Annotated in this window: 108 protein-coding genes, 2 tRNA genes and 1 pseudogene (1 of these 111 cut by a window edge); 55 read left to right on the top strand and 56 right to left on the bottom strand. The window is 63.6% G+C overall.

Annotated features, from left to right (window positions below; translation table 11 throughout):
- The 3 genes from NKJ04_RS11305 to NKJ04_RS11295 all read right to left on the bottom strand — a co-directional run.
- Positions 1-44, bottom strand: partial view of a tripartite tricarboxylate transporter TctB family protein gene (locus NKJ04_RS11305; RefSeq protein WP_027037698.1) — the start only. The gene continues 430 nt to the left of window position 1, outside the view; 44 of the gene's 474 nt are visible here — the first part of the coding sequence; its start codon is at positions 42-44; the stop codon falls past the left edge of the window.
- Positions 45-119: 75 nt separating this feature from the next.
- Positions 120-1097 carry a tripartite tricarboxylate transporter substrate-binding protein gene (locus tag NKJ04_RS11300; RefSeq protein WP_352554950.1) on the bottom strand — a complete coding sequence of 326 codons (978 nt, stop codon included), beginning with the start codon at positions 1095-1097 and terminating at the stop codon, positions 120-122.
- A gap of 136 nt (positions 1098-1233) precedes the next feature.
- On the bottom strand, positions 1234-1689 hold the full coding sequence (locus NKJ04_RS11295; RefSeq protein WP_352554949.1) for a DUF2214 family protein: 456 nt from the start codon (positions 1687-1689) through the stop codon (positions 1234-1236).
- Between the two features lie 199 nt (positions 1690-1888).
- Between NKJ04_RS11295 and NKJ04_RS11290 the strand changes: the two genes are divergently transcribed.
- Positions 1889-2422, top strand: coding sequence for a GNAT family N-acetyltransferase (locus tag NKJ04_RS11290; protein ID WP_352440876.1), 534 nt, complete (start codon positions 1889-1891; stop codon positions 2420-2422).
- Positions 2423-2563: 141 nt separating this feature from the next.
- Here NKJ04_RS11290 and NKJ04_RS11285 read toward each other — a convergent pair whose 3' ends face one another.
- Complete coding sequence (locus NKJ04_RS11285; protein WP_352554948.1) at positions 2564-3334, bottom strand: IclR family transcriptional regulator; 771 nt, start codon at positions 3332-3334, stop codon at positions 2564-2566.
- 183 nt (positions 3335-3517) lie between these two features.
- Between NKJ04_RS11285 and NKJ04_RS11280 the strand changes: the two genes are divergently transcribed.
- From NKJ04_RS11280 to NKJ04_RS11260, 5 genes are all read left to right on the top strand, one after another.
- On the top strand, positions 3518-4492 hold the full coding sequence (locus NKJ04_RS11280; RefSeq protein WP_128303197.1) for a Bug family tripartite tricarboxylate transporter substrate binding protein: 975 nt from the start codon (positions 3518-3520) through the stop codon (positions 4490-4492).
- Positions 4493-4614: 122 nt separating this feature from the next.
- Entirely contained in the window at positions 4615-5151 is a 537-nt protein-coding gene (locus NKJ04_RS11275; protein WP_352674923.1) for a tripartite tricarboxylate transporter TctB family protein, read from the top strand.
- 4 nt (positions 5152-5155) lie between these two features.
- Positions 5156-6679 (top strand): tripartite tricarboxylate transporter permease, encoded by a 1524-nt coding sequence (locus tag NKJ04_RS11270; RefSeq protein WP_023812558.1) that lies wholly within the window; start codon positions 5156-5158, stop codon positions 6677-6679.
- A gap of 15 nt (positions 6680-6694) precedes the next feature.
- A complete protein-coding gene (locus tag NKJ04_RS11265; RefSeq protein ID WP_352554946.1) occupies positions 6695-7879 on the top strand; it encodes a CaiB/BaiF CoA transferase family protein in 1185 nt (394 codons plus the stop codon).
- Complete coding sequence (locus NKJ04_RS11260) at positions 7876-8727, top strand: citryl-CoA lyase (protein WP_352554945.1); 852 nt, start codon at positions 7876-7878, stop codon at positions 8725-8727. Before NKJ04_RS11265 ends, NKJ04_RS11260 begins: the two co-directional genes overlap by 4 nt.
- A gap of 4 nt (positions 8728-8731) precedes the next feature.
- On the opposite strand, the gene NKJ04_RS11255 is transcribed toward NKJ04_RS11260, so the two are convergent.
- The 3 genes from NKJ04_RS11255 to NKJ04_RS11245 form a co-directional block, all read right to left on the bottom strand.
- Complete coding sequence (locus NKJ04_RS11255; protein WP_352554944.1) at positions 8732-9208, bottom strand: NUDIX hydrolase; 477 nt, start codon at positions 9206-9208, stop codon at positions 8732-8734.
- A 148-nt stretch (positions 9209-9356) separates the two neighbouring features.
- Entirely contained in the window at positions 9357-9665 is a 309-nt protein-coding gene (locus NKJ04_RS11250; RefSeq protein ID WP_127270866.1) for a hypothetical protein, read from the bottom strand.
- 636 nt (positions 9666-10301) lie between these two features.
- Positions 10302-10697 carry a hypothetical protein gene (locus NKJ04_RS11245; RefSeq protein WP_352674919.1) on the bottom strand — a complete coding sequence of 132 codons (396 nt, stop codon included), beginning with the start codon at positions 10695-10697 and terminating at the stop codon, positions 10302-10304.
- Here NKJ04_RS11245 and NKJ04_RS11240 point away from each other — a divergent pair.
- Both NKJ04_RS11240 and NKJ04_RS11235 read left to right on the top strand, forming a co-directional pair.
- Positions 10677-18404 (top strand): autotransporter outer membrane beta-barrel domain-containing protein, encoded by a 7728-nt coding sequence (locus NKJ04_RS11240; RefSeq protein WP_352674918.1) that lies wholly within the window; start codon positions 10677-10679, stop codon positions 18402-18404. The two genes, NKJ04_RS11245 and NKJ04_RS11240, sit on opposite strands and share 21 nt — an antisense overlap.
- Positions 18405-18439: 35 nt before the next feature.
- Positions 18440-19018 (top strand): invasion associated locus B family protein, encoded by a 579-nt coding sequence (locus NKJ04_RS11235; RefSeq protein ID WP_023812564.1) that lies wholly within the window; start codon positions 18440-18442, stop codon positions 19016-19018.
- Positions 19019-19102: 84 nt separating this feature from the next.
- Here the strand turns inward: NKJ04_RS11235 and coaBC are convergent, their stop codons facing one another.
- From coaBC to ubiE, 6 genes are all read right to left on the bottom strand, one after another.
- On the bottom strand, positions 19103-20335 hold the full coding sequence (coaBC, locus tag NKJ04_RS11230) for a bifunctional phosphopantothenoylcysteine decarboxylase/phosphopantothenate--cysteine ligase CoaBC (RefSeq protein ID WP_352554979.1): 1233 nt from the start codon (positions 20333-20335) through the stop codon (positions 19103-19105).
- A 25-nt stretch (positions 20336-20360) separates the two neighbouring features.
- The gene (locus NKJ04_RS11225; RefSeq protein WP_127270488.1) at positions 20361-20762 is read right to left on the bottom strand and encodes a type II toxin-antitoxin system VapC family toxin; all 402 of its coding nucleotides are present in this window, start codon (positions 20760-20762) and stop codon (positions 20361-20363) included.
- A 2-nt stretch (positions 20763-20764) separates the two neighbouring features.
- Positions 20765-21019, bottom strand: coding sequence for a FitA-like ribbon-helix-helix domain-containing protein (locus NKJ04_RS11220; RefSeq protein WP_352674915.1), 255 nt, complete (start codon positions 21017-21019; stop codon positions 20765-20767).
- A 2-nt stretch (positions 21020-21021) separates the two neighbouring features.
- A complete protein-coding gene (locus NKJ04_RS33660; RefSeq protein WP_502897900.1) occupies positions 21022-21231 on the bottom strand; it encodes a FitA-like ribbon-helix-helix domain-containing protein in 210 nt (69 codons plus the stop codon).
- A gap of 74 nt (positions 21232-21305) precedes the next feature.
- The gene (gene ubiB / locus NKJ04_RS11215) at positions 21306-22880 is read right to left on the bottom strand and encodes a 2-polyprenylphenol 6-hydroxylase (RefSeq protein WP_023812568.1); all 1575 of its coding nucleotides are present in this window, start codon (positions 22878-22880) and stop codon (positions 21306-21308) included.
- A 70-nt stretch (positions 22881-22950) separates the two neighbouring features.
- On the bottom strand, positions 22951-23727 hold the full coding sequence (ubiE, locus tag NKJ04_RS11210; RefSeq protein ID WP_127328341.1) for a bifunctional demethylmenaquinone methyltransferase/2-methoxy-6-polyprenyl-1,4-benzoquinol methylase UbiE: 777 nt from the start codon (positions 23725-23727) through the stop codon (positions 22951-22953).
- Between the two features lie 134 nt (positions 23728-23861).
- Between ubiE and NKJ04_RS11205 the strand changes: the two genes are divergently transcribed.
- From NKJ04_RS11205 to NKJ04_RS11195, 3 genes are all read left to right on the top strand, one after another.
- A complete protein-coding gene (locus NKJ04_RS11205; protein WP_352674914.1) occupies positions 23862-24836 on the top strand; it encodes an adenosine deaminase in 975 nt (324 codons plus the stop codon).
- 146 nt (positions 24837-24982) lie between these two features.
- Positions 24983-25612, top strand: coding sequence for a uracil phosphoribosyltransferase (upp, locus tag NKJ04_RS11200; RefSeq protein WP_013529626.1), 630 nt, complete (start codon positions 24983-24985; stop codon positions 25610-25612).
- A gap of 95 nt (positions 25613-25707) precedes the next feature.
- Positions 25708-26271, top strand: coding sequence for a TIGR02281 family clan AA aspartic protease (locus tag NKJ04_RS11195; protein ID WP_352674912.1), 564 nt, complete (start codon positions 25708-25710; stop codon positions 26269-26271).
- An 83-nt stretch (positions 26272-26354) separates the two neighbouring features.
- Here NKJ04_RS11195 and deoA read toward each other — a convergent pair whose 3' ends face one another.
- From deoA to NKJ04_RS11165, 6 genes are read right to left on the bottom strand one after another with little or no spacing between them, the layout of a single operon-like run.
- Complete coding sequence (gene deoA / locus NKJ04_RS11190; RefSeq protein ID WP_352674910.1) at positions 26355-27674, bottom strand: thymidine phosphorylase; 1320 nt, start codon at positions 27672-27674, stop codon at positions 26355-26357.
- Complete coding sequence (locus tag NKJ04_RS11185; protein WP_352674909.1) at positions 27674-28483, bottom strand: purine-nucleoside phosphorylase; 810 nt, start codon at positions 28481-28483, stop codon at positions 27674-27676. Before NKJ04_RS11185 ends, deoA begins: the two co-directional genes overlap by 1 nt.
- Positions 28484-28513: 30 nt before the next feature.
- The gene (gene cdd, locus NKJ04_RS11180; RefSeq protein WP_023812575.1) at positions 28514-28906 is read right to left on the bottom strand and encodes a cytidine deaminase; all 393 of its coding nucleotides are present in this window, start codon (positions 28904-28906) and stop codon (positions 28514-28516) included.
- A 56-nt stretch (positions 28907-28962) separates the two neighbouring features.
- Entirely contained in the window at positions 28963-29934 is a 972-nt protein-coding gene (locus tag NKJ04_RS11175; protein WP_023812576.1) for an ABC transporter permease, read from the bottom strand.
- 1 nt (position 29935) lies between these two features.
- Positions 29936-31075: an ABC transporter permease gene (locus tag NKJ04_RS11170; protein WP_127266923.1), complete on the bottom strand. Its 1140-nt coding sequence runs from the start codon at positions 31073-31075 to the stop codon at positions 29936-29938.
- On the bottom strand, positions 31072-32604 hold the full coding sequence (locus NKJ04_RS11165) for an ABC transporter ATP-binding protein (protein ID WP_128303187.1): 1533 nt from the start codon (positions 32602-32604) through the stop codon (positions 31072-31074). The genes NKJ04_RS11170 and NKJ04_RS11165 overlap by 4 nt, the downstream gene beginning before the upstream one ends.
- A gap of 229 nt (positions 32605-32833) precedes the next feature.
- Here NKJ04_RS11165 and NKJ04_RS11160 point away from each other — a divergent pair, with 229 nt between their 5' ends.
- Positions 32834-33040 carry a SlyX family protein gene (locus NKJ04_RS11160; protein ID WP_206517192.1) on the top strand — a complete coding sequence of 69 codons (207 nt, stop codon included), beginning with the start codon at positions 32834-32836 and terminating at the stop codon, positions 33038-33040.
- Between the two features lie 22 nt (positions 33041-33062).
- Positions 33063-33470 (top strand): hypothetical protein, encoded by a 408-nt coding sequence (locus NKJ04_RS11155; RefSeq protein ID WP_352674907.1) that lies wholly within the window; start codon positions 33063-33065, stop codon positions 33468-33470.
- Here the strand turns inward: NKJ04_RS11155 and NKJ04_RS11150 are convergent.
- The 5 genes from NKJ04_RS11150 to NKJ04_RS11130 all read right to left on the bottom strand — a co-directional run bounded on the left by NKJ04_RS11150 (position 33465) and on the right by NKJ04_RS11130 (position 37344).
- Positions 33465-33926, bottom strand: a complete 462-nt coding sequence (locus NKJ04_RS11150; protein WP_128303186.1) for a GNAT family N-acetyltransferase — start codon at positions 33924-33926, stop codon at positions 33465-33467. The two genes, NKJ04_RS11155 and NKJ04_RS11150, sit on opposite strands and share 6 nt — an antisense overlap.
- A 116-nt stretch (positions 33927-34042) precedes the next feature.
- A complete protein-coding gene (locus NKJ04_RS11145; RefSeq protein ID WP_352674905.1) occupies positions 34043-35032 on the bottom strand; it encodes a BMP family lipoprotein in 990 nt (329 codons plus the stop codon).
- A 207-nt stretch (positions 35033-35239) separates the two neighbouring features.
- Positions 35240-35905, bottom strand: a complete 666-nt coding sequence (gene msrA, locus NKJ04_RS11140) for a peptide-methionine (S)-S-oxide reductase MsrA (RefSeq protein ID WP_352674903.1) — start codon at positions 35903-35905, stop codon at positions 35240-35242.
- A 101-nt stretch (positions 35906-36006) separates the two neighbouring features.
- The gene (locus tag NKJ04_RS11135; protein ID WP_127290698.1) at positions 36007-36330 is read right to left on the bottom strand and encodes a hypothetical protein; all 324 of its coding nucleotides are present in this window, start codon (positions 36328-36330) and stop codon (positions 36007-36009) included.
- Positions 36331-36639: 309 nt separating this feature from the next.
- Positions 36640-37344, bottom strand: a complete 705-nt coding sequence (locus NKJ04_RS11130; protein WP_023810165.1) for a hypothetical protein — start codon at positions 37342-37344, stop codon at positions 36640-36642.
- Positions 37345-37703: 359 nt separating this feature from the next.
- On the opposite strand from NKJ04_RS11130, the gene NKJ04_RS11125 reads away from it, so the two are divergent.
- The 5 genes from NKJ04_RS11125 to NKJ04_RS11105 all read left to right on the top strand — a co-directional run bounded on the left by NKJ04_RS11125 (position 37704) and on the right by NKJ04_RS11105 (position 39472).
- Positions 37704-37793 (top strand) — tRNA-Ser (locus NKJ04_RS11125).
- A 112-nt stretch (positions 37794-37905) separates the two neighbouring features.
- On the top strand, positions 37906-38190 hold the full coding sequence (locus NKJ04_RS11120; RefSeq protein WP_352554199.1) for an alcohol dehydrogenase catalytic domain-containing protein: 285 nt from the start codon (positions 37906-37908) through the stop codon (positions 38188-38190).
- A 21-nt stretch (positions 38191-38211) separates the two neighbouring features.
- A complete protein-coding gene (locus NKJ04_RS11115) occupies positions 38212-38445 on the top strand; it encodes a hypothetical protein (RefSeq protein WP_352674901.1) in 234 nt (77 codons plus the stop codon).
- A gap of 241 nt (positions 38446-38686) precedes the next feature.
- Positions 38687-38911, top strand: coding sequence for an alkylphosphonate utilization protein (locus NKJ04_RS11110; protein ID WP_023810143.1), 225 nt, complete (start codon positions 38687-38689; stop codon positions 38909-38911).
- Positions 38912-39169: 258 nt separating this feature from the next.
- Positions 39170-39472, top strand: a complete 303-nt coding sequence (locus NKJ04_RS11105) for a DUF982 domain-containing protein (RefSeq protein WP_023810142.1) — start codon at positions 39170-39172, stop codon at positions 39470-39472.
- Between the two features lie 175 nt (positions 39473-39647).
- Here the strand turns inward: NKJ04_RS11105 and NKJ04_RS33655 are convergent, their stop codons facing one another.
- On the bottom strand, positions 39648-40019 hold the full coding sequence (locus NKJ04_RS33655) for a hypothetical protein (RefSeq protein ID WP_502897899.1): 372 nt from the start codon (positions 40017-40019) through the stop codon (positions 39648-39650).
- Between the two features lie 15 nt (positions 40020-40034).
- Here NKJ04_RS33655 and kdpA point away from each other — a divergent pair, with 15 nt between their 5' ends.
- From kdpA to NKJ04_RS11070, 6 genes are all read left to right on the top strand, one after another.
- Entirely contained in the window at positions 40035-41738 is a 1704-nt protein-coding gene (kdpA, locus tag NKJ04_RS11095; RefSeq protein WP_352674898.1) for a potassium-transporting ATPase subunit KdpA, read from the top strand.
- Between the two features lie 7 nt (positions 41739-41745).
- On the top strand, positions 41746-41961 hold the full coding sequence (locus NKJ04_RS11090; RefSeq protein WP_127290650.1) for a hypothetical protein: 216 nt from the start codon (positions 41746-41748) through the stop codon (positions 41959-41961).
- On the top strand, positions 41958-44051 hold the full coding sequence (gene kdpB, locus NKJ04_RS11085) for a potassium-transporting ATPase subunit KdpB (RefSeq protein WP_352674896.1): 2094 nt from the start codon (positions 41958-41960) through the stop codon (positions 44049-44051). The genes NKJ04_RS11090 and kdpB overlap by 4 nt, the downstream gene beginning before the upstream one ends.
- A gap of 74 nt (positions 44052-44125) precedes the next feature.
- The gene (kdpC, locus tag NKJ04_RS11080; RefSeq protein ID WP_352674893.1) at positions 44126-44692 is read left to right on the top strand and encodes a potassium-transporting ATPase subunit KdpC; all 567 of its coding nucleotides are present in this window, start codon (positions 44126-44128) and stop codon (positions 44690-44692) included.
- Between the two features lie 54 nt (positions 44693-44746).
- Positions 44747-47482, top strand: a complete 2736-nt coding sequence (locus NKJ04_RS11075; protein WP_352674891.1) for a DUF4118 domain-containing protein — start codon at positions 44747-44749, stop codon at positions 47480-47482.
- Positions 47479-48171, top strand: coding sequence for a response regulator transcription factor (locus tag NKJ04_RS11070; RefSeq protein ID WP_023810134.1), 693 nt, complete (start codon positions 47479-47481; stop codon positions 48169-48171). The genes NKJ04_RS11075 and NKJ04_RS11070 overlap by 4 nt, the downstream gene beginning before the upstream one ends.
- Before the next feature lie 12 nt (positions 48172-48183).
- On the opposite strand, the gene NKJ04_RS11065 is transcribed toward NKJ04_RS11070, so the two are convergent.
- From NKJ04_RS11065 to NKJ04_RS11035, 7 genes are all read right to left on the bottom strand, one after another.
- A complete protein-coding gene (locus NKJ04_RS11065; RefSeq protein WP_352674888.1) occupies positions 48184-49620 on the bottom strand; it encodes an MFS transporter in 1437 nt (478 codons plus the stop codon).
- A gap of 210 nt (positions 49621-49830) precedes the next feature.
- Positions 49831-50310: a DUF992 domain-containing protein gene (locus NKJ04_RS11060; protein WP_023810132.1), complete on the bottom strand. Its 480-nt coding sequence runs from the start codon at positions 50308-50310 to the stop codon at positions 49831-49833.
- A gap of 92 nt (positions 50311-50402) precedes the next feature.
- Positions 50403-50879, bottom strand: coding sequence for a DUF992 domain-containing protein (locus NKJ04_RS11055; protein ID WP_023810131.1), 477 nt, complete (start codon positions 50877-50879; stop codon positions 50403-50405).
- A gap of 202 nt (positions 50880-51081) precedes the next feature.
- Positions 51082-51924 carry a tetratricopeptide repeat protein gene (locus tag NKJ04_RS11050; RefSeq protein WP_027037653.1) on the bottom strand — a complete coding sequence of 281 codons (843 nt, stop codon included), beginning with the start codon at positions 51922-51924 and terminating at the stop codon, positions 51082-51084.
- 137 nt (positions 51925-52061) lie between these two features.
- Complete coding sequence (gene rpsU, locus NKJ04_RS11045) at positions 52062-52340, bottom strand: 30S ribosomal protein S21 (protein WP_023810129.1); 279 nt, start codon at positions 52338-52340, stop codon at positions 52062-52064.
- Between the two features lie 177 nt (positions 52341-52517).
- Entirely contained in the window at positions 52518-52904 is a 387-nt protein-coding gene (locus tag NKJ04_RS11040) for an SET domain-containing protein (RefSeq protein WP_352440901.1), read from the bottom strand.
- Positions 52905-53012: 108 nt separating this feature from the next.
- Positions 53013-53771: an SDR family oxidoreductase gene (locus tag NKJ04_RS11035; RefSeq protein ID WP_352440902.1), complete on the bottom strand. Its 759-nt coding sequence runs from the start codon at positions 53769-53771 to the stop codon at positions 53013-53015.
- Positions 53772-54040: 269 nt separating this feature from the next.
- Between NKJ04_RS11035 and NKJ04_RS11030 the strand changes: the two genes are divergently transcribed.
- The 8 genes from NKJ04_RS11030 to NKJ04_RS10995 all read left to right on the top strand — a co-directional run bounded on the left by NKJ04_RS11030 (position 54041) and on the right by NKJ04_RS10995 (position 61894).
- On the top strand, positions 54041-55294 hold the full coding sequence (locus tag NKJ04_RS11030) for a sarcosine oxidase subunit beta (protein ID WP_352674886.1): 1254 nt from the start codon (positions 54041-54043) through the stop codon (positions 55292-55294).
- Positions 55294-55734 carry a hypothetical protein gene (locus NKJ04_RS11025; protein WP_352674883.1) on the top strand — a complete coding sequence of 147 codons (441 nt, stop codon included), beginning with the start codon at positions 55294-55296 and terminating at the stop codon, positions 55732-55734. Before NKJ04_RS11030 ends, NKJ04_RS11025 begins: the two co-directional genes overlap by 1 nt.
- A gap of 11 nt (positions 55735-55745) precedes the next feature.
- A complete protein-coding gene (locus tag NKJ04_RS11020) occupies positions 55746-56057 on the top strand; it encodes a sarcosine oxidase subunit delta (protein ID WP_352629514.1) in 312 nt (103 codons plus the stop codon).
- Positions 56054-59050, top strand: coding sequence for a sarcosine oxidase subunit alpha (locus tag NKJ04_RS11015; RefSeq protein ID WP_352674881.1), 2997 nt, complete (start codon positions 56054-56056; stop codon positions 59048-59050). Before NKJ04_RS11020 ends, NKJ04_RS11015 begins: the two co-directional genes overlap by 4 nt.
- Complete coding sequence (locus tag NKJ04_RS11010) at positions 59043-59627, top strand: sarcosine oxidase subunit gamma (RefSeq protein WP_352629510.1); 585 nt, start codon at positions 59043-59045, stop codon at positions 59625-59627. The genes NKJ04_RS11015 and NKJ04_RS11010 overlap by 8 nt, the downstream gene beginning before the upstream one ends.
- A gap of 60 nt (positions 59628-59687) precedes the next feature.
- Complete coding sequence (locus NKJ04_RS11005) at positions 59688-59918, top strand: hypothetical protein (RefSeq protein WP_023810121.1); 231 nt, start codon at positions 59688-59690, stop codon at positions 59916-59918.
- 76 nt (positions 59919-59994) lie between these two features.
- Positions 59995-60780: a ThuA domain-containing protein gene (locus NKJ04_RS11000; RefSeq protein WP_023810120.1), complete on the top strand. Its 786-nt coding sequence runs from the start codon at positions 59995-59997 to the stop codon at positions 60778-60780.
- A 64-nt stretch (positions 60781-60844) separates the two neighbouring features.
- A complete protein-coding gene (locus tag NKJ04_RS10995; protein ID WP_023810119.1) occupies positions 60845-61894 on the top strand; it encodes a Gfo/Idh/MocA family protein in 1050 nt (349 codons plus the stop codon).
- Positions 61895-61944: 50 nt separating this feature from the next.
- Here the strand turns inward: NKJ04_RS10995 and NKJ04_RS10990 are convergent, their stop codons facing one another.
- The 5 genes from NKJ04_RS10990 to NKJ04_RS10970 form a co-directional block, all read right to left on the bottom strand.
- Complete coding sequence (locus NKJ04_RS10990; RefSeq protein ID WP_352674879.1) at positions 61945-62193, bottom strand: DUF680 domain-containing protein; 249 nt, start codon at positions 62191-62193, stop codon at positions 61945-61947.
- Positions 62194-62363: 170 nt separating this feature from the next.
- Positions 62364-63002 (bottom strand): TetR/AcrR family transcriptional regulator, encoded by a 639-nt coding sequence (locus tag NKJ04_RS10985; protein ID WP_352674877.1) that lies wholly within the window; start codon positions 63000-63002, stop codon positions 62364-62366.
- 163 nt (positions 63003-63165) lie between these two features.
- Positions 63166-64197, bottom strand: a complete 1032-nt coding sequence (locus NKJ04_RS10980) for a phosphotransferase family protein (RefSeq protein WP_352674875.1) — start codon at positions 64195-64197, stop codon at positions 63166-63168.
- Positions 64194-64679, bottom strand: a complete 486-nt coding sequence (locus NKJ04_RS10975) for a MaoC family dehydratase (protein WP_281040474.1) — start codon at positions 64677-64679, stop codon at positions 64194-64196. The genes NKJ04_RS10980 and NKJ04_RS10975 overlap by 4 nt, the downstream gene beginning before the upstream one ends.
- Before the next feature lie 40 nt (positions 64680-64719).
- Positions 64720-65535: an SDR family oxidoreductase gene (locus NKJ04_RS10970; protein ID WP_128303158.1), complete on the bottom strand. Its 816-nt coding sequence runs from the start codon at positions 65533-65535 to the stop codon at positions 64720-64722.
- A 115-nt stretch (positions 65536-65650) separates the two neighbouring features.
- Between NKJ04_RS10970 and NKJ04_RS10965 the strand changes: the two genes are divergently transcribed.
- The 6 genes from NKJ04_RS10965 (at position 65651) to NKJ04_RS10940 (ending at position 71556) form a co-directional block, all read left to right on the top strand.
- Positions 65651-66892: an acyl-CoA dehydrogenase family protein gene (locus tag NKJ04_RS10965; protein WP_352674873.1), complete on the top strand. Its 1242-nt coding sequence runs from the start codon at positions 65651-65653 to the stop codon at positions 66890-66892.
- A 52-nt stretch (positions 66893-66944) separates the two neighbouring features.
- Positions 66945-67982, top strand: a complete 1038-nt coding sequence (locus NKJ04_RS10960) for a zinc-binding dehydrogenase (protein WP_352674870.1) — start codon at positions 66945-66947, stop codon at positions 67980-67982.
- Positions 67983-68197: 215 nt separating this feature from the next.
- Entirely contained in the window at positions 68198-69361 is a 1164-nt protein-coding gene (locus tag NKJ04_RS10955; RefSeq protein ID WP_023810111.1) for a glycosyltransferase 87 family protein, read from the top strand.
- Positions 69354-70343, top strand: a complete 990-nt coding sequence (locus NKJ04_RS10950) for a glycosyltransferase family 2 protein (RefSeq protein WP_352674867.1) — start codon at positions 69354-69356, stop codon at positions 70341-70343. The genes NKJ04_RS10955 and NKJ04_RS10950 overlap by 8 nt, the downstream gene beginning before the upstream one ends.
- Complete coding sequence (locus tag NKJ04_RS10945; RefSeq protein WP_352674865.1) at positions 70340-71149, top strand: ChbG/HpnK family deacetylase; 810 nt, start codon at positions 70340-70342, stop codon at positions 71147-71149. The genes NKJ04_RS10950 and NKJ04_RS10945 overlap by 4 nt, the downstream gene beginning before the upstream one ends.
- On the top strand, positions 71146-71556 hold the full coding sequence (locus tag NKJ04_RS10940) for a GtrA family protein (protein ID WP_352674862.1): 411 nt from the start codon (positions 71146-71148) through the stop codon (positions 71554-71556). Before NKJ04_RS10945 ends, NKJ04_RS10940 begins: the two co-directional genes overlap by 4 nt.
- Before the next feature lie 62 nt (positions 71557-71618).
- On the opposite strand, the pseudogene NKJ04_RS10935 reads toward NKJ04_RS10940, so the two are convergent.
- The 3 genes and pseudogenes from NKJ04_RS10935 to NKJ04_RS10925 form a co-directional block, all read right to left on the bottom strand.
- Positions 71619-74640, bottom strand: a pseudogene (locus NKJ04_RS10935) (efflux RND transporter permease subunit).
- On the bottom strand, positions 74637-75800 hold the full coding sequence (locus tag NKJ04_RS10930) for an efflux RND transporter periplasmic adaptor subunit (protein ID WP_352674861.1): 1164 nt from the start codon (positions 75798-75800) through the stop codon (positions 74637-74639). Before NKJ04_RS10930 ends, NKJ04_RS10935 begins: the two are co-directional and overlap by 4 nt.
- Positions 75801-75992: 192 nt before the next feature.
- Entirely contained in the window at positions 75993-76820 is an 828-nt protein-coding gene (locus tag NKJ04_RS10925; protein WP_352674858.1) for a MurR/RpiR family transcriptional regulator, read from the bottom strand.
- Positions 76821-76964: 144 nt separating this feature from the next.
- On the opposite strand from NKJ04_RS10925, the gene NKJ04_RS10920 reads away from it, so the two are divergent.
- The 12 genes from NKJ04_RS10920 (at position 76965) to NKJ04_RS10865 (ending at position 91546) form a co-directional block, all read left to right on the top strand.
- Entirely contained in the window at positions 76965-77783 is an 819-nt protein-coding gene (locus NKJ04_RS10920; protein WP_023810104.1) for an N-formylglutamate amidohydrolase, read from the top strand.
- Between the two features lie 18 nt (positions 77784-77801).
- Positions 77802-79364: an amino acid permease gene (locus NKJ04_RS10915; RefSeq protein ID WP_352674855.1), complete on the top strand. Its 1563-nt coding sequence runs from the start codon at positions 77802-77804 to the stop codon at positions 79362-79364.
- Between the two features lie 87 nt (positions 79365-79451).
- Complete coding sequence (locus NKJ04_RS10910) at positions 79452-80822, top strand: glutamine synthetase family protein (RefSeq protein ID WP_352674854.1); 1371 nt, start codon at positions 79452-79454, stop codon at positions 80820-80822.
- 191 nt (positions 80823-81013) lie between these two features.
- A complete protein-coding gene (locus tag NKJ04_RS10905) occupies positions 81014-82402 on the top strand; it encodes an aldehyde dehydrogenase family protein (RefSeq protein WP_352674851.1) in 1389 nt (462 codons plus the stop codon).
- Between the two features lie 17 nt (positions 82403-82419).
- Entirely contained in the window at positions 82420-83592 is a 1173-nt protein-coding gene (locus NKJ04_RS10900) for an iron-containing alcohol dehydrogenase (protein WP_023810100.1), read from the top strand.
- A 242-nt stretch (positions 83593-83834) separates the two neighbouring features.
- On the top strand, positions 83835-84941 hold the full coding sequence (locus tag NKJ04_RS10895; protein WP_127290572.1) for an ABC transporter substrate-binding protein: 1107 nt from the start codon (positions 83835-83837) through the stop codon (positions 84939-84941).
- A gap of 63 nt (positions 84942-85004) precedes the next feature.
- Positions 85005-85919, top strand: a complete 915-nt coding sequence (locus NKJ04_RS10890) for an ABC transporter permease (protein ID WP_352674848.1) — start codon at positions 85005-85007, stop codon at positions 85917-85919.
- The gene (locus NKJ04_RS10885) at positions 85916-86707 is read left to right on the top strand and encodes an ABC transporter permease (protein WP_023759707.1); all 792 of its coding nucleotides are present in this window, start codon (positions 85916-85918) and stop codon (positions 86705-86707) included. Before NKJ04_RS10890 ends, NKJ04_RS10885 begins: the two co-directional genes overlap by 4 nt.
- 30 nt (positions 86708-86737) lie before the next feature.
- Positions 86738-87802 (top strand): ABC transporter ATP-binding protein, encoded by a 1065-nt coding sequence (locus tag NKJ04_RS10880; RefSeq protein WP_023810097.1) that lies wholly within the window; start codon positions 86738-86740, stop codon positions 87800-87802.
- 282 nt (positions 87803-88084) lie between these two features.
- Positions 88085-89635, top strand: a complete 1551-nt coding sequence (locus NKJ04_RS10875; protein WP_352674845.1) for a cation:proton antiporter — start codon at positions 88085-88087, stop codon at positions 89633-89635.
- Positions 89636-89801: 166 nt separating this feature from the next.
- A complete protein-coding gene (locus NKJ04_RS10870) occupies positions 89802-90704 on the top strand; it encodes an endonuclease/exonuclease/phosphatase family protein (protein WP_352674842.1) in 903 nt (300 codons plus the stop codon).
- The gene (locus NKJ04_RS10865) at positions 90701-91546 is read left to right on the top strand and encodes an EamA family transporter (protein WP_352674839.1); all 846 of its coding nucleotides are present in this window, start codon (positions 90701-90703) and stop codon (positions 91544-91546) included. The genes NKJ04_RS10870 and NKJ04_RS10865 overlap by 4 nt, the downstream gene beginning before the upstream one ends.
- A gap of 8 nt (positions 91547-91554) precedes the next feature.
- Here the strand turns inward: NKJ04_RS10865 and NKJ04_RS10860 are convergent, their stop codons facing one another.
- From NKJ04_RS10860 to NKJ04_RS10800, 13 genes are all read right to left on the bottom strand, one after another.
- Positions 91555-92790, bottom strand: coding sequence for an MFS transporter (locus NKJ04_RS10860; protein ID WP_502897898.1), 1236 nt, complete (start codon positions 92788-92790; stop codon positions 91555-91557).
- 152 nt (positions 92791-92942) lie between these two features.
- Positions 92943-93251 (bottom strand): Dabb family protein, encoded by a 309-nt coding sequence (locus NKJ04_RS10855; RefSeq protein WP_352674836.1) that lies wholly within the window; start codon positions 93249-93251, stop codon positions 92943-92945.
- 17 nt (positions 93252-93268) lie between these two features.
- On the bottom strand, positions 93269-94897 hold the full coding sequence (locus NKJ04_RS10850; protein WP_352674834.1) for a GMC family oxidoreductase: 1629 nt from the start codon (positions 94895-94897) through the stop codon (positions 93269-93271).
- 12 nt (positions 94898-94909) lie between these two features.
- A complete protein-coding gene (locus NKJ04_RS10845; protein ID WP_352674832.1) occupies positions 94910-95671 on the bottom strand; it encodes a 3-ketoacyl-ACP reductase in 762 nt (253 codons plus the stop codon).
- Positions 95668-97185 (bottom strand): GMC oxidoreductase, encoded by a 1518-nt coding sequence (locus NKJ04_RS10840; protein WP_352674831.1) that lies wholly within the window; start codon positions 97183-97185, stop codon positions 95668-95670. The genes NKJ04_RS10845 and NKJ04_RS10840 overlap by 4 nt, the downstream gene beginning before the upstream one ends.
- 88 nt (positions 97186-97273) lie before the next feature.
- Positions 97274-98389 (bottom strand): ABC transporter ATP-binding protein, encoded by a 1116-nt coding sequence (locus tag NKJ04_RS10835; protein ID WP_023810089.1) that lies wholly within the window; start codon positions 98387-98389, stop codon positions 97274-97276.
- A gap of 4 nt (positions 98390-98393) precedes the next feature.
- Positions 98394-99338, bottom strand: coding sequence for a carbohydrate ABC transporter permease (locus tag NKJ04_RS10830; RefSeq protein ID WP_023810088.1), 945 nt, complete (start codon positions 99336-99338; stop codon positions 98394-98396).
- Positions 99335-100291, bottom strand: coding sequence for a carbohydrate ABC transporter permease (locus NKJ04_RS10825; protein ID WP_127290550.1), 957 nt, complete (start codon positions 100289-100291; stop codon positions 99335-99337). The genes NKJ04_RS10830 and NKJ04_RS10825 overlap by 4 nt, the downstream gene beginning before the upstream one ends.
- A 104-nt stretch (positions 100292-100395) precedes the next feature.
- Entirely contained in the window at positions 100396-101649 is a 1254-nt protein-coding gene (locus NKJ04_RS10820; RefSeq protein WP_352674830.1) for an ABC transporter substrate-binding protein, read from the bottom strand.
- A 57-nt stretch (positions 101650-101706) separates the two neighbouring features.
- Positions 101707-103218, bottom strand: coding sequence for an aldehyde dehydrogenase family protein (locus NKJ04_RS10815; RefSeq protein WP_352674828.1), 1512 nt, complete (start codon positions 103216-103218; stop codon positions 101707-101709).
- Between the two features lie 10 nt (positions 103219-103228).
- Positions 103229-104005 carry an enoyl-CoA hydratase/isomerase family protein gene (locus NKJ04_RS10810; protein WP_352674826.1) on the bottom strand — a complete coding sequence of 259 codons (777 nt, stop codon included), beginning with the start codon at positions 104003-104005 and terminating at the stop codon, positions 103229-103231.
- The gene (locus NKJ04_RS10805; protein WP_352674823.1) at positions 103998-105599 is read right to left on the bottom strand and encodes an acyl CoA:acetate/3-ketoacid CoA transferase; all 1602 of its coding nucleotides are present in this window, start codon (positions 105597-105599) and stop codon (positions 103998-104000) included. Before NKJ04_RS10805 ends, NKJ04_RS10810 begins: the two co-directional genes overlap by 8 nt.
- A complete protein-coding gene (locus NKJ04_RS10800) occupies positions 105596-106654 on the bottom strand; it encodes a LacI family DNA-binding transcriptional regulator (protein ID WP_027037607.1) in 1059 nt (352 codons plus the stop codon). Before NKJ04_RS10800 ends, NKJ04_RS10805 begins: the two co-directional genes overlap by 4 nt.
- 239 nt (positions 106655-106893) lie before the next feature.
- Here NKJ04_RS10800 and NKJ04_RS10795 point away from each other — a divergent pair, with 239 nt between their 5' ends.
- Together NKJ04_RS10795 and NKJ04_RS10790 are read left to right on the top strand one after the other, a co-directional pair.
- The gene (locus NKJ04_RS10795) at positions 106894-108048 is read left to right on the top strand and encodes a dihydrodipicolinate synthase family protein (RefSeq protein ID WP_352674821.1); all 1155 of its coding nucleotides are present in this window, start codon (positions 106894-106896) and stop codon (positions 108046-108048) included.
- Positions 108049-108233: 185 nt separating this feature from the next.
- Positions 108234-108440 (top strand): hypothetical protein, encoded by a 207-nt coding sequence (locus tag NKJ04_RS10790; protein ID WP_023810079.1) that lies wholly within the window; start codon positions 108234-108236, stop codon positions 108438-108440.
- Between the two features lie 154 nt (positions 108441-108594).
- On the opposite strand, the gene NKJ04_RS10785 is transcribed toward NKJ04_RS10790, so the two are convergent.
- Positions 108595-108669, bottom strand: a tRNA-Val gene (locus NKJ04_RS10785).
- Between the two features lie 116 nt (positions 108670-108785).
- Positions 108786-109148 (bottom strand): cell cycle two-component system response regulator CpdR, encoded by a 363-nt coding sequence (gene cpdR / locus NKJ04_RS10780; RefSeq protein ID WP_006199474.1) that lies wholly within the window; start codon positions 109146-109148, stop codon positions 108786-108788.
- A gap of 164 nt (positions 109149-109312) precedes the next feature.
- Between cpdR and NKJ04_RS10775 the strand changes: the two genes are divergently transcribed.
- A complete protein-coding gene (locus NKJ04_RS10775) occupies positions 109313-110254 on the top strand; it encodes an N-formylglutamate amidohydrolase (protein WP_352674819.1) in 942 nt (313 codons plus the stop codon).
- 327 nt (positions 110255-110581) lie between these two features.
- Complete coding sequence (gene hisN, locus NKJ04_RS10770) at positions 110582-111355, top strand: histidinol-phosphatase (RefSeq protein WP_023810077.1); 774 nt, start codon at positions 110582-110584, stop codon at positions 111353-111355.
- A gap of 97 nt (positions 111356-111452) precedes the next feature.
- Here the strand turns inward: hisN and NKJ04_RS10765 are convergent, their stop codons facing one another.
- The gene (locus tag NKJ04_RS10765) at positions 111453-112430 is read right to left on the bottom strand and encodes an alpha/beta fold hydrolase (RefSeq protein WP_128303128.1); all 978 of its coding nucleotides are present in this window, start codon (positions 112428-112430) and stop codon (positions 111453-111455) included.
- A gap of 480 nt (positions 112431-112910) precedes the next feature.
- On the opposite strand from NKJ04_RS10765, the gene NKJ04_RS10760 reads away from it, so the two are divergent.
- Positions 112911-113378, top strand: coding sequence for an Hsp20 family protein (locus tag NKJ04_RS10760; RefSeq protein WP_013529716.1), 468 nt, complete (start codon positions 112911-112913; stop codon positions 113376-113378).
- Positions 113379-113530 lie beyond the last annotated feature (152 nt).

Raw genomic sequence — 113530 nt, 5'->3', positions numbered from 1 at the left:
GCGGCGCACAGGCCGTTGGCCCTGTCGATCGCGAAAGGTTTCATGATGGTTCTCCCAAGCCCGCAGTGGGTAGCGGATGCCAAGCGAATAGGGGCGCTGGTGGCGCCCCTATTCAAACCTCAGTCGGCGTACTGGCCGGCGGCTTCGATGATCGGCTTCCAGCGCGCGATCTCGCTTTCCAGCTTGGCCTTCAGTGCGGCCGGCGTCGCATCGGCCTCGGGCGACGGCTTGGTGCCGAGTTCGGCGAAGCGGGCGACGACGTTCTGGTCCTTCAGCGCGACCTGCAGCGATTTCGACAGGCGTTCGGTGATCCCGGCCGGCGTGCCCTTGGGTGCATAGAGACCGTGCCAGATGCCGACCTGCACTTCGGGAAGGCCGCCTTCCACCGTCGTGGGCACGTCTTTCAGCACATCGAGGCGCTCCGGCGAGGTGACGGCATAGGCCTTGATGGTGCCGCCCTGAATCTGCTTGGTGGTGTTGGTCGTCTGGTCGCACATGATGTCGACCTGGCCGCCGAGGAGATCGGTCATGGCCGGGCCGGTGCCCTTGTAGGGTACGGTGACCAGCGGCGTCTTGATGGCGCTCATGAACAGCATGCCGCATAGATGCGAGGCCGCACCGATGCCTGCATTGGCGACGGTTATGGAATCCTTGTTGGCCTTGGCGTACTCCACCAACCCCTTGAGGTCGGTCGGCTCCAGGTCCTTGCGGCCGACGATGGTCATCGGCACCTCGGTGACGAGGCCGACATATTCGAAGGCGTTCAGCGTGTCGTAGGCGAGCTTTCTGTACAGTGTCGCACTTGTCGCCATGCCGATATGATGGAGCAGCAGCGTATAGCCGTCAGGCTCGGCGTTGGCGACGCGGCCGGCACCCAGCGTGCCGCCGGCACCGCCGACATTTTCGACGATGACCTGCTGGCCGAGATCCTTCGACATCGCTTCGGCGACGAGGCGCGTGACCGTGTCGGTCGGGCCGCCGGCCGCAAACGGCACCACAACGGTGATGGTGCGTTCGGGATAGGTCTGCGCGCCGGCAGTGAACCCATAAAGCGTGACGGCCGCGGCAGCAGCCAAAGCGGCGACAAATCTTCTCATCGTGATCTCCTCCCAGTGTATCAATCTCCAACCGCTGCGGGGTCCCTCTCAGCACCGCCTGCGGATGAAGCAACAACTAGCGCAAGCTAGCAGATTGCAACCGGAGGCAAACGGCAAACTGCTGATCGGCCCTATCCTAGTAGCCGTAGCCGCGCGCCATCGCCGCCGCGAAGACCGGGATGAGCAGGAAGATGAAAGCTTCGGCTCGGATGTAGGTCTTCACGGATGCAAGCTCGGTCGCCGGCACCTGGAACGAGGCATTGCCGCTCGCCTGCCTGTTCCAGGATATGAAGCGGACGGTCGGGATGATCGACAGCAGGCCGGCCACGATGAACGCCGCTATCTTGGCCCAGAACACCCAGTTATAGACGTAGAATTCCCAGCCCTTGAGGCCATAGAAGACGCGGCCGATGCCGACGACGATGATCAGCGTGGCAATGATGCCGTAATGGCGGTCGATGCCGGCGAGCCTCTTGAGCGTCGCAGCACCCAGATCGCTGCGGATCAGGACGAATTCGGCGCCGATAATCCCCGCCAGCGAAAACACCAGCAGATGATGGAAGATCGCAAGCACAAGATCGGTGGTGTCCATGCTCTTTCCCCGGGTTTGACGGCGCCAATGCGCGCCTGAAAAAGGTCGCGCTGGCAGGTGTTGAATCAGCCTGCCGTGAAAAATAACACCGTCTCACAAAATTCCCATAGCGGCGCCTGGATGATGGGCCGTGTTGCCCTGGCCCCTTGCGCCGCACCGCCGATTTGCTAAGCGCTGGCGATCGTGCGAGGCAGATCCCATGAACAATCCACAAGCGACCAGCGCCCCTGTCATCGAAACGAAGCGCACCATCCTGCGGGCACACCGGCTGGACGATTTCGACGCCTATGCCGCGATGTGGACCGATCCAGTGGTCACCCGTTTCATCGGGGGCAAGCCGCGCACGCGCGAAGAGAGCTGGATGCGCTTCCTGCGTCACGCCGGCCTGTGGTCGCTGCTCGGCTATGGCTTCTGGGCGATCGAGGAGAAGGCGACCGGGCGCTTCATCGGCGAGGCCGGGTTTCACGATCTGAAGCGCGACATGGAACCATCGATCGAAGGCATTCCCGAGGCCGGGTGGGCGCTGGTTCCGGCCGTGCACGGGGCGGGCTTCGCCACCGAGGTGGTTGCCCGCGTCCTGGCGTGGGGCGAAGTGATTTTCGGGCGCGAGAAGACCGTCTGCATCATCGATCCGGAAAACGGCGCTTCGCTGAGGGTGGCTGCCAAGTGCGGTTACCGGGAAGTGGTGAAGACCACCTATCATGACACTCCGACCATCCTGCTGGCGCGGTGACCTGAGCGGCGAGGCTGCCCGCTGCCGGCGCCGGCATGATGGCGCCTGTCGCCAGCAATGATGACGAGGCGGGCCCCGCCAAGAACCGCCGTGTGGTTCTGGTCAAATTGACCTGAGCGAGCCTTCCAACCGGGACGCATTCTACGGCATGGCGTCCGCTGCCAGGCTTGCCCGCTCCAGCATGGAGGCGTCCTCGCCGAAGGCGCGGGTGGCGCGGGCCGCCGCCTCGAGCAGCGGACGCTTCATGCGCTGCAGAAATGCCGCGTCGACGCGCGTGCTGGGCCCAGCCAGGGTCAAGGCGCCGAGCAGGACGCCTCCCGGGCCGAACACCGGCGCCGACACGCCCCCCGTATCGGGATCGCGGTCGCCGACGGCGAGACAGTTGCAGGTCTTGCGGATGGTCTCGTAGGGGTCGCCCTGCTGGCCCGAAAACGCTGCGAGCACGCGGCCGCCCGAGCCGAGCAGCAAAGGCAATACGTCGCCTTCGCGTATCGTGTAGCGGATCGGGTGCTTGGATTCGACGCGGTAGAGACAGGTGCGGACATCGCCCGAGCGAACATAGAAGGCAACGCTCTCCCAGCTTCGCTCGGAAAGATCGCGCATGATCGGCAGCAGGATATCGACCGCCACGACCGAACGCTGGTAGAGCGCACCGAGCCGAAAGGTCGCGGGTCCGACGCGGTAGCGCCCATTGTCGAGGCGCTCGAGCAATCGTCCGCGCAAAAGGGAATTCGCAAGCCGCAGGATGGTGCTCTTGTAGAGGCCGGTGCGCGCCGCGATTTCGGCCAGGCTGAGCGACCGGTCATCCGTGGTGAAGGCATCGAGGATGGCAATGGCCCGATCAAGCGCGGCAACACCGTCCGCCGAGGTGCGATCTATTTCCCCATTTGCCGATTTGCTTGGCGAGTCCATGGCGGTTCCAGTTTGAAGAAAGCCGAGCACGCGACTCTGTCGCGCCGCCAAATCGTTCTGTCCAGTAGAATATCGTTTCCGTTGACAGAACTCCGTAACATCTGCTTGAAATCGATGACGGGTCTGGATGCAGGCGCGTTTTGGCGGGCACCGGAGGAGGTGTCGTGATTTGGAGGAATCCCCATGCTGAACAGACGCAGATTTTTGATGAGCACCGCAGCCGTGGGTGCCGGGCTGATGACGTCGCATCTTTCTCCCGCTTTCGCCGAAGGCGCGCCCCAGATACAGCTCTTCGTGCCTGCCGCACCCGGTGGTGGCTGGGACCAGACGGCGCGCACGATCGACCAGGTGCTGCGCAGTGAAAAGCTCATCTCGGGTTCGCAGATCACCAATGTCGGCGGCGCCGGCGGCACTGTCGGGCTGCCGCAATTCATCAGCCAGTGGAACGGCAAAGGCAATTCCCTGATGGTTGCCGGCATGGTCATGGTTGGCGCCATCATTGCCAACAAGGCCGCGAACAATCTGACGCAAGTCACCCCGATCGCCCGCCTCACCGGCGAGTTCGAGGCCTTGGTCGTGCCGGCGGAATCGCCGTTCAAGACGGCCGCTGATTTCGTCGCCGCGCTCAAGGCCGATCCGACAAAAGTTCCCGTCGCCGGCGGCTCCGCCGGCGGTTCGGATCACATCCTGTTCGGCTTGATTGCCAAGACGGTCGGCGTGCCGGCTACAAACCTGTCCTACGTGCCGTTCGCCGGCGGCGGTGAGGCATTGTCGGCGCTGCTCGGCAACCAGGTCGCGGCCGGCATCTCCGGCTTTGGCGAGTTCTCCGAGCAGGTCAAGGCGGGCGCGCTGCGGCTGCTCGCCATCTCGGCAGACAAGCGCCAGGACGGCATCGATGCGCCGACGCTGAAGGAGGCCGGCATCGATGTCGAGCTGTTCAACTGGCGCGGCGTCTTCGCACCGCCGGGCATTTCCGACGCCGACAAGGCGGCGATGGTCACAATGATCGAGACCATGGCCAAGAGCGATGCATGGGCAACCGAGTGCAAAAACCGCAACTGGACGCCCATCCTTTTGACTGGCGACGACTACGCAAAATTCCTCACCGAGGACACGGCCCGCATCACCGCGATCCTCAAGGATCTCGGCCTCGCCTGATGTCTTCAGGGGGCGGTTAGAGTGCCGCCCCCTTCCCATCTCGCCTGCCGCATGGACATATGATGCGGCGAAACTGCGGATGCGGTCGGCTGGAGGATGCCGGCCACCTTGGGAGGACACCGATGAGCACCAGCGACCCTCAGGCGGCGCCCCCGCGCCTTGCCATGCCCGAATTGTTGATCGGCGTCGGGCTTCTCGCCTGCGCCGGGGCCGTAGCCTGGCAGACCTTGGCGATCCCGGTGTCGCCGCTCTATTCCAAGGTCGGGCCGACCGTCTTTCCCTATATCACCATGACCGGCATGATCGCGCTTTCGCTGCTGCTCATCCTCGCAGCGCTGCGCGGCGGCTGGCAGCCGGAGGAAGAAAAGGAAACGCCGACCGACTGGAAGGCGATGGGCATCGTCGTTATCGGGCTGGTGGCAAACCTGGTGCTGATCCAGCCGCTCGGCTTTACCGCCGCCTCGGTCATTATGTTCGTTCTGGTCTGCTACGGCTTCGGCAGCAAGCGCACACTGCGTGACGCAGTGCTCGGCCTGATCCTGGCGCTGGCCGCCTATTTCGGCTTCGCCAGGGCGCTTGGCGTCAACATCGGTGCCGGTTTCATCGAGAACCAGCTGAACACGGTCATCGATGCGTTCATCACCGTGTTGAGGGGCTGACGCCATGGAAACGCTCGGACATCTCGCACATGGCTTCTCGGTCGCCTTCACCCCGGTCAACCTTCTGTGGTGCCTGCTTGGCACCACACTCGGCACCGCCATCGGCGTGCTGCCCGGTCTTGGGCCGGCGCTGACCATCGCGCTGCTTTTGCCGATCACCTATCAGGTGGCGCCGGAGGCATCCTTCATCCTGTTCGCCGGCATCTACTACGGCGCCATGTATGGCGGTTCGACGACGTCGATCCTGCTCAACACGCCCGGCGAAAGCGCCACCATCGTCACTGCGTTGGAAGGCAACAGGATGGCGCGTTCCGGCCGTGGCGGTGCAGCACTCGCCACGTCGGCGATCGGCTCGTTCGTCGCCGGCACGATCGGCACTATGGGCGTTGCCTTCCTGGCGCCGGTGGTGGTCAAATTCGCGCTGGCCTTCGGTCCGGCCGAATATTTCTCGCTGATGGTGCTGGCCTTCATCACCGTTTCGGCGGTGCTCGGCTCGTCGTCGGTGCGCGGCCTGACCAGCCTGTTCGCCGGCTTCGTCATCGGCATGATCGGCGTCGACCTGCAGACCGGCCAGCCGCGCTTCACCTTCGGCACGAACGAACTGCTCGATGGCGTCGATGTCATCATCGCCGCCGTTGGCCTATTTGCCGTCGGCGAGACACTCTACATGGCCTCGCGCCGCTATGCCGGCAAGGACGAGATCGTGCCGCTGAAGGGCTCGCTCTACATGACGGCAGCCGAATGGGGGCGTTCGTGGAAACCCTGGCTGCGCGGCGCTGCGATCGGCTTCCCGATCGGCGCCATGCCGGCCGGCGGCGCCGAGATCCCGACATTCCTGTCCTACGCTATCGAAAAGAAGCTGTCGAAGCACAAGGAGGAGTTCGGCACGGTCGGCGCCATCGAAGGCGTTGCCGGCCCCGAGGCCGCCAACAATGCCTCGGCAGCCGGCGTGCTGGTGCCGATGCTGACGCTCGGCTTGCCAACGTCGGCGACGGCGGCGATCATGCTGTCGGCCTTCCAGAGCTACGGCATCAATCCCGGACCGCTGCTTCTCACGACCCAGGGCGATCTCGTCTGGGGGCTGATCGCCAGCCTGTTCATCGCCAACGTCATCCTGGTCATCCTCAACCTGCCGCTGATCGGCCTGTGGGTGCGGTTGCTGAAAATCCCGGCGCCGCAGCTTTATGCCGGCATCCTGGTGTTCGCGACGGTCGGCACCTATGGTATTTCGCAGTCGCCCATCGACCTCGTCATCCTCTATCTGCTGGGAGCGGCCGGTTTCCTGATGCGACGGTTCGATTTCCCGACCGCGCCTGTCATTATCGGTATGATCCTTGGGCCGCTCGCCGAAACCCAGTTCCGCCGGGCGATGACCATCTCGAATGGCGACTGGTCGGTGTTCTACACCCACAAGCTGTCGCTGACGCTGCTGACGCTCGCCTTCATCGGCCTCGCCGGCCCGCATATTTGGGCCTTCATCGAGCATCGGCGTCGGCGCGGACCGGAGCATGTGCCCGGCGATGCCTGATCGATCCATGATGCCATGACAGAACTGCTTTCCGGTATCCGCGTCCTCGACCTGACCAATGTGCTGGCCGGTCCCTACTGCGCCTATCAGCTGGCGCTGCTCGGCGCCGACGTGATCAAGGTCGAGGCGCCGCAAGGCGGCGACCTGGCCCGCCAGCTCGGCGGCTCGCCAAAGCTGAACAGCGCCGGCATGGGCGCATCGTTCCTGGCGCAGAACGCCGGCAAACGGTCGGTGGTGCTCGACCTCAAGAAGCAAGCCGATCGCGAGCGCTTTTTCGATCTGGTGGCCAGCGCCGACGCCCTGGTGGAGAATTTCCGCCCGGGCGTGATGGATCGGCTCGGCCTTGGCTACGGGGCGCTGAAGGCGGTCCGTCCCGGCCTCGTCTATTGCGCGATATCGGGTTTCGGCCAGACCGGGCCGATGCGCGACAATCCCGCCTATGACCAGATCATCCAGGGCCTGTCGGGGATCATGAGCATCACCGGCACACCGGAGACGGCGCCGCTGCGGGTCGGCTATCCCGTGGCCGACACGCTTGGCGGGCTGGTCGGCGCGTTCGCCATTACCTCGGCGCTGGTGCGGCAGAAGACGAGCGGCGAGGGTGCCTTTCTCGACGTCTCGATGCTCGAATGCACACTTTCCGCGCTTGGCTGGCCGGTTTCCAACTATCTGACCGCAGGCATCGACCCCAAGCCGATGGGCAATGAGAACATGACGGCGGCACCCTCCGGTGCGTTTCGCACCGGCGACGGGCTCATCAATATCGCCGCCAACAAGCAGGAACAGTTCGTGACGCTGTGCCGGCTGATCGGCCGGCCGGAACTGGCCTTGGATGCCCGCTTTGCCGAGCGCGAGACGCGCAAGCGCAACCGTGCGGCGCTTAAAGTCGAGATCGAGCACGCCCTGGCGGGCGCGCCGGCTGCGGCCTGGGAAGAGATGCTCAATCGCGCCGGCGTGCCTGCCGGCAGGGTGCTGACGATCCCGCAAGTGCTGGCCGAGCCGCAAGTCCTCGAACGCCAGGTGACCGCGAATTTCGACGATGTGGCTGGTATGGACAGGCCGCTGACCGTTCTGCGCGGCGGCTTCATGGTCGATGGCGAGGCGCCCTTGCCGACAAAGCCGCCGCCGGCGCTCGGCGAACATATGGGCGAGGTGTTCGCCGACCTGCCACCGCGCGCCAAGACAAAGGCAAGCGCATGAGCGGCACGGAGAAGAAGACAGGCCGTGAGCGCGGCGAGGAATGGTGGCAGACCGACATCATCGAGATGCGGCCTGGTGTCATCCGGCTGCGCGGCTACGAGATCCAGGATCTGATCGGCCGCGTCAGCTTCCCGGCTGTCATCTGGCTGATGCTGCGCGGCGAACTGCCCAGCGAGGATCAGGCCGCGCTGCTCGGCATTGCGCTCGGTGCCGCCGTCGACCACGGACCGCAGGCGCCATCGATCGCCATCGCGCGCATGGCTGCAACCTGCGGCGTCGGTATCAACAGCGCCATGGCCTCGGCCATCAACGTTCTCGGCGACGTGCATGGAGGCGCCGGCGAGCAGGCGCTTTCCTTCTATGGTGACATTGCCGTGGCGATCGATGCCGGGATGACGCTGAATGAGGCGGTCTCGGCGCGGCTCGACCGGTTCTTCGCCGAGGAGAAGGGCTATGTGCCGGGGCTCGGACATCGCTTCCATCCCGTCGACCCGCGCGCGCCGCGCTTGCTGGAACTGATCCGCGAATTCGCCGCACGCGGTGCCGTCAATGGACGTTTCGCCGACATCGCCGCTGCGATCGAGGCTGACGTCGAACGCCGCAAGGGGAAAAAAATACCGCTCAACATCGATGGCGCCACCGCCGTCATCTATGGCGAACTCGGTTTTCCGCCGCCGCTGACGCGAGGGCTTTTCGTGCTGTCGCGCTCGGTCGGCATCCTGGCGCATGCTTGGGAGCAGTCGCAGCAGGCCGAGCGAAACAAGGGGCCGCTGCCGCGCGAGTGGCTGTGGGCCTATACCGGCACGCCGGTGCGGCCGTTTCCCGAAAGCGATGACCCCGGCGAGTGAGGCTTTACGCCTTGTCCACCTGCATAGGCTGGGGAAGCTTCAGCGTCTTCACCAACGTTGAAAGATCCGGCTCGTCGATGAGCATGGCCGCATCGGCTGGTGCCAGCCAGGCCCGCTGGCGTCGTTTGGCTTCCTGCCAATCGGCCAGTTCCTCCGTTACCTCGAGCAGATAGACGATGACGTCGACGCGGACAAAGCGATTGGCCAGCCGCTTCCAGTAGGAATAGGTGCCTGCCGGCTCCTTCAGCGTCTTGCCGAGTACGCCGGCTTCCTCCTGCGCCTCGATGGTGGCCGCCTTGCGCCCGCTCTTGCCCTTCATCGGCCAGCCCTTGGGTACGATGAAGCGCCTGGTGGTGCGCGACGTAACCAGCATGACCTCGATGTCGCCGCGCGCGATCAGCCGAAAGGGAATAGCCGCCACCTGGCGGATTCTTTCGCCCTTTTTTGCCTTGCGTACGGCTTTCTTCTTGGTGGCTGCCATTCGTCAATCCAGTCGATGCAATGCCGCATAGCGCGACAAGGCGTCGTTGCAAAACCAAAACTTTCGCATGTGCCGCCAAAACTTTCGCATATGCCGAAAGACACTCGAAATACCTAAGTCGGCTAAATAAATGAAAAAGGCCTTGTTGTCAGCGGCAATTGCTCACGGCGGTGGTGCCGATTATCTGGGTCTGGCAGCTTGGCTTGAGCTGCTGCACGACCGGGGGCGGTTGCTGAACGATCTGGCGGTCCTGGGCGCGGTACTGCTGCTGTTGCTGCTGATATTGCTGCCGCTGTATCCTGTTTTGCAGGATTTGCAGGTCGTTCTGCCGGATCAGCGCATTGTTGCCGGTAGCGGAATTGAGCGCTTGTGCGGAAGCCGGCAGGCAAACGCCCGCCAGCACTGCCGTGGCCAGCATTGCCACTGTGAAGATCGTTGATGGCCGAAGTGCCGACATTCGCTCATTCCCGCGCAAAAAACTCTGCCCACTGATATAGGACGTTTGCGCGGCGATGCCATGGCCAGCGGGTCGAGCATCACGAAATCGGGCAGTCCAATCGCTTTGTTCTGCGATTCCAGCCGCGAACCGCAGATAGTCGTCATATGACGACTATGAAACGCCAGCGGCTTTAGTCAGTGTTCCCACGTAAATTTTCGGTTTCATCCGGCATAAGTTAATGTATTCTAATTGAGTCAGAGCTCCGCAAGTGGGAATGCGGATGCTCTGTTTTAATGCATTGAACCTTATTGCACAGTGCCGGCATCCTTATTGCAATTGCATGAGCAGAGCATAGCGGCGGCGTCGGACTCAACCAGGCATTGAGGCGCGCCCCGTTAAACGGGGGGTAGGTGCATGGCTTTGTTTCCAAAGCGTGGTGGCTTTGCCATCAAACACGCATTCGCGGTTTCGGGTTCCGATATCGACGCTGCCGATACCTACTTGGCAGAGGTATCCCAGCAAGCAGCGCTTGGCCAAGCGCTGCTTGACATCATCTCGCCTTGTGCGCTCCGTGCGGCGCAAACGTGGACTTTGTTCAAACTGGGGCCGGCGCCACGAGTGCCAGAAGCGTCGGGCTCGGCTCACCGTCACCGGTCAGTGATTGCCGGACGGTTGATAGTCCTCCTCGGCGCCACCGCGGTGGTGGGTTTTCCGCCGATACCGGCGGCGCATGCTCAGTTCGTCATAGACAAGAACGGCCCGGATGCTCCGGATAGGGGACCTGGTGGTTTTGACGCAGATGGCGATAATGGCGATCCCGGCGGATCGATTACAAATGCGACCCCTGGAGCCGTAAACAACGCTCCGCAGATAAACGTCAACGCATCTGGATTCGTCGGTACGGCGAATGGCGGCGATGGCGGTGATGGCGGCGAGGGCCTGGCTGGAACGCCCTTCGAAACCAATGGCGGTGAGGGCGGCAATGGCGCTGTTGGCGGATCCGTCGATATTCTCAACAACGCTACGATTTTGACCACAGGCACTGGCCATCACGGCTTCGTTGCTTCGGCGGTCGGCGGGGATGGCGGCAGCGGCGGCGGCGCGCTTCCCGCGATCGTGAACCTCGGCGGTGACGCCGGAAGCGGCAACACCGGCGGCAGCGCCAACGCCGTTGCGTCTGGCACCAGCGACATCACGACGACGGGCGACTTCTCCTACGGCATCTTTTCCAACGCCAGCGGCGGCAATGGCGGTCAGGGCGGGGACAACATCGTCAGTCTTGGCGTCGATGCCGGTGATGGTGGCGATGGCGCCTCGGGGGGCACCGCATCGGCAAGCAACGCCGGCAAGGTGGAAACATCGGGATTCGCCTCCTACGGCATGCTGGTACGATCGGCAGGCGGTGTGGGTGGCAATGGCGCTGATGGCGTCGGCGTGGTCAGCGGCGGCGGCAATGGCGGCGGCGCAACTTTGGGCGGAAATGCTACGGGCAGCAACTCGGGCAGCATCATCACGCATGGCGATTTCGCCAGCGGCATGGCCGTGCAATCGGTCGGCGGCGGCGGTGGCGGCGGCGGCGACGCCTTCGGCCTGTTCGGCGGCGGTGGCACCGGCGGCGCGGGCAATGATGGCGCCAATGCAACCGGTAGCAACACCGGGACCATCACCACCAACGGTCTCGGCGCTATTGGCATGCTGGTCGAATCGGTCGGCGGCGGCGGCGGTGATGGCGGCGGGGCAGCCGGCATCGTGTCGATCGGCGGCTCGGCCGGCGGCGGCGGCAAAGGCAGTACCGTCACCGCCAATGTCGGCGGGATGATAACAACCGGCGCTGACGGCAGCGGCGATGGCGCGCATGGCGTTCTGGCTCAGTCGGTCGGTGGTGGTGGCGGCAATGGCGGCTTTGCCCTGTCGGTCGCCCCGGCAGTCGCTGTCGCGATCGGCGGCGGCGGCGGAACCGGCGGCAATGCCGGAGCCGTCAACGTCAACCAGGCCGCGACCGGTCCGACGGTCGACACCAACGGTCGTTCGGCCATTGGCATCCTCGCACAGTCTGTGGGAGGCGGCGGCGGCAATGGCGGGGGCGCCTTTGCGCTTGGCGGCATCGTGTCCGTTTCGGTCGGCGGCAGCGGCAGCGCGGCCGGCAACGGAGACGAGGTCACCTACAACATCGCAAACGCCAAGGTCACGACGCGCGGCACCGATTCCATCGGCATCCTCGCCCAGTCGGTGGGCGGCGGCGGCGGCAATGGCGGCTTCGCTCTCGGTGGCGCGGGTCTCGTGGCTGTCGGCGTCGGCGGTTCGGCTGGCTCAGGCGGATTCGCCAGGAAAGTCGACGTCACCACCGGCGGCTCGGTCGAAACCCTGCAGGACCGGTCGGGAGGCATCGTCGTCCAATCGCTTGGCGGCGGCGGCGGCAATGGCGGCTTTGTCGTGGAAGGCGCCCTCTTCGGAGCAAGCGTTGGAATCGGCGGTAAGGGCAGCGGCGGCGGCGATGGCGGCGACGTGTTCTTCCGCACCGCCAATGGCGGACAGCAATCGATCACTACGCACGGCACCGACTCGATCGGCCTGGTGGTGCAATCCCTCGGCGGCGGTGGCGGCAATGGCGGCTTCGTCGGCACGTTTGGCGCGATCGCCAATCTGGGCATCGGTGGTGGCGGCGGCGCGGCAGGCGCGGGCAAGGCAGTCGATGCGACCTATAATGGTTCGGTCGAAACCGTCAAGGAAAGGTCGGCCGGTATCATCGTGCAATCGATCGGCGGCGGCGGCGGCAATGGCGGCGGCGTCATCGGTGTCGGCCTTGGCCTGACCGTCGGCATCGGCGGCAGTGGCGCCGGCGGCGGCGCCGCGGGCAAGGTCGCCTACAACTCCACCACCACGAATATCACAACCCACGGCGCCGACTCCGCTGGCCTGATCGTTCAATCGATCGGCGGCGGCGGCGGCAATGGCGGCTTTTCGTTCAATGGCGCTATCGCTGCGACCATCGGCATCGGCGGCAAAGGCGGAGCGGCCGGCGAGGCCGAGACGGTCAGGGCCACAATTGGCGGCGGCTTGATCCATACGATCGGCGATCGCTCGACGGGCATTGTCGCACAATCCATCGGCGGTGGCGGCGGCACGGGCGGCGGTTCTGCAGGGCTGAACCTGGGCCTCGGCATCGGGATCGGTGGCAAGGGCGCCGGCGGTGGCGGCGGCAAGACCGTCGATGTCATCAACGGCGCCATCGTGCAGACCGAAGGCGTCCAGTCGCACGGAATCATGGCGCAGTCGGTCGGCGGCGGCGGTGGCTCCGGTGGCTTTGCGGTGACGGTTGGCGGGCCTTCCTTCTCGATTGGCGGCAACGGCAGTTCCGGCGGCGGCAGCCAGAAAGTCTATGTCGAAAATACGGGCAGGATCACCACTGACAGGGACCTTTCGATCGGCATCTTCGCGCAGTCGGTCGGTGGTTCAGGTGGTGATGGAGGCCTGGCGGGCGCCGGTGGCGCCTTTGCCGCTGTCGCTGTCGGTGGCCAGGGCGGCGCTGGCGGGGCGGGTGGCCAGGTCGAGGTCAAGAACACCGCAAACATAATCACCAAGGGCGCGCTCGCGCACGGCGTCCTGGCGCAATCGGTCGGCGGCGGCGGCGGCAATGGCGGCAGCGCCGGCGCGGTCGCGGTCGGTGTCTTCGGTGCGGCTGGCGTCGCGATCGGCGGCGGCGGCGGCGACGCGAACCTGAGCGATCAGGTCACCGTCACGCACAAGGGTGACATCCATGTCGCAGGCGCGGGCGCCAAAGCCATCCTGGCGCAATCGGTCGGCGGCAGCGGCGGCAATGGCGGCAATGCCTATTCCGGAGCCTTCAGCGCGGGTTTCTACGCATCGGCAGCGGTCGGCGTTTCGGTTGGAGGCGAGGGCGGCGATGGCGGCCCTGGCGGCAAGGTTACGGTCAGGGCGGATGGCAACATCATCGCCGACACCGACGCGGTCGGTTCGGGCGGCATCGTGGCACAGTCGATTGGCGGCGGCGGCGGCAATGGCGGCCGTGCGGCCACGATGGCCGGCTCGGTCAGCAACGGCGTCAATGTCAGCCTCGGCGTTACTGTCGGCGGCTGGGGCGGCGACGGTGGCCGCAGCGACCTGGTGATCGTCGATACCGGCCTCAGCGGCGGCGGCAGCATCGTCACCAAGGGTTACCAAGCTGGCGGCATTCTTGCCCAGTCGGTTGCCGGCAGCGGCGGCAATGGCGGCGATTCCTGGGCTGCGGCTGGCGGCTATGGCGTCAATGTCAGCGTCAACGCCACGGTGAGCATCGGCGGCGGCGGCGGCGACGGCAATGTCAGCGACGATGTGCTCGTCCACAATGCCATGGCGGTGCAGACGGATGGCGACATGAGCGCGGCGATCCTTGCGCAGTCGATCGGCGGCGGCGGCGGCAATGGCGGCTCGACCAACGGTGCGACCGCCGATCTGGGCGGCGGCCAAGGCGTCAACGTTGCGGCCAATGTGACCGTCGGAGGCGGGGGCGGCACCGGCAATATCTCCGGCGCGGTCGACGTGATCAACACCGGTAATTTGACGACCAAGGGCGATTTCTCCTCGGGCATCGTCGCGCAATCGCTGGGCGGCGGCGGCGGCATGGGCGGATCGAGCAACGCCAAGGCGTTCCATCTTGGTGGCACCAGCGAGACGAGTGTCACCGTCAATGTCGGCATTGGCGGTTCGGGCGGCTCCGGCAACGATGCGGCGTTGTTCCGCCTGGATGACGGCAACAACGTCATCGGCGCAGGTGTGCATGTCGACAATTCCGGAGTAATCTGGACGCAGGGCTTCAACTCCATCGGTATCCTGGCGATGTCGGTCGGCGGCGGCGGTGGCGGCGGCGGCGCGGCTTCGACCGACGAGGAGATCGTTGGCGGAGGCAGCGAAGGCGAGACGTCCGTCGGGATCGGCGCGGCGATCGGCCTCGCCGCGGGTGGCGCCGGCAATGGCGGCACGGTCTCTGTAACCAACCGGAGCCTGATCGTGACCGATGGCGCCGATTCGTATGGTATCAGCGCCAACTCGATCGGCGGCGGTGGTGGTGTCGGCGGCTCGGCGACATCGGGCGTATTGGGTAAATATGCGATCGGTGGCGCGCTTGGCGGGGCAGGCGGCGGCGGTGGCAGCGCTTTCCAGGTCGACGTCTTCAATCTCGCCACGGCCGGCATCTGGACCCAGCAGGAGCGTTCCATCGGCATCTTCGCACAGTCGGTGGGCGGAGGCGGTGGCGCCGGTGGCGCCGGCGAAAGCACCGGTCATACCGATGAATCGGAAGTCAGTGTCAACCTGTCACTGGGCGGGTCCGGCAACGTTGGCGGTAATGGCGGCAAGGTCAATGTCGAAAACAGCGGCTGGATCCAGACCGAAAAGGCCTATTCGCACGGCATACTGGCGCAGTCGATCGGCGGCAGCGGCGGCGTCGGCGGCGCTTCGGGCACCTCGGCCAAGGACTCCAATGTGGCCATAACCTTGAGCCTCGGCGGCGCCGGCGGCACCGGCGGCAAGAGCGGCGAAACCGTTCATGTAACCAATTTCGGGTCGGGCGAGATCCTGACCAAGGGCGACAATTCGCACGGCATCTTCGCGCAATCGGTGGGCGGTGGCGGTGGCGCGGCCGGCGCCGGCTCGACCGAGACAGGCAGCGCGGAAACGTCGGTGACGCTGGCGATTGGCGGGCTGGGCGGTGGGGGCAGCAGCGGTGGCGACGTAATCGTCGACAATCATGGCAAGATCACCACGCTCGGCTATCTTTCGCACGGCATTTTCGCGCAATCGGTAGGCGGTGGCGGCGGTGCTTCGGGTGCCGCGGCCAACGCTTCGGAGGCCGACATGACGATCGGCGGCGCGATTTCTCTGCCGAGCGGCGACGGCTCCAATGGCGGCCATGTCACGGTCAACAATGACGGCATCATCGAAACCTGGAAGGATGGGGCGCTCGGCATCTTCGCCCAGTCCGTCGGCGGCGGCGGCGGTTATGGCGGCGTGGTATCGGCCGACACGGCGGGAGATGATTCGGTCGCGCTGCAGCTTGGCGGCTTTGGCGGCAATGGCGGCAATGGTGGCAAGGTCGATGTCACGGTTTCCGGCACCATCATCACCCATGGCGAGCGCGCGCACGGCGTGGTCGCGCAATCGGTCGGCGGCGGTGGCGGCTATGGCGGCGACGCCAAGGGCAAGAGCTCGAATGCGTTGGCCATTGGCGGTCTCGGCGGCAATGGCGGCGATGGCGGGGATGTTACCGTCATCCGCACCGGCACGATCACGACGACGGGCAAGGATTCCATCGCTATCATCGCGCAGTCGGTCGGTGGCGGCGGCGGCATCGGTGGTGCCGGTTTCGGCCGCTTTGGCGCTGACGACGACGGCGGCGGGCCAAACGCCATCGGCTTCAACACGCCTGGCGGCACCAAGGGCACCGGCGGCAAGGTGACCATCATCCAGTCCGGCGCCATTGAGACCGATGGCGACCGTGGCCACGGCATCGTTGCCCAGGCGGTGGGCGGTGGCGGTGGCGCCGGCGGCATGGATTCGCTGGCCATGGGCCAGTCGGCGGCCGGCTCGCAAGGCGGTATCGGCGACGCCGCGGCGTCGGCCGCAAGCACGGACAGCCAAGTCTGGGTCAAGGGCGCAAGTTCGTATGCGATGTTCGGCCAGAGCGCCACTGGCGCCGGCAATGCCCATGCGGTCGATTTGACGGCAGGCGACAGCCTCTTCGCGCAAGGTGCCGATTCAGTGGCTGTCTATGGCGAGAGCACGGCCAAGGGCGCCAAGGGCAACATCACCATCAACCTGAATGGCCAGTACACGATTGGCGGTGCCGGAACCGGCGTGGCGGCGATGCTTGTCGGCGGTGCCGACAACAATCTGATCAATCACAGCCTGCTCTATGCGATGGGCGCAACGCCGAGCTTCACCATCCAGGCATCGCAATTCCAGGCATTTCAGGCCTTCCTGTTGGCTCCCGGTCCCGTCGTGCCGACGAATGCGATCCTGGAATCGCTTCTGGACGATTTCAGTCCACTGGCTATCACCGGCACATCGGGCGATGACCATGTGGAGAATTCGAAGATTGCCGACACGCTCGGACGGGTGATCGGCAACATGGATCTCGGCGGCGGCACGAACAGCTTCCACAATATCGCCGACGCCTCGATGGTCGGCCTCAAGACCATCGATCTCGGCGGCGGCAAGTTCACCAATGACGGGCTGTTTACGAACCAGGGCATCGGCGTCGTGGCCAAAGTGGATGTCACCGGCGGCTTCACCCAGATATTCTCCGGCGACTTCGTCACCGACGTCGATCTCAACAACCAGATCACGGATGCCCTTGCACTAACGGTGGCTGGTGACTTCGATGGCGAGGCGCCGTTGAACTTCCTGTCGATCGACAAATTGTTCGCCGAGTATGTGCTGGCCACCGGATCGGCGATGACCGATTCCGGCATCACGCCGACGACGCTGCATCCGGCGGTCGGCTTCAATTTCCTGACCAAGGTGGTCGGCGGAACGGATCTGGTTCTCTATGCCGACAATCCGACTTTCCTGGAGTTGGCACAGGATCCTAACTCCGGCACGACCGATCCCGGCGTCTTCCAGATGGCGCAGTATCTCGACGATGTCGAGGCTTCATCGAGCCCAGACAATCCGATGGCGCTGTTGATCAACATGCTGCGCTTCCTGCCCGATGAAATGGAGCTCGGCGCGGCCATGACGCGGCTGACGCCGCACTATGCCGTGCACACATTCGAGATGATCAACCGCTCCACGGACATCATGCTGGAGGCGGCGCGCGAATGCACCGGCGTTCCCGCCTACAAGGATCCCGACGGACGCTGTGTCTGGGCGTCGATCAGTCCGCAAGCCGAGTACAGCCGCGACGCGGGGGCCGGAACCACAAGCCGCGACGACGTGTTGAAGACGATGTCGCTTGGCGGCCTTGGCGAGGTCAGTCAGCACTGGTCGCTTGGCGCAACCATAGGCCGGACCGAATTCGACTCGAAGATCGATTTCAACGGCGAGCTTCTGTCGGCGACGACAGGCGAATCCTGGCAGGCGTACGCGCTGGCGAAATATGCCGACAAGAACTATTTCATCGACTTTGCACTCGGCGGCGGCACCGGCTCCTTCAAGGGCGAGCGCGATACGCATCTCGATCAGGTGGCCTTCATTCCGGGCGAAACGCTGATCGGCGATTATCTGCCGGAGGCATTGCTGCCTGGCATCGGCAACAGTGTCACCTACACACAGAAAACCGCCCAGTTCGGCGGTTCGGCGCGGCTCGGCATAACGCAGGAGATGGGTGCTTTCTACCTGCAGCCGACCCTGCAGTTCGACGCGCGCTGGCTGCGTGTTTCCGGCAAGGAAGCGGGCTCGGTTGCCGCCTTCAACTTCGACGGCAGCGCCAACATGTATTATTCGGCGACGCCGGCTTTCGAGATCGGTACCGACCTTGCACTCAGCGACATTGCCAGCCTTCGCGTCTATGGCAAGGCTGGCGTGGAGTTTTCCGACAAGGAGTGGGAAATCGAAGGTCGCTTCGCGGCGGCGGAGAATCTGCCTGGCAGCCCCGCATTGCACTTGACGGAGGCCGTCGATTCGCCGCTCTATCGGGTCGGCGCCGGCCTTGAGCTGAATGGCGTCAATGGCGTCGGCATGTCCGTCAGATATAATGGCGCCTTCGGCGAAACGGTTAAACAGAACGCGATCAGCGCGTCTCTCAAGGTCAGTTTCTAGCTGGCCCGAGGCGGAGCCGGGCGGGAGGGATCTTGATGAGGAAGTACGCGCATTTCGTGGCGATGCTGGGTGTTGCCTGCACCGTCGGCGTGGCGGCCGTGGCGGCACAAACCAAGAGCGACAAGGCGGTCGCGGCACCCGCTGCCGCGGATGCGCCGCAGTTGCCCGGCGGCGCGTCGGCACTGTCTGAAACCCACGGCGACTGGACGGTCAATTGCCAGATATCGGGCACGGCCAAGACCTGCAGCCTGTCGCATCAGCAATTCAACAAGCAAAGCAATCAGCGGCTGCTGGCGATCGAGCTGTCGAGCAAGACCGGCGAGGATGCCACGGGCACGCTTGCGTTGCCGTTCGGCCTGGCGCTGGCCAAGGGGGTCAGCCTGACCATCGACGATCAGAAGCTGGACGGCAGCCTGGCGTTCAACACCTGCCAGGTCGTCGGCTGTCTGGTGCCGGTGGTGTTCGATGCGACTGTCACGCCACTGCTGAAATCAGGCACCACACTGAAGATCGACGCTTTCGCGGCAGACACCGGACAAGCGGTGAGCTTCTCCATTCCGCTCAACGGCTTCGCCGGCGCGCTTGCCCGGACCGCCGAGCTTTTGACCAATTGATGTAGGCCGCAGGACTTAAAGCGCGCCGCCTGAATGCCATCTCGCGGCAGGGCGGTGCGTCACTGCAGCAGAACGTCTTTCAGCTCAAACGACGATCGTTTTAAGCCTTTCGGCGATCAGGGCGGCGAGCCGCGCCGCCACATCATCCTTGCTCATCTCCGGCCATTCCTCGACGCCAGCCTTTGACACGATCCGCACCCGGTTGCGATCGCCGCCCATCACGCCCGAAGAACCGACGCCGCTTCCCTGCGACACGTCGTTGGCGACGATGAGATCGGCGCCTTTTTTCTTGAGTTTGGCCTCGGCGTTGCGCAGGAGATCCTGCGTCTCGGCGGCGAAGCCGATAACCAGGCCGGGTCGCTGGCTGTGATGGCCGACGCCGGCGAGAATGTCGGGATTCTCGACCATGCGCAGCACCGGCGGCCCTTCGCCGGCGACCTTCTTGATCTTCTCACCGGCTGAATTCTCGGTTCGCCAGTCGGCCACGGCGGCGACGAACACCGCCGCGTCTGCGGGCAGGAGCTGTTCCACCGCGTCCCGCATCTCTTGCGCACGTTCGACATGGATGGTCTTCACGCCAGCCGGATCGGCAATGCCGACAGGGCCGGAGACGAGGTGCACATCGGCGCCGAGCCTGGCCAGCGCTGCCGCTATGGCATGGCCCTGCTTGCCGGACGAACGGTTGGCGATGTAGCGCACCGGGTCGATCGGCTCATGCGTCGGGCCGGAGGTGACGATGATCTTGCGCCCCGACAGCGACTTCGGGCCGACGTCGAGCAGTGCCTCGATCGCGGCGACGATCTCCAGCGGCTCGGCCATGCGGCCTTCGCCGGCTTCATTGCTTTCGGCCATCTCGCCCCTGGCCGGACCGACGAAGGTGACGCGGTCCTTCTGCAGCGTCGCGCGGTTGCGGCGGGTGGCCGGATGCGCCCACATTCTGGGGTTCATGGCCGGCGCCATCAACACCGGCTTGTCCGTGGCGATGAGCACGGTAGAGGCCAGATCGTTGGCGTGGCCGTTTGCGAGCTTGGCCATCAGGTCGGCGGTGGCGGGCGCCACCACCAGCAGATCGGCCTCGCGCGACAGCCTGATGTGGCCGACATCGTGCTCGTCATTGCGGTCGAACAACTCGGTAAAGACATGGTCGGCGGAGAGCGCGCCGGCCGACAGCGTGGTGATGAATTCCTGCGCGGCCGATGTCATGACCACCCGAACGCCGGCTCCGCGCTCGCGCAGCCGGCGGATCAAATCCAGCGCCTTGTAGGCAGCTATGCCACCGCCGATGATGAGCAGAATGCGCTTGCCGGAGAGGCTCATGCCGGAGACCAGTTCCTGTCCAATGTCATGCCGGCTTCAGCGCCGGTTCGATATCGGTATGGATGAAATCATTGCCCTTGAAAAGCAGCGGCAGGTTTCGCGTCCTGGCGAGGGCGTAGGAAAAACAGTCGCCCATGTTGAGTTTGGCGGGATGGCCAGTGCCGCGGCCATAGAGGGCATAGGCTTCAATGCCGGCCTGTGCATGTTCGGCAGTGAGAGCGACGATCGTGACTTTCAGTCTTTCTAGAAGGCCTCTCAACTCAGCTGTGCCTGCCGCCCCATAACGTCCGACGACGACCGTGCCACATTCCATCAGGGTCGCGGCGCTCATAAACATCAGCTGATTTCCGGCGAGGCGCTGGGCTATCACCGGTGCATCAGGCTCCTGTTTGAGGATGGCCAAAATCGCGGAGGTGTCGATCACCACAGTCAGCCCTCCTCGATGAAGGACCAGAGCTCATCCGTTAGTCTTTTCTGGTCGAAGTCCACTTTTCGCAATCGTCGACCGAATTCGAGGATTTCCTCTGCCGTGACGACATCGTCGTCGTGCTTGTTGACTGCCGCTACATCCTTCAACAACAGGGTTCTTGCCTCCTGCTCCATTGACACGCCATGTCTGGCGGCCTGCTCGCGCAGCCTTTGCTTCAAATCCTCGTCGAGATTGCGGATCGTCAGGGTGCCCATGGCTATTCCTGCATTCCTGCGATTGATTGATCCTTGGGTCTTTCCCCAGATGCCAAACCGGTTCGGTCGAAACCTTTTGTGGTCGGCAGCCCAACGGATGCGGCGAGCACGTCCCGCGCTTCCTGCTCCATGGAAACGCCCCGCGCGGCGCCGCGCTCGCGTAGCCGCCGCATGACATGGTCTTCCAGATTGCGGACGGTAATCCTCGCCATATGCACACTCCTACGGAGAATATAGCGATCTCGATTTCCGACTGCAATGACAGCATTGCTGTCATTGCCTGCACTCAGATGAGCTTCCAGGCGATGTAGACCAGCGTCAGCGCAATTACCCAGAGTGCCCAGCGGCCGGAGCGGCTGTAGCGCGCCTCGGCCTTGCCGATGGCGTCGGCGGTGGTCTCGTCGAAGCGCAGGCCGTGCTCGGCCATCAGGTCGATCTCGCGCGACAGCCGGTCGGTGCGCGCCGCAAGCTCGGGAATCTGGCGGGCCAGCGTGAGCAGCGCCCTGGCGCCGTCACGCGCATCGATCATCATGCCACGCGGCCCAAGATTGCCTGATATCCAGTCGCCGACCACCGGCTCGGCCGTCTTCCACATGTTGAAGGCCGGGTCGAGCGTGCGCGCCACGCCCTCGACCACCACCATGGTCTTCTGCAACAGGATCAATTCGGGCCGCGTCGCCATGTCGAAGAGTTCGGTGACCTCGAACAGCAGCGTCAGAAGCTTGGCCATCGAGATGGTCTCGGCCGGCTGGCCATGGATCGGCTCGCCGATCGCCCGGATCGCCTGCGCGAAGGCTGCGACATTGTGCTGGCGCGGCACATAGCCGGCCTCGAAATGGACCTCGGCGACACGCAGATAGTCGCGCGTGATGAAGCCGTAGAGAATTTCGGCGAGGAAGCGGCGCTCCTTCTTGCCGAGCCTGCCGGCAATGCCGAGATCGACGGCAACGATGGTGCCGTTTGCCTCGACGAACAAATTGCCCGGATGCATGTCGGCATGGAAGAAGCCGTCGCGCAGGGTGTGGCGCAGGAACGACTGGATGAGGTTGGCTGCGATCGCCTTCAAATCGTGGCCGGCGGCTTCCAGGCCGGCAATGTCGTTCATCTTGACGCCGTCGACCCACTCCATGGTCAAGACGTCGCGGCCGGTGCGCTCCCAGTCGACGGACGGCACGCGAAAGCCGGGGTCGTCCCTGGTGCTTTCGCCGAGCTCCGAGAGAGCCGCCGCCTCGAGGCGAAGATCCATCTCGATCTTGGTGGTCTGTGCCAGCGTCTGGGTGACCTCGACCGGCCGCAGCCGGCGTGACGAGGGGATGTATTTCTCCTGCAGGCGAGCGGCGAGGAAATAGCTTTCGAGATCCTGGAAGAAACGGCGGCGCACGCCGGGCCGGATCACCTTGACCGCCACCTTGGTGGCAATGCCGTCATGGAGAGCGTCGGCGGCATGGACCTGGGCGATGGAGGCGGCGGCGACCGGGTCGCCGAATTGCGTATAGAGGGCGCCGATCTTGCGCCCGAGCGAAGCCTCGACCGCCGCGATGGCCTCGGCCCGGGGGAAGGTGTGCATCTTGTCCTGCAACGTGGCGAGATCGAGCGCCATGTCGTTGCCGACGACGTCGGGCCGCGTCGCCAGGAACTGGCCGAGCTTTACATAAGATGGACCGAGCCGGACGACCGCCTTGGCCAGCCGGTCGCTGCGCTCATAGGCCAGCGCGCGGCGGCGGGTGAGCAGCCGCGCCATCCGCCATCCGAACTTCGGCAGGCCGGACAGTTCCTCACCCGGCAGAGCGGCGACGACACCCTCGCGGACCAGCACCCAGCCGGCCCTTACGAGCCGGAATCCTGCACTGACATTGCTCATGGCAGCGCCGATCCTGCCGGCTCTTTGAACCGGCATAGCACGCGTCGGTTGTGAGAAATGCGGCCCGGCCTCAAAGCTTCCAGCCCGAATGAAGTGCTGCAATACCGCCGGAATAGTTGCGGAAGGAAACGCGGTCGAAGCCGGCGCGGGAAATCATCGTCGCGAAATTCTGCTGATTGGGAAACCTGGCGATCGATTCGACCAGATAGGAATAGGGTTCGCCGTCGCCAGTGACCATCTTGCCGATCTTTGGAATGGCGTTGAACGACCAGGCTTCGTAGGCCTTGTCGAGAAGCGGCATCTCGACCTCGGAAAACTCCAGGCACAGGAAGCGCCCGCCGGGCTTCAGCACGCGAAACGCTTCGCCCAAGGCCACCTCGATGCGCGGTACGTTGCGGATACCGAAAGCGATGGTGTAGGCATCGAATGTGGCATCAGGGAAGGGCAGTTCCTCGGCGTTGGCCTCGACGAAATCGGTGTTGCCGGACAGGCCCTTCTTTTCGGCCCGGTCGCGGCCGACAGCCAGCATCGAGCCATTGATGTCGAGCACGGTGGCATGGGCATTGCCGTGGCTGGCATCGACGATGCGGAAGGCGATGTCGCCGGTGCCGCCGGCAACGTCCAGCACGCGCCAACCGATCCTTTTGGGAGGATTGAGCCAGGTGACCATGGCGTCCTTCCACAGCCGGTGCAGGCCGGCCGACATCAGATCGTTCATCAGGTCGTAGCGGTTGGCGACCTTGTGGAAAACATCGTTGACCAGGGACTGCTTGTCGCCAGCCCCTACACGCTTGAAACCATAGGAAGTTTCCATGCCGCCCGCGGCCGTGGTTCTCTCAACTGACATTTTTTTGATCCGTCATAAAACCGGCGGGACCATAGCCGATCGATGGTGCGGGCGCTATTGTTTAAGGCGCGGTGTTCAGCCGCGCTTCCAGGTGGCGGGTTTTCGAGACCTGGACGGACCGACGGGATGATTGAATGCCTTTGAAAGCGGAACTGCACTGCCACATCGAAGGGGCAGCGGCGCCCGAACTCGTCGTCCGCCAGGCGCAGAAATACGGCAAGGACACCTCGCCCTATATCCAGAACGGTTCCTTCGTCTGGCACGATTTCACCTCCTTCCTGGCGGCTTATGATTTTTCCGCCGATCTGTTCCGGACCGAGGAGGATTATGCGCGGCTGGCCGACCACTATCTGACCAGTCTCGCTCGCGATGGCGCCATCTATTCCGAGGTGTTCACCTCGCCGGACCACGCGAAAAAGGCCGGCCTGTCGCCCAAGGCCTATACCGATGCCCTCGGCGAAGGCATGGCCCGCGCCAAGGCCAAGACCGGCATCGAGGGCCGCATGATCGTTACCGGCGTGCGCCATGTCGGCGTCGAGTCGATCGAGCAGGCGGCGCGCTTCGCGGCGCGCTGCGGGCATCCGCTGGTCACCGGTTTCGGCGTTGCCGGCGATGAGCGCATCGGCGATATGGAGGACTATGTCAGGGCTTTCGAGATCGCCCGCGAAGCCGGGCTCGGCATCACCATCCATGCCGGCGAACTGACGGGCTGGGAGACCGTCCAGGCGGCGCTCGATCATATCCGTCCGTCCCGCATCGGTCATGGCGTGCGCGCCATCGAGAACCTGGACCTGGTCCGGCGCATCGCCGACGAGGGCGTCGTGCTGGAATGCTGCCCCGGTTCCAACATCGCGCTCAAGGTGTTCGACAGTTTCGCCGATCATCCGTTTCCGGCCCTGCAGGCGGCAGGCTGCAAGGTGACGCTCAATTCCGACGATCCGCCCTATTTCTGGACCTCGCTGAAGCGCGAATACGACATTGCCGCCGAGCATTTCTCGATGAACGAAAAGGCGCTGGCCGCCGTCACCCGCACCGCCATCGAAGCCGCTTTCGTCGATAGAAAGACGAAGACCGCGCTTCTTGCCCGGTTGAACGGCGCGGCGCGCTGATTTCCGCCGACAAAGCTGTGGTCGGTGCGGGCCAAGCGGTTCCTTGGCCGGCGCATTGCCGCTAGGGTTCGCCCAGGCAGCTTGAAGCGCGGCGCGTCCGAAAGGGCCATGCGCGCATTTTCGGGCGCAGGCATCAGGAGAACACCATGCAGGGCGTCACCGTCGTCGACCACCCGCTTGTCCAGCACAAGCTGACCATCATGCGCAAGAAGGAAACCTCGACGGCTGGCTTCCGCCGGCTGCTGCGCGAAATCTCGCTGCTGCTCGGCTACGAGGTCACCCGCAACCTCGAACTGACGACGACGACCATCGAAACGCCGATGGAAACCATGGAAGCGCCGACGCTGGAGGGCAAGAAACTGGTCTTCGCCTCGGTGCTGCGCGCCGGCAACGGCTTGCTGGAAGGCCTGCTCGACCTGGTACCGGCGGCGCGCGTCGCCCATGTCGGTCTCTACCGCGATCACGAAACGCTGGAAGCGGTCGAATATTTCTTCAAGGCGCCGAGCGATCTCGCCGACCGGCTGGTGATCGTCGTCGATCCGATGCTGGCCACCGCCAATTCGGCGATCGCGGCGATCGACAAGCTGAAAGAGCGTGGCGCCACCAACATCCGTTTCCTTTGCCTGCTGGCGGCGCCTGAAGGCATCGAGCGCTTCATCAAGGCGCATCCGGACGTTCCCGTCTTCACCGCTTCGATCGACCGCCAGCTCAACGAGAAGGGCTACATCATGCCGGGCCTCGGCGACGCTGGCGACCGCATGTACGGGACCAAGTAATTTACCAATTGTTTACGCAAAGGCGGGTTTCTGGCGCCCGTTAAACCGGCAAACATCATCAAGGCATAAGGATCGGCTGTCACAAAGGCCGATCCATGCTGCGCAAACTTCTGATCCTCGCCGTTTTCGCCGGTACATCGGCCTCGATACCGATTGTGTATCAGTCGAATCCGCAACTCGTCGAAAACCTGCTGAGGTCGGCGGTGCCGGGCAAACAAGCGGTCGAAGCCCAACCAGACGTCAATCTGGCATCGATGCCCAACAAGCCCGCGGCACCGCTGCCGATGGGCCGCAAGGTGGTCGTCGCGGCTGACGAGCGCGGACATTTCTCATCGGCTTTCAAGTTCAACGGACGTCAGATCGACGGCATGATCGACACAGGTGCGACATTGGTCGCCATCAACATTTCGACGGCGCGCAGAATCGGCCTGTCGTTGAACGCTTCCGACTTCAACCGCGAGGTCAACACCGCCAACGGCACCATCAAGGCGGCCGTGGCCATGATCGACCGCCTGCAGATCGGCAACATCACGGTCAATGACGTCCAGACCATCGTGCTCGACGACAGGGCGCTGCGCACCAATCTGATCGGCATGAGCTTCCTCAACCGGCTCGACAAATACCAGGTCGAGAACGGCACGCTGCTGCTCGTCCAGTAAGGCCGTTCGTTCTCCGTAATTTCCAAGGGAAAGCGTTATGCGCTTTTCCCGGGAAGCCGTTTCACACTTTTCCTGGAATTGCTTTAGCCGCGCGGCAGAATCCGCCGGATGACCGACTTGTCGGCGGGCGGCTTGGAGGCACCGACCGTATAGGCCGAAAGCACGGTTGCGGCAGCGCTCTCGGCATCGGCCGATGAGCGGGCATGGACCAGCGCCAGCGGCTCGCCGGCCCCAACCTCCGCACCGACCGGCAACAGCCTGGTGATGCCGACCGCGGGGTCGATCTTGTCGTCCGGCCGCGTGCGTCCACCTCCCAGGCCGACCACGGCGAGCCCGATATCGCGGGTGGCGATGCCGGTGACGAAGCCGTTTGCGGTTGCCTTGACGGCCAATTCGATCGCCGCCGCCGGCAGATACTTTTCCGGTTTCTCGATGAAATCGGCGGGGCCGCCAAGCGCGGCCACCATGCGTGCGAAAGTGGCGGCGGCGCGGCCGCTGGCGAGCGTTTCGGTGGCGCGCCGCATGCCATCCTGGTTGGACGACACCAGCCCGGCCGACTGCAGCATTTCGGCAGCCAGCGCCAGCGTCACATCCTCGAGCCTCCGGTCGCGAAACCGACCGGTGAGGAAATCAACGGCGTTGCGCACCTCGACGGCGTTGCCGGCGACCGACGCCAGCGGCTCGTTCATGCCGGTGATCAACGCCGAAGCCTTCAGTCCGGCGCCGTTGGCGATCTCAACCAGGCTGTTGGCGAGTGCGGTGGCGTCGCGCGATTTTTCCATGAAGGCGCCGTTGCCGACCTTGACGTCGAGCACCAGCGATTGCAGCCCGGCCGCCAGCTTCTTCGACAGGATCGAAGCGGTGATCAGCGGCACCGATTCGACCGTGCCGGAGACGTCGCGGATCGCATAGAGCCGTCGATCGGCGGGCGCGAGGTCGGCGGTCTGGCCGATGATGGCACAGCCTGTTTCGAGCACCGCCTTGCGAAACAGCGCGACGTCGGGCTGGCTGATGTAGCCGGGGATGGCATCCATCTTGTCCAGCGTGCCGCCGGTGTGGCCAAGGCCACGGCCCGAGATCATCGGCACATAGGCGCCGCAGGCGGCGACGATCGGCGCCAGCATCAGCGAGACATTGTCGCCAACGCCGCCGGTCGAATGCTTGTCGGTGACCGGGCCGGGCAGGTCCGACCAGTCGAGCACGTCGCCGGAATCGCGCATCGCCAGCGTGAGCGCCACGGCCTCGTCGCGGCTCATGCCGTTGAAGAACACCGCCATGGCGAAGGCGCCAGCCTGGCCATCGGTAACGGCGCCTGACGTCACGCCCTCGACGAAGCCGGCGATCTCCTCTTCCGACAGCCTGAGGCCATCGCGCTTGCGGCGGATGATTTCCTGGGGAAGCATCAGATCTCCAGCAGTCCGTCGCGAAACACGCGCTGCAGGATCGTCGCCAGCCGCGCGCCGCCTACCGGTGCCATGTCCTTGGTCTCCTGGTGCGAAAGCTCGGCCCCGGTCATGCCGGCGGCCAAATTGGTGATGACCGAACAGGCGGCGACGCGCAGTCCGAGGAAGCGGGCGAGAATGACCTCCGGTACGGTCGACATGCCGACTGCATTGGCGCCCATGATGCGCGCCATGCGGATCTCGGCCGGCGTTTCGAAGCATGGGCCGGAGAACCACATATAGACGCCCTTGTGCAGGGTGGTGCCGGTCGCATTTGCCGCCCGTTCGATGGCCTGGCGGATGCCGGCATCATAGGCTTCGGTCAGGCCGACGAAACGCCGGTCGCTTGGTTCGCCGATCAGCGGGTTGGTGCCCGAGAAATTGATGTGGTCCGATATCAGCATCACCGAGCCCGGCGGCATGTCCGGATCGACCGAGCCGGCGGCATTGGTGAGGATCAGCTTCGTGATGCCGATGCCGGCAAGCACTTCCAGCACCGGCCGCATCGCTGCGGCAACGCCGTGCTCGTAGTAATGGGCGCGGCCCGAAAGCATCAGCACCGGCACGCCGGCAAACAGCCCTGCCACCACTTCGCCGGCGTGCCCGGTGACACCGCTTCTGGGAAAACCGGGCAGGTCGGCATAGGAGATGCGAATCGGGCCCTCGATCTGGTCGACCAGACCGCCGAGGCCCGAACCGAGCACCAGTGCGGTGGCGGGCGCCAAGCCGTCCAGCCTTTCGACGAGATGATCCAGGGCTTTTTCCGTCATCGCTGCCAGCTGTTCATTTGAGCCCATTGTTCATTTCAAAATATCGCCGCGGAAGCCGTAAGGCAGCATGTCGCCCATGGTCACGGTCTCGGCCACACCTGCATTGTCGCAGAGATAGAGCTTTGTTTCCGGCCGGCAGAATTCGGCCAGCCGCTGCCGGCAGCCGCCGCAAGGCGAGCATTTCGCCATGCGTTCGGCGATGACGGCGATCTCCACGATCTTGCCGCCGCCGCCCATAATGTAGTGGCCGAGCGCCGTGGTCTCGGCGCACCAGCCTTCCGGATAGGAGGCGACTTCGATGTTGGCGCCGGTAAAGACGCGCCCGTCCTCGGTGCGCAAGGCTGCGCCGACCGGAAACTTGGAATAGGGCGCGTAGGCCCTGGCCATGGCGGCCTTGGCGGCCTCGAACAGATCATGCGACATTCAGGTGTTCTCTCCGATGATCGTGTTCAAAACCCGGCGCAAAGCCGACCTGCCGCTCAACGTTCCTTGACATAAGGCACGCCGCCGGCGCGTGGCGGGATTGCCTTGCCGATGAAGCCGGCGAGCAGGATGACGGTGAGGATGTAGGGCAGCGCCTGCATGAACTGTGCCGGCACCTTGCCGATGATGGGCAGCGGTGACCCCTGCAGGCGGATCGACGCCGCGTCCAGGAAGCCGAACAGAAGGCAGGCGAACATGGCGTTGACCGGCTTCCACTTGGCAAAGATCAGGGCTGCCAGCGCGATATAGCCCTTGCCGGCGGTCATGTCCTTCACGAATCCGCCATTTTGCACCATCGACAGGTAGGCGCCGGCAATGCCGGTGAGGATGCCGGTGCAGATCAGCGCCCTGTAGCGCAGCCAGGCGACCGATATGCCGGCGGTATCGACGGCGGCCGGGTTCTCGCCTACGGCGCGCAGCCTGAGGCCAAAACGGGTGCGAAACAGCACCCACCAGGTGAACGGCACCATCAGGAAGGCAAGATAGACCAGGATCGAGTGGCCCGACAGGAGCTCGGCATAGATCGGTCCGATGACCGGCACGTCGCGGATGGCCTCGGCGCCCGGCAAGGTGATGGCCTCGAAGCGCTCGCCCGGTTGCAGCGCCGGCGTGCGCCCGCCCTGCTGGAACCAGGCCTGGCCGAGGATGATGGTCGAGCCGGCGGCGATGAAGTTGATCGCCACGCCGGAGACGATCTGGTTGCCGCGATGGGTGATCGAGGCAAAGCCGTGGATCATGGCAAAGGCGACCGAGATCAGGATGGCCATGCCGAGGCCGAGAAAGGCCGAATGGAACACGGAAGCGGCGGCCGCACCGGCGAAGGCGCCGACCAGCATCTTGCCTTCGAGGCCGATGTCGAAGATGCCGGCGCGTTCCGAATAGAGCCCGGCGAGGCAGGCAAGCAGCAGCGGCACCGAGAGGCGGATGGTGGAGTCCAATGTCTGGATGATCGCGTTGAACACATCCATCTCAGGCACCTTTCCCCTTGACCGCTTCCATGCCAACCGATCGCGGACTGAACGAGGCGAACAGCGCCTGGATGTAGGGCCGGAACATGTGCTCGAGGGCACCGGCAAACAGGATCACCAGGCCTTGAATGATGACGATCATGTCGCGGCTGATTGCCGGCATCTCGAAGGCGAGCTCGGCGCCGCCCTGGTAGAGCATGCCGAACAGGATTGCCGCCAGCACGATGCCAACAGGGTGCAGGCGGCCCATCAGCGCCACGGCGATGCCGACGAAGCCGGCGCCGGAAACGAAGTCGATGGCGACATTGTGCTGATCGCCCATCACCGGATTGAGCGCCATCATGCCGGCCAGCCCGCCCGAGATCATCATGGCGGTGATGATGATGCGGGTTTCGGAAATGCCGGCATAGCGTGCCGCTTTCGGGCTGTGACCGTAGGTGCGCATTTCATAGCCGAGCTTGGTGCGCCAGATCAGCAGCCAGACCAGGAAGGCCATGACCAGCGCCAGCAGGAAGGTGACGTTGAGCGGCGCCGAACGGATCTTGGCGCCGAACAGCTCGATGATCCAGTTGAGCTTGGGCAATTCCGCGCCGGCGAGGAAGTTACGCGTCTGCGGCGCTTGCGAGGCGGCTGGCTTCAACGGGCCGACCAGCAGGTAAACCATGATCGAGGCGGCGATGAAGTTGAACATGATGGTGGTGATGACGATGTGCGAGCCACGCTTGGCCTGCAGATAGGCCGGGATGAGCGCCCACAATGCGCCGACCGTCGCCGCAGCAATGATCGCCAGCGGGAAGGTCAGCCACCATGGCAGTGTGCTGTCGAAGCTCAGGCAGACGATGGCGATGCCGAGGCCGGCGATGTAGGCCTGCCCCTCGGTGCCGATGTTGAACAGGCCGCAATGCGCGGCCACCGCCACCGAAAGCCCGGTGAAGATGAAGGTGGTGGCATAAAAGAGGGTGAAGGCGATGCCGGTGCCTTTGCCGAAGGCGCCTTCGACCAGGATGACGGCTGCGCGCAACGGATTCTCGCCGACCAGAAGCACGACGAAGCCGGCGACGACGAAGGCGACGAACAGATTGATCAGCGGGATCAGGCCATAGTCGGCCCAGGCCGGCAGTTTGGCGTAAGGCGCGCTCATTCGGCGGCCTCCTGGTGCTCGATGCCGGCCATCAGCAGGCCGAGCTCGCCCTCGGTCGCTTCGGGGCCGCGCTCGCCGACGATGCGGCCGGCAAACATCACCAGGATACGGTCGGACAGCGAACGGATCTCGTCAAGCTCGACCGACACCACCAGCACCGCCTTGCCCTGGTCGCGCATGGCGATCAGGCGCTTGTGGATGAATTCGATGGCGCCGACATCGACGCCGCGTGTCGGCTGGCCAACGATCAGAACACCAGGGTCCTGTTCCATCTCCCGCGCCAGCACGATCTTCTGCTGGTTGCCGCCGGAAAAATTGGCGGTCTTCAGCCGGCAGTCGGCCGGGCGGATGTCGTATTTGGCGATCTTGTCCCTGGCATCGTTGCGGATGGCATCGATGTTGAGGAACGGCCCCTTCAAATAACGGGGATCATCGTGATAGCCGAGGATCGAATTCTCGTTCTCCTCGAAGGCCAGCACCAGCCCGACGTGATGGCGGTCCTCCGGCACATGCGCGAGGCCACGGTCGCGCAGTTCGCCGGGGTCGGCGGCGCCGGTCAGGTCGATCGGCTTGCCGTCGAGCATGACCGAGCCGGACACGGCACGCCTGATGCCGGAAATCGCCTCGAGCAGTTCGGATTGTCCGTTGCCGGCAACACCGGCGATGCCGACGATCTCGCCGGCCCTGATATCGAAGGAGATGTCGTCGACCATGGTGACGCCGCGCGTATCCTTCACCGTCAGGTTCTTGACCGCGAGCTTGACGGCGCCGGCCTCGGCCTCGCCCTTCTCGACCCGCAAGAGCACGCGCCGCCCGACCATCAGCTCGGCCAGTTCCTCGACCGTGGTCTTCCTGGTCTCGCGCGTCGCCACCATCGTGCCCTGGCGCATCACCGACACGGTGTCGGTGATGGCCATGATCTCGCGCAATTTGTGGGTGATCAGCACCACCGTCTTGCCCTGGTCTTTCAACTGCCCGAGGATGCGGAACAGATGGTCGGCCTCGGCCGGTGTCAGCACGCCCGTAGGCTCGTCGAGGATCAGGATCTCGGCGCCGCGATAGAGTGCTTTCAGGATCTCCACCCGCTGCTGCAGGCCGACCGGCAGTTCCTCGATGATTGCATCGGGATCGACTTCCAGCCCGTATTCACGCTCCAGCCGCTCCAGTTCGGAGCGCGCCTTGGCGATGCTCTTCTTCAGCAGCGCATCGCTTTCGGCGCCGAGGATGACGTTCTCCAGCACCGTGAAATTGTCGACCAGCATAAAGTGCTGATGCACCATGCCGATGCCGAGCGCGATGGCGTCATTGGGGGTTTTGATCGAGGCCGGCTGGCCGCCAACGCGGATCTCGCCGCTGTCGGCCTGGTAGAAGCCGTAGAGGATCGACATCAGCGTCGACTTGCCAGCTCCGTTCTCGCCGACAATGCCGTGGATCGTGCCGCGACCGATCTCAAGATTGATGTCCCGGTTGGCGCGCACCGCACCAAAACTCTTGTTGATGCCGATCAACTCGATTGCGGCTTGCGCCATGCAGCCTGTCCCACTCTTATTTTTTTATCGCTTGGTCAAAACGCCTAGCATGACGCTCCGCCCGTGCCAATTGCCGGAGCCGGTTCACTCTCGACAAATCCCGGTGCGCTTGTCAATTTGCAACGTGGCCGGGGCCTTCACATTCGCTAGTATGACGGCGCCGGAATTCGCATTACGGCGCAAGACATCGCGGTCAACGACATCGCGATGAGACTGGGGAATTCACATGATCACGCCCGCTGACCGGCTGACGACGCTGGAAATACGCGCCGCCGAGCAGGAGAAGATCATCGAGGAACTGTCCGGCCAGATCGCCGAGCAGTGGAAAGTGATCGAGCGCATGCAGCGCAAGCTCGACGCGCTGACGGATCGCTTCCTGGCGCTGGAGGAGCAGACAGGAGATGAAGTGCCGGTAACCAAGCCGCCGCACTGGTGAGGAAAAAGGGAAGGTGCACGCCGTGGTCAGTGAAAACGATCGCATCGCGCGGGCCGGCGACTATGTGCTCGGTCTTATGAACGACAAAGACCGCGAACGGGCCGAACGTGACCTGGAGGTCGATCCCGCCTTCCGCGACGCGGTCGTGCGACTTGCCGAGCAGATGTATTTCTTCGACCGTTACGGAAAACGCGGCCTGCTGCCTGGCAGGCATTGGGAACTGGTTACCCAACGCCTAGCCGAGTTACCTCAGATGCGCAGCGTCGAGCTCGGCGGCAATGAGGTCAAACCGCGCACGGTGATCCGAAGCCTGTCCCGGCCACCATACGGCATTGGCGTGCACGCGCTTGGCGGCCGGCGCGGAGTTTTCGTTGCCGCCGGGCTGATGGTGGCGTTCGCGCTGGGCTGTGTCGTCGCGAAGCTGCTATAGGCGGGGCCGGCGCGACATCAGCGCCATCTTCTCGCCGTCCGAGCCGCTTATCTCAACGGTATTCCAGCCGAGAGCCGCGTAGAAATCACGCGCATCCCACGTGTAGAGATGGAGCATCTCGACGCCCCGTGACGCCGCATGGGCTTCCGTTGCCTTGACCAGCGCGGTGGCGATGCCTCGGCGTCGATACCTTGCATCGACAACCAACCCGGCCAGCCATGGCGTCAGATCATGTGCGGGCTCCAGTTCGTGGCGGACCAGCAGGCATGTCCCGACCGGGGTGTCGCCGATCCGGGCCACGAATGCCGCCTCGAAGCCGTCACCGGCGATCAAGTCGCGAAGCCCTGCCGCATCTTCACCGAGGGTCCTTCCGGTTCCCGCGAAAAAGGCAGCCAGGCGCAGTTGCGCGACAGCTGCTATGTCGTGCTCGCCCATGGGTTCGATCGTCGGCTGCATCCGTATCCCCAAACGGTGTCCGGCACGGAGCGAAGGTTTCGCTCGAACCCGTATAAGGCAAAACCGCCGGGCTGGCGCCCGGCGGTTTGCAGATCATGGCTGTGTGTTCGTGCCGCTCAATAGGGGCAAGCGTTGTCAGCCGTATAGTCGTGTACTTCGACCTTGCCGGCAATGATGTCGGCCTTGGCTTTTTCGACGGCCGCCTTCATCTCTTCCGTCACCAGCGCCTTGTTGTTGTCGTCCATGGCGTAGTCGACGCCGCCTTCCTTGAGGCCCAGATTCTCGACTCCGCCTTTGAAGGTGCCGTTCTTGCCGTCCATGAAGGCGGTGTAGACGGCGACGTCGACGCGCTTCAGCATCGAGGTCAGCACCTTGCCCGGCTGCAGGCCGTTCTGGTTGGAATCGACGCCGATGCCGAGCTTGCCGGCATCTGCCGCCGCCTGCAACACGCCGACGCCGGTGCCGCCTGCCGCGGCGTAGATCACGTCGGAGCCCTGGTCGATCTGCGTCTTGGCGATCTCGCCGCCCTTGGCCGGATCGTTCCAGGCAGCTGGCGTGTCGCCGGTCATGTTCTGGATGACATCAGTCGCACCAGCCGACTTGGCGCCGCCGACATAGCCGCATTCGAACTTGCGGATCAGCGGGATATCCATGCCGCCAACGAAGGAGACCTTCTTGGACTTAGAGGCCATCGCCGCCAGGATGCCGACGAGGTAGGAGCCCTCCTGTTCCTTGAACTTCAGCGACCGCACGTTCGGCAGATCGACCTGGTCGTCGATGATGGCGAAGTTCAGGTCGGGGTATTCGGCGGCGACCTTGGCCAGCGCGTCCGTCCAGGCAAAGCCCGCCATAACGATCGGGTTGCGGCCGTCCTCGGCGAAGCGGCGCAGCGCCTGCTCACGCTGCGAGGCATTGGAGACCTCGAATTCGACGTAGGCCGTGCCGGTTTCCGTCTTGAATTTCTCGGCGCCGTTGTAGGCAGCCTCGTTGAAGGATTTGTCGAATTTGCCGCCGAGATCATAGAGGATGGCCGGCTGGACATCCGCGGCGAAAGCCGGAAGAACCATTGCGGTTGCGGCCAGGAGGCCGAGAACGATACGTTTCATGTGATCCACACCCTGTCGGTTATTTTTCCGTTACGCGCCGGATGCCGGCCCGGTTCTCCGGCAGGCATACGACGTCAGCCAGGAGTGTACTCCCTCCCGCTCGGCGGCAATCTGGCATGGCCCGAAACAAAATTCACGCGGAATTTTGACCTTTTGGAAAAGCTTGGTGCGGGCAAGCCGCACCGCAGCTTGTCCTTGCGCCAAGTGTCAGGCGGAGGCGGCGGGAGGGATGGCGCAAGCGACGCCAGTGCCTTTGAGGTTGCACGTGCCGTAAGGATTCTTCGCCAGATATTGCTGGTGATCGGATTCTGCGAAGTAGAATTCGGCCGCCGGCGCGATCTCGGTGGTGATCCTGCCGTGGCCGGCAGCGCGCAGCGAGGTCTCATACGCATCGCGCGAGGCGCTCGCCGCCGACAATTGCGCCTCGTCGCTCGTGTAGATCGCGGAGCGATAGGCGGTGCCGACATCATTGCCCTGGCGCATGCCTTGCGTGGGGTCGTGGCTTTCCCAGAACAGCTTCAGAAGCCCAGCATAGGAGACGATCTCGGGGTCATGGACCACCAGCACCACTTCGGCATGACCGGTAAGCCCGGTGCAGGTCTCCTGATAGGTCGGATTGGGGGTGAAGCCGCCGGCATAGCCAGCCGCGGTGACCCAGACGCCTTCGATCTGCCAGAACAGCCGCTCCGCACCCCAGAAGCAGCCCAGTCCGAACATCGCCGTCTCCAGCCTCTCGGGATAAGGACCCTTGAGCGGTCTTTTCAAGACCTTGTGTCTGGATGCGGTCGGGATCGCCCTGGCGCGGCCCGGCAGGGCCTCGGAGGGCTTCGGCATATTGAGCTTCTTGTTCAGCATGTCGCTGAGAAAGAACATGCGCGGCTCCTCTCCGGGTGAAACGTAAGATGCCGCATGACGGCGGCTTTGTTTGAGCATCGGATTTCCCAAAACCGGCAACCGCTTTTGGGTCCGATGCTCTAGGTGGCGGCGAACTGCCCAGCACGCGGTGGCCGCCTGTAGCCTATCGCATAGAGCAGGAAAGCCAGCACCGCGAATACGGCGAAGCCCGGCTGGTTCAGCACCCAGGCGATGGCGCCGTCCCACAGCAGCGGGCTGGCCTTGGTTCGGATGAAGGTTTCGAAGGCGGCCCGCGTGTCAGGGGAGACCGCCAGCCAACTGGTGTTGAGCGGGGTCAGCACCAGAACGGAGGCCGCCACGGTGCGTGTCGCGTCGAGCACCGCCATGATGACGGAAATCGACAGCGCGATCATTGCGGCAAGACGAAAGACGAAGCGAAACATCAGAACCCTCCTCCGGGCTGGTCCCCCTCCCGAGGGGCCTTTCAGAGATAGAATGCGCATGGCTGGATCGCAATCGCCATACGCGAATTTGCAGACTCCAAACTCAGGTCAACAGAAGCCCACACGACCGTCGGCCGGGTGGCTTTTCATTGACATGTGAGGGCAGCTATGCTAACAATTTCGGTATGGTGCTGACTTGCGCCGACGACCCGCCGCACAGGCGGGTTTTTGCGTTTGGTGCCTTGCAAACCGACGTGCCGGCGAAGTCTTTAAAGACCGGGTGAACCCGGATTCCTTGCTCTGCGCGAATTATACGGCCGGCTTCCTTTTGCGCCGATGGACAAGCCAGACGGCGAAAATGCCGCCGCCAATGGCGCCGATCACGAGGCCGGCCAGGCCGGTGAACACGGCAAAATAGCCGCAGGCGCCCTCGAAACAGCTCATCTCGGTGGCATCAGCGATCACCGAGCCGATGGCGAATCCGCCCACGGCGCCGATGACCGCGCCCAGGACGATGCCGAGCAGCGCGGCGATGACCGAGACGAAGGCCGATGGGCTTTCGGTTTCCGGATTGACATAAACGGCATCGGCTTCGGATCCACGGCGCAGCAGATAGATGCAGAGAACGCCGATGGCGATTTGAGCAGCCATGATGGCAAGCGCCTGGCCCGAAAAGACGAAATCCGAAATCGTCAGTGCACAGGCCTGCCAGGTCACCAGCCAGACGATTGTGGCGACCTGCCAGATGATGAACCGTCGCGGGAAGCGGGCCGAGCGGCCGAAGGCGAGGCCGAGCAGGTAAAGCCCCCACAGGATGGTGACGATATCGATGACGAGCCCGCCATAGATAAGGTAAAACACGCTGTCTGGCAGGCCGGTGGCGCCGACCGCGGGCCAGACGGAGATCAGGCCGTAGACCGACCACGCCATGACGAAGACAAGCCAGCCCACCGGCACGAAGGACAGCCCGCTGTCCGGCCGCCTGACTGGCGTCTGTCCATTGCTCGATGTCATGTCCGCACAATGCCCCCGCAAAGCCTCGGCACCCGACAGGCAACTCCGGGGGAAGTCAAGGGCGGCCGGCCCCGCGGTCCTGCCTGTGCACACCATTGCAGCGGCGGCGCCTGTAAAAACGGGCATGCCGGCCGCCTTGTGAAACACTGTGTGGCCGGCAAAGCGAATAGACTGCCGTTATGGCTTGGCATTCGGCGCCGGATCGACTAGATGAGCCCCGCGCCTGTTGCTTCGGCTCAGGTGCGGGGAAGGGCGTTCGCTGGTTGGCGGCGCCGGCGCGGATTTCCACGCCTCAGCCCCAAGGGAGGTGCATCTCCCCAACCCGCACGGCGAAACCGGCCGACGCGACATGCATGGACGGAGAGGTGGCCGAGTGGTTGAAGGCGCACGCCTGGAAAGTGTGTTTACGGGAGACCGTAACGCGGGTTCGAATCCCGCTCTCTCCGCCAATTTGCACCCCAGCCGGAGTTGCCTGGAGCCGGCGCCCAGGGCACACGGACCAAGGCAATCCTCGCCGAGCGCCACGGAGGACCCGACGTTCTGCAGCTTGCGGAGATCGGCTTGGCGCCGCCATCGCGTGGCGAGGTCCAGATCCGTCACACAATCATTGGGGTCAATTTCATCGACGTCTATTGCAGGACCGGCTATTTCGACCTCCTGCAGCCGCCAGGCGTTCCGGGCATGGAAGCCGCCGGTCTCATCGCAGCGGCCGGCCCGGAGGTTTCAGGCTTTTCAGTCGGCGACCGCATTGCCTATGCATGCCCGCCGGTCGGCGCCTACTGGCGCAGGCTGCCGACGCTCATCGCGATCTCGAGGCCAGGAGGACAACCAGGGCGCTTGTGCTGAAGGTGTGATAGTGTTGCCCCGGTGCTGTCATATTCTGAACAGGGCCGAATACCGGAGAATGGCAGCAAAACGGTCGATCATCTCGCCCTAGATCACCGCTTCCTCGAGGAACGGCTCGTTGCGCTCTATGCGCTCGTAACAGAACGGCGACAGATCGAGCGTCTGGAAAGCCCCGTGAACGATGCGATGGATTCACGCATGGTGGCGGAGATCGAGGAGGTTGTCGGCGGCGCCGGCTTCGATGCGCCACGCTGACCACGGTCATGGATCAGATCTGGCAGCGGTACCTGCAGACGATGCCGGACCTTTCCGCGCAAGCGTTTCATCCACCATAAGGGCGTCGAAGGCTTAGAGTTTATGCGCTGCGCGCCTTCTCGTCGCACATGTTCCACGCCGCCCACCAGATGGCCGCCTGCAATCTTGACGGTTGCCGGTCGTCATCGGTTTTGGGATTCTCACCTGATCTGGTAGTGGGATCCAAATCACAGGAGATGGCATGCCGAACGATGTACTCGTGCGCGACAGCAATGGCGCTCAATTGAATGACGGCGATTCCGTCACGCTGATCAAAGACCTCAAAGTCAAAGGCACTTCGGAGACGATCAAGCGCGGCACGTTGGTGAAGGCCATCCGGCTGAACGGCAATCCCGGCGAGATCGAATGCAACACCAAGCAAGTGAAAGGCCTGGTGCTCAAGACGGAGTTCGTGAAGAAGGCGTAAGCCTCAAGGCGGCAAGCGATCTCGATGGCTCCTTCGGGATTCCGGAAAGCCTGCCGTCGCCAAGTGGGTCGCGGAGCCGTTGAGCGTCCGGCACCCGACAGTTGCGCTGTAAAATTGATGATTTCGCCGACCAGGCACAAAAAAACCGCCAAGACCTAAGTCTGGAACCTCCTGCCGCTCCGCGCGTTTCACGGCGTCCCGTTCGCGGACCCGCCCGGATATCTCTCCAAGCGCGCGAAAAAACCAGGAGCCCGCTTCATGCACGACAAGCTGTTTCATTCACCGGTCGCACTGTCGGTCGGCCTCGGCTTCAAGCGCGAGATTGCCTCGCTGGCCGAAATGCACGATTTCCTCACCAATTGGACCACCTCCCGCCGCGGCCCGCTCTACCGAAATGCGGTGAAGGCATGTGATCTGGCCGTTCCAGGTTATGTGAGCGTCGAGCAGGCGCGCCGGGCGTTGCTCGAATTCGCGCAAGCCGCGGGCATCCTGTGGCCGGACCTCGAGCCGGTGGCGGGCGTGCACGCCGTTGCGCGTGGTTATGGCGGCTACGCCGCCTGAAGATTGATGTTCCCCGTGGCGGCTGAAGCCATACCACCATAGAAAGCCCGGCTGGCCCCCAGCCGGGCTTTCCCGTTTCCGGCAGCTCGCAAGGAAATCGCAATCCTGTGGTTGGCCGTGTGCCTTGGGCGACAATGCCTGGGTGGAGTGTTGGGAAGAGCCCGCGCAAAAATCTTTATGACATTCCTATTTCTTTCCACTGCGCCCTGTCTCGAACCTTTATGGCGATCGGGTCCATATTCCTTTCAGAAACACAACCGGTTCCGTCGCCAAAGATGCGACGGGCCACTTCCGATATATTGCGAACTCTCTTGTCGAATTCGCAAAGTGCAAAAGAACAAAAGGAATAAACACAATGGATATAGCCGTTATCGGGATCGGAATTTTGTTCTTCGCCTTTTGTTTCGCCTACATCAAAGCTTGTGACGCGCTCTAGAGCGAGGCTGAAAAAATGATCATCGACTATATTCTCGGTGGCGGCGTTACGCTGTTCCTGCTCGCCTACCTGACATACGCCCTCGTTCGTCCAGAACGCTTCTGAAGGCACGGAAAGCCCACAGCCATGACACTGAACGGTTGGATACAGATCCTGGTCTATTGCGGGATCGTCATATTGCTGGTGAAGCCGCTCGGCGGCTACATGCACCGCGTCTTCAACGGCGACCGCACGCTGCTTTCGCCGGTCCTTCGCCCGCTTGAGCGCGGGCTTTATCGTATCTGCGGAACCAGCGAACGCGAGGAACAGCACTGGACCACCTACGCGGTCGCCCTGCTGCTCTTCAACCTCGCCGGCTTCCTGGTGCTTTATGCCCTGCAGCGTCTGCAGGGCAGCCTGCCTTACAATCCTGCCGGCATGACAGCGGTTGAACCAGGGCTGGCCTTCGACACCGCCGCCAGCTTCATGACCAACACCAACTGGCAGAACTATGGTGGCGAGAGCACGATGTCCTATCTCGTGCAGATGGCCGGGCTGACGGTGCAGAACTTCGTTTCGGCGGCCACCGGCATTGCCATCGCCATCGCGCTGATCCGCGGCTTTGCACGGGCCTCCGGCAAGTCGATCGGCAATTTCTGGGTCGATATGACCCGCTCCACACTCTATCTGCTTCTGCCGTTCTGCATCGTGCTGACGCTGGTCTATGTCTGGCTCGGCATGCCGCAGACGCTCGGCGCCTACGTCAACGCCACGACGCTGGAAGGCGCGCAACAGACCATCGCCGTCGGCCCGGTCGCTTCGCAGGTGGCCATCAAGATGCTCGGCACCAATGGCGGTGGTTTCTTCAACGCCAATGCCGCGCACCCGTTCGAGAACCCCGACGCGATCTCCAACCTGATCCAGATGGTGTCGATCTTCGCCATCGGCGCCGCCTTGACCAATGTCTTCGGCCGCATGATCGGCAACCAGCGCCAGGGCTGGGCGATCCTCTCGGCCATGGGCGTCATGTTCATCGCCGGTGTCGCCATCTGCTATTGGGCGGAAGCCGCCGGCAACCCGCTGGTGCATGCGCTGGGCATCGACGGCGGCAACATGGAGGGCAAGGAGACGCGTTTCGGCACCGCCCTGTCGGCGCTGTTTGCCGTCATCACCACGGCCGCTTCCTGCGGCGCGGTGAACGCCATGCACGGCTCGTTCACCGCGCTCGGCGGCATGATCCCGATCATCAACATGCAGCTTGGCGAAGTCATCGTCGGCGGTGTCGGCGCGGGTCTCTACGGCATCCTGATGTACATCGTCGTTGCCGTCTTCATTGCCGGCCTGATGGTCGGCCGCACGCCCGAATATCTCGGCAAGAAGATCGAGGCCAAGGAGGTCAAGATGGCTATGTTGGCCATACTATGCCTGCCGCTGGCGATGCTGATCTTCACGGCCATCGCCGTCGTGCTGCCGACCGGCGTGGCGTCGATGGGCAATGCCGGCCCGCACGGCTTCTCCGAGGTTCTGTATGCCTACACTTCGGCGGCGGCCAACAACGGTTCGGCCTTTGGCGGCCTCAGCGGCAACACGCCCTGGTACAACATCACGATCGGCATCGGCATGCTGATGGGCCGCTTCCTGGTCATCATCCCGGCGCTGGCCATTGCCGGCTCGCTGGTGCCGAAGAAAACGGTTCCGGCTTCCGCCGGCACCTTCCCGACCGATGGCCCGCTGTTCGTCGGGCTGCTGGTCGGCGTCATCCTGATCGTCGGTGGCCTCACCTTCTTCCCGGCGCTCGCCGTCGGGCCGATCATCGAGCACCTGGCGATGGCTCACGGGCAGACCTTCTGAGACCGTCATGTCCTGGTTCAATGCCATGCGCCGCAAGGTCGGCCACAGGGACGATCACGGAAAGGAGGAGAGACCTCCTCCTTTCCCGACCCTGTCGACGTTTCTCGGCCTTGCGGCAGTCATGCTCGTCCTCTGGCTGCTGGCCTACGGGCCGCCGCATTTCCTTTCGGCATCCAATCATCGGGTGCCGTCCAACAACACCGAAGCCGGAGCTTCAAAATGAGCAACTCGAAATCAGCCAGCATCATGGATGCCCGCATCTTGGTTCCCGCCATTGGCGGCGCCTTCCGCAAGCTCGATCCGCGCACGCTGGCCAGGAACCCGGTGATGTTCGTCGTTGCCGTCGTCTCGGCGCTCACCACGGTGCTGTTCGTCAAGGACCTGGTCACCGGAGGCGGCAATCTCGGCTTCACGCTGCAGATCATCATCTGGCTTTGGTTTACCGTGCTGTTCGCCAACTTCGCCGAAGCGGTCGCAGAAGGCCGCGGCAAGGCGCAGGCGGATTCGCTGCGCAAGGCACGCACCGAGACCCAGGCCAAGCTTTTGACCGGTGAAGACCGCACCAAATACAAACTCGTGCCCGGCACCAGCCTCAAGGTCGGCGATGCCGTGCTGGTCGAGGCCGGCGACATCATCCCGTCCGACGGCGAAGTGATCGAAGGCGTTGCTTCGGTCAACGAGGCTGCGATCACGGGCGAATCCGCGCCGGTCATTCGCGAATCCGGTGGCGACCGTTCGGCGGTCACCGGTGGCACCCAGGTGCTGTCCGACTGGGTCCGCGTCCGCATCACCGCCGCCTCCGGCCATACCTTCCTCGACCGCATGATCTCACTGGTCGAAGGTGCCGAGCGCCAGAAGACGCCGAACGAGATCGCGCTCAACATCCTGCTCGTCGGCATGACGCTGATCTTCGTGCTGGCCACCGCGACGATCCCGAGTTTTGCCTCCTACTCGGGCGGCTATATCTCGGTGACCGTTCTGGTGGCGCTGTTCGTCACCTTGATCCCGACCACGATCGGCGCGCTGCTTTCGGCCATCGGCATCGCCGGTATGGACCGTCTGGTGCGATTCAACGTGCTGGCCATGTCGGGCCGCGCCGTGGAAGCCGCAGGCGACGTCGACACGCTGCTGCTCGACAAGACCGGCACGATCACGCTCGGTAACCGCCAGGCGACGCAGTTTCGCCCGGTTAAGGGTGTCACCGAACAGGAGCTGGCCGACGCGGCTCAGCTTGCCTCGCTCGCCGACGAAACGCCGGAAGGCCGCTCGATCGTCGTGCTGGCCAAGGAAAAATACGCCATCCGCGCCCGCGACATGGCAACGCTGCACGCAACCTTCGTGCCCTTCACCGCGCAAACCCGTATGAGCGGCGTCGACATCGATGGTTCGTCGGTGCGCAAGGGCGCCGTCGATTCCGTGCTTGCCCATGTCAACCAGTCGACGGTCGCAGCCCACGCCACGCGGCCCGGCAGCGATACCGTCAGGGATCTCCAGGCCATCGCCGACGAGATCGCCAAGTCCGGCGGCACGCCGCTGGCGGTCGAACGCGACGGCCGCCTGCTCGGCGTCGTCCACCTCAAGGACATCGTCAAGGGCGGCATCAGGGAGCGCTTCACCGAACTGCGCCGCATGGGCATCCGCACGGTGATGATCACCGGCGACAATCCGATGACGGCAGCAGCCATCGCCGCGGAAGCCGGCGTCGACGACTTCCTCGCCCAGGCCACGCCGGAGGACAAGCTCAAGCTGATCCGCGACGAACAGGCCAAGGGCAAGCTGGTGGCCATGTGCGGCGACGGCACCAACGATGCGCCAGCCCTCGCACAAGCCGATGTCGGTGTCGCCATGAACACCGGCACGGTTGCCGCCCGCGAGGCCGGCAACATGATCGATCTCGACAGCGATCCGACCAAGCTCATCGAGATCGTCGAGATCGGCAAGGCGCTCTTGATGACGCGAGGTTCGCTGACGACCTTCTCGATCGCCAACGACGTGGCCAAGTATTTCGCCATCATTCCGGCGATGTTCGCCGTCTTCTACGTCGCACCGGGACAGACGACCGGCCCGCTGCAGGCACTCAACGTCATGCATCTGGCGACGCCGCAAAGCGCCATCCTGTCGGCCATCATCTTCAACGCACTGATCATCATCGCGCTGATCCCGCTGTCGCTGAAGGGCGTCAAATACCGCGCCATTGGCGCCGGCGCGCTGCTCAGCCGCAATCTTCTCGTCTACGGCCTCGGTGGCCTCATCGTGCCGTTCGTCGGCATCAAGGCGATCGACATGATCGTCACCGCGCTTGGCCTCGCTTAACTCTTTGTTTTAACGCAATTCCGGACGGAAAACCGCTTCACACTTTTCCTGGAATTGCTTTGAGGAACATCTCCATGCTCACCCAGCTAAGACCCGCGATCATCATGATCGTCTTCTTCACGGTCCTGACCGGCCTGATCTATCCCTTGGGCATGACCGGCATCGCCCAGGCGATCTTCCCGCGCCAGGCCAATGGCAGCCTGATCGAGAAGGATGGCAAGGTTATCGGCTCCGAACTGATCGGCCAGGGCTTTGCCAGCGACAAGTATTTCCATGGCCGCCCCTCGGCCGCCGGCGACGGCTACAACGCCGCCGCCTCGAGCGGCAGCAATCTCGGCCCGACCAATCCCAAGCTGATCGACCGCATCAAGGGCGATGCGGAAAGACTGAAGGCGGAGAATCCGAACCAGCCCGTCCCGATGGACCTGGTGACGACGTCCGGCAGTGGCCTCGATCCCGATATCAGTCCCGAAGCAGCCTACTTCCAGGTCGCCAGGGTGGCCAAGGCCAGGGGGATCGATGAAGCCAAGGTCAAGGCGCTTGTCGACAGTCAGGTCGAGGGCAGGGAACTCGGCTTCATGGGCGAACCGGTGGTCAATGTGCTCGGTCTCAACCTTGCGCTGGACGCCGCGAAACAGTGAATGGTGCGGGCTGGGGATCGACAGTATCTCCGGCGCCATCCATGATCGGTCCCGATGCCGGACGACAGAAACAACGACGCCAGACCTTCTCCCGACGCACTGCTTGACCATGCCGAGCGGGAAGGTCGCGGCCGGCTGCGGATATTCCTGGGTGCCGCTCCCGGCGTAGGCAAGACCTATGAGATGCTGATGTCGGGCCGCGCCAGGCTGACCGACGGCGTGGATGTGGTGATCGGTGTCGTCGAGACGCATGGGCGCAAGGAGACACTGGCCCTGGTCGAGGGTTATGAGGTCATTGCCCGCCGCAAGGTCGACTACAAGGGGCGCATCCTCGACGAGATGGACATCGACGCCATCCTCGCCCGGCGCCCGGCGCTGGTTCTTGTCGACGAACTCGCCCACACCAATGCGCCCGGCAGCCGCCATCCCAAGCGCTATCTCGACGTCCAGGAAATCCTGACGCACGGCATCGACGTCTACACGACGCTCAACATCCAGCATGTCGAAAGCCTGAACGACGTTGTCGCCCAGATCACCAAGGTCAGGGTTCGCGAGACGGTTCCCGATTCCGTCATCGACCAGGCCGACGATGTCGAGATCATCGATCTCACTCCCGACGACCTGATCAAGCGGCTCGAGGAAGGCAAGGTCTATTTCCCCAACACCGCGCAGCGCGCGATCGAGAACTATTTCTCGCCGGGCAATCTGACGGCGCTCAGGGAGCTGGCGCTGCGCCGCACCGCGCAGCGCGTCGACGACCAGTTGCTGATCCATATGCAGGCCCACGCCATTCCTGGACCGTGGGCTGCGGGGGAAAGGGTACTCGTCTGCGTCGACGCGCGTCCGGGCGGGGCGGCGCGTATTCGCTACGCGCGCAGGTTGGCCGACCGGCTCCGTGCCCCGTGGACGGCGCTGCATGTCGACAGCCCTCGCTCGGCCAGCATGCCCGAAGCGGACAAGGATCGGCTCGCTACGAACCTGCGGCTTGCCGAACAGCTCGGCGCCGAGGTGACCACCATTCCCGGTCAGAACATCGCGCAGGACATTGTTCGCCATGCGACGGCGAACAATTTCACCCATATCGTGGTCGGCAGGCCGACCCGGTCGCGCTGGCGGGAATTGATCGAAGGCTCGCTCACCTACGATCTCATCCGCAACGCCGGTGACATCAGCGTCCATGTCATTTCAGGAACCGAACGCAACGCCGAGGTGACGTCGAGGAGTGTCAAGGCGGCGGACGAGCAGTGGCAGTTCGAGATCTGGCCCTATCTCAAGGCCACGGCCTTTGTCATCGGTTCGCTCGCCTTCGCCGTCGTTCTCGACCAGTTTCTCGACGTTCGCAACCTGGCGATCATTCTTCTCATCGGCGTACTGGCATCGGCGGTAACCGGCGGTCTGTGGCCGGCTCTGTACGCTTGTTTCGCCAGCGCCCTTGCTTTCAATTATTTCTTCCTGGAGCCTCGTTATACGCTGACGATCCGGGATCCGGAGAGCATCGTCGCGCTTGGCGTCTTTCTCGTCGTTGCGGTCATCGCCAGCAATCTGACGGCGCGCGTGCAGCGCCAGGCGGTCGCCGCCCGCTCGCGGGCGCGGGCCACGGAAGACATCTACCTCTTTTCAAAGAAGCTCGCCGGCGCCGGCACGCTCGACGACGTCCTTTGGGCCACGGCCTTCCAGATCGCCTCGATGCTGAAGCTGCGGGTGGTGCTGCTTTTGCCGGAAGACGGGACCATCACCGTCAAGGCCGGCTATCCGCCCGACGACACGCTGGCCGAAGCCGACATCGCCGCCGCCCGCTGGGCCTGGGAGCACAATCGTGCCGCGGGTCGCGGCGCCGACACGCTTCCAGGCGCCAAGCGCCTCTATTTGCCCTTGCGGACGGGGCGCACGGCCATCGGGGTCGTCGGCCTGGACAACGACAAGCAGGGTCCGCTGCTGACGCCCGAGCAGCAGCGGCTGCTTGACGCACTGGCCGACCAGGCGGCGGTCGCCATCGAACGTATTCAATTGGTTGCCGACGTCGACCGTGCCAAGCTCGCGGCCGAGGCGGACAGGCTGCGCTCGGCGCTGCTCACCTCCATTTCCCATGATCTGAAAACGCCGCTCGCTGCCATCATGGGCGCGGCTGGCACGCTGCGGGATTTTTCAGTCGCGCTTCCCGAACCGGACCGGGCCGAACTGCTGTCGACGGTGCTGGACGAATCCGAGCGGTTGAACCGCTTCATCGCCAATCTGCTCGACATGACCAAGATCGAGTCCGGCGCGATGGAGCCGAACTACGCCTTTCACTATGTCGGCGACATCGTCGGCTCCGCCTTGCAAAGGGCCAGGAAAATCATTGGCGAGCACAAGATCGAGACCGACATCCCCAAGGATTTGCCGATGTTGAAGGTCGACCCGGTGCTGTTCGAGCAAGCGTTGTTCAATCTTCTCGACAATGCGGCGAAATATGCCCCGGCAGGCTCGACGATTCGCATGCAGGGTTGGACCGACAATGGCTCCGTCCTGCTGCAAATCATGGATGAAGGGCCAGGCATTCCTCCCGGCGATCTGGAACGGATTTTCGACACGTTCTATCGAGTGCGCAAGGGCGACCAGATCCGCGCCGGTACGGGGCTCGGCCTGTCGATCTGCCGCGGCTTCGTCGAAGCGATGGGTGGCACGATCATGGCGGCAAACCGGACCGACGGTTCGGGCGCGGTGTTCACCATCAAAATGCCCAGGCCGGCAAATCCGCCCAATTTCGACGCTTCGAATACCGACGACCACGATGTGGGTGACCTGGCATGACAAACTCGAACGTCAGAATATTGGTCGTCGATGACGAGCCGCCGATCCGCAAGCTGCTGCGCGTCGGGCTCGGCAGCCAAGGTTATGCGGTCAGCGAGGCGCCGAACGCGAAGGTGGCGATCGAGCTGATGGAGGCGGAGAAGCCGGACCTCGTCCTGCTCGACCTTGGGCTGCCCGGCATGAGCGGCCATGAACTGCTGCGCAAATGGCGCGACGATGGTCTCGACATTCCAGTGGTCATCCTGTCCAGCCGGACCGACGAGGCCGGCATCGTCCAGGCCCTGGAACTCGGCGCCGACGACTATGTCACCAAGCCTTTCGGCATGAATGAGCTGGTGGCGCGCATTCGCGTGGCGCTCCGCCACAAGTTCCAGCAGCAGGGCGAGAAGCCGATTTTCCAGACCGGCGATCTCAGCGTCGATCTGGTCAAGCGCATCGTCAAGGTCGAGGGCAAGGAGGTAAAGCTCTCGCCGAAGGAATACGACATCCTGCGCATGCTGGTGCAGCACGCCGGCAAGGTGCTGACCCATCATTTCCTGTTGAAGCAGGTCTGGGGCGACTCGACGGACGTGCAGTATCTCAGGGTCTATGTGCGGCAGCTCAGGCAGAAGATCGAGAAGAGCCCCGACCAGCCGCGCTACATCACCACCGAGACCGGCGTTGGCTACCGCCTGCGCGAGGTCGAGTGAGCAGGCCAGGTTTTAGCCGATAGCTTCCCGTGGCTGGCCAAGCGGTCTGGAAACTCGCAAGGCCGCGAGGCAGCCGACAATGCCGAGCGGCACGAAGGCAAGAAACAACCACGACGCGACATTCGCCGCCGCGTCGTGGTTCAGACCTTGCGAAAAGCCGCTGGCGTTGGCGACGATGCCGGCGAGTGCGGCGCCCACGGCATAGCCGATGCGTTGCATGGTCGGCACCGCCGCCGAGGCGATGGTCTGCTCGCCCTCCGGGGCGGAGGCGACGATGACGCGCGTCAGGAAGGGCCAGGCGACGCCGAAGCCGCCGCCCTGCAACAAGGCGCACATCAGGATCAGCGGGATGGAGCCCGCCGGTATCGTGTAGGCAAAGCCGGCGATGCCGGCCGCGATCATCACCGCGCCGCCAACGATGATCAGCCGCTCGCGTCGCGGCGGCGCGTTGGCGACCAGGATCGACAGGATCGACCAGGCGATCGATTCGGCGGCGATGATGTAGCCGGTGGTCAGCAGCGGAATGTCGTGAAGACTGGTCAGCAGCAGCGGCCCGTAGACGCCGAAGGAACAGGTCGCCACCGAAAAGGCGGCAACCATGGTCATGCCGGCGCCGACCGGCGTGCGCCATGAGAACAGCCGCGCCGGGAACAGCCGCGAACGCGGCTTCAGCGCGTCGATGGTGAAGAACAGCACCAGGCCGATGAGGCCGAAGGCCATCAGCAGCGAAGAGCGCAGCAAGGCGATGTCGACGCCGGCCGAGGCAATCAACACCACGGCGACGGCAAGGCAGCCAAGGGCCGCGAACGGGAAGGGCGGCGCCTTGCCCGTGCTCGTCTTGGGTTTCGTCGCCTGCGGCGTGTCGAGCACGAGGAAGCTTGCCAGCGCCATGGCGGCGCCGCCGAGTGTGAAGATGCCGAAGGCCCAGCGCCATGACAACAGCTCGGTCATGATCGCGCCGAGCAATGGTCCGCTGAAGGCGGCGACGCCCCAGATCGCCGACATGATGCCGAAAAGCTGCGGCCAGATGGCGCGCGAGAACAGTCGTTCGACCGAGACGAAGGCCAGCGACACCAGCGCACCGCCGCCAAGTCCTTCGATCAGGCGGCCGGCGAGGAACAGTTGCATGGAAGGCGAGGTGGCGCATATCAGCGCGCCTGTTGCGTAGAGCAGCGCGGCAACCACCATGTTGGTGCGCAAGGGGACATAACTCACCAGTCGTCCGGCGGCCGCGCCGGCAACGATGGCGCCGAGTTCGTAGATCGCCAGCGACCAGCCGACGAGCTGTACGCCCGCCAATTCGCCGACCATGGCCGGCATCACCGTTGCCACCATCGTTTCGTTGGTGGCGTGCAGCAGGATGCCGAGGCTGATGAAGCAGAAGCGCGCCAGGTCGCCGCTTGCCCACAATACGCGCCAGTCGACCCTGTTCGTGCTGATCTCGGTCATTTCCACCCCTGTCTTGCATATCTCGACGCCAGCGCAGCACGCCAGAAGCCAGTACGGGTTTCCGGCAGGACCATGCGAATCGACAGCGCCGGATCGAGGCGTTGTGGCGTTCGGGGCAGGCTTGTAAAACCTCAACCGGGGTTGAGCTCAAGCGGTTTTTTTGAAGATCGTTCGCGCGGCAGCCTTTCCGGTTGCGGGTTCGTTGCGCGATCAGTTCTCGGTGCTGCGCAGCTGGAATTGGCTGACGCCGATCGCGAGGTTCATGCCGGTCTGCGTCTGCAAGCTGAGCGGCTGCAAGGTGAAGGCCTGAGAGGAGCCGCCGACCAGCAGATTGGCGCCGGCGCCGACGGCGGCCGTCACCTCCGCGCTGGCGCCGATGTAGTCGCCGGCCAGCGCACCCGGCGCATAGATGTTCTTCAGCGGCGTCAGCACGATCCACTGCATGACCGTCTGCTTCGTCGTGCCGATGTCGAGGCCGTATTTGTTGACAGCGCCGAAATAGGCTTCCGGCGCGAAGCTTTTGTCGGCGGGGTTAAAGGTGCAGCTCAGATCCTTGCTCGAGCCGAAGATGAAGCCGGTGCCGCCGCCTATGGCGCAGTCAAGCGTACCGACTTCCATGCCTCGGTCCTGCGCCTGCACCGCTCCGGATAGCGTGGTGAACATGGCGGCAGCTATGGCTGTCTTCAGCATGATGGTTCCCCTCCAAAATCAAACGGCGCGAAACCATCCTATCTGGTTCCGCGCCGCGGGTGAGGGGTCATGGAGCGCACGGCTCCATGCAATCACTTGAATGAGTGGATCAGCTGGAGCGAGGTCACGGCCACGGCAAGGTTGACGCCGGTCTGCGCCTGGACGCTGAGCGGCTCCAGCATGAAGGCGCTGTCCAGGCCGCCAACCAGCAGATTGGCGCCGCCGCCGGTCACCACGCTCGCTTCGGCGTTGACACCGTAGTAGCTGCCGGCGAGATCGCCTCCGTCACGGTCCCGGGTCGCAGCCAGCACGGCCCAGACGAGCTGGCCCTGATGCGTCTGGCCGACATCGAGGCCGATCTTGGAGATGACGCCTGTGTAAATCTCGGACGGCCCGTGATGATGAGGCCGGAAGACACAGGACACGCCCTTGTTGGAAGCGACGATATAAGCGGTGCCGCCGTCGATGGTGCAATCGAGCGTGCCGAGTTGCAGCTTGCCGGCGCTGGCCGGAGCCACCGCGAACATCGTCGTGGCGAGGGCAGCGGCGCAGGCGAGTTTCTTGATCATGGGAGGGTCCTTTCGCAAAATACTTTCAACAACGGCTTGGGTGGGTAGACCGTTCCGCCGAAAACTTGGCGCGATCAAGGCAGGGGCCGAAAGCCTCCTGCCGGGGTTAATGCGCGGTTGCGAAGTGCGTCCTTTCGGACACGCAAAGAATCCCGCAGCACTTGGATGTCATGCGGATTTGTATGGGAAGCCGAAACCGAGATCAGCTGACGCGGGCGAGGCCATCCTTGGCCGGCTGGTAGGTAGGGTCGAGGCGAACGGCTTCCTTATAGGATTTCGCGGCCTTCGCCTTGTCGCCGCGCCGCTCATAGATCAGCGCCTGGTTGGACCAGGCCTCGGCATTCCTGCCGTCGAGCTTGATCGCCATGTTGAAATCGGAGAAGGCATTGTCTTCGTCGTTGGTCGCCAGATAGGAGAGGCCGCGGCCATTGTAGGGTTCGGCGGCGTCCGGCGCCAGCGAGATGGCGGTCGAGAAGTCCTCGATGGCGAATTTGTGCTGGCCCTGGCTCTGATAGATCAGGCCTCGATTGTGGTAGGCGCGCGCGTCGGTCGTATCGAGCTGGATCGCCTTCTGAAAGTCGTTGAAGGCGTCCTGGGTGCGACCCGCCTTGCGGTAGAGATTGCCGCGGCCGATATAGGCGGCGTCATAGTTCGAGTTGATCTGGATCGAACGGTTGTAGTCCGCCAGCGCGGCTTCCTGGTTGCCGAGGAAGCGCTGGATGAGCGCGCGATTCGAATAGGCCTGGAAGAAATTCGGATTGAGCTGGATGGCTTGATTGAAATCCTTGAGCGCCGCCTGGTACTGACCGCCACGGCCATAGGCCGAGCCGCGCACATTGTAGCCTTCGGGATCCTGGGGATTGCGCTGGATGACCCCCGACAGCGAGGAAATGTTCTCGCTCGACCCTTGCGCCTTGTCGATGTTGTTGAATTCACCGGTCGGGCCTGCCGTTTGGCAGCCGGCAAGCGCCAGTCCGGAGAGCAGGGCTGCTGTCAGGGCGAAACCACGCAATGCGGTCCCGCGCTCCACGCTTGTTGCGTTCATGTCTGCCCTGTCCTCACTTCAAGCCGCGTCGTTCAGGTCCGGCTCCCCCTCCGGACCGGTCACATCAAACAAAAAGGTGGCGGCGATTCCACATCGCGCCACCTCTGATATCCTTCGAAAAGGACGAAAAATTGGCGTTAGAACCGCGGCGGACGCGGAGCGCCACCTGCACCGCCGGCGGCGCCAGCAGCGACCGGGCGCGGCGTCATCGGCAGCAGGCCTTCGCGCTGGGCGCGCTTGCGGGCCAGCTTGCGGGCGCGGCGAACGGCTTCAGCCTTTTCGCGGGCGCGCTTCTCGGACGGCTTCTCGTAGTGACCGCGCATCTTCATTTCACGGAAAATGCCTTCGCGCTGCATCTTCTTCTTGAGAGCGCGAAGCGCCTGATCAACGTTATTGTCGCGGACGAGTACCTGCACGGGCAATCCTGTCTTTCGGGTTTGATATCAACAGGCAAGCGGCCATAGCCACTAGCCTCCGCGGCGGTTTACACCACGAATTGTGGCGGCTGATAGCAGAATCATGCCGCGCTGTCCACAGCGGAAATGAATTTGCGGGGCCAGCCGCCGTCTGTTTGCCTAGATATAAGGAGCCGACTAGGCCGTCGCGAGGTGCAGCAGCTCGAAATCCTCGAAGAACTCGCCGTAGTCGCAGGTGATCTCCTCGCCCACGGCGATGTCGCGGGTCGCGGTGGCCCCGCCATATTGCGAAAAATCCGTATTCGGATTGCTGGAATGGTTCATGAAGCGGCCATTGTCGACTTCATAGACCAGGAAACCTGGCCGGTCCGGGCTCGGATAGGCATAGCGGTCGAGCAGCTCCCTGAGATGCGGGGGTGCCGTCTCGTATTTGTCCATGGGGATCAGCCGGTCGAAATCCGGATCGAGCCGCCAGATCGAAGCGCCTTTCCTGATCGGCTCCGCGGCGAACACGCCGACACCTTCGATCGCACTCGCAGTCACATAGGTTCTGATCAGCATCATGGTTCCAGACCCGCTTTTGGACATAAACGGAATCGCCAAATCGCGGCGAAAAATCAAGAGCGGCCGTTTGCCTGGCGGTTATGAGCATGCGTCCCGCCGCTGGAATCTTCACGTCCGGTTGATCGACACGCCGCCATCGGCAAACAGAGCCGCTCCGGTGGTGAAGCTCGAGGCGTCGGAGGCGAGATAGAGCGCCGAGCGGGCAATCTCCTCCGGCATCGCGATACGCTTCAAAGCATGCAGGCCTTCGACGAAAACCCGTGATTCCGGGGTCTTGAAGGTTGCCGCCGGTGTGTCGGTGCCGCCGGGCAGCAGCGCGTTGACCCGCACGCCTTTCGGGCCGTATTCGGCGGCCAGCACCTGTGTCAGTCCGATCAGGCCGGCCTTGCTCGCGGCATAACTAGTCATGCCGGGCATGCCGACTGTGTGACCAACGAAGGTGGAGGTGAAGATCAGCGAACCGCCGCCGCGCTCGATCATTGCCGGCACCTGGTATTTGGCGCCGAGAAACGCGCTGGTGAGATTGGTGTCGAGCGTCTCGCGCCATCCCTCCAGCGGCAGGTCCGAAATCGGCCCCATCCGGCCGACAGCGCCGGCATTGTTGAAGGCGATGTCGAGCCCGCCGAACTTTTCGACCGCCAGATCGACAAGGGCCTTCGCATAGGCTTCGTCCCTGACATCGCCGGCAAGCGCGATGGCCGCGCCATCATTGTCTTCTATCTCGGCGACGAGCGTATCGAGCTCGGCCTGACGGCGGGCGGCGACGATGACCTTGGCGCCTTCCTCGGCAAAGAGTTTTGCCGAGGCCCGGCCGATGCCGGAACTGGCGCCGGTGACGATGGCGATCTTGTTTGCGAGTGCGAACATTTTTGCATCCTTTTCTTCGCGCCGGCCTGACCGGCAGTTGGGGTGCTTGGTCGCAGATCGAGGCAAGGCGAGCCACCCGATACGTGCGAAGATGCTGGAAAGCGCCGACGCACCGGATGCGTCTTTTTCACCACGGCGCAAAACGGCAAGCGCCGTCGCAAACAGCGCAAGGGTGGAAGCGCTGTTTCGCTAGTGATACACCTCGCGCGCCGGGACCGAATGAACGCCGGCCGCCATTCGCGAAGCCTTTTTGGGGCGAGGTTGGGACGTTGAAGAAATATTCGGTATTCGCCATCGCCCGGGAAGCCATGCGCGGCCACAAGGGCTGGGAGGAACAGTGGTCCTCGCCTGAGCCCAGGAAAGAATACGACGTCATCATCGTCGGCGCCGGCGGCCATGGCCTGGCCACCGCCTATTACCTCGCCACGGTGCACGGCATCACCAATGTCGCGGTGTTGGAAAAGGGTTGGCTCGGCGGCGGCAACACCGGCCGCAACACCACCATCATCCGCTCCAACTATCTCTATGACGAGAGCGCCGGCATCTACGACCACGCGCTGAAGCTGTGGGACGGGCTCAGCCAGGAACTCAACTACAACGTCATGTATTCGGCGCGCGGCGTCATGATGCTCGCGCACAATGTGCACGACGTGCAGGTGCTGAAGCGTCACGTTCACGCCAACCGGCTGAACGGCATCGACAATGAGTGGCTGACGCCGGAGCAGGCGAAGGAATTCTGCCCACCGCTCAACACCTCCAAGGAGGCGCGCTATCCGGTGGTCGGTGCGTCGCTGCAGCGGCGCGGCGGCACGGCCCGTCATGACGCCGTTGCCTGGGGCTATGCGCGCGGCGCCTCCGCGCGCGGCGTCCACATCATCCAGAATTGCGAGGTGACCGGGGTCAAGCGGGCGCCCAACGGCGCGGTGATGGGCGTCGACACGACGCGCGGCTTCATCGGCGCCAAGAAGGTGGGCGTCGTTGCCGCCGGTCATTCCTCCGTCATCATGAACATGGCCGGCGTGCGCATGCCGCTGGAAAGCTATCCGCTGCAAGCGCTGGTGTCGGAACCGGTTAAGCCGGTGGTGCCCTGCGTGGTGATGTCGAACACGGTACACGCCTATATCTCGCAGTCCGACAAGGGCGAGTTGGTGATCGGCGCCGGCACCGACCAGTATGTCTCCTACTCGCAGACCGGCGGGCTGCACATATTGCAGCATACGCTGGACGCCATCTGCGAGATGTTCCCGATCTTCACGCGCATGAAGATGCTACGCTCGTGGGGCGGCATCGTCGACGTCACGCCCGACCGCTCGCCGATCCTGGCCAAGACGCCGGTGCCCGGCCTCTATGTCAATTGCGGCTGGGGCACGGGCGGCTTCAAGGCGACGCCGGGTTCGGGCCATGTCTTTGCCCATACGATCGCCAAAGACGATCCGCATCCGATCAACGCGCCTTTCACCATCGAGCGCTTCCGCACCGGCCGGCTCATCGACGAGGCGGCGGCGGCGGCGGTGGCGCACTGATGATGGCGCAGATGGCTGTCGCGATGCCGCTGATGCTGGCGGGGGAACAAGTGCTGGCGGGGGAACGGGGCATGTTCCATTTTCCGTCGGCGGACGAAGTGCGCACGCAGCCGATCAGCCGCACCGGCAACGAAACCGTCTGGCCGTTTTCGGTCGATGACGGCACGCTGGCCTGCGTCTGGAGCGGCGGCCAGAGGGTGGTTGTCTTCTTCGAAAACAGGCCTTCCGATTTAGACGAGGCCGAGACATTCCAGCCGCGTCAAGTCATCGTCACCACCGATCCGATACAGCTCACCCTCGGCAACATGGCGTCCCGCGATCTGTTTCGTCCCGCTGCAAGCGTGGAAGAGCGCATCCGGCTCGTCGCACCGTTCGCGACTTTGGGACAGAAGCTTTGCGATCAACCGGCGGGCGCCCGCGTCGGCCACGGCGAATTGTAGGAACCAGGACAATGCTTCTCATCCGCTGCCCCTATTGCGAGGAAGAGCGTCCGGAACTCGAGTTCCGCAACGCTGGCGAGGCGCACATCGCGCGCTCGGCCAATATGGCCGGCGAGAGCGACGACGATTTTGAAAAGTTCTTCTTCATCCGCTCCAACCCCAAGGGCATCATTTATGAGCGCTGGCGGCACATGCATGGCTGTGCGCGCTTCTTCAATGCCGTACGCGACACCGTCACCGACAAATTCGCCATGACTTACAAGGCCGGCGAGCCCAAACCCTCCAAGCTGCCGAAAAACTCCAACGAAGTGGTTGCCAAATGAGCGGCGCGTCCTACCGCATTTCCGGCGCTGGCCGCTTCAGCCAAGCCAAGACCGCGCGGTTCAGCTTCGATGGCCAGTCCTATGCCGGCATCGAGGGCGACACGCTGGCCTCGGCGCTGCTCGCCAATGGCGTCCATCTCGTCGGCCGTTCGTTCAAGTACCACCGTCCGCGCGGCATCCTGTCGGCGGGCGCCGAGGAGCCGAACGCCCTGGTCGAAATCAGGCGCGACGCGGCACGCAAGACGCCGAACGTGCGGGCGACCTTGCAGGAGCTCTATGACGGGCTTGATGCGCAGTCGCAGAACCGCTGGCCGTCACTGTCCTTCGACCTCGGTGCGGTCAGCGATATCGCCTCGCCGCTGCTTTCGGCCGGCTTCTACTACAAGACCTTCATGTGGCCGAAAGCGGCGTGGAAGACGCTCTACGAGCCAAAGATCCGCGCCGCGGCCGGTCTTGGCGTTTCCCCGGACCAGCCGGATCCCGACCATTATTCATCGCGCTATGCGCATTGCGACGTGCTGGTGCTCGGCGGCGGCGCGGCAGGCATCGCGGCAGCGCTTGCGGCGGCCGAGACCGGCGTGCGCGTCATCCTCGCCGACGAGCAGGCCGAGTTCGGCGGCAGCCTGCGTTTCGAGAGCGGCGCGAAAATCGACGGCCAGGACGGTTTTGCCTGGGCGCAAGCTGCCGTGGCGAAGCTCGCCGCGATGGACAATGTCCGCGTGCTGTCGCGCACGACGGCGTTCGGCTACTATGCGCAGAATTTTATCGGGCTGGTCGAGCGTGTCAGCGAACATCTGAGGACCCCCGGTCACGATCTGGCGCGCGAGCGGCTTTGGCAGGTCCGGGCCAAGCGCGTGGTGCTGGCCTCCGGTGCGATCGAGCGCCACATGGTGTTTGCCGACAATGACCGGCCCGGCATCATGCTGGCGGGTGCCGCGCGCACCTATCTCAACCACTATGGCGTCGCCGTCGGCAGGAATGTCGGCGTCTACACCGCCAATGATTCCGCCTATGCAGCGGCGATCGACCTGAAGAAAGCCGGCGTCAACGTGGCGGCGATCGTCGATCTGCGCGACAATCCGACCGGACCGGTGATCGACGAGGCGAGGGCGCTCGGCATCGAGGTCAATTTCGGCCGCGCGGTGATCCGCGCCGGCGGCAAGCTCAGGGTCTCGTCGATGACCGTGCAGCCGAAGAATGGCGGCGGCGAACGCACCATCCCGGTCGATGCGATCCTGATGTCGGCCGGCTGGACGCCGTCGGTGCATCTGTTCTCGCAGTCGCGCGGCAAGGTCGCCTTCAACGACGAGACCAAGCGCTTCGTGCCGGGCATCTATGCGCAGGACTGCGTCTCGGTCGGCGCCTGCAACGGCACCGACGGGCTGTCTGCGACGGTCGATGAGGCCTATGCGGCAGGCGCCAAGGCGGCCAGGGATGCGGGTGCCAAAACCGCCAAGGGCAGCAAGCCGAAGGTAGACGCCTCGGAGAGCTGGTCGCGCGGCATGCTGGGTGCAGCGCCCGGCGCCGGGTCGGATACGACGGTGAAGGCCTTCGTCGATTTCCAGAACGACGTCACCGCCAAGGACATCCGCCAGGCGGTGCACGAAGGCATGCGCTCGATCGAGCACGTCAAGCGCTTCACCACCAACGGCATGGCGACCGACCAGGGCAAAACCTCCAACATGCACGGCTTGGCGATTGCCGCCGAGACGCTGGGCAAGCCGATCCCGGAAGTCGGCCTGACCACGTTCCGGGCGCCCTATACGCCGGTCACCTTCGGCGCGATCGTCAGCCATGCGCGAGGTCCGCTGTTCGACCCGACACGCAGAACCGCGATCCATCCCTGGGCCGAGGCGCAAGGTGCCGTGTTCGAGGATGTCGGCCAGTGGAAGCGCGCCTGGTATTTCCCCAAGGCGGGCGAGGACATGCACGCGGCGGTCGACCGCGAATGCGTCGCCGTGCGCAAGACGGCTGGCCTGTTCGATGCCTCGACGCTGGGCAAGATCGAAGTGGTCGGGCCGGACGCGGCCAAATTCATGGAGCTGCTCTACACCAACCCATGGGAGAAGCTGGAGCCCGGCCGCTGCCGCTACGGCATCATGCTGCGCGAGGACGGGTTCATCTATGATGACGGCGTCGTCGGCAGGCTGGCCCCCGACCGTTTCCACGTGACGACGACGACCGGCGGCGCGCCGCGCGTCATGAACCATATGGAGGACTATCTCCAGACCGAGTTCCCGCATCTCAATGTCTGGCTGACCTCGATCACCGAGCAATGGGCTGTTATCGCGGTGCAGGGACCCAAGTCGCGCGACATCATCGCGCCGCTGCTCGAAGGCATCGACATGTCGGACGAGGCGCTGCCGCACATGTCGGTGCGCGAAGGCAAGATCTGCGGCGTGCCGACGCGGCTGTTCCGCATGTCGTTCACCGGCGAGCGCGGCTTCGAGGTGAACGTGCCGGCCGACTATGGCCAGGCGGTCTGGGAAGCGCTGTGGGCCGAAGGCCAGAAGCATGGTGCGGCTGCTTATGGCACCGAGGCGATGCACGTGCTGCGCGCCGAAAAGGGCTACATCATCGTCGGCCAGGACACCGACGGCACGGTAACGCCGAACGACGCCGGCCTCGATTGGGCGGTCGGCAAGAAGAAAACCGATTTCGTCGGTATCAGGGGTTTGACGCGGCCGGATCTCGTTGCCAAGGGCCGCAAGCAATTGGTCGGCCTGAAGACCAGGGATCCCAAGGTGGTGCTGGAAGAGGGCGCGCAGATCGTCGAGGACCCGAAGCAGGCGATCCCGATGAAGATGATCGGCCATGTCACCTCGAGCTACTGGTCGGAAAATTGCGGCCGCTCGATCGCTCTGGCGCTGGTCGCCGGCGGCCGCGACCGGATGGGCGAGACCCTCTATGTGCCGATGCCGAACGGGGTGATCGAAGTGGAGGTTACCGGCATGGTGTTCTTCGACGAGACGGGAGGGCGCCTCAATGGCTAAGGCCGCTGCAAGAAAGACGGCTCCGGCTGCATCGCCTTCGGTCGAACGCCGTCCGGCGCTGGCTGGGCGCAGCACCACTGCCGCCAGCGTCAAGGTCGAGGTGCTGCCGCCGGCCGAGCGCGTTTCATTACGGGCGCCGGAGGCTTCGGTCGCAGCGCTTTCAAAGGCGCTCGGCGTGACCTTGCCGAACAAGCCGAAAACCGCTGCCGCGAACGGCGGGCGCACCGCTCTGTGGCTCGGCCCCGACGAATGGCTGGTCATCGATGAGGCCGACAACGATCCGCTCGCCGATTGCGCCAAAGTATCCGCGCTGCATTCGGCGGTCGGCGTCTCGCATCGCAACATCGCGATATCAGTGACGGGTGCCGGAGCGGCGGCGACCATCAATGCGGGCTGCCCGCAGGACCTGTCGCTCGACGCCTTCCCGGTGGGAGCAGCGTCGCGCACCATCCTGGGCAAGACCGAGATCGTGCTGCTGCGCACGGGTAACGACGCCTTCCGGGTCGAATGCTGGCGTTCCTTCTCGGACTATGTCTTTACTTTGCTGTCCGAGGGATCGCGCGACGCGGCGGTCTGAACTCGGGAACGTTTTGCAGGGCACGCTCGTTCTGCATCCGCACGCCGAGGGAGAATGCCGATGCCGTCGAATTCCGCGCCGAAGTCGCCGGTCATAAAGACATCGGCTGTCCGCTCGCTCGAACACGAGCGGCACGAAGCGCCGAGCGCCGAAGACGAACTCGAGGAAGGCCTCGAAGACACGTTCCCGGCCAGCGATCCGATATCCATCACTGGAACGGCCATTCCTGGAGCTCCGGCAAAACCAGGCAAGGCCAAGACCGTGCCCGGGCGCAAGAGGCGCAAGCCGTAGTTTCCATCGGGCAAGATCTCATCGGGCCTTCTCAATCCCCTTGGACATGCTATTTAAAGCGCTTTGGGAGATGAAAATGCCGACAAAAGCGATCGTATGGGGCGAGAACGTCCACGAGCAGACCAATGAAGCCGTGCGCGACCTCTATCCCTTGGGGATGCACGGCACCATTGCCGCCGCCCTCAACCAGGACAAGGGCATCGAGGCGACCACCGCCACCTTGCAGGAACCCGAACATGGCCTGAGCGAGAAGCGCCTGGCGGCCACCGACGTGCTTTTGTGGTGGGGCCACGCGGCGCATGGCGAGGTCAAGGACGATATCGTCGAGCGGGTGCAGAAGCGGGTCTGGGAAGGGATGGGCCTGATCGTGCTCCATTCCGGCCACTACTCGAAGATATTCAAGCGGCTGATGGGCACGCCCTGTTCGCTGAAATGGCGCGAGGCGGGCGAGCGCGAGCGCGTCTGGGCGATCAACCGCGGCCACCCGATCGCGCAAGGCATCGGCGAGTGCCTGGAGATCGGCGAGACGGAAATGTATGGCGAGCCGTTCGCCGTGCCGGAGCCGCTCGAGACGGTGTTCGTCTCCTGGTACGAGGGTGGTGAGGTGTTCCGATCCGGGCTGACCTACCAGCGCGGTGCAGGACGGATCTTCTACTTCTCGCCCGGCCACGAGACCTATCCGATCTATCACAATGAGGGCGTGCAGCAGGTGCTGCGCAACGCCGTCCATTGGGCGCACAACCCGGCGCCGGCCTGGTCCGGCATCACCAACGCGCCGAACGTGCCGACGGATGCGGCCAAGGAGAAGATCGTGCAGAAGGGGCTGCGCCTGCATGCCGACGGCGACAAGGGCCTGAGTTGATTCGGGCCTGAGCTGATCGGGGCCTGAATTGCTTAAGGCGTGAGTTGATTGGGGCTTGGGGCTAATGCACCGAATTCTTCTGCTCGGCACCGGCGGTATCGCCGGGCATCATGTCGAGGAGTTTGCCGAGATCCCGGGCTGCAGCATCGTCGCCTGTGTCGACCAGGTGCCCGGCCGCGCCGCAGCGTTTGCCGCCGTCAGCAAGATCGGCGAATCTTTCGAGAGCCTGGAGGCGGCGATCGCCTGGGGTCAGTTCGATGCCGCCATCAACGCGACGCCGGATGGTGCGCATATGGCGACGACGCTGGCGCTGCTTGCCCAGGGAAAGCATGTGTTTTGCGAAAAGCCGCTGGCGCCGAACCACGCCGACGCGCTTGATATGACCGAAGCGGCCGAGGCTGCAGGGGTGGTCAACATGGTCAACCTGACCTATCGCAACTCACCGGCGATTCATGAAGCGCGGCGCATGGTGCTGGCCGGCGAGATCGGCGAGCTGCGCCATGTCGAGGCGAGCTACCGGCAAAGCTGGCTGGTCAGCCAGTCATGGGGCGACTGGCGGGTCGAGGACAAATGGCTGTGGCGCTTGTCCAGCCGGCACGGTTCAACCGGCGTGCTGGGCGACGTCGGCATCCACATCCTGGACTTCGCCACCTATGGCGCCGATCAGGACATCGTCAGCCTCCACGCCGATCTGGTGACGTTTCCGAAGGCCGAGGGCGAGCGCATCGGCGACTATCTGCTGGATGCCAATGACAGCGTGGCGATGACGGCCCGGCTCAGTTCCGGCGCGCTCGCCACGATCGCGGCGAGCCGCTACATGACCGGCCACGCCAACGATTTGTCGCTGGCCCTGCACGGCACCAAGGGCGCCATCAGGGTCGAGACCGACGGCAAGGCATCTAACCTGTCGGCCTGTCTCGGCGGCGATGTCGATCTTCAGCAATGGCGAACGCTGGCGCTGCCCAGTGTCAAGCGCAATGCGCGACGCTTTGCCGATGCGCTGGATACAGGCCGGAATGGCGATCCGTCGTTCCGGCGTGCCGCCGACATGCAGAAGCTGATTGACGCGGCCTTCGAGAGTTCAGCGGCGAAGCTGCCGGTTTCGGTCAGCTGAAGTTTCCACCTGACCGGCTTGTGCCGGCCAGAAGTGATGTCCTGCAAATATCAGAACGAGCTCGGCACGATCCAAGGATTGATGTCGATGCCGAGGCGCGGACCTTTGCCTTCAGCGGTATTTTCCGTGGCGCCCTTCTTCTCGACCGAACCGGTCGAAGCGCAATCGAGCTTCACGTTGGTCTTGGTGTCAACGCAGGCCGCCACCGGCGCATGCTTGACGGGGTGGGTGGTGTTGGCGGCGAAGGCCGAGCCCGAAAGTGCCAGCACGGCGGCGAGGGTGAGGAGTGTCTTTTTCATTGTCAGTCTCCGTTTTCGACGGGTAAATTTCTCTCGTACATGTACGATACACTGTACATATACGCCCGTCGATCGCGAAGTTCAAGGAAAACCGTACGCGTACAATAAATTTTTTGTTAACCAAGAAACCCCCAGTCTGGAGGGGATACACAAACCAAAGGAAACGGGGTTCAGCAGTTGACCTGTGTCTCGGTCAGCGGCGGGACGTTTTGCGTGCTGAGCGTGGCGAGCGTGAAATCGCACATCCGCTTCACGAAGGCCTGCGGATCGCCGAAAGGGTAAAAAGGAAAGGTGATGAGCAGCGAGATCGTGCCGTGTCCGACCGCCCACAGCATGGTGGCGATGGCGCGCGGGTCGCCCTGCAATTTGCCGGCGGCGACGCAGGCCTCGACCCTGCTGATCAGCACCTTCATAGCGGGGTTGCTCTCTTCCATTTCGTTGTAGCCTTCTGGCAGCTTGGTCTTTTCGGTCATGAACACGGTGCGGTATTCGTTGGGATTGCCGAGCCCGAAGGCGGCGTATTCGGTCATCACCGCCTGCAAGGCCTCGATCGGATCGTCGGATGGATGCCCCTCGATGCGGCGGGCGAGTGTCTCGAATGCATCCTCGGCCAGAGCGAACAGGATGTCCTGCTTGTCGGCGAAGTAGGAGTAGACCGACATCGGGGCATAGCCGACCCGCTTGGCCAGCTTGCGAATGGTCAGGCCTTCATAGCCTTCTTCCTGGACGAGCTTGTGCGCGGCCTCGACCAGTTCGGAGCGCAGTTCGGCCTTTTGTTTCTCGCGGCGTGTCTGGACGCTCTGCGGCAAGATCTGGTGCCTTTGGTTGGTTGGTGGCTGGCTAAATTATATACGCTGTACGGAAACGGACAAGGGCACGGGAAGTTCCCAAGCGGTATGCTTCGGATCGTGCCCACGCTCGTCGAAGTTGGCGGCACCCGTGATCAGCACCTTTGCTCCGTCAAAGCGGCCATCACGCCTCCTTGTCGATCAGCTTCGCGGCAAGACGCGAAAGCAGCTTCACCGCCTCGCCATAGGTCCGGGCTTTTTCCGGATTGGAGGCATTGCCGTCCAGCGCCCGCTTGAAGACGCCTTGGCAGATCGCAGCCAGCCGGAAGAAGGAAAAGGCGAGGAAGAACGTCCAGTTGCCGATACTGGTGAGTCCGCGCCGCCGGCAGTAGCTGGCGACATAGTCTTCTTCGGAAGGCAGGCCGATCGCGGACCGGTCGACACCGCCCAGGCCGCGAAAGCCCGAGCTATGCGGCAGCCGCCATTGCATGCACTGATAGGCGATATCGGCGAAGGGGTGGCCCGATGTCGACAGTTCCCAGTCGAGCACCGCCAGAACCTTTGGCCGGTCCGGCGCGAAGATCAGATTGTCCAACCGGTAATCGCCATGCACCAGCGAGACGCGGCCGTCATCGGCGGGCATATGCGTTTCCAACCAGGCAATCAGCCGGTCCATGTCGGCGACGGTGCCGGTTTCCGAGGCATGGTACTGGCTCGTCCAGCGCGCCAGCTGGCGCTCGAAATAATTGCCCGGCCGGCCGAAATCGCCGAGTCCCACTGTTTCGACATCGACCTCGTGCAGCGCCGCGAGGGTTTCGTTCATGGCATCGTAGATGGCGGCGCGTTCATCGTTGTCGCGAGCCTCCGGCAGTGCCGGATCCCAGAAGATGCGGCCGTCGAGGAAATCCATCACATAGAACATGCGGCCGATGGGCGAGTCTTCCGCCGACAGATGCAGCATGGCAGGCACAGGCACGGCGGTGCCGGCAAGCGCGCTCATCACCCTGAATTCTCGGTCGACCTGGTGCGCCGATTTCAGCAATTGCCCCGGCGGCTTGGCGCGCAGCACGTAACGGCCGCTTGCCGCCGTCAAAAGGTAGGTCGGGTTCGATTGGCCGGATTTGAACTTCTCGACTGCCTCAAGGCCGGAAAAGCCAGGTATGTTCGCCTCGAGGTAAGGCGCAAGCGCTGCCTGGTCGAGAACGGGATCACTCATGCCGTCTCGGGCTGGCGTTCTATCAAGGTCAGCGTCAGCCAGCGCGCGGTCAGCGCCGGCTTCTTCGAACCCTCGATCTCGATCGTCACGTCATGCGCGGTCTGCACCCAGCCCGACGGCCTGACCTTGACGTCGGCCAGCACGAAACGCGTGCGGATGCGCGCGCCGGTCTTCACCGGCGCCAGGAAGCGCAGCGAATCGAAGCCGTGGTTGACGCCCATCTTGCCGTTTTCCAGCGGCGGCATGGTCTCGAAAGTCATCGCCGACAACAGCGACAGCGACAGGAAGCCGTGCGCGATGGTGCCGCCGAACGGCGTTTCGCGCATGGCCCGCTCCGGATCGCAGTGGATGAACTGGTGGTCGTCGGTGGCGTCGGCGAACTGATCGATCATGCGTTGCGTGACCACCCGCCACGGCGACACGCCAACCTCCTTGCCGACACTGGCCACAAGCACATCGAGACTGATCGGTTCCACGCTCATGTCCTCCAGTTCACCCCCGGCTTCTGTGGCCGGAAAATGTTCATTCCTTGAACAAGGTCAGCCCGTGCTGCACCGACTGTCCGCCGTCGATCGGCAGGATGGCGCCGGTGATGTAGCTGCCTGCACGGCTGCACAAATAGAGCGTTGCGCCGGCAATGTCATCCGGTGCGCCGATACGGCCGATCGGAACATGGCTGCCGACATGCCTGGCCTGCTCATCCGTACTGGTGGCGAATGCCGTCATCCGGCTCTGGAAGGGGCCGGGAGCGAAGGCATTGACGGTGATGCGGCGGCCGGCGAACTCGAGCGCAAGGGTGCGGGTCAGATGATGCACGGCTGCCTTGGACGCCGTGTAGGAATAGGCGTCGTCGGCCAGCGGCTGCGTGCCCATCACCGAACCGAGATTGATCACCCTAGCCGGATCGGCGTCGCTGGCGGCAGCGTCGAGCAGTGGCAGCAATTCGCGGGTCAGATGGAAGACTGCGGTGACATTGACGCCAAACACCTTGGCCCAAGCCGAATAGGGGAAGCTTTCCAGCGGCGCACCCCAGGAGACGCCGGCGTTGTTGACCAGAATATGCAGTTTCCCGGTCCGCGCTTTGACCTCGGTAACGAGTGCGGCAATGCCGGTTTCGCTGGAAACGTCCCCGGCGAAGCCTTCGGCCCGGCCGGATGCGCCAAGCTCGTTCAACTCTTCGGCGACCTGGATGCAATCCTCGCTCTTGCGCGACGCGATCATCACGCTGGCGCCGGCCCTGACCAGCGCGGTCGCCGCCATGCGGCCTATGCCGGTCGCGGCACCCGTCACCAGCGCGGTCTTGCCGGCCACCGAAAACAGCTCGTCCAGATAGCTCATCACAATCCTCCGCGCTCGGCATGCGGGCAAACAGTTCGCGTTGACAAGGCTATCCGAAGTACGGTCATCCTTGCCACTGACAAAATGCCTGGCGTGTATGAAGGGTTAGCGACCGATGACGGAGATGAATCTCGGCATGACCGAGCGGCTGAAGCCGATCCACGCGCGCGTCGCGGCCATGGTGCGCGACGAGATCATGCCGCTCGACAAGGAATTCCTGGGCGAGGTGGGCGAGGCAGGCGACCGCTGGGTCTATAGTGCGCGCCAGAGCGAAATCCTCGAAGGGCTGAAAAAGACCGCACGAGAGCGCGGCCTGTGGAATTTCTGGCTGACCGGTTCGGAACGCGGCTACGGCCTTTCCACCGTCGAATATGCCTATCTGGCCGAGGAGATGGGCAAGGCGCATCTCGGCGCCGAGACCTTCAACTGTTCGGCGCCCGACACCGGCAATATGGAGGTGCTGGAACGGTACGGCTCGGCCGACCACAAGAAAGAATGGCTGGAACCGCTGATCGAGGGCAAGATCCGCTCGGCCTATCTGATGACCGAGCCGGATGTCGCGTCGTCCGATGCCACCAACATTGCCATGCGCTGCGAACGCCAGGGCGACGACTACGTGCTCAACGGCGAGAAATGGTGGGCTTCGGGCGCCGGCGATCCGCGCTGCGCCATCTACATCGTCATGGTCAGGACCGGCGGCGATGACGAGCCGCAGCACCGCCGTCATTCGATGATCCTGGTGCCATCAGGCACAAGGGGTGTGACCAAGGTCCGGGCCATGCAGGTTTATGGCGATGACGACGCGCCGCACGGCCACATGCATCTTCGCTTCGACAATGTGCGGGTACCGACATCGAACCTGATCCTCGGCGAGGGCAGGGGGTTCGAGATCGCGCAAGGGCGGCTCGGTCCCGGCCGCATCCACCATTGCATGCGCGCCATCGGCCAGGCCGAGATGGCGCTCGAGATGCTGTGCCAGCGTTCCTTGCGCCGCGAGGCCTTCGGCCAGAAGCTGGCAAAGCTCGGCGCCAATTTCGACATCATCGCCGAATGCCGCATGGAGATCGAAATGGCCCGGCTGCTCTGCCTCAAGGCGGCGTGGATGATCGACCAGGGCGACGCCCGCGCCGCAGCCCCCTGGATTAGCCAGATCAAGGTGGTGGCACCCCGCGTCGCGCTCAAGGTCACCGACGAGGCGGTGCAGATGTTCGGCGCGCAAGGCATCAGCCAGGATACGCCGCTGGCGCGGTCGTGGACGCATCTGCGGACCTTGCGCCTTGCCGACGGGCCGGACGCCGTGCATCGCCGTCAGGTGGCGCGCACCGAGCTGAAGAAATACACGCAAGAAAAGGTCTGAGCGCCGGCATCGTCATCTGGCGATGCCGACAGTCCAAGCACGGAGTGTTCCAATGGCCGTCCCCTCCGAAATGAAGGCGCTGCTGCTGGTCGGCGACGGCTACACCAGGACGCCGAGCGGCAGTGTGCTGGAGGCGATGGAGCCGTATCTCGAGCCGGGCAACATCGCGGTGCCGACACCCGGACCGACGCGGGTGCTGATCAAGGTCAGCCTCGCCTCGATCAACCCCTCCGACATCGCCTTCGTCAAGGGCCAGTACGGCCAGCCGCGCGCCAAGGGACAGCCGGCCGGCTTCGAGGGCGTCGGCATCGTCGTCGCGAGCGGCGACGAGACCTATCCCCAAAGCCTGATCGGCAAGCGCGTCGCCTTTGCCACCGGCGTCACCAACTGGGGCTCGTGGGCCGACTATGCCGTCGCTGAAGCTGCTGCATGCATTCCGCTGCTCGACACGGTCCGCGACGAGGATGGGGCGGCGATGATCGTCAACCCGCTCACCGCGCTCGCCATGTTCGACGTCGTCAAGGAGGAAGGCGAGAAGGCCTTCGTCATGACCGCCGGCGCCAGCCAGCTCTGCAAGCTGATCATTGGCCTGGCCAGCGGAGAGGGCTTCCGGCCGATCGTCACCGTGCGCCGCGACGACCAGATCGCGGCGCTGAAAGCGCTCGGCGCGGCGCACGTCCTCAACGAAAAGGCGCCGGATTTCAAGGCAGCGCTGCGCGAGGTGATGAAGGCCGAACAGCCGCGCATCTTCCTTGACGCGGTGACCGGGCCGCTGGCTTCCGCCATCTTCGACGTCATGCCGAAGCGTTCGCGCTGGATCATCTATGGGCGGCTCGATCCCGAACACACTGTTATCCGCGAGCCCGGCCAACTGATCTTCCAGCACAAGCATATCGAAGGGTTTTGGCTGAGCGAGTGGATGCGCCAGTTCCGCGATCGCCGCGGCCCGGCGATCCTGGAAGCGCAGAAGCGTTTTTCCGATGGGCGCTGGTCGACCGACGTGACGGCGGTGGTGCCGCTTGCCGAGGCGATGGCGCGGGTGCCAGCGGAACTGGCCAAGCCGAACGGCAAGGTGTTCATCCGGCCTTAGGCCAATTCGAAAGATTCGAGCAGCTTGGACGGGAGGGGCCTCGGAGGGCTTTGCGGGCAGAGATTGCCGGTTATCCGCCGACGCGGGACCGTCAGGCCGATATCCTGGTCCATCAAGCCCCCTATGCCACGCCGCTGCGTCCGTGATATGCCGCCGCCATCGAATGCCGGGACAGGCTGGACTGAGCCTGTTCCGGGATTGTGTGGGGTGCCTTGATGACGATTTCCAAGCCGGTTTTCGACCGTTTGGGGTTTGGCCTGTGGATCGGAGCGTTCCTGGTCGTTCTTGCCATGGTCCTGTGGTCGCCGTACACGCGGACGGTATGGAAGGCCTATATAGATGGCAGCGAGGCGCTTCTGGCCGGTCTGCCACTCTACGACACCCAATCCGAGATGGGGTATCTCTACGCGCCGGCCTTCGCCGCGCTCTACACTCCAATAGTCAAGCTCGGTCCGCATCTGGGCGGCGTGATGTGGCACTCCCTCGGGTTTGCGGTGCTGACCTATGCCGCGATGCGGCAGGTGCGCAAGCTCGGTGGTGACGAGTTGATGTGGCTGCTTTCTTTCGGCCTCTTCCTCGCTGTGCCGATGGCGCTCGGCGCGATCCGCAACGGCCAGGCGACGATCCTTTTGACCGGCGCTTGCTGGCTTCTCACATTGTCGGCGCTGGAAGGACGACGGGCGGAGACGTTCTTCTGGGCTTCGCTCGCCATCATCGCCAAGCCGACCGCGATCATAATGCTGTTGTTGGTAGGAGCCCTTCGGCTTCGGTTGATACCGGTGCTGGTGCTGGCGGTGCTGTTCGTGCTCGCACTGCCTTACGCTTTTGCTCCCGCCGGCTATCTCAACGATCAGTATCGTGTCTTCGCCCAGATGCTGACCTCCATGGCCGTCGAGAACACCAGCCATTTCGTGTCCACCGATTTCACGGCACCGTTCACCACGATAGGGCTGCCGATACCGGAATTCGGCGCAACGATCGTGCGCATGGTCATGGCCCTGCTTACGCTTTCTGCCGTCATCTGGTTCGACCGCAGACTCGAACAGGGAAAGGCGGCGCTGGCGATCTTCCTGACGGCCACCTTCTACATGTGCGTGTTCAACCCGCGCGTCGAGCCCAACACCTTTGCCATGATCGCGGTACCAGCCGGTCTTGCCATCGCCCTGTTGTGGCGCGAAGAACGGGGCGGCGTCCTCGCCTCGGTGCTGTCGATGACGCTGTTCGTGACCGGGCTGAGCGGCGTGGAGCGCCATGTGCACGATTTCCTCTTCCCCTGGTTCCGGCCGGTCGCCGTCACTTTTATCGCCGGTTCGCTGATCTGGTGGTTCTGGGCCAAGGCACGGGAAAAGGTGGTGAATGCGGGAGTCGCGAATGGCTGAGTTGCGACAGAGCCTCGATATCGTTGCGCCATTCTTCAACGAGGCTGCATCGGCATCGGCCTTCGCGCGCCTGCTCGGTGAGCTCGAAGCGGCCGTGGCACGGCGCTTCGGCATGACCGTGCACAAGATCCTGGTCGATGACGGCAGCCGTGACGACGGCGCCGGACGATTTTCGCAAGCGCTGACTGGATCGTGGGAGATCGTCCGCCTCAGCCGCAATTTCGGCAAGGAAGTCGCTGTGCTCGCCGGCCTCGACCAGTCGCGCGGCGACATGGTGCTGATCATGGACGCCGACCTCCAGCATTCCCTGGACATCAGCGTGAAGCTGATCGCCGAGCTGGTGGACCATCCCGACATCGATGTCGTCTATGCCCAGAATGACCGCCGCGAGGCGAGCTGGCGGCGCAGCCAGCTTGCACGGCTTTTCTACAGCCTGATCAACAGCAGCCAGCGTTTCGACATTCCCGAAAATGCCGGCGACTTTCGCGTCATGCGCGCCGCCGTGGCGCGCGCACTGACCAGCCTGCGTGACAAGCGTCGCTTCAACAAGGGCCTGTTTGCCTGGGCGGGCTTTCGCCAGAAAGCATTGCCCTATTCGCCGGAAGGCCGCGCCAGCGGCACATCGAAATGGAGCCGGCTCAACCTCATCGCCTTCTCGCTCGAAGGGTTCACCTCGTTCTCCGTCATTCCGCTGCGCCTCATCAGCCTCAGCGGTCTGCTCGCGGCGCTTGCTGGCGCGGTCTATGGCGCCAAGGTGTTCTTCGAGGTGATCTTCTACGGCATTGCCGTTCCGGGCTACCCCAGCCTGCTGGTTGCCGTCGTTCTGCTCGGCGGCCTCAACCTGACCCTGCTTGGCCTGATCGGCGAATATGTCTGGGTGACGCTCAGCGAGAGCAAGGATCGGCCGGTCTATCTCGTGCGCGATGTCGTGCGCAGCGAGGCCCCCGCCGACCGGCCGGAGCCGGGCACTTCGAACAGATGACGCGGCGCATTCGCCTGATCGCCGACGATTACGGCCTGGCGCCTGGCGTTTCCGCCGGGATTCTCGATCTTCTCGATCGGGGGCGCCTGACCGGCACCAGCTGCATGACCGGCTTTCCCGAGTGGGCAAAGGAGGCAGAGCGCATAAAACCGCTGTGCGGCCGGGCCGCGGTTGGGCTGCACCTCACCTTGACCGACCAGTTGGCCGTCACCGGCCGGTCGGCCCTGGCGCCGGAAGGCCGGCTGCCACCGCTCCGCGCACTGGCCTTGCCTGTTCTGCGCGGCCGCATCGGCGACCGCCATGTCCATGCCGAGCTTGACGCCCAGTACAACCGCTTCGTCGAGGCGCTTGGCCGCCGCCCCGATTTTGTCGACGGGCATCAGCATGTGCATTTCCTTCCCGTCGTGCGCACATGGCTGCGCACGCGTTTTCCAGAAGGCGCCGACATGCCGGTCCTGCGCGGCGCCCCGGCGCTGGCCGCGGGTGCGAAAGTCGCTGCGATTGCCGCGCTCGCCGCCGGGTTCAACCGCTCGATGCAGCGCGCGGGCTTCATCGTTTTCCAGCCGCTCGCCGGCATCTATGACTGGCGGCAACCCGAAAAGTTCGCTGCGGTTCTGCAGGCCGCCGTCGAAGGGTTGCCGGAGCGAGGGCTGTTCATGTGTCATCCCGGCCATGTCGACGAGACGCTGCGCGCGCGCGACATGATGCAAGGTGTGCGCGAGGTCGAATTCGCGGCCCTGGCATCGGACGCGTTCGGAGCCAGCCTGGCCCGCGCCGGCGTCGAAATCTTGGACGGCAAGAGATGAGCGACGCCGATCGGCCCCAGCGTTCGGCCGGCAGCAAGATCGTCCGCTTCGCCATTGTCGGACTGGCGAACACGGCCATCGACCTTGCCAGCTTCTTCCTGCTGCTCAAGCTCGGGGTTGCGCCGGTGCCGGCCAACATCGCTGCCTGGTTCGTCGCCGTCACCTTTTCCTTCGCGGCGAACGGCTTGTGGTCGTTCGAGCGCAATCGAGCCATCCGGCTGCATGACGCGTTCCTTCGTTTCGCCACGCTTGGAGCGCTGATTTCGCTCGGTGTCTCCAGCCTTTCGATCGCGCTGCTCGCCGGCATCATCGGGGTGTGGTCGGCGAAAATCGGCGGCGTCGTGGTGGCGGCGGTGCTGAATTTCCTCGCCGCGCGCTGGTCGATCGAAGGCCGATTCTTGAGATAGGCGGAATTATTTTTCTTACGAAATACCGGACGAAAAACCGCTACACACTTTTCCTGGAATTTCTATTCTGCCGGCTCCACATTGGTGTAGGCGGCTTCCTCCAACTCGCGCTTCAGTCGGGCTTCCTCGTGGGTCTTCGGCGTGACGAAGCGGCCAAGCAGGAGATAGGCGACCGGCGTCAGGAACAGCGTCGAGACGGTGGCCAGCCCCAGGCCGCCGACGATGACCCAGCCGAGCGCGACGCGCGCCTCGGCACCGGCGCCGCTCGCCAGCACCAGCGGCAGGCCGCCGAGCACGGTGCAGATCATCGTCATCATCACCGGCCGCACGCGGATGATCGAGGCCTGTTCGATCGCCTCGCGCACCCCAAGCCCGCGGTCGCGCAACTGGTTGGCGAATTCCACGATCAGGATGCCGTTCTTGGCCATGACGCCGACCAAAAGCACCAGGCCGATCTGGCTGTAGGCGTTGAGACTGGTGCCCGAGAGGAGAAGCGCGAAAATCGCACAGGCCAGCCCGAGCGGCACCGTCGCCATGATGATGACGGCGCTCACAAAACTTTCGAACTGGGCGGCCAGCACCAAAAGGATGATGACCAGCGCGAAGCCGAAAATGGTGACCATGGCGCTGTTGGTCTCGCCCAGCGTCGCCGCCTCGGCCAGGGGCAGGATGCGGCTGCCTGGCGGCAGCAGCGGCGTGGCGATTTGCTCGGCGCGGGCGAGCGCATCGCCAAGCGCTAAGTCGCCGCTGAGGTTGGACGTGATTGCCACCGAGGGCTGCTGCTGTTCGCGCGACAGCGACGGCGGCACGGCGCGTTCGGTCAGCGTGGCGATGGTCGACATCGGCACGAAACGTCCGTCGGCTGTTTTCAGGAAGATGTTTTCCAGATCCGTCGGATCGTTGATCGGATTGGTGGTCGAGACCAGCTTCACGCCGTAGCTGCGGTCGGCGATGTAGACGTCGACGACATCGTTGCCGTCGAGCATGGCCTGCAAGGTGTTGGCCAGTCCTGATATGTCGATGCCGAGGTCGGAGGCGCGCTCGCGATCGATGGCGACGGCGAGCTGCGGCTGCGTCGGGTCGATGGACAGGCGCGGTGTCTGGAAGCGCGGGTCCTTCTGCATCTCGGCGATGATCTTCACGGCGGCATCGCCGAGCGCCTTGCGGTCGTTGCCGACCAGCGCGAACTGCAGGCCGTTGCCGGCGCCACGGATACCCAGGCTGTTGGGCTGCACCGGGAAGATGCGCACGCTCGGCACCTGCCTGGTCAGCTGGCTGATCTCGGCCATGATCTCCTGCTGGCTGCGGCTGCGCTCGTTCCACGGCGCCAGCGTCATCACCATGAAGCCGGAGTTGTAGGAGCCGTTCTGGCCGGCATTTTCGAAAGTGCTGCGGATCTCGCCGGAATCGCGCATCGGCTGGATCAGTCTCTCGATCTTCTGCATCTGCTGCGTTGTGTAGTCGAGGCTGACGCCTTGCGGCGCGCTGATGCGCAGAAGCACGGCGGCGCGGTCCTCGGTCGGCGTCAGCTCCTGGCGGATGGTGCCGAACAGCGTGAAGGCGGTGCCGGCGAACAGCACCGCGACCAGAAGCACGATCCATGGCGCGTCGAGGCAGGCGTGCAGGCTGCGCTTGTAGGCCGTATTGAGCGCGCCGCCGATGCGGGCGCCGATGCCATGGCCACCTTCGTGGTGGAGCGATGCGCCGGTCAGCATGCGCGAGGCGAGCATCGGGCACAGCGTCAACGCCACCACGCAGGACAAGAGCACCGACATGGCAAGCACGAAGCCGAATTCGCGGAACAAGCCGCCAGTCTGGCCGGGCAGGAACGAAATCGGCACGAAGACGGCGACCAGCGTCAAGGTGGTGGCAATAACGGCAAAGAACACTTCCTGCGCGCCAAGCACAGCGGCCGCACGCGGTCCCATGCCTTCGTTGCGTCGTCGCACGATGTTTTCGAGCACGACGATGGCGTCGTCGACGACCAGGCCGGTCGCCAGCACCAGCGCGAGCAGGGTCAGGATGTTGACCGAGAAGCCGGCCAGATAGATGGCGGCGATGGTGCCGATCATGGCGACCGGCATCGCCAGGCCGGGGATAAGCGTCGCGCGCCAGTCGAGGAGAAACACCCTTGGGCAGGTTTTCCTGCAACTTGGCGACGGCGGACTGGACGCCGGTCGAGATGTCCAACGTGTTCGATTCCGCCTGGCGGATGATGCCGATGCCGATGCCGGTCTTGCCGTCCGAGCGCAACGTGGTCTGGCCGACGTCGGGGCCGAGCGTGACGGTGGCGACATCGCGGATGCGCGTCGTGCCGCCGACAATTATGTTTTCGAACTCTTCAGGCGTGGTCACGTCGGCAGTCGTGCGGACGATCAGGTCCTGGTTGGTCGTGGTGATCGAACCGGCGGGGGAATCGAAGGCGACCGAGGCAAGGGCGGCCCTGAGGTCGGCGACCGTGAAGCCGAGGCTGGCCAGCTTGTTCTGGTCGACATCGATGCGGAAGATCTTGTCGCGGTCGCCATAGACCTGAACGTCGGCAACGCCGGGCACGGCGGCCAGCTCGTCCTCGATCTGGTCCTGGACCACCACGGTCATGTCCTGGATCGACATGTTGTACGAGGTCACCGCCAGTCGCATCACCGCGTCGGAATTGGCGTCGGCCTTGACGATGCGCGGCGGATCGGCGGTGTCCGGCATCTGGTTGGCGACGCGGCCGACGGCATCACGCACGTCCGAGGCGGCGACATTCAGATCGACGCCATCGTTGAACTCGATGGTGACGCGGCTCGAGCCGAATGAGGAAGACGACGAGATCGACTTGACGCCGGAGACGCGGGCGACGGCGCCCTCGATGGTGTCGGTCAGTTCGCGATCGACGGTCTCGGCCGCCGCGCCCGCGAAGGTGGTGGAAACGGTGACCACCGCGCGATCGACGTCCGGCAGTTCGCGGATCTCGACGCCGTAGAAGGCGGCCAGGCCGGCGACCGCAATCAGTGTGTTCAGCACGAAGGCCATCACCGGCCTGCGGATGAACAGGGCGGTGAAGCCGGTCTCGCTGGCAGTGTTGGCGGGGCTGGTCATGTGCCTGCGGCGGCGTCCGCGGCGCGCTGCTCTTCGCCGGCGAGGCGGACCGCGCCGCCCTCGCTGACGCTCTGGGTGCCTTCGGTGACCACCATGTCGCCGCTGTCGATCCCGGCGTCGATCAGCACGGTCTCGGTGTTGCGCTGGATGATGCGCACCGGGACACGCTTGGCCTTGCCGTCCTCGATCTGCCAGACATAGGCGCCGTCCGAACCCCACAGGATCGCCAGCGGGCTGACGGCCGGATAGGTCTGCCCCGGGAATTTCATGGTGATGCCGAACGACATGCCGGCGCGCAGGGAATCGGCCGGATTGGCGATCTTGGCCTTGACCAGAAGGGTGCGGCTCTTTTCGTCGATGTGATTGTCTATGGCCGAAACCGTGCCGGTATAGGCATTGCTGGGATTGGCGATCGGCGTTGCCGTCAATTGCGCGCCGACCTTGACGGCGGCGGCGAAACGCTCCGGCACCAGGAAATCGACCAGGATCGAGGACCGGTCGTCGAGCGTGGCGATCGCCGACTGATTGGTGACATAGTTGCCGGCGGAGATCGGCAGAATGCCGACAGTGCCGGCGATCGGCGCCAGAATCGACCGGCGCTGCAGCGCAAGTTCCGCGTCCTGAAGCGCCAGCTTGGCGCCTGCCAACACAACCTCGGCGTCGGCCACGGCGACCGGTGTCGCGGCATTGGAGGCACGAAGCGACTTGACGCGGTCGAGCTTGGCCTGCGCATCCTGCAAGGCGAGCTTGGCCCGGTCCTGAGAGATCACTTCGGTCTCGGAATCGAGGGTCGCGATGATCTGTCCCTTGTCGACATGGCTGCCGGATTCAACCAGCAGTTCGGCGAGGCGGCCGGAACTGTAGGGATTGACGGTCACCGAGGCATTGGCACGGCCGGTGCCGATCGCCTGCAGGCGGTCGTTGATAACAGCCGCAGTGGCCGCCAGGGCGACCACGTTCACCCGCTGATTGCCGCCACTGCGGCCGTTTGCCTGCTTCGTGTTAGCGGCGCTGCTTTCCGCCGGCGGCGTTGCCGCGTAAGCCCAGTCTATGCCCCAGCGTGCGAGCACGTCCGGCGCGCTGGGATAAAAGCGCAGCCAGGCGGCTGCCGCCGCCACCAGCACAACAAGCGCAAAAAGTATCTGTTTCCAGGCGGCCATCGGCACTCCGGTTGGTAAGACAATCCTTCCGTCTACCAGTTTCCCGAAATGAAGCAGACGCAGCGAGGCTATTGTAAGGCAAGAAGCCACCCCGATATCGCGCCTTTATGACAACTCTCCGGGGGCTGCGCACATTAAATATATGTAACGTTTGAGAAAATATGCGTAACGCTTTGGATCATCGCACAGGCGCTAACGCAGACTTTCCATCTCGCGAATGCGTTTGGCGCCTTCTGCTTCCAGTTGCCTGGTGACGGCGCCGATCAGCGTTTCGGCGACGACGAAAAGGGCAGCCGATGAATCCCATGCCGACGGCACCGCGGTTCGTCCGGCGATAACATGGCGGGCGAAGCGGGCGATCGGCGACAGCCACTGGTCGGTGAAAAGCACGATCTGCACGCCACGCTGATGCGCCTTTTCGGCGAAGCGGAGGAGGCTGTCCTGATAGCGCCTGATGTCGAAAATCACCAGCACGTCGCGCTTGCCCATGTCGATCAGCCGGTCACGCCACATGCTTTCCTGGCCGGCGAGGTGAAAGACATCCGGCTGGATGATGGCGAGGTGGGCGGCCATGTAGCGCGCCAGCGGATCGGTGAAGCGACCGCCAATCAGGAAGGTCTTGCCGCGCCGGTCCGCTAGCCGGGCGGCGATGTCGGCAAGCTGTTTGTCGGACAGGTGCCTGAACGTCTCGCGCATATTGTCGAGCGTCGCTTCCAGCATCGGCGACACCGTCCCACCGCCAGGCGAGGGCGGATTGAGCGTCCTTGTCGCCGGCGATTGCAGTTGCGCCGCCAGTTCGTCCTGCAGGCTCGACTGGAATTCCGGATAGTTCTGAAAACCCAGCCGGGCGACGAAACGCAGGATCGTCGGCGAGGAGACGCCCGCCGCGGCCGAGAATTCAGCGACCGTTTTCAGGCCGATCATCGGATAGTTGGCGATCAGTGTCTGGGCCGCGCGCCGTTCGCCGGCCGGCATCGTGCCGAGGCGATCGGCGATCAGTTCGGCAATGCTGGAAATCATGTTTTCCCCACCCCTGGCCCGGCCGAAGGCCTTTTCCGAGATCGCATTTGACAAAGCCGGACAAACTGTATGAAATCATCCACAGGGACGCAATGAGGCAAAATACGTAACATACGATACAGCGCTCCCCGGGGACGGCACAGTATGGAGAAAGCACGGCCCGCCAGCCTTGCATCGTCTGATACCGTAAGGGTGACGAACCCCGGCGGATCGAGCCCTTTCGTGCTGACTTGCGATCACGCCTCGAACTTCCTGCCGGCCGAATTCGGTACGCTCGGCCTTGCCGCCGAGGACCTGTCCCGTCACATCGCCTGGGATCCCGGCGCGCTGCCGGTTGCCCGCCGCATGGCGCAGGCGCTCGACGCGACGCTGGTGGAAACTCGTATTTCTCGCCTTGTCATCGACTGCAACCGGCCACTCGACGCGCCCGACCTGGTACCGCCGGTCAGTGAGACAACGGCCATACCGGGCAATGCCGGCCTGTCGGAGAGCGAGCGGGCGGCGCGTGTTGCCCTGTCATGGCAGCCGTTCCACAACACGATTGCCGGTATCATCGACAACAGGCTGTCACAGGGTCAGCAAACCCGGCTGGTTTCGGTCCACTCCTTCACGCCGGTCTACAAGTCCATGAGCCGGCCCTGGCATATCGGCATCATCCACGACGAGGATCGCCGGCTGGCGGCGCCGCTGATATCGGCGCTGAAGCGGCTTGCCGGCGTCACCGTCGGCGTCAACGAGCCTTATTCGCCTGATGACCGCGTCTATTTCACGCTGGAACGGCATGCGCGCTCGCGCGGCCTGCCCTGCGCGATGATCGAAATCCGCAACGACGAAATCGCCGGCGAGACCGGGCAGCGGAAATGGGCGGATCTGCTCACGGGCATTTTTTCGGATCTGGAGCCAGAGGAGGCCGGATATTCCAGATCGCATTCAGTCGGAAAGTCAGTTCAATCGGCCAATTAGAACCACAGGGGAATGAAAATGGCAGGACCGGATTATACGGACGTTGACAAGAAGGAGGACCTGAAGGTTCTCCATGGCATGGGCTATGCCCAGGAACTGTCGCGAAGCATGAGCCGCTTCTCGAATTTCGCGATATCGTTCTCGATCATCTGCATCCTTTCGGGCGGCATCAACTCCTTCGCGCAAGCCACATCGTCGATCGGCGGCGCAGGTGCGGGCATCGGCTGGATCGTCGGCTGCTGCGTGTCGGGCTTCTTCGCCCTTGCCATGGCGCAGATCGCCTCGGCATTTCCGACCGCCGGCGGCCTCTATCACTGGTCGTCGATCCTCGGCAACCGCTTCACCGGCTGGCTGACGGCCTGGCTAAACCTGTTCGGCCTGATCACCGTGCTCGGCGCCATCAACATCGGCACCGCTTTCTTCTTCGTTGGAACGTTCGGAAGCTGGTTTGGCATCACCGGCACGCCGGGCGAAATCGTCGGGTTCGTCGCCTTCATCACCGTGCTGCAGGCGCTGTTCAACCATTTCGGCATCAAACTGACGGCAATGCTCACCGATGCTTCGGGCTTTCTTATCCTGGGCGCAACAGCAGTGCTGATCGTGGCCTGCCTGGTGTTCGCACCGGCAATCGACATCAGCCGGCTGTGGACGTTCACCAACTATTCAGGCGATGCGGGCGGCGGTGTTTTTCCGCAAACCGACTCCATGAGCTACCTGTTCCTGCTCTGCCTGCTTCTGCCCGTCTATACCATCACCGGCTATGACGCCTCGGCCCACACCTCCGAGGAGACCGTCAAGGCAGCACACTCCGTCCCGCGGGCGATCGTTTCGTCGGTGCTGTGGTCGTCGCTGATCGGCTGGGTGATGCTGTGCGCAATCGTTCTCGCGATCCCGGACCTGGCTGCCGGCGCCAAGCAGGGATGGAGCGTATTCTTCTCGACAATGGATGCAATCCTGCCGGTGTGGCTGAAGGAACTGCTTTATTTTGCAATCCTGATCTCGCAATTCCTCTGCGGCCTCGCCACCGTGACCTCGGCTTCGCGCATGCTGTTCGCCTTCTCTCGCGACGGCGGCATGCCTGTTGGCTCCGCGGCTCTCGCCACGGTCAACCCGACCTGGCGCACGCCGGTCAATGCGATCTGGACGGCCGCGATCCTCGAGATCCTTTATGTGTTCCTTGCCCAGTTTATTTCGATCGGCGGCACCAACATCTACACCATCGTCGTCAATTCGACGCTGGTGTTCCTGTTCCTGTCGTTCACCATCCCGATCGCACTCGGCATGGTCGCATTCGGCACGGCCAAGTGGCCCAATCCTGGCCCGTGGAACCTGGGCGCCGGACTGTTCAAGCTCTTCTGTGCGCTGTCGATTGTCGGCATGGTGATCATCTTCTACATCGCCATCCAGCCGCCGAACGACAAGGTGCTTTACATCACCATAGGCTTCATCTTGCTGACCGCCGTGCTTTGGTTCGGTTTCGAGAACCGCCGCTTCCAGGGGCCGCCGATCGGTGACCAGATTGCCAAACGCCAGGCCGCGATCAGGGCAGCCGAGGTGGCTATCGGCGAAGCTGGCGCCTGATATCGCCCTATATGGCCATGGCCGGCCTCGCGCCGGCCATGGCTACGTTTATCCCTTTCAATCGACAAGTGCTGGAGTGCCAAAGGAATGGCCGGAAATTTCTCGTTCGATCAGTTGAAGAAAGCGGTCTCCAGCGGTGAGATCGACACCGTGCTGGCCTGCATCGTCGACATGCAGGGACGGCTGGCGGGAAAACGCTTCCTGGCGCAGTACTTCGTCGATTCCGCGCATGACGAAACGCATGGCTGCAACTATCTGCTGGCCGCCGACATCGATATGGAGCCGGTGCCGGGCTACAAGGCGGCGAGCTGGTCGAAGGGCTATGGCGACTTCGTCATGAAGCCGGATCTCGCCACGTTGCGGCGCATTCCCTGGCTGGAAAAGACCGCACTCGTGATCTGCGACGTGCTCGACCACCACACCCATGACGACCTGCCGCACTCGCCGCGCGCCATCCTGAAGAAGCAGGTCAAGCGGCTGAGCGAGCGCGGCTATATCGGCTATTTCGCTTCCGAGCTCGAATTCTATCTGTTCAACGAGACATACGATTCTGCCCGCAAGAAGCACTGGCAGGGTCTCGACACCGCATCGCCCTATATCGGCGACTACCAGATCGGTATCACCACCAAGGAAGAAGGCGTCATGCGCCGGCTTCGCAATGAGATGGAAGCGGCCGGCATCCCGATCGAAAATTCCAAGGGCGAGTGGGGTCCGGGCCAGGAAGAGATCAATGTGCGCTATGCCGAGGCGCTCGACATGGCCGACCGCCACGTCATCCTGAAGAACGGCGCCAAGGAAATCGCCGAGTCCGAGGGCAAGGCGATTTCGTTCATGTCCAAGTATAATTACGGGCTCGCCGGCAATTCCAGCCACATCCACAATTCGCTGTGGAGCGCCGACGGCAAGACACCGCTGTTCTTCGACAAGACGGCCGACTGGACGCTGTCGACGCTTGGCCAGCAATGGGCCGCCGGCCAGCTCAAATACGCCAAGGAATTCACCTGGTTCCTGGCGCCCTATATCAACTCCTACAAGCGCTTCCAGGCCGGCACCTTCGCGCCGACTAAGATCATGTGGAGCGAGGACAACCGTACCGCCGGCTTCCGCCTGTGCGGCGAGGGCACCAAGGGCATCCGCATGGAATGCCGCATCGGCGGCGCCGATCTGAATCCGTATCTTGCGTTCGCAGCGCTGATCGCCGCCGGCCTTGCCGGCATCCACGAAAAGCTGGAATTGCAGAAGCCGTTCGTCGGCGATGCCTATCAGGCATCTCGCCTGCCGGAGATCCCGAAGACGCTGCGCGATGCCACCGACACGCTGGCGAAGTCGAAGATGCTCAAGCAGGCGCTCGGCGAGGATGTGCTCGAACACTATGTCCACACCGCAAAGTGGGAGCAGTTCGAATACGACCGCCGCATTACAGATTGGGAACTGCACAGAGGGTTCGAGCGGTACTAGTTATCGACTGTTCGTCGGCGCCGTCGGCGCCGTCCCTTACCCTTCCTCTCCGTGTGAAGAAAACGGAGAGGAGGCGAAGACGCTGGAGCTCCATCCTTCTCCCCGTCACTATGCGGGGAGGGGTGCCGGCAGGCGGATTAGGGGCAGCGTCAGCCCACAAGACTTTGTTGTAGAATGCGAGGACTTCCAAAATGACCGAAACGGTCAAACTCATATCCCCCATCGATGGCTCGATCTATGCCGAGCGGCCGATCGCGACCGACCAAGCGATCAACGCCGCGGTCGAGCGTGCCAAGGCGGCGCAGGAGAAGTGGGCTGAGACGCCGATCGTCGAGCGCGGCAAGTTTATGCTGGCCATGCTGGAAGCGCTGGTCGCGATGACCGACGAGATCGTGCCGGAGATCGCCTGGCAGATGGGGCGGCCCGTACGCTACGGCGGCGAGTTCGGCGGCGTCAGGGAACGCACCACCTATATGGTCGAGATCGCCGAGCAGGCGCTCAAGTCGGTGCCTGCCTCCAACCCGAAGGACGGCTTCCGCCGCTATGTGAAGAAGGACCCCCTCGGCGTCGTCATGGTGATCGCGCCGTGGAATTATCCCTATCTCACCGCCGTCAACACCATCGTGCCGGCGCTGATGGCCGGCAACACCGTCATCCTGAAGCATGCGGCGCAGACCCTGCTGGTCGGCGAGCGCTTCCAACAAGCTTTCGACAAGATCGGCCTGCCCAAGGGCGTGTTCCAGAATGTCGTGCTGAACCACGCCCAGACCGAAAGGCTGCTCGGCTCGGGGAAGATCGACCATGTCAATTTCACCGGTTCGGTCGCCGGCGGCCGCGCCATCGAAAAGGCAGCGGCTGGCACTTTCATGACGCTCGGCCTGGAGCTTGGCGGCAAGGATCCGGCCTATGTGCTGCCCGACGCCAAGATGGACCATGCGGTCGCCAATCTGGTCGACGGCGCCTTCTACAATTCCGGCCAGTGCTGCTGCGGCATCGAACGTGTCTACGTGCACGAGAAGGTCTATGACGAATTCGTCGAAGGCTTCATCGCCGAGACCAAGAACTATGTCGTCGGCAACCCGCTCGACCAGGCGACGACGATGGGACCGATGGCGCAGGCGCGCTTCGCCGACCTGATCCGCGAACAGAAGGCCGAAGCGCTGCGCAAGGGTGCCAAGGCGCACATCAATATGAAGGTGGCTAACGACAAGGCGGGTTCGCCCTATCTGGCGCCGGAAGTGCTGACAGAAGTCGACCATCAGATGAGCGTCATGCGTGAGGAAAGCTTTGGCCCGATCGTCGGCATCATGAAGGTGCGCAACGACGAAGAGGCGATCGCGCTGATGAACGACAGCCCCTACGGGCTGACCGCTTCGATCTGGACGCGCGATACCGAGCATGCGGTGGCGATCGGCAACCGCGTCGAAACCGGCACGGTGTTCATGAACCGCTGCGACTATCTTGACCCGGCCTTGGTCTGGACCGGCGTCAAGGACACCGGCAAGGGTGCGGGCTTGTCGGCCATCGGCTACGATAATCTGACCCGGCCGAAATCTTTCCATCTGCGCGAAGCCATCTGATTTATTGAAAGACAAAAATGTCCAAGCTGATCTCCAAATGGAACTATCCCACCACCGTCCGCTTCGGCGCCGGTCGCATCAAGGAATTGCCCGAGGTATTGACGGCCACCGGCATCAAGCGGCCGTTGTTCGTCACCGATCCGGGCCTGGCGAAACTGCCGGTCGTCGCCTCGACCTTGAAGATCCTCGACGATGCGAAGGTCCCTTACGGCGTTTTCTCCGAGGTCAGGCCGAACCCGGTCGAATCCAACCTGACCGCCGGCATCGCCGTGTTCAAGAAGGGCAAGCATGACGGCGTCATCGCCTTCGGCGGCGGCTCGGCGCTCGATCTTGGCAAGCTGATCGCCTTCCAGGCCGGGCAGACGCGGCCGGTGTGGGATTTCGAGGATGTCGACGACTGGTGGACGCGCGCCAACTCGGATGCCATCGCGCCGATCATCGCCGTGCCGACCACCGCCGGGACCGGATCGGAGGTTGGCCGCGCCGGCGTCATCACCAATGAGGCCACGCACACCAAGAAGGTCATCTTCCATCCCAAATTGTTGCCGGCTATCGTCATTGCCGATCCGGAGCTTTCGGTCGGTATGCCGGGCTTCATCACCGCCGGTACCGGCATGGATGCGCTGGCCCATTGCCTCGAAGCCTATTGCGCGCCCGGCTACCATCCGATGGCCGACGGCATTGCTGTCGAAGGTGTCCGGCTGGTCTTCGAGAACCTGCCCAAGGCCTATGCCAACGGCAGGGATCTCGTTGCGCGCGCCCATATGATGAGCGCCGCCGCCATGGGCGCCACCGCCTTCCAGAAAGGGCTCGGCGCCATCCATTCGCTGTCGCACCCGGTCGGCGCGCTCTACGACACCCATCACGGTATGACCAACGCGGTGTTCATGCCCTATGTTCTGGCCTTCAACCGTGACTCCATCGAGGAGCGTATCGGCCGGCTCGCCGCCTATTGCGGCATCAAGGGAGGCTTCGACGGCTTCGCCAAAGCCATCATCAAGCTTCGCAAGGAACTGAAGGTGCCGCATGCACTGCCCGGCCTTATCAAGGGGCTCGACATGGACAAGAAGCGCAAGGCGCTGATCGCCGACATGGCGGTGGTCGATCCGACTGCCGGCGGCAACCCGGTCAAGCTGACTAAAAAGGCGGCGCTGACGTTGCTCGAAAACGCCATCGCCGGCACGGTCTGAGGCGTTTTCCGCACGCAAAGTGATCTGAAAAGGGGCTATGAAAACAAAGGGGGAGGATGACGGGCAAGGCAAAAACTAGTTAGCCGGAAAAAGAATCCCGAAGCGATTGCTACATCAGGTTAAAAAGAGTTTACTTTTTCGCACTGCGAGCAGCCGCTTTCACAAAGCTTTCATCTGGCTGTCACATGAAAACGATACCGCATCGCAGGCGTCCAACGGCGTCAGTTCAACGGAGAGAACACATGTTCAAATTCACGGGGAAAGTGCTTTCCCTTTCGGCCGCGGCGCTTTTCGCGTCGACGGTGATTTCGTCCGCGGATTCGCTGGACGATCTCGTCAAGGCCGCCAAGGCGGAAGGCCAGCTCACCACCATCGCGCTACCGCATGACTGGTGCGGTTACGGCGACGTCATCGCCGGCTTCAAGGCGAAGTATCCGGAAATCACCGTCAACGAACTCAATCCCGATGCCGGTTCCGGCGACGAGATCGAGGCGATCAAGGCCAACAAAGACAACAAGGGCCCGCAGGCGCCTGACGTCATCGACGTCGGCCTGTCCTTCGGTCCGACCGCCAAGGCCGATGGCCTGATCCAGCCCTACAAGGTGTCGACCTGGGACTCGATCCCCGACAGCGCCAAGGATGCCGAAGGCTTCTGGACCGGCGACTATTACGGCGTGCTTTCCTTCCAGGTGAACAAGGACCTCGTCAAGGAAGCTCCGGCCGACTGGGCCGACCTGCTGAAGCCGGAATTCGCCAACTCGGTAGCCCTTGCCGGCGATCCGCGCGCCTCGAACCAGGCGATCCAGGCGGTTTATGCCGCGGGCCTGTCGTCAGGCGCCGCCGCCGGTGAGGCTGCCGGCACCGCGGGCCTCGACTTCTTCAAGAAGCTCAATGCCGCCGGCAATTTCGTGCCGGTCATCGGCAAGGCCGCGACGCTAGCCCAGGGCCAGACCCCGATCCTCGTCACCTGGGACTACAACGCGCTCGCCGGCCGCGACACGCTGAAGGGCAATCCGCCCGTCGACGTCGTCGTGCCGAAGACCGGTGTTGTCGCCGGTGTCTATGTGCAGGCGATCAGCGCCTACGCGCCGCATCCGAATGCAGCCAAGCTCTGGCTCGAATACCTCTACTCGGACGAAGGCCAGATCGGCTGGCTGAAAGGCTATTGCCACCCGATCCGCTTCAACGATCTCGCCAAGAACGGCAAGATCCCGGCTGACATCCTCGCCAAGCTGCCGCCGGCCGAAGCCTATGCTTCCGCCGTGTTCCCGACGCTTGACGAGCAGGGCAAGTCCAAGGAAGCCATCACCAAGAACTGGGATGCCGTCGTCGGCGCCAACGTCAAGTAACTCACACCATGCCGGGCGGCCTCGCGGCCGCCCGGTCCTTCTCTCGAAGACGGTAGCCGGCGCATGACCGATATCACATTGTCCGACCACGCTGTTACCGGGAAGACCGCGCCTCCCGCCGAGGCACGCAGCATGCGGCTGCCGACCCAGTGGCTTGGCGTTGCACCGTTCTTCATCTTCGCCATCATGTTCCTCATCCTGCCCACGCTCTATCTGATGCTGGGTGCATTCCAGAACGATGCCGGCGAATTCACTCTCGAAAACATCGCAGCGCTGGCGCAACCGTCCATCGTTGCCGCCTACTGGATTTCTATCAAGATCAGTCTTGCTTCATCGCTGATTGGCGCATTCGCGGGCCTGGCGATTGCCATTGCCATCGTGCGCGGTGGCCTGCCGGACTGGATACGTTCGGCGACACTGACGTTTTCCGGCGTGGCCTCCAATTTTGCCGGCGTGCCGCTGGCCTTTGCCTTCCTCGCCACGCTCGGCCGCCTCGGCCTTGCGACGGTGATCCTGAACACCGTGTTCGGCCTTAACATCTACGCGCATGGCTTCAACATCCTGTCATTCTGGGGCCTGACACTGACCTATGTCTATTTCCAGATACCGCTGATGGTGGTGATCATCGTGCCAGCCATCGACGGGCTGAAGAAGGAATGGGGCGAGGCAGCCGCGACGCTGGGCGCGACCATGTCCCAGTACTGGCGCATGGTGGTCATTCCGGTGATCTGGCCGAGTTTCCTCGGCACCGTGATCCTGTTGTTCGCCAACGCCTTCGGCGCCATCGCCACCGCCTATGCGCTGACCGGCTCGTCGCTCAACATCGTGCCGATCCTGCTTTATGCACAGATCCGTGGAGATGTGCTGCACAATGCCCATCTCGGCTATGCCATCGCCTTCGGCATGATCGTCATCACCGGTCTTGCCAATGTGTTCTACATCTGGTTCCGGACCCGTTCCGAGAGGTGGCTGAAATGAAGTCGGGAAAGTTCTGGGCCTGGCTCGTCTTCGCTCTTGGCGCGGCCTACTTTTTCATTCCGCTGATCGCGACCGTGGAGTTCTCGATGCGCATGCGGCGCGGGGAGTACTCCTTCGACGCGTACAAGGTCGTGTTGGGCGACGCCCGTTTCCAGGCTACCTTCGGCTATTCGGTACTGGCCGCCGTTTTCACCATCATTCTCGGTGTGCTGATCGTGGTGCCGGCCGCTTATTGGATCCGGCTTCGGCTGCCGCAATTGCGGCCGATCGTCGAGTTCATTACCCTGCTGCCGCTGGTTATCCCAGCCATCGTCATCGTCTTCGGCTACATCAGAATGTACGGGTCGAATTCGCCGCTGCCGTTCCTGGCGACCGATACAGGCACCAATGCCTTGCTGGTCATCGGCTATGCGACACTGGCGCTGCCCTATATGTATCGCGCCGTCGACACCGGGCTTCGCACAATCGACGTGCGCACCTTGACGGAGGCGGCACAGATCCTTGGTGCTGGTTGGGGAACGATCATCACCCGTGTCATCCTGCCCAACGTGCTGATCGCGGTGCTCTCGGGCGCCTTCCTCACCTTCGCCATTGTCATCGGCGAGTTCACCATGGCAAGCCTGCTCAACCGGCCCGCCTTCGGCCCGTATCTGCAGAACATCGGCGCCAACCGCGCCTATGAGCCGGCAGCGCTCGCCATCATCGCCTTCGCCATCACCTGGGGCTGCATGTCGCTGATCCAGATCCTGTCCCGTTTCGCGCCGAGATCGGCGAACCGCCCCAACTGATCGAAAAGTACTGATCGAAAGAACAACACCATGGCCGACCCGTTCCTCTCCATCCAGCACGTTCGCAAATCCTTCGGCGCCACCACGGTCGTGGAGGATTTCAATCTCGACGTCGAGCGTGGTGAGTTCGTTTCGTTCCTCGGCCCGTCCGGTTGCGGCAAGACCACCGTGCTGCGCATGGTGGCGGGCTTCGAGGAGCCGAGCGCCGGCACGATCGTCGTCGGCGGCAAGGACATTACAAGGCTGAAGCCCAACCAGCGCAATGTCGGCATGGTGTTCCAGGCCTATGCGCTGTTCCCGAACCTGACCGTAGCGCAGAATATCGGCTTCGGCCTGAAGGTCGCCGGCATGCCGAGGGCCGACATCGATGCCCGCGTCGCCGAGATGCTCGGCATCATCAAGCTGCCGCAGATGGCCGATCGCTATCCCTACCAGCTTTCGGGCGGTCAGCAGCAACGCATCGCGCTGGCCCGCGCCATCGCGCCGAAGCCGAAGCTGCTGCTGCTCGACGAGCCGCTGTCGGCGCTCGACGCCAAGGTGCGCGTGTCGCTGCGCGAGGAAATCCGCTCGATCCAGAAGAAGCTCGGCATCACCACCATCTTCGTCACGCACGACCAGGAAGAGGCGCTGTCGATCTCGGACCGCATCGCCGTGATGTATGGCGGCAAGGCCGAGCAGGTCGGCACGCCATTCGAGATCTACAACCGCCCGGCGACGAAGTTTGTCGCCAATTTCGTCGGCACGCTGAACGTGCTGGAAGGCACCGTCACCGATGCGGCTGCAGGCACGGTGCGGGTCAATTCCGAACAGGTCTCGCTCAAGGGCAAGCTCAACGGTTCCAAGTCAGGCGACACGCTGTCGCTGGCGTTGCGGCCTGAGGCAATCTCGCTCGGACGACAGCCCGGCCGCGATTCCAGCCTTTCGGGAGAGATATCCGAGGTGCATTTCCTCGGCTCGGTCATCCGGGTTCGTGTCGGCATCGGCGGCAACACGGTCTCGCTCGACACCTTCAACAGCCCGGCAACCCCGCCCCCCGCAGTCGGTGAAAAGGCCGAGATCTCGTTCTCGTCGAGCGATATGCTGGTGCTTCACTAGGCTGATGCGCTTGTTCAAAATGAATGGCTGCATCCCGGTCTGCGAAGACGGGAGGATGCTTCCGTCCGCGTGGCATGGGCTGCAATGCAGGGAAGTCCGTGTTTAAGCGAGCCCTCTATCGGTGATTTCGATGTCAGTGCGGTCGGCGCATTTGTCGATTTGGCAGGGCATCGGCGGAAGGCAATTCGCGGCATATTCCTGCCGGCTCGAGCGGGCTGGGCTATCAATAGTTTCCAGCCGCTTTGCCGCTGCCAGAATCTCGCTTCCCGGCTATAACAGGCCATGGTTCTTTTCGAACTGACACTCGTTCTGCTGTTGATCGCCGTTGCGCTTACGGCGCTGTCGCGGCGCGTGCAGGTTCCCTATCCCTCTTTGCTGGCGCTGGCAGGAGTGGCCATCGCCTTCGTGCCTGGCGTGCCGACGATCGAGATCGATCCGGAACTGGCGCTTGCCCTGTTCATCGCGCCGGTGCTGCTCGATGCCGCCTATGACACGTCGCTGCGCGATCTCAACCGTTACAGGGTGCCGCTTGTGCTGCTGGCGCTTGGTGCCGTCCTTTTCACGACAGCGACGGTTGCGCTTGCCGGCTGGGCGATGGCAGGTCTGCCGATCGCCGCGGCCATAGCGCTTGGCGCCATCGTGGCGCCGCCCGATGCGGTTGCTGCATCGGCCGTGCTTGGCCAGTTCAAGGTGCCGCATCGCATCACTGCCATTCTGCAGGGCGAGAGCCTGCTCAACGACGCCACCGCCTTGCTGATTTACCGGATGGCGATTTCGGCGGCAGCAGGTTCCATTCTGCTGAGCAGCGCCGTTCCGATGATCCTGCTGTCCACGCTCGGCAGTCTTGCGGCCGGCTACCTGCTTGGCCGGGTGTCTCTGATAACGCTGGGCCGGATCGAGGACCCGGCGAGCGGCACCGTGGTGCAATTTGCCGGCACATTCGGGGTCTGGATCCTGGCCGACAGGATCGGACTGTCGGCCATCATCACCATAGTCGTCTATGCCATGACCATCGCGCGCACCGCGCCGCGCCGCATGCCGGCCAGAAACCGCATCAGCTCTTATTCGGTCTGGGAAACGGCGGTCTTCGTGCTCAATGTGCTGGCCTTCGTGCTGATGGGCCTGCAGGCGCGTACGATCGTCGGCCGGCTTGCCGGGCAGGGGCAAACCGATGCGTTCGTCCTGGCCGGTACAGTACTTGCCATCGTCATCGTCTCACGCCTCATCTGGGTGCTGGGGTGCGGCGCGATCATCAGGTGGTTTGGTCGCTTCGGCGTAGCTGATCGTCAGCGTGACGCTCCGTCGTTTCGTGGCGGCGTGCTGATCGGCTGGTGCGGGATGCGCGGTTTGGTGACGCTTGCGGCGGCATTCGCCCTGCCGGCTGAATTCCCGGCCCGCGACCCGATCGTGCTCGCTGCCTTCACGGTCGTGCTCGGCACGCTGGTGCTGCAAGGCATGAGCCTGAAACCGCTGCTGCGCCTGCTGAACCTCGACCCTGACGAAACCGTCGACCGCGAGGTTGCGCAGGCGCGCGTCGTGGTCATGCAGGCCGCGCTGGACATATTGAGCGGCAAGACATCGGACGCGGCGGCCGCGGTGCGCGAGCAATATGCCGCTCAACGCAAGATCGCCAAAAATCCCGACGATGCCCAGGCAGCGACCGAATATGACCGCTTGCGTCTTTATGCGATCAAGAGCCAGCGCGACGCGCTGGAGGAATTGCGCCGCAATGGGACGATCGGCGACGAAGCCTATCATCGCCTTGAGGAAGAGATCGACTGGACCGAACTGGCGGCGTCGCCACCCGGCCGGTTCCAGCCGCTGAATACTTAAGACATCGCACGCCGTTTTCCGGCGCACGGAAGATACCGAAGTGCTTCGGAATCGGTGCATGATCCCGGTGAAGGGCAAGGCTGGTCCAAGCCACATCCATTCTCCTGCACATTGCAACCGCGGCATCGAACCGCTACTGCCAACACGAAATTGAGCCGGATAAGCAATGAAGCTGGTCAGCTACAACATCCAGTACGGGTTCGGCGGCGACGGCCGCTACGATCTTTCGCGCGCCGCGCGCATCGTTGCCGGTGCCGACATCATTGCCCTGCAGGAAGTCGAGCGGCACTGGCAACGCAGCAATTACGACGACCAGCCGGAGCTGCTTTCCCGTCTGCTGCCCGAACATCACTGGGTCTACTGCCCGGCCTTCGACATGGATGCCAGCGAAAGGCGCGACGGCCGTCTGGTCAACCGGCGCCGCCAGTTCGGCACCATGGTGCTGTCGAAACTGCCGATCGTCTGGTCGCGGCTGCATGCGCTGCCGATGCGCCGTACGCAGCGGCCGCTCAACACCCGCAACGCCGCGCTTGAATGCATGATCCGCACGCCGGCAGGGCCGGTGCGGGTGCTGTCGCTGCATCTCGCCCATATCGCGGCCGAGGAGCGGCTGGAGCAGATCGACTATCTCCTGGCCGAGCATCGCCGGGCACCGTCCGATGGCGGGCCGTGGAGCGGCGTCGACGACGAGCCCACGCGCAACTGGACCAGCGGCGAAGCGGAGCCGGAAAACCCGCTGGCGGCGATCTGGATGGGTGATTTCAACATGGAGCCGGGCAGCGCCGAATATCGCCGCATCGTCGGCAGCACACCCTACCATCGGGGTGCCGCCTATCTTGATGGTTTCGTCGATGCTGTCGCCGTTGCCGGGGAGCCGGTTCCGGACTTCCACACCCATGTGAAGACCATCGACGGCAAGCTGGCAAAGCGCCGGCTCGACCATTGCTTCGTCGGCGGCATGTTCGCCGGGCGGGTGCGTTCGATCAGTGCCGACATCGGCGAGGTTGCGTCGGATCATTTTCCGCTGCGGGTCGACATCGACCTGGAAACGCCCGGAATTGCCACATGACGCTTTTCGTCTTCTTCGCAGTGCTTGCCGCCGCCGCCATGCACGCGATCTGGAACGCGCTGGTCAAGGTCCATCTCGACCGCTTCCTGTCGATCACGCTGATGACGCTCGGCATGGGCGCTGCAGCACTCGTGGTGCTGCCTTTCGTCGAAGTGCCGAAGGCGGAAGTGTGGCCTTACATCATCGCCTCCGTCATTTTCCACATGGGCTACCGGACCTTCCTGATCGGCGCCTACAAGGCCGGCGATTTCGCCCAGATCTATCCGCTGGCGCGGGGTACCGCACCTCTGCTCTCGGCCTTTGGCGGCATGTTCGTCGTTGCCGAAATCCCCGGCCCGTTCGCCATGCTCGGCATCTTCCTGTTGTCGGCCGGCACGCTGGTGATGTCGTTTCGTGGCGGCGCGCATCTGGAAAAGCTCAATCTGCGCGCGGTCGGCTTCGCGCTGGGCACTTCTATCTTCATTGCCAGTTACACGCTGTCCGACGGTAGCGGCGCGCGGCTGGCGGCAACCGCGCAGAGCTATGCAGCCTGGCTGTTCATCTGCGATGCTTTTGGCGCCTTGGTGCTGTGCCTCATCTTCCGCGGGCCGAAGGCGCTGCCGGTGCTGGCGCGCGACTGGAAGGCAGGGCTGTTCACGGGCGTGCTCAGTGGGGCCGCCTACTGGATCGTCATGTGGGCGATGACCAAGGCGCCGATCGCCTCCGTGGCCTCGCTGCGTGAAACCTCGATCCTGTTTGCCATGATGATCTCGGTCTTCGCTCTCGGCGAAAAAATGACCGGCTGGCGCGGTGCTGCCGCGCTCAGCATCGTTGCGGGTGTCGTTGCGCTCAGGCTCGGCTGACCTGGACCCTAGTTGAGCACGGTCATCACCTGGCCACGTCGTTCCGGGCTGAAGCGGATGACGATGATGATGCAGACGGCGACCACGCCTGCGAACAGCGCCAGAGCATAGCCATAGCTGCCTCCGGCGCTTTCAGCGATTCCTGCTTGATAGGGGCCGCCATAGGACGCGGCGAGATTGCCCGCCTGATAGATAAAGCCGGGCAAGGTCGCCCGCACCGCTCCGGGCGAAAGCTCGTTGAGGTGCACGGGGATGACGCCCCAGGCGCCCTGGACCGCGACCTGCATGACGAAGGCGCCGATGGCGAGCATGAACGGCGTGGTCGAGTAGGCCCATAGCGGGATGGACGGCAAGGCGATCAGGCATGCCAGCGTGATGGCGTTGACGCGGCCGATCTTCTCCGACAGCGCGCCGAATGCCAGGCCACCGACGATGGCGCCGATATTGGCAACGATGGTGATCCAGCTCACTGTGTGCGGATCAAAGCCATGCTGCTTCTTCAGGAAGGTCGGATAAAGATCCTGCGTGCCATGGCTGAAGAAATTGAAGAACATCATCAGCACGACGGCATAGAGCGCGACGCCCCAGTGTTTCTGCAGGGTTTCCCACATGCCCGGTCTCGCGGTCTTCTGCGCTTCGACGAAGGCCGGCGATTCCGGTACATGCGAGCGGATGAAGAGCACGATCAGCGCCGGCACGAAGCTGAGCAGGAACATGGCACGCCAGCCGATCGTGTAGCCGCCGATCGTCTGCTGATAGAACAGACCATAGACCACCGCCGCCAGCAGATAGCCTGCCGGATAGCCGCATTGCAGGATGCCGGAGACCATGCCGCGGGCACTGGGCGGAATGGATTCCATGGCCAGCGAACTGCCCAGCCCCCATTCGCCGCCCATGGCGATGCCGAACAGCGCGCGCAGCGCCAGGAAAATGCCAAGATTGGGCGAGAAGGCGGCCAGCGCGCCGATCACCGAATAGCTGACGATGTTGAGCATGAGGATCGGCTTGCGCCCGTATTTGTCGGCAAGCATGCCGAAGAAGAACGCTCCGATGAAGCGTGTCGCCAAGGTCAGGAACAGCGCCTTGGAGACCGCGGGCACGTCGGCGTGGAATTCGGTCGCGATATCGGTGAGCAGGAATGTCAGAAGGAAGAAATCGAAAGCATCGAGCGTCCAGCCCAGGAATGAGGCGAGGACGGTCTTCTTCTGCTGCGAATTAAGGGGCAAATCTTCCTCCATCATCATCGATGGGGGGAATTATCGGCCAGTTCAGTGAAGACCGGTGGTCACGTTTTCGCGTGGCTCATTTGATCGAACGCCCGCTGGAATGGCGGAAGGTGCGATGACACCGACCGGTGCCATCTGTCGATGAACTCGATCGTGGCTTGAGGGTAGGTTTAGATTTCGAGATCAAACACCAGCAGTCCGTCCGTGCCGCCTTCCAGGGCAGCGACCAGGCGCGCGCCGGCGCGCTGGTGCGCTTCATGCACAAGATAGGCATCGCGCGCGGCAGCATCGCGGAAATCGATGGTGAAGCCGTGGGTGAAGCCGCGTGCGAACGGCTCCGGGCTGACATTGGCGCTGAATTTTACTGCGTCCATGCCGTCGATCACCTGTCGCAGCGCCTTGAGATCGGCATGGATCGCCGTGCGCTCGGTGGCGGCGACATCATTGCGGAATCTAGCGAAAACACAGTGCCTGATCATATCTTACCCCTCAGTGGCTAAGCAGCCCGGTTTCCGGAAAACACCGCCGGCGGCAGCGGCTCGCGTCCAAGGACCAGGTCGGCGCCCTTTTCACCGACCATGATGGTCGGCGCATTGGTGTTGGATGAAGGCACGCGCGGCATCACCGAGGCGTCGCAGACGCGCAGGCCCTCGATGCCGCGCAGCCGCAGATCCGGCGTCACGACAGCCATCTCGTCATGACCCATGCGGCAGGTGCCAACCGGGTGATGGTCGGTCTTGGAGGCGCGGCAGGCATAGGCGAACAGCTCGTCGTCGCTGACTAGTGACGGGCCGGGCAGCACTTCGCGCAGCACATAAGGGGCAAGCGCCTTCTGCCGCATGATCTCGCGGGCCAGCCGCAGCCCCTTGATCGACATGGCGCGGTCATAGGGATCGGACCAGTAGTTCGGGTCGATCAGAGGATGATCGGCCGGGTCGGCACTCTTCAGCCGCACCGTGCCGCGCGAACGCGGCCGCAGGAAAGCCGAGTTCAGGGTGACGCCGGGGTTTTTCAGCTTCTCGACGCCAGCCTCGATGCCGGAGCCCAAGCCGAGATGAAACTGGATGTCGGGCGAGGCGGCGGTCGGGTCGGCGTACCAGAAGCCGCCGGTCTCGAACAGGCTGGAGGCCACCGGCCCTTTCTTCAGCAGCAGATACTGCAGGCCGGCCCAGGCCGTGCGGTGCAGCTTGGCGTAGTTGTCATAGGTGTGATCGCCCGTACATTCGGCGATGACGAACAGATCAAGATGGTCCTGCATGTTGGAGCCGACGCCGGGCAGATCGTGCACCGGCGTGACGCCGACCGACTTCAGATGGTCGGCGGGGCCGATGCCCGACTGCATCAAGAGTTTCGGCGAGCCGATGGCGCCGGACGAGACGATCACCTCGCGCTCGGCGCGCAGGATTTTGTTCTCGCCGCCTGGCCTGTCGACCACCTCCACGCCGATGGCGCGGCCGTTCTCGACGACGATGCGCGTCACCAGCACATCGGTTCGGACGGTCAGGTTCTTGCGGGCGCGGATAGGCCTCAAATAGGCGACTGAAGCGGACGAGCGCCGGGCATCCTTCTGGGTCAGCTGGTAATAGCCGACGCCTTCTTGGGCAGCGCCGTTGAAGTCCGGGTTGAAGGGGATGCCCATCTCCTGGCCGGCACGGAAATAGGCCTCGCAGATAGGCAGTGGCGCAATCGGGTTCGAGACGCCGAGCGGCCCCTGGTCGCCGTGAAAATCGTTGGCGTAGCGCTGGTTGTTCTCAGCGCGCTTGAAATAGGGCAATACATCGCGATAGCCCCAGCCGGCGAGGCCTTCTTCCTTCTCCCAGGCGTCGTAGTCGCGGGCGTTGCCGCGCGTGTAGATCTGGGCGTTGATGGACGAGCCGCCGCCGACCACCTTGGCCTGCGTGTACCAGAAGACGCGGTCCTTCATGTGCTTCTGCGGCACCGTCGACCAGCCCCAGGAGGCAATACCCCTGGTCATCTTGGCGAAGCCCGCGGGCATGTGGATATAGGGATGCCAGTCCTTGCCGCCGGCTTCCAGCAGCAGCACCGAATTTGCCGGATCCTCGCTCAATCGGTTGGCCAGAACGCAGCCGGCAGGACCGGCGCCGACGATGATGTAGTCGGTCATGAAACCATCCACTTAAAGCCGCGGCACGGAGAGCGCCCCGTCGACATTGATGATCGAGCCGGTCGAAAAACCGAGCCTGCCGCCGGCGAGCGTCGCCACCACCGCACCGATGTCCGATGCTTCGCCCCAGCGTTTGGCCGGCACCAGTCCACTGTCGATGAGGGCATCGTATTTGGCGGTCACGCCTGAAGTCATGTCGGTGCGGATGATGCCGGGCCGCACCTCGAACACGCCGATGTTTTCGGGCGCCAACCGCAGCGCCAGGTTCTTCACCCACATCGAAAGCCCGGCTTTCGAGATGCAGTAATCCGGTCGCTCCGGCGACGCCATTTCGGCGCTGACCGAGGTGATGGTGATGATCGACCTCTGGTGATCGCCTGGCGCAGCCAGCATCGCCTTGGCGACGGCCTGGCTGAGGAAGACGGTGCCGCGCAGATTGATGCCCAGCGTGCGGTCGAAATTCTCCGGCTTGAGGTCCAAGAGGTCACCGCGCACCACGGCGCCGATGCCGGCATTGTTGACCAGGCAGTCGATACGGCCGAAGGCGCGCATCGCGGCATCGACAAGTGCGGTGTGGCTGGCGAGATCGGCGATGTCGCAACGGACATAGGCGAACTTCGCGCCACGCTTGGTGATGTCGGTGGCAAGTCCATCAGCGGCTGTTTCGGCAAGATCTGCGATCAGAATATCGAAGCCGACATCCGCCAACGCCTGGGCGCAGGCAAGGCCGATGCCGCGCGCGCCGCCGGTGACGATGGCGGAGGGGCGGGTCATGCGGCGAGGTCCGTCTTGCGGATGTGGTCCGCGACGCGGAGCGCCTGCGCGGCGATCGACAATGCCGGATTGACCGCCGCCGAGTTCGGAAGGAAACTACCATCGACAACGAACAGGTTCCGGTGATCGAAGGAGCGGCAGAACGGATCGAGCGCCGCCGTCGCCGGATCGTCCCCCATCTTTATCGTGCCGCATTGGTGCGACGGCGTGCGCTTGTCGAAGGGGCGTGAGAGAACGATGGGATAACCGCAGGCGCGGAAATTCTCGCGCATCACCTTGGTCAGCCCGTCGAGCGACTGCATGTTGGAGCGCCGCCATTGCATGACGATGTCCTTGCCGTCGACCATGATGCGGCTTTCCGGATCGGGCAGGTCCTCGCACATCAGGTACCAGTCGACGGCGTGGCCGGCCATGAAGTCGAGCGCGAATTTCGGCGTGTACCTGACGTTGGCCCGCAGCATGTTGCCGTCGATCTTTCCGAGAAGCTGGACATTGCCGAGCGGCTTGCCACCCTTGCCGTCGGACAGGTAATAGTCGTTCAGCATCAACGTCTTCTGGTAGACGGCATCGTTGCGGCGGCGCGGGTCGATCGCCAGCATGGCGCTGGAATTGTGGTTCATGAAATTGCGGCCGACCTGGTCGGAGCGGTTGGCGAGGCCTTTGCCATCTCCCTTGCCGTTGTTGGGCGAGGGCGAGCGCAGCAGGATGACGGCGGAATTGACCGCGCCGGCGGAGAGGATGACCAGCTTCGGCGACACCTTCTTCAGTTCGCCGTTCTGGCGATAGCGGATGGCAGCAATGGTTTTGCCGTCGATCGAGGCCTCCAGGTACTCGACGTAACAGCCGGTCTCGAGCCGGATGTTGGTGTCCTTCAGCGCCGCCGTCAGCGGTCCGGTCTGCGCATCGACCTTGCCCTGACCGGTGTTGGGAAACGCGTCCCAGCCGGTCTTGCCCTCCTTCAGCCAGGTTTCGATGTCGACACCGAGCGGCAGCGAGGCGGGATGCAGGCCGAGCCCCTTAAGTTCGGCGCGGGCGCGGGCAATCGGTGCCTCGTCGGGCACCGGCTTATAGGCGTAGGGGACCGAATGGAACGGCTCGGTCGGATCTTCGCCCAGCGTGCCGCGCACGCGAAACAGCTGTTCGGCTTTCGAATACCAGGGCTCGAACTCGTCATAGGAAAACGGCCAGGCCGGCGAGACGCCGCCGAAATGCTCCATGGCGGCAAAATCCTCTTTGCGGTAGCGGATCAGCACCGCGCCGTAGAATTTCGAATTGCCGCCGACATAGTAGTAATTTCCCGGATTGAAGGCGGCACCGCCGGCTTCGCGCCACATCTCCTTCGGCCGATAATGGCCATCGACGAAGATCGAGCGCGTGTCACGTGTGTGCGGCGTCGCCGGCAAAGGCTCGCCGCGCTCCAGCATCAGGATCGAGGCGCCGCTGCCGGCAAGGCCGGAGGCGATCGTGGCGCCGCCAATGCCGGAGCCGATGATGACGATGTCCGGATTTGTCATGGCCTAAATCGCGTCCCGACGCGCTTTAGTTTCTTGTTTTGATGCATGTCGTTGCCCCAAAACCGGATCCACTTTTGGGCGACATACATTAGCGAATACGGGTCTCGGTCGCCGGATCGAAGAACACCGCCTTGGTCAGGTTGAAGGCGAGCGGCGTGTTGGTGCCCGGCTGGATGTTGGCATCGGCGCGCAGCCGCGCCACCACGCCCTTGCCGCCGAGATTGGTGACGGCGAAGGTATCCGAGCCGGCCGGTTCGACGACCTCGATGTGACAGTCGGCGGTTGCGATGTGCGAGGCGTTGCGCTCGGCACCTTCCGGATCGGTCAGGGCTTCGGGGCGGACACCGAAGATAATCGGCTTGCCCTGGAATGCCGACAGGCCCGCCGGCGCATTCGCCATCGGCAGCGAGATCGGCTCGCGCGCCTCGCGCTGCAGCACGACCGACAGCGCATTGCCTGACGTGCCGATGGTCGCCGGGATCAGGTTCATCGCCGGCGAGCCCATGAAATCGGCGACGAAGAGATTGCTCGGGTTGTTGTAGATCTCGGCCGGGGTGCCGAACTGCTGCACCTCGCCATCCCGCATGACCGCGATCTTGGTGGCCAGCGTCATCGCCTCGATCTGGTCGTGCGTGACGTAGACGATGGTGGTGCCGGTGGTGGCGTGCAGGCGCTTGATTTCGATGCGCATGTCGACGCGCAGCTTGGCGTCGAGGTTGGACAATGGCTCGTCGAAAAGGAACAGTTTTGGGTCGCGCACCAGCGCCCGGCCCATGGCGACGCGCTGGCGCTGGCCGCCCGAAAGCTGGCTCGGCTTGCGCTGCAAGAGGTGGCCGATCTGCAGCACCTTGGCCACCTTGTCGATGGCCTTCTGGCGCTCCGCCGCCGGCACGCCGCGCATCTCCATGCCGAACGAGATGTTTCCGGCCACCGTCATGTTCGGGTAGAGCGCATAGCTCTGGAACACCATGGCGATGTCGCGCTTGGAGGGGTGCAGATCGTTGATGGTGCGGCCGTCGACACGGATTTCGCCAGACGTGATCGTCTCCAGGCCGGCGATGGTGTTGAGCAAGGTCGACTTGCCGCAGCCGGAAGGGCCGACCAGCACCAGGAAGCCGCCTTTCTCGAGTTCGACATCGATCCCTTTGAGGATCTCGACCTGGCCGAAGCGCTTTCTCAGACCATCAATTTCCAGAAAAGCCATCAGATCATCCTTTGACGGCGCCAGCCATGAGACCACGCACGAAGTAGCGGCCGGCGAGCACATAGACGAGAAGGGTGGGCAGTGCCGCGATCATCGCGGCGGCCATGTTGACGTTGTATTCGACGACGCCGGTCGAGGTGTTGACGACGTTGTTGAGCGCCACCGTCATCGGCATCGCGTCGCCGGTGCCGGCGTAAGCCGAGGCGAACAGGAAGTCGTTCCAGATGTTGGTGAACTGGTAGATCACCGTGACGACGAAGATCGGCATTGAATTCGGCAGCATGATGCGCCGGAAGATCTGGAAGAAGGAGGCGCCGTCGACCTGTGCCGCCTTGACCAGTTCGGTCGGGAACGCCTCATAGTAGTTGCGGAAGAACAGCGTGGTGAAGCCGATGCCGTAGACGACGTGGACGAAGACGAGGTTGACCGTCGGGTTGCCGAGGCCAAAGCTGGTTCCCGTTGCATTCTGCAGCGTGACGCCGAAGCGGCCGAGGCTGCCGAGGATGGTCGCCATCGGCAGCAGCACCGACTGGAACGGGATGAAGCAGGCGAACAGCATCAGCCCGAACACCAGCGTTGCCCCGCGAAAACGCCATTTGGTCAGCACGTAGCCGTTGAGCGCGCCGAGCATCGTCGAGATCAGGACGGCTGGGACGACCATCTTGATGGAGTTCCAGAAATAGCCCTTGATGCCGGCGCAGGTGAGGCCGACGCAGGTCTCGCCCCAGGCCTTCAGCCACGGATCGAAGGTCGGCGCCCTGGGCAGCGCCAGCATGTTGCCGTTCTGGATCTCGTCCATGGTCTTGAACGAGGTCACCAGCATGACGAACAGCGGCATCAGATAAAATAGCGCAAACAGCGCCAGCAGCCCGTAGATGACGATGCGGTTGATAACCTTGACGTTGACGCCGCCGGAGGCCTGGCGGGCGGGAGTGGTGACGGCGCTCATCGCGGCTTCTCCCGCAGTTCCGAATAGAGATACGGCACGATGATTGCGACGATGGTCATCAGCATGATCACGGCGCTGGCCGAGCCCACGGCCATTTCGTTGCGCTTGAACGTGTACTCATACATGAAGTTGGATGGCAGCCAGGCCGAGCCGCCGGGGCCGCCGCTGGTCAGCGCCACGACCAGATCGTAGGACTTGATGGCGAGGTGCGCGAGCACGATGAAGGCCGACAGGAAGATCGGCCGCAGCAGCGGGATGACGATGCGGCGGTAGAGCTGGAAGGTGGTGGCGCCGTCGATCTGCGCCGCCTTCATGATCTCGCCGTCGATGCCGCGCAGGCCGGCCAGGAACATCGCCATGATGAAGCCGGAGGCCTGCCAGACGCCGGCAATGACCACCGTGTAGATGACGAAATCCTTGTTCTTGATCCAGTCGAAATGGAAGCTCGTCCAGCCCCATTGATGCAAGGTCTGCTCGAGGCCGAGGCCGGGATCGAGGAACCATTTCCAGGCGACGCCGGTGACGATGAAGGACAGCGCCATCGGGTAGAGATAGATCGGCCTCAGCACGCCTTCGCCGCGGATCTTCTGGTCGAGCAGGATGGCCAGGAACAGGCCGAGCGCCAGGCAGATGAAGATGTAGAGAAAGCCGAAGATGCCCATATTGGTGATCGACGTGTACCAGCTCGAGGGCGGGTCGGTGTCGAAGGTCCAGCCCCACAGTCGCTGATAGGCGCGCGAGCCGGTGATGACATAGGATGGGAAGGTCTTGGAATTGGTGAAGGACAAATAGATCGTCCACAGGATGAAGCCGTAGACGAAGACGATGGTGATGGCAAAGCTGGGCGCCAGCACGATCTTCGGCAATGCGTCCTGCAGGCGTGAGCGCACCGAGGCGCGTGGCCGCGCATGCTCCGGCGTCAGCTTGATCTGGCTTGTCGCTACCGTGCTCATGGGGCTCCTCCCGTCGACTCGCGGCCAACCAGCTTCGCGGATCTAAGTTCGCGGATCTGGGCCTTCCCCGCCGGAGCGGGGAAGGCGTTTTTGGCGCGTGGCGCTTACTTGGCGTCGTCGATCGCCTTGACCAGCTCGGTCACGGCCTCGTCCGAGGTCTTGATCTGCCCATGGACGAATTTGGAGACGACGTCCTTGTAGGCATTGGCGACCGCCGGGGGCGCGCCATAGCCCTGGGCGAGCGAGCCGAACAGCGTGCCGCCTTCGTTGGCTGCCTTCAGGTCGGCGATGCCCTTCTTGCCGCACGCGTCGAAGTCGGTGTCCGGAACGTCGGTACGGGCCGGAACCGAACCCTTGACGACGTTGAAGGCCGACTGGAAGCTCTTCGACAGGGTGGCGGTGGCCAGCGCGACCTGGGCGGCCTTGCGGTCGTCCGGAACGTTGAACATGCCGAACATGTCGGAGTTGTAGATCACTGAGCCGTCGGTGCCCGGGAAGCGATAGCACAGGAAGTCGGTGCCCGGCGTTTTCTTGGCGGCGTTGAACTCGCCCTTGGCCCAGTCGCCCATGACCTGCACAAGGGCATCGCCCTTGATGACCATGGCGGTGGCAAGGTTCCAGTCGCGGCCGGAGAAGTTGGGGTCGACAAAGGTGACGAGCTTGGCCAAATTGTCGAACGACTTCTTCATCGTGTCGGACTTCAGGGACTCGTCATCGAGGTCGTTGAAGGCCTTCTTGTAGAACTCGGGTCCGCCGGTCGACAGCACGACGGAGTCAAACATGGTGGCTTCCTGCCAGTTCTGGCCGCCGAGAGCGAGCGGGATCACGCCTGCCGCCTTGGCCTTGTCGAGCAGTGCAACGAAGTCGTCGAAGGTCTTCGGCTCGGTACCGCCGATCTTGTCCAGGACGGCCTTGTTGATCCACAGCCAGTTGACCGAGTGAACGTTGACCGGAGCCGCGACCCACTTGCCCTCATAGACCGAAAACTTCTGCAGGGCTGCCGGAACGGACTTGTCCCAGCCTTCTTTCTTCGCCGTTTCGGTCAGGTCGCCCATGACGCCGGCGGCCGCATAGTCGAGCACGGTGTAGCCGAGCATCTGCGAGGCGGTCGGGTAATTGCCGGCCGCGACCATTGCCTTCAGCGCGGTCATGGCGGCATCGCCGCCACCGCCGGCCACCGGCACGTCCTTCCAGGCATAGCCTTCCTTGGCCAGGTCGCCCTTGAGGACGTTGAGAGCAGCCGCTTCGCCACCCGACGTCCACCAATGCAGCATCTGGACTTCCTTGACGTCCTCGGCGTGGGCTGTGAAAGCCAGGCCCGACGCGAGAGCCGTTCCGATAAGCAGTTTGCGCAACATGTACTTCCTCCCTTGTTGCATTACACGACCGGTGAAGCCCACCGGGTTCTTCTCAACTCAGCCGACCCACCACCCGGTGCGCTGGCCGCGATGAAACTGGATTGTCTTTTCCTCGGTATAGTCCTCGACGGCGCGTTTGCCGAGTTCGCGTCCGAGACCGGACTGCTTGTAGCCTCCGAAAGGCAGCTCGGGATAACCTTCCATGAACGTGTTCACCCAAACGGTTCCCGAACGCACCCCACGCGCCACCGACATGCAGGTGTCGATGCTGGCGCTCCACACGCCCGCCGACAAACCATAAGGCGTGTCGTTGGCGATGTGCAACGCCTTTTCAATCGATTCAAATGTCAGCACCGAGAGCACCGGGCCGAACACTTCCTCGCGGGCGATGGCCATCTCCTCGGTGACGTCGCGAATGATGGTGGGATCGAGATATTGGCCGACATTGGAGGCCAATTGCTTGCCTCCGCTGTAAACCTGGCTGCCGTCGCCTTCAGCGGCAGAAACATAGCCGGCCACCTTCTTCAGATGGTCGGACGAGATCATCGCGCCGACTTTGGTTTGGTCATCGAGCGGATCGCCGACCGTAACCCTGGCGGTAAGCGCCTTGACAGCGCTGAGAAAATCGTCGGCGATCGCCTCGTGCACGATCAGCCGGCTGCCGGCATTGCAGCACTCGCCGGCATTGAAGAAGCCGCCGAACACCGCCGCATCGGCGGCCGCTTCGAGGTCGGCGTCCGGGAAGACGACCTGACCGTTCTTGCCGCCGAGCTCCATCGAGACTTTCTTCAGCGATTGCGCGGCCGAGGCCATCGTCATCTTGCCGACGCGGGTCGAGCCGGTGAACGAGACCATCTCGACCAGGGGATGGCTGACCATCGGCGCACCGACATCGGCGCCGAGACCTGCAAGGATGTTGACGACGCCGGCGGGCAGGCCGGCCTGCATCAGGATATCGCCGAGTACGAAGGTCGAGGCCGAGGTCATCTCACTCGGCTTGACCACCGCCGTGCAGCCGGCGGCGAGCGCGAAAGGCAGTTTCTGGCTGACGATCAGGAACGGGAAATTCCACGGCGTGATGATCGAGACGACGCCGATCGGCTCGCGCAGCACGACGCCCAGCATGGCATCGCCGAGATTGGCATAGCTTTCGCCGTGCAGCGTGCGGGCGAGCGAGGCGGCATAGCGCCAGATATCGACGGCGCCGCCAATCTCACCGCGCGCCTGGGCGATCGGCTTGCCCGATTCCAGTGCGTCGAGCCGGGCGATCTCTTCCAGCCGGCCCTCGATCAGGTCAGCCGCCTTGAGCAGGATCGCGGCACGCTCAGCCGCCTTCATGCGCGGCCATGGGCCGGTCTCGAACGCCTTGTGGGCGGCCCGCACAGCGGCTTCCACTTCGGCCGCGCCGGCCTGCGCGTAGTGCGAGACGGTGAAGCCGTGGCCGGGGCTATTTCGAGCAATCGTGCGGCCGTCGCGGGCATCGACATGCTTGCCGTCGATCAGCAGTCTGTACGCTTTCGGTGCCGCAGCCGCCTCGGCCGGCATGGCGATCTTGAGGGGGGCGTTCATCTGTTTTCCTCTAGGATCTCGAAAAGGCCGGCTTCTGCTTGGCCTTGAAGGCATCGACGCCGGCCTTGAGATCTCCGGTCAGGGCGATGAAGCCGCTGGCCAGCGCTTCGGTGGCGGCGGCACTTTCCTCGCCTTCGGCGACCGCGATCATCAGCTTGGCGGCTTCGGTCGCCAGCGGGCCGCGCTCGGCGATCTTTTCCGCCCAGGCCTGTGCATTAGCCAGCGCCTTGCCGGTCTCGACCACCCGATCGACAATGCCCAAGGCCAGTGCTTCAGGGGCGAGAAAGATCTCGCCGCCCAGCGCCATGCGCCGCACCGTCTGCGCGCCGAAGCGGCGCACGGCGCGCTGCGTGCCGGACCAGCCCGGAACGACGCCGATCGAGGTTTCGGGAAAGCCCAGTTTCACTTGTGTTTCCGCGATGCGGAAATCACAAGCCACAGCCAGTTCCAGCCCGCCGCCCAGCGCATGGCCGGACAGGACGGCGATGGTCGGCTGCCGCAGTCGCGCCAAGCGGTCGAAGACGCGGTGGCCATAGCGGACCCATTGCACCTGGAAATCGGCGGCACTCATCCGCGCCCACGCCTCGACATCGCCGCCGGCGCAGAAGCCCTTGCCTTCGCCGCGCAGCAGCACGACGCGGACGCCCTCGGCCATCTCGGCTGCGTCGAGCGCCGTCTCCAGCGCCCGCAGCATGGGGATATCCAGCGCGTTGAATTTCTCCGGTCGGCGCAGCGTGACGATGCCGATGGCGCCATCCTGCTCGAAAGTGACGAGAGGTTCAGCCATGCGCGCCTCCGAGCGAGGCGCCGCCATTCAGCGACAGGCCTATCGGTTGCTCTTGATAGAGGGCTGCCGGTGTCGTCTTGAGGTCCTTGGCAACGCCCAATGGGATCTCCGACTGCGCCAGCACATCGCGCTGCAGATCGATGCCGGGTGCGAGTTCTGTGACGACCAGGCCCTCCGGCGTCAGCCTCATCACGCAGCGTTCGGTGACATAGGTGATGTCTTGCCCCTGCGCGACTGCCCGCTTGCCCGAAAACGAGATGTGCTCGACCTCGTTGACCACCTTCTTGACCTTGCCCTCCTGATCGATGCGGATGGCGCCATCGGCCAATGAGAGTTTTGCCCCGGCGTTGAAGAAGCCGGAAAACACGATCTTCTTCGCCCGCGCGGTGATGTCGACAAAGCCGCCGGCGCCGGCGGTAACATGCGGGCGCGCCGAAAGCTTCGAGACATTGACCGAGCCATGGCGGTCGATCTGCAGGAAGGACAATAGCGAGGCGTCGAAGCCGCCTGCCTGGAAATAGATGAACTGGTGCGGCGAGGGCATGAAGGCGTCGGCGTTCGACGAACAGCCGAATTTGAAGTCGAGCAGCGGCACGCCGCCGACCGCGCCCTGTTCGATCACCCAGGTAATCTTGCCGTGCTGTCCTTCCTCGAGAAGGATGCGCGGGACATTGGCGGAAATGCCGAAGCCGATGTTGACGGCCATGCCGTCGCGCAACTCCATGGCGACGCGGCGCGCGATCACTTTCTGGACGTTCATCTCCGGCGTGCGGAAGCTCGACAGCGGCCGGAAGATCTCTCCGGAGATCGCCGGGTCATAGGGTGTCAGCGTCGTCTGCAACTGGTCGGGCGCGACGACGATGTGGTCGACCAGGACGCCCGGCACGCGCACATCATGCGGTTTCAGCGTGCCGTTCTCGACGACGCGCTTGACCTGCGCGATAACGATGCCGCCATTGTTGCGGGCGGCGAGTGCCTGTTCGAGGCCGCCGAGATAGGCACCCTCATGCTCATAGGTGAGGTTGCCGCGCTCGTCGGCCGACGTGGCGCGGATGATCGAGACCTGCGGCACGATGGAGCGGAAATAGAGCCATTCCTCGCCGTCGAACTGCTGCACCGAAACGATCGGCTCGCTGGCGGCGGCGTTCATGGCGCAGCCCTGGTGGCGCGGGTCGGCGAAGGTGTCGAGGCCGACCTTGGTCAGCACGCCCGGCCGCTTGGCGGCCGCTTCGCGGTGCATGTCGAACAGGATGCCGGACGGCACGTTGTAGGCGGCGACCGAATTGTCGCCGATCATCTTCCAGATCTGCGGCGGTTCGGAAGAGGAGGGGCCGGACGGGTAGGAGCCGCACAAAGTACGCTTCAGCAGGCCGGGCTTGGCCAGATGGTCGATGCCTTTGATGCCGTACATGTCCCCGGCTGCGATCGGGTGCAGCGTCGTGATGTTCTTCGGATGGCCTTCCCCGTCGAAGCGTTCGCCGATCGCGGCAAGCACCGCGTCGGGGCAGCCGAGGCCGCTCGACGACGACACGGATACGACCATGCCGTCCTTGATCAGGCCCGCTGCCTGCGCTGCCGAAACGACCTTGCTCAATTCGTGCTCCCCGAACCGGCCGTCCTGTTTCGGGTGCGGCGATCCGGGCCACAGCTTTCCCTGACGACCAGATTGACCGCGCCAATATGGTCTTCGGCGCGTGTGGTGCGCGACTGGATCATTTTCAGCATGACATGGGCGGCGCGTTCGCCGAGGCCGGCCGAATCCACCGCGACGCTGGTCAGAGCCGGCATGTAATGTTCGGCCTCGGCCACATCGTCGAAACCGACGATGGCAAAATCAGTTCCCGGCTCAAGCCCGCGCTTGCGCAGCGCCAGCATGGCGCCAAAGGCGACAGCGTCGTTGAAGCAGAGCGCCGCGGTCGGCGGTTCAGCCATAGCGAGAGCGGTTTCGAGGCACGCGATACCGCCTCTGCGGCTGGTCTCTCCCTCGACGACCAGTGCGTCGCGGTCGGAGATGCCCTGCGTCTCGCAGGCTTCGCGAAATCCGCCAAGCCGATCGTGATAGACCACCAGGTCGGACGAACCGCCGAAGAAGACCAGCCTGCGATGTCCCTTGCCGATCAGATGGGCGGTGGCGAGATAGGCGCCGCGATGATTGTCGGGCGCGATAACCGGAATACGGCTCTCGGGAAGCCGGCGCATGGCGAAGACCACCGGCAGACCTGCCGTCTCGATCCGCCTGAAGGCGCCCGGCGTCGTGCCGCGAGCCGGCGACACGATGAGGCCGGCGACGCCTTGCTCCATCAACGACTTCAGCACTTCTTCCTGGCGTACCGGATTTTCCGCCGTGTTGGCGATGAACGGCACGATACCGGCCGACTGGAAGACGCGTTCCATGCCAACCGCCAGCTCTGCGAAGAAAGGATTGGTGAGATCGTTGATTACCATGCCGATGACATTGGAGTGAGCCTTGCGCAGATTGGCGGCGCCGCGGTTGTAGACGTAACCGACATCCTCGATCGCCTTGCGCACCTTGCTCGCTGTTTCGGGCCGGATCAGCCCGCTGCCCTGGAGCACGAGCGATACCGTCGATTTGGACACGCCTGCTTCGCGGGCGATGTCGAATATTGTCGCCTTGGCCCGGTTGGCCATCCAGATGCATCCTCCCCGAGTGCAGGCCCAAAGTTATTGGAACGTTCTAATCTCTGCCCCGCTCGTAAGTCAATCGGGATTTTTCCCGCGCCTCGAACGCCGATTGTGCGTACTCAAATGGCTTGCTCCACAAGGATTTGTGTTGCAATGCAGCATTCTTCCTGCCGTGGAGCCGGAATCTTAAAGGTTCTTGATTTATTGGAACGTTCCATTTAGTAGCGTTGCGAAGGGAGAGATGGATGGACATTTCCTTGCCTGGTGAGGGTGGCGGCAGCACCCGGTACACGCTGGTTGGCGAGCCCGTGCAGCCTGACATCGGCGCGCGATTTTCGCGTATCGCCTATGCCGCCGCGCACGTCGTTGCCGATCCGCTCGCCATGACCGATCCATGGTCCCGGCCGGTGGTCGACTGGGACAGGACGATGGCGTTCCGTCACCATCTGTGGCGGCTGGGATTCCGCATCGCCGAAGCGATGGACACGTCGCAGCGCGGCATGGGTTTCGACTGGGCAAACGCGCAGGAATTGATCCGCCGTTCGATCGCCGAGGCGCGTACCGTCGATGGCGCCGATCTCGCCTCGGGTGCCGGCACCGACCATCTGGCGCCCGCCACCGCCAGGACGCTGGACGATGTGATCACCGCTTATGAGCAGCAATTCGCTTTCATCGAAGGCTTGGGCGGCAAGGCGATCATGATGGCCAGCCGGGCACTGGCGGCTGTGGCCAAGGGGCCGGACGACTATGTCGGCGTCTACGACCGCATCCTGTCCCAGGCATCCGGCAAGGTCATCCTGCACTGGCTGGGCGACATGTTCGATCCGGCGCTCAGGGGCTATTGGGGCAGCGAGAATTTCGAGGCCGCGCTCGATACAGTTGTTGCCATCATCGAACGCCATATTGGCAAGGTGGAGGGAATAAAAATCTCACTGCTCGATGCCGGCAAGGAGGTCGCGCTGAGGAACCGTCTGCCGGACGGCGTCGTCATGTTCACCGGCGACGATTTCAACTATCCCGAACTGATCGCCGGCGACGAGAAAAGACACTCGCACGCACTGCTCGGTATTTTCGATGCGATTGCCCCGGTCGCCAATGCAGCGCTGGCGAAACTGGCGGAGGGTGACCGCGCCGGCTATGACACATTGATGGCGCCGACCGTGCCACTATCGCGAAAAATCTTCGAGGCGCCGACCGAGTACTACAAGGCCGGCATCGTCTTCATGGCCTGGCTGAATGGCCACCAGGACCATTTTGCGATGGTCGGCGGCATGCAGTCGGCGCGCGGCATCCGTCACTATGCCGACGTGTTCCGCCTTGCCGACCAGGCAGGATTGCTCGCCGATCCCGATCTGGCGGTGGCCAGAATGAAGAGCCTTTGCACCGTCGCGGGCATCTGAAGCGCGGAAAGGCTGACCGGTCGAAGAGGACGCGTCGCCACGCGATTGCTGCGCCTGCCCAGGTGTTTCCGCTGTCGAACGACCGCGAGGGTGGTTTTCGCGTCACCAATTTTCTTGTGAACCAATTTCTCTCGAGGCGCGACCAAGCGATGTGTCCAAACATGGTCCATCAAGGAGAACGTCTGATGTTTACTGTTTCAAGAAACGTCCTTTTGGCCGCCATCGCCGTTTCGGTGCTGGCCGGCTGCAAGACAACCGCTCCCAGGGAATGCGACAAGCTGAAGCCTGGCGTCACCTACAACGGCAAATGCTGCGGTCTCGGAGAGCCTTGTCGCGAAGGCAAGGGCGGCGGCGACAGGCCGGGAAATACGCCTGATCCAGCGCCGCAATGATCTGATCGAGTGCGGCCCGTTCCGGTCAAACGCCGGGACGGGCGCGTTGCGCTCGAAAAACTCGCCAGTGTCCAGCTTCCCTTGGGCGAACGAAAATTGTCCAGCTCGGGCGAGCGGGCCAGGATGCCGATTCAAGTCTGATCGTCTGGTTGGATGGTGGGCGTGACAGGGATTGAACCTGTGACCCCTGCAATGTCAATGCAGTGCTCTCCCGCTGAGCTACACGCCCATCCGAAGCCGCGCATACACCATTTTTGATCCAGCGCGTCAATAGCAGGAAAAAGGAAAGAAGGCGTCGTCTCGCCGCAGTGGCGAAGAGGTGCGGCGCCTCGCCTAGAAAACGGCTCAGGCCGCCTGCAGCATCTTCTCGACCTCGTTGACGAGGTCACGCAGATGGAACGGTTTCGACAGCACCTTGGCGTCTTTCGGCGCCTTGGAGTCCGGGTTCAGCGCAACGGCGGCGAAACCGGTGATGAACATGACTTTCAGATCAGGATCGATCTCGGTGGCGCGCCGTGCCAGTTCGATGCCGTCCATCTCCGGCATGACGATGTCGGTCAACAGCAGCGAGAACGGCTCCTCGCGCAACCGCTCATAGGCACTGGCGCCATTGTCGAAATCGCTGACCTGGTAACCGGCGCGCTCCAGCGCCTTGACGAGGAACCGACGCATATCGTCGTCGTCTTCCGCCAGAAGAATGCGTGCCATGATATCCCGTCCGAATCACCCGCCCGAGATTGCCGTTGGGCAAGCCCGTTAACCATCCTGTATATGAGGAGGTGAGGGTAAACATCAAGTGAACGCGGACGGCGATGATCCATATTTGCCAGGGCGTGTGCTGCCGCTGAAATGCTGGACACGCGGCCTGCAAGGTGGCACTTTCACATCATGATGCACTGGTGTTTTCGGGTTCGCTCAAATTGAAGACGGCAGCCGAGGATTTTTCGGTCTTTCCACCCTTCGAAATCCGGTCGGGCGCCGAGCAGCGCGTCCCCTTTCTCTTCAACTCGCCGCATAGCGGCCGCTACTATCCCGAACGCTTCCTGGCCATGGCAAGGCTGGACCGCAATGCCATCCGCCGGTCGGAAGACTGTTACGTCGATGAGCTGTTCGGCGGCGCCGTGGCGCTAGGCGCGCCGTTGCTGGCAGCGAATTTTCCGCGCGCCTATCTCGACGTCAATCGCGAGCCGTGGGAACTCGATCCGCGCATGTTCGCCGAGCCAGTGCCGTCTTTCTGCAACATCCGCTCGGCGCGGGTGGCTGGCGGGCTTGGCACGGTGCCGAAGCTGGTGGGCGAGGGGCTCGACATCTATTCCGGTCGCCTGCCGCTGGCCGAAGCGGTTGCCCGCATCGAAGCCGTCTACAAGCCCTATCACGAAACGCTGAAGCGGCTTTTGACCCGGACCCATGCGCGGTTCGGTTTTGCCGTGCTGATCGACTGTCATTCGATGCCGGCGAGCATCCGTGTCGGCGACAGCGGTCTGCGGCCCGACTTCATCATCGGCGACCGCTTCGGCATCTCGGCAACCGCCGCCCTGACCGAGACCGCGATCGGCCTGCTCAGCGCCATGGGCTATTCGGTTGCCCACAACAAGCCCTATGCCGGCGGCTTCATCACCGAGCATTACGGCCGCCCGGCGCGCCATCTGCATGCGCTGCAGATCGAGGTCAATCGCGGGCTCTACATGAACGAGCGGACATTCGAGAAGGCCGCCGGCTTCGATGCGCTGGCCGATGATCTGACGCGGTTCTCAGCCGACCTGATGTCGATGCCCGACCATCATTTCATCGACCTGCCGCTAGCCGCCGAGTGAGCGACCGGCCGTTGGCCGCAGAGTGAAATCGCGGCGTAAAAAAAGACCGCATCGTTTGCACGATACGGTCGAAGTCTAGGGAGGAAACGCCCAAGGAGGGCATGGACAGGAAACCCTGTCCGAGATCAAGGGTATTGTGCGCTGCACAAATGTCAAGCGACCTTGAGGCTTTTTTAATTCACTCTGATGTGGAAATTGCGTTTCGACGACGCTTGTGTGACATCCGGGCAACAGATGCCGTCGCGGAAAAGTCGTCGAACACTCTTGTTTTGGTACGAAATTGGCGGCAGAGCACGGCTCGGACATGCTGCAGTGCGGGAGAATCAGTTGGACATCAGTGTCGGTTTCATGCGCCGCATCGCGCAGGTGGCAGCGGCGGAGACCTTGCCGCGCTTTCGCAGCCAAGGTGCGGTCGCCAACAAGGAACAGGGCAGTTTCGATCCGGTCACCGAGGCCGATCGCGAGGCCGAGCGCGCCATCCGGGCGCTGATCTCTGCTGAGTATCCCGACCATGGCATTCTTGGTGAAGAGCATGGCAGCGAGAACATTTCGAGCCGGCATGTCTGGGTGATCGACCCGATCGACGGCACGCGCGCGTTCATTTCCGGCCTGCCGGTGTGGGGCACACTGGTCGGGCTGACGATCGACGGCGACGCCGTTGCCGGCATGATGGCGCAACCCTTCACCGGCGAGCTTTTCTACGCCAACGGCTCGGGCTCCCATTATGAGGGGCCAGGCGGGCCGCGAAAACTGACGACCCGCAAGACGACGAAGTTGGACCAAGCGACGCTGTTCACCACCACGCCGGCCCTGTTCAAGGGCGAGGCGCGCAACCGTTACGATGCATTCGAAAGACAGATCCAGCTCGCCCGCTATGGCGCCGATTGCTATGCCTTCGCCATGATCGCCTCAGGAAGCGTCGACATCGTCGCCGATCCCGGATTGAAGCCCTACGACATCGTGGCGCTGATCCCGATTATCGAAAAGGCAGGCGGCGTCGTCACCACATTCGATGGCGGGCCGGCGGAACAGGGCGGCGATGTGCTCGCCGCGGCGACGCCGGAGCTTCATGCCGCCGCCATGGCCGCCTTGCGCGGCTAAACGAGCGTCCGCTGCCATTCAAGTGATGCCGACCGCTTGAAGCAGTCGTTTTACTGCCGGCGCACCCCTTGGGGAGCGGGCCAGCGACCGGCGCCTGTCAGGCTGTGGGGTCGTCGCTCCCGGGAATGAAGGCGTCGAAAGCGGCGAGCAATTGCTCGCGATAAATGTCGGCTTCCTGCAGGATTTCGTGGCGGGAGCCATCGATCATCAGCAGCGAACCGAGCCGCAGACGCCTGGCGTAGGTTTCCACGGCCCTGGTCGAGACGACCTGGTCGGCGCCGGCGGCGATTATCAGCAGGGGGACCTGAATCCCTGCCATGAAGTCGGGGTCGCTGACAGCTTCGGATGCCTCGGCGGCCGCCTTCAGCCAGCGGATCGTGGGACCACCAAGTGCCAGTTGCGGAAACTCTTCGTAGATCCGTGTGTTGCGCCGATAGCGCTCCGGGTCCGATGTCAGCTTGTTGGTCTCGAAAGGGGCCGTTACCCTCGGCCGCGGACCCCAGGCGGCGTAGAGCCGGCCGAGGCTGAGAGCGCAGAACAGAGAACAGACGCGGCGAACCGTCGAGATCGAGACCGGCAGGTCGGGCAGCGTCAGGAAGGGCGCGATCAGCACCATGCGCCGGATGCGGTTCACCATCGACGGGGCGGCAAGCAGGGTGATCAAGGCACCTGCCGAATGGGCGAGGATGTAGTACGGTCCGCGGCAATCGGGCAGCACGATCTCCTCGAAGAATTGTTCGAGGTCGGCGGTGTAGTCGCGGAAGCTGCTGACGTAGCCGCGCTGGTGATCGCGGATCAGCCGGTCGGAATCGCCCTGGCCGCGCCAATCGAGGGTGGCGACGCCAAAGCCGCGATCGGCAAGGTTGCGGATGGTTTCGAAATATTTCTCGATGCACTCGTTGCGGCCGGTGAGCAGGACCACGGTGCCCTTCATCGGGCGAGCGACTGCGCCGAACAGGCCGTAGCGGATATTCTTGCGGTCACGCGTGGTGAAGAAGCCGCCGGTGGCATTTTCCGGCCGCGGATTGCCCTCGATTTCGTGAAAAAGGGAGTTTTCGGTGAAAAGATCCGTCATTCGGCGCTTCGTGCTCGGCGTCTCGCATGCCCGCCTGCGCTGGCCGGCTCCGCTAAGGTGATAGACGCCCATGCGCCAAAAGCCAAGGAATTCCCGGTGAAGGGGAGGCTGCACCAGGGAAGGCCGGAAGTCGCTCGAAAGCGTGCTTCCGGCCTCTGTCGATCCGGGAGGAAGGGACGTTACACCCGGTCGGCCTCGTTGCGGTGCCTGTTGTGCAATCGGCGCCGCCAGTCCTTGATCCTGAAATGCACCCTAGCGCCGGCTGCCTGAACGCGCGCCGAAGTGCCGGTTCATCTGCCGTTCATCAAGGGGCCGGCCGCCGTGGCCTTTGCCGCCAGGTGAAATCTTGAAATGCTTTCCTGCGCTCCCCAAATGTCTCGTGCGGTCGCCAATGTCGGGGCCGCTGGCCCACCCGAAACGCCGCTCAAGGGTTTCGCACCGGTCATACGCAAACCATGTTGCTCAAAAGGAGAACACCTCATGCGTCACGTTGATTTTTCCCCGCTTTATCGCTCTACCGTCGGCTTCGATCGTCTGTTCACGATGCTCGATTCGCTTGCGCAGCCGGATGGCGCGCAGACCTATCCGCCCTACAACATCGAGCGCACCGGTGAGGATTCCTACCGCATCTCGATGGCGGTTGCCGGCTTCTCGGACGAGGAAATCTCGATCGAAGCCCATCGCAACGTGCTGACCGTGAAGGGTGAGCGCAAGGATGAGGGTACCGGCGAAGGCTCTGAGCTGCTCTATCGCGGCATTGCCTCAAGGGCTTTCGAACGCCGCTTCCAGCTTGCCGACCACGTCGAGGTCGTTGGCGCCTCGCTGAAGAACGGCCTGCTCTTCGTCGACCTCAAGCGCAACATCCCCGAGGAGCTGAAGCCGCGCAAGATCGCCATTACGGCGTCTTCGGCCAAGGCCAAGCAGATCGAGGCCAAGACCGCTGCCTAAAGTACAAGTCTCCTCCCGAGACGGAAGCGGGGGCGGCGGGGCACGCCGTGTTTTTTTTGGGGGGATTAGGGTGGAGGGGCGCAGAGTGCCAAAACCCCGCGCATGGACTGGGGTGGGGTCCACCGGGTGGTGGCGCGGGGGGGGGCAGATGG

Origin of the sequence: Mesorhizobium sp. M0618 (assembly GCF_040320765.1) — a bacterium.
In the GTDB taxonomy this organism is placed as follows: domain Bacteria; phylum Pseudomonadota; class Alphaproteobacteria; order Rhizobiales; family Rhizobiaceae; genus Mesorhizobium.
This window is presented reverse-complemented; position numbering and strand designations above follow the sequence as displayed.

What these genes read in the sequence shown, in the direction of transcription:
- NKJ04_RS10885 (WP_023759707.1), top strand. Translation starts at nt 85,916, where the DNA reads ATGAAGTCGGGAAAGTTCTGGGCCTGGCTCGTCTTCGCTCTTGGCGCG.
- NKJ04_RS11035 (WP_352440902.1), bottom strand. Translation starts at nt 53,771, where the DNA reads ATGTTCGCACTCGCAAACAAGATCGCCATCGTCACCGGCGCCAGTTCC.
- NKJ04_RS10810 (WP_352674826.1), bottom strand. Translation starts at nt 104,005, where the DNA reads ATGGCTGAACCTCTCGTCACTTTCGAGCAGGATGGCGCCATCGGCATC.
- deoA (WP_352674910.1), bottom strand. Translation starts at nt 27,674, where the DNA reads ATGCTTCCCCAGGAAATCATCCGCCGCAAGCGCGATGGCCTCAGGCTG.
- NKJ04_RS10840 (WP_352674831.1), bottom strand. Translation starts at nt 97,185, where the DNA reads ATGACAAATCCGGACATCGTCATCATCGGCTCCGGCATTGGCGGCGCC.
- NKJ04_RS10835 (WP_023810089.1), bottom strand. Translation starts at nt 98,389, where the DNA reads ATGGCTTTTCTGGAAATTGATGGTCTGAGAAAGCGCTTCGGCCAGGTC.
- NKJ04_RS11065 (WP_352674888.1), bottom strand. Translation starts at nt 49,620, where the DNA reads ATGACCGAGATCAGCACGAACAGGGTCGACTGGCGCGTATTGTGGGCA.
- NKJ04_RS11165 (WP_128303187.1), bottom strand. Translation starts at nt 32,604, where the DNA reads ATGGCGCAAGCCGCAATCGAGTTGATCGGCATCAACAAGAGTTTTGGT.
- NKJ04_RS11005 (WP_023810121.1), top strand. Translation starts at nt 59,688, where the DNA reads ATGCCGTCGAATTCCGCGCCGAAGTCGCCGGTCATAAAGACATCGGCT.
- NKJ04_RS11050 (WP_027037653.1), bottom strand. Translation starts at nt 51,924, where the DNA reads ATGAACGCAACAAGCGTGGAGCGCGGGACCGCATTGCGTGGTTTCGCC.
- NKJ04_RS11150 (WP_128303186.1), bottom strand. Translation starts at nt 33,926, where the DNA reads ATGCAGCCGACGATCGAACCCATGGGCGAGCACGACATAGCAGCTGTC.
- NKJ04_RS11205 (WP_352674914.1), top strand. Translation starts at nt 23,862, where the DNA reads ATGCCTTTGAAAGCGGAACTGCACTGCCACATCGAAGGGGCAGCGGCG.
- NKJ04_RS11245 (WP_352674919.1), bottom strand. Translation starts at nt 10,697, where the DNA reads ATGGCCAGTGCCTGTGGTCAAAATCGTAGCGTTGTTGAGAATATCGAC.
- NKJ04_RS11255 (WP_352554944.1), bottom strand. Translation starts at nt 9,208, where the DNA reads ATGGCAGCCACCAAGAAGAAAGCCGTACGCAAGGCAAAAAAGGGCGAA.
- NKJ04_RS10845 (WP_352674832.1), bottom strand. Translation starts at nt 95,671, where the DNA reads ATGACCCGCCCCTCCGCCATCGTCACCGGCGGCGCGCGCGGCATCGGC.
- NKJ04_RS10965 (WP_352674873.1), top strand. Translation starts at nt 65,651, where the DNA reads ATGACGGAGATGAATCTCGGCATGACCGAGCGGCTGAAGCCGATCCAC.
- NKJ04_RS11265 (WP_352554946.1), top strand. Translation starts at nt 6,695, where the DNA reads ATGACAGAACTGCTTTCCGGTATCCGCGTCCTCGACCTGACCAATGTG.
- NKJ04_RS11105 (WP_023810142.1), top strand. Translation starts at nt 39,170, where the DNA reads ATGCACGACAAGCTGTTTCATTCACCGGTCGCACTGTCGGTCGGCCTC.
- NKJ04_RS11110 (WP_023810143.1), top strand. Translation starts at nt 38,687, where the DNA reads ATGCCGAACGATGTACTCGTGCGCGACAGCAATGGCGCTCAATTGAAT.
- NKJ04_RS11275 (WP_352674923.1), top strand. Translation starts at nt 4,615, where the DNA reads ATGAGCACCAGCGACCCTCAGGCGGCGCCCCCGCGCCTTGCCATGCCC.
- NKJ04_RS10890 (WP_352674848.1), top strand. Translation starts at nt 85,005, where the DNA reads ATGACCGATATCACATTGTCCGACCACGCTGTTACCGGGAAGACCGCG.
- NKJ04_RS10925 (WP_352674858.1), bottom strand. Translation starts at nt 76,820, where the DNA reads ATGATTTCCAGCATTGCCGAACTGATCGCCGATCGCCTCGGCACGATG.
- msrA (WP_352674903.1), bottom strand. Translation starts at nt 35,905, where the DNA reads ATGTTCTTTCTCAGCGACATGCTGAACAAGAAGCTCAATATGCCGAAG.
- NKJ04_RS11075 (WP_352674891.1), top strand. Translation starts at nt 44,747, where the DNA reads ATGCCGGACGACAGAAACAACGACGCCAGACCTTCTCCCGACGCACTG.
- NKJ04_RS11270 (WP_023812558.1), top strand. Translation starts at nt 5,156, where the DNA reads ATGGAAACGCTCGGACATCTCGCACATGGCTTCTCGGTCGCCTTCACC.
- NKJ04_RS11055 (WP_023810131.1), bottom strand. Translation starts at nt 50,879, where the DNA reads ATGATCAAGAAACTCGCCTGCGCCGCTGCCCTCGCCACGACGATGTTC.
- NKJ04_RS11250 (WP_127270866.1), bottom strand. Translation starts at nt 9,665, where the DNA reads ATGTCGGCACTTCGGCCATCAACGATCTTCACAGTGGCAATGCTGGCC.
- NKJ04_RS10760 (WP_013529716.1), top strand. Translation starts at nt 112,911, where the DNA reads ATGCGTCACGTTGATTTTTCCCCGCTTTATCGCTCTACCGTCGGCTTC.
- NKJ04_RS11070 (WP_023810134.1), top strand. Translation starts at nt 47,479, where the DNA reads ATGACAAACTCGAACGTCAGAATATTGGTCGTCGATGACGAGCCGCCG.
- NKJ04_RS11290 (WP_352440876.1), top strand. Translation starts at nt 1,889, where the DNA reads ATGAACAATCCACAAGCGACCAGCGCCCCTGTCATCGAAACGAAGCGC.
- NKJ04_RS11295 (WP_352554949.1), bottom strand. Translation starts at nt 1,689, where the DNA reads ATGGACACCACCGATCTTGTGCTTGCGATCTTCCATCATCTGCTGGTG.
- NKJ04_RS11020 (WP_352629514.1), top strand. Translation starts at nt 55,746, where the DNA reads ATGCTTCTCATCCGCTGCCCCTATTGCGAGGAAGAGCGTCCGGAACTC.
- NKJ04_RS10850 (WP_352674834.1), bottom strand. Translation starts at nt 94,897, where the DNA reads ATGACCGACTACATCATCGTCGGCGCCGGTCCTGCCGGCTGCGTTCTG.
- cdd (WP_023812575.1), bottom strand. Translation starts at nt 28,906, where the DNA reads ATGTCGCATGATCTGTTCGAGGCCGCCAAGGCCGCCATGGCCAGGGCC.
- NKJ04_RS10790 (WP_023810079.1), top strand. Translation starts at nt 108,234, where the DNA reads ATGTTTACTGTTTCAAGAAACGTCCTTTTGGCCGCCATCGCCGTTTCG.
- NKJ04_RS10995 (WP_023810119.1), top strand. Translation starts at nt 60,845, where the DNA reads ATGCACCGAATTCTTCTGCTCGGCACCGGCGGTATCGCCGGGCATCAT.
- kdpB (WP_352674896.1), top strand. Translation starts at nt 41,958, where the DNA reads ATGAGCAACTCGAAATCAGCCAGCATCATGGATGCCCGCATCTTGGTT.
- coaBC (WP_352554979.1), bottom strand. Translation starts at nt 20,335, where the DNA reads ATGAGCCTCTCCGGCAAGCGCATTCTGCTCATCATCGGCGGTGGCATA.
- NKJ04_RS10855 (WP_352674836.1), bottom strand. Translation starts at nt 93,251, where the DNA reads ATGATCAGGCACTGTGTTTTCGCTAGATTCCGCAATGATGTCGCCGCC.
- NKJ04_RS10875 (WP_352674845.1), top strand. Translation starts at nt 88,085, where the DNA reads ATGGTTCTTTTCGAACTGACACTCGTTCTGCTGTTGATCGCCGTTGCG.
- NKJ04_RS11195 (WP_352674912.1), top strand. Translation starts at nt 25,708, where the DNA reads ATGCTGCGCAAACTTCTGATCCTCGCCGTTTTCGCCGGTACATCGGCC.
- NKJ04_RS11280 (WP_128303197.1), top strand. Translation starts at nt 3,518, where the DNA reads ATGCTGAACAGACGCAGATTTTTGATGAGCACCGCAGCCGTGGGTGCC.
- NKJ04_RS10830 (WP_023810088.1), bottom strand. Translation starts at nt 99,338, where the DNA reads ATGAGCGCCGTCACCACTCCCGCCCGCCAGGCCTCCGGCGGCGTCAAC.
- NKJ04_RS11235 (WP_023812564.1), top strand. Translation starts at nt 18,440, where the DNA reads ATGAGGAAGTACGCGCATTTCGTGGCGATGCTGGGTGTTGCCTGCACC.
- NKJ04_RS11135 (WP_127290698.1), bottom strand. Translation starts at nt 36,330, where the DNA reads ATGTTTCGCTTCGTCTTTCGTCTTGCCGCAATGATCGCGCTGTCGATT.
- NKJ04_RS10980 (WP_352674875.1), bottom strand. Translation starts at nt 64,197, where the DNA reads ATGAGTGATCCCGTTCTCGACCAGGCAGCGCTTGCGCCTTACCTCGAG.
- NKJ04_RS10975 (WP_281040474.1), bottom strand. Translation starts at nt 64,679, where the DNA reads ATGAGCGTGGAACCGATCAGTCTCGATGTGCTTGTGGCCAGTGTCGGC.
- NKJ04_RS10990 (WP_352674879.1), bottom strand. Translation starts at nt 62,193, where the DNA reads ATGAAAAAGACACTCCTCACCCTCGCCGCCGTGCTGGCACTTTCGGGC.
- NKJ04_RS10900 (WP_023810100.1), top strand. Translation starts at nt 82,420, where the DNA reads ATGTCCAAGCTGATCTCCAAATGGAACTATCCCACCACCGTCCGCTTC.
- NKJ04_RS10955 (WP_023810111.1), top strand. Translation starts at nt 68,198, where the DNA reads ATGACGATTTCCAAGCCGGTTTTCGACCGTTTGGGGTTTGGCCTGTGG.
- NKJ04_RS10825 (WP_127290550.1), bottom strand. Translation starts at nt 100,291, where the DNA reads ATGAGCACGGTAGCGACAAGCCAGATCAAGCTGACGCCGGAGCATGCG.
- NKJ04_RS10895 (WP_127290572.1), top strand. Translation starts at nt 83,835, where the DNA reads ATGTTCAAATTCACGGGGAAAGTGCTTTCCCTTTCGGCCGCGGCGCTT.
- NKJ04_RS11130 (WP_023810165.1), bottom strand. Translation starts at nt 37,344, where the DNA reads ATGACATCGAGCAATGGACAGACGCCAGTCAGGCGGCCGGACAGCGGG.
- NKJ04_RS10880 (WP_023810097.1), top strand. Translation starts at nt 86,738, where the DNA reads ATGGCCGACCCGTTCCTCTCCATCCAGCACGTTCGCAAATCCTTCGGC.
- NKJ04_RS10930 (WP_352674861.1), bottom strand. Translation starts at nt 75,800, where the DNA reads ATGGCCGCCTGGAAACAGATACTTTTTGCGCTTGTTGTGCTGGTGGCG.
- NKJ04_RS10800 (WP_027037607.1), bottom strand. Translation starts at nt 106,654, where the DNA reads ATGGCCAACCGGGCCAAGGCGACAATATTCGACATCGCCCGCGAAGCA.
- NKJ04_RS11170 (WP_127266923.1), bottom strand. Translation starts at nt 31,075, where the DNA reads ATGAGCGCGCCTTACGCCAAACTGCCGGCCTGGGCCGACTATGGCCTG.
- NKJ04_RS10960 (WP_352674870.1), top strand. Translation starts at nt 66,945, where the DNA reads ATGGCCGTCCCCTCCGAAATGAAGGCGCTGCTGCTGGTCGGCGACGGC.
- NKJ04_RS10915 (WP_352674855.1), top strand. Translation starts at nt 77,802, where the DNA reads ATGGCAGGACCGGATTATACGGACGTTGACAAGAAGGAGGACCTGAAG.
- NKJ04_RS10765 (WP_128303128.1), bottom strand. Translation starts at nt 112,430, where the DNA reads ATGACGGATCTTTTCACCGAAAACTCCCTTTTTCACGAAATCGAGGGC.
- NKJ04_RS33660 (WP_502897900.1), bottom strand. Translation starts at nt 21,231, where the DNA reads ATGGCGAGGATTACCGTCCGCAATCTGGAAGACCATGTCATGCGGCGG.
- kdpA (WP_352674898.1), top strand. Translation starts at nt 40,035, where the DNA reads ATGACACTGAACGGTTGGATACAGATCCTGGTCTATTGCGGGATCGTC.
- NKJ04_RS11025 (WP_352674883.1), top strand. Translation starts at nt 55,294, where the DNA reads ATGATGGCGCAGATGGCTGTCGCGATGCCGCTGATGCTGGCGGGGGAA.
- NKJ04_RS11285 (WP_352554948.1), bottom strand. Translation starts at nt 3,334, where the DNA reads ATGGACTCGCCAAGCAAATCGGCAAATGGGGAAATAGATCGCACCTCG.
- NKJ04_RS11000 (WP_023810120.1), top strand. Translation starts at nt 59,995, where the DNA reads ATGCCGACAAAAGCGATCGTATGGGGCGAGAACGTCCACGAGCAGACC.
- NKJ04_RS11015 (WP_352674881.1), top strand. Translation starts at nt 56,054, where the DNA reads ATGAGCGGCGCGTCCTACCGCATTTCCGGCGCTGGCCGCTTCAGCCAA.
- NKJ04_RS10820 (WP_352674830.1), bottom strand. Translation starts at nt 101,649, where the DNA reads ATGTTGCGCAAACTGCTTATCGGAACGGCTCTCGCGTCGGGCCTGGCT.
- NKJ04_RS10795 (WP_352674821.1), top strand. Translation starts at nt 106,894, where the DNA reads ATGGACATTTCCTTGCCTGGTGAGGGTGGCGGCAGCACCCGGTACACG.
- kdpC (WP_352674893.1), top strand. Translation starts at nt 44,126, where the DNA reads ATGCTCACCCAGCTAAGACCCGCGATCATCATGATCGTCTTCTTCACG.
- ubiB (WP_023812568.1), bottom strand. Translation starts at nt 22,880, where the DNA reads ATGAGCAATGTCAGTGCAGGATTCCGGCTCGTAAGGGCCGGCTGGGTG.
- ubiE (WP_127328341.1), bottom strand. Translation starts at nt 23,727, where the DNA reads ATGTCAGTTGAGAGAACCACGGCCGCGGGCGGCATGGAAACTTCCTAT.
- NKJ04_RS11260 (WP_352554945.1), top strand. Translation starts at nt 7,876, where the DNA reads ATGAGCGGCACGGAGAAGAAGACAGGCCGTGAGCGCGGCGAGGAATGG.
- NKJ04_RS11040 (WP_352440901.1), bottom strand. Translation starts at nt 52,904, where the DNA reads ATGATGCTGATCAGAACCTATGTGACTGCGAGTGCGATCGAAGGTGTC.
- NKJ04_RS10940 (WP_352674862.1), top strand. Translation starts at nt 71,146, where the DNA reads ATGAGCGACGCCGATCGGCCCCAGCGTTCGGCCGGCAGCAAGATCGTC.
- upp (WP_013529626.1), top strand. Translation starts at nt 24,983, where the DNA reads ATGCAGGGCGTCACCGTCGTCGACCACCCGCTTGTCCAGCACAAGCTG.
- NKJ04_RS10860 (WP_502897898.1), bottom strand. Translation starts at nt 92,790, where the DNA reads ATGATGATGGAGGAAGATTTGCCCCTTAATTCGCAGCAGAAGAAGACC.
- NKJ04_RS11185 (WP_352674909.1), bottom strand. Translation starts at nt 28,483, where the DNA reads ATGACGGAAAAAGCCCTGGATCATCTCGTCGAAAGGCTGGACGGCTTG.
- NKJ04_RS11090 (WP_127290650.1), top strand. Translation starts at nt 41,746, where the DNA reads ATGTCCTGGTTCAATGCCATGCGCCGCAAGGTCGGCCACAGGGACGAT.
- NKJ04_RS11220 (WP_352674915.1), bottom strand. Translation starts at nt 21,019, where the DNA reads ATGGGCACCCTGACGATCCGCAATCTCGACGAGGATTTGAAGCAAAGG.
- NKJ04_RS10945 (WP_352674865.1), top strand. Translation starts at nt 70,340, where the DNA reads ATGACGCGGCGCATTCGCCTGATCGCCGACGATTACGGCCTGGCGCCT.
- NKJ04_RS11145 (WP_352674905.1), bottom strand. Translation starts at nt 35,032, where the DNA reads ATGAAACGTATCGTTCTCGGCCTCCTGGCCGCAACCGCAATGGTTCTT.
- NKJ04_RS10910 (WP_352674854.1), top strand. Translation starts at nt 79,452, where the DNA reads ATGGCCGGAAATTTCTCGTTCGATCAGTTGAAGAAAGCGGTCTCCAGC.
- NKJ04_RS10815 (WP_352674828.1), bottom strand. Translation starts at nt 103,218, where the DNA reads ATGAACGCCCCCCTCAAGATCGCCATGCCGGCCGAGGCGGCTGCGGCA.
- NKJ04_RS10920 (WP_023810104.1), top strand. Translation starts at nt 76,965, where the DNA reads ATGGAGAAAGCACGGCCCGCCAGCCTTGCATCGTCTGATACCGTAAGG.
- NKJ04_RS11300 (WP_352554950.1), bottom strand. Translation starts at nt 1,097, where the DNA reads ATGAGAAGATTTGTCGCCGCTTTGGCTGCTGCCGCGGCCGTCACGCTT.
- NKJ04_RS11060 (WP_023810132.1), bottom strand. Translation starts at nt 50,310, where the DNA reads ATGCTGAAGACAGCCATAGCTGCCGCCATGTTCACCACGCTATCCGGA.
- NKJ04_RS11175 (WP_023812576.1), bottom strand. Translation starts at nt 29,934, where the DNA reads ATGGATGTGTTCAACGCGATCATCCAGACATTGGACTCCACCATCCGC.
- cpdR (WP_006199474.1), bottom strand. Translation starts at nt 109,148, where the DNA reads ATGGCACGCATTCTTCTGGCGGAAGACGACGACGATATGCGTCGGTTC.
- NKJ04_RS10905 (WP_352674851.1), top strand. Translation starts at nt 81,014, where the DNA reads ATGACCGAAACGGTCAAACTCATATCCCCCATCGATGGCTCGATCTAT.
- NKJ04_RS11010 (WP_352629510.1), top strand. Translation starts at nt 59,043, where the DNA reads ATGGCTAAGGCCGCTGCAAGAAAGACGGCTCCGGCTGCATCGCCTTCG.
- NKJ04_RS10870 (WP_352674842.1), top strand. Translation starts at nt 89,802, where the DNA reads ATGAAGCTGGTCAGCTACAACATCCAGTACGGGTTCGGCGGCGACGGC.
- NKJ04_RS10970 (WP_128303158.1), bottom strand. Translation starts at nt 65,535, where the DNA reads ATGAGCTATCTGGACGAGCTGTTTTCGGTGGCCGGCAAGACCGCGCTG.
- NKJ04_RS10950 (WP_352674867.1), top strand. Translation starts at nt 69,354, where the DNA reads ATGGCTGAGTTGCGACAGAGCCTCGATATCGTTGCGCCATTCTTCAAC.
- NKJ04_RS10865 (WP_352674839.1), top strand. Translation starts at nt 90,701, where the DNA reads ATGACGCTTTTCGTCTTCTTCGCAGTGCTTGCCGCCGCCGCCATGCAC.